This is a genomic window from Pseudomonas sp. Ma2-10 (assembly GCF_054330215.1).
On the sequence record NZ_JBTEYL010000009.1, the window covers coordinates 1 to 113,147 of the forward strand.

The window sequence follows — 113,147 nt, forward strand, 5'->3', positions numbered from 1 at the left end:
GATGGTAGTGTGGGGTTTCCCCATGTGAGAGTAGGTCATCGTCAAGATTAAATTCCGAAACCCCTATCTGCGTATGCAGGTAGGGGTTTTGTTTGGCCCGAAGGAAAGTTCGCACAGCATTAGCGGACGGCTCCCAGCCTACGGATCGGGCTCCTTTTAAAGTCCAAGAGCTGCTGCCGAAATGCCCCAACCGATACTTATGGCTTCCTGCGCCTAGGTATCGATCCACGGTCACGGGGATATCGTCCTGGGGTTTCAAGCTACGGCGCGTGGAACCGAGGGGTGCAGCAAACGCTCGATGGCACCGCTGACCAGGTTTTCCAGCAGCTTATCTCGCTCCGCTTCACTCAGCGTGTGCTGGGCCAACCAACTGGGCGCGCTGTTCAGCAAATTGGCGATGGCGTGCCCGGTGGCAAGTTGCGCCTGCTCGCTGAGGCGAGGCCTTGTGCCGAGCATCAGCAGCAGTCGACGCTCGTATTGTTCGCGCAGTTGCCGAACCCGGTCCTGTTGCTCCTCATTCAGGCAGCCGCTGTCACGCTCTGCCAGACGAAAATGCCAGGGCATCTCCTGATGCAGGTTCAAATGCGCTCGGATAAGGGCATGGAGTTTGTCACGTTTTGCCGGTGCCTTTTGCTCGATCCGCCCCAAGGTTGCCAACAGCTCTTCGTAGAACTCCTCGATCAGGTCGAGCAGCAAGTGCTGTTTGCTGGGGTAATGGTGATACAACGAGCCGGTAGCGAGCCCCAGGCAGGTCGCGAGCTCACGCATGCCGACCTGTCCGAAACCTTTGCAGGCGAACAGCTCCAGCACCTTGTCCCGGTACTCGGCAAAGCGCGAGCAACGCTCAGGCATAGGCATGGAAGCCACGCCCCGTTTTACGCCCCAGGTAACCGGCGGCGACCATTTCCTTGAGCAGTGGAGCAGGGCGGTACTTGCTGTCGTTGAAGCCTTCGTAGAAGGCTTCGAGGATCGCCAGCACGGTATCCAGACCGATCAGGTCCGCCAACGCCAAGGGCCCGATCGGCTGATTGCAGCCCAGGCGCATGCCGGCGTCGATATCTTCGGCGCTGGCCAGGCCTTCCTGAAACACCAGAATCGCTTCGTTGATCATCGGCACCAGAATCCGGTTGACCACGAAACCCGGGCGGTTGCCGGCGGTAATCGCGGTTTTGCCAAGCGTGGTCGCCATGTCCAGTGCCAGGGCGTGGGTGGCGTCGCTGGTTTGCAAACCGCGAATTACCTCGATCAGGCCCATCACCGGTACCGGATTGAAGAAGTGCAGGCCGATGAAGCGCTCAGGCTGGCTGACGCTGGCAGCGAGCTGGGTAATGGACAGCGACGAAGTGTTGGAAGCGATCACACACTCGGCACTGACCTGCGCGGCGATCTGTTGCAGCACACGCAGTTTCAGCTCGAGGTTTTCGGTCGCGGCTTCGATCACCAGTTGCACGTTTTGCAGGTTGCTGTAGTCGGTGCTGGTGCGGATTTTGTCGAGGGCGGCGAGCTTTTGCTCTTGCGTCAGCGTTTCCTTGGCGATCTGTCGATCGAGGTTTTTACTGACGGTTGCGACGGCCTTTTGCAAGGCGCTCTCGGAGATGTCGAGCAAGGTCACGTTAAATCCGGCCAAGGCGCAGACTTGCGCAATGCCATTGCCCATGGTGCCTGCGCCGATCACGCCAATGTTTTGCAGATTCATGTTCTGTCCTTCCGATCAAATCCCGCGATACCTTGGCCGCCGTAGTGGCCGAAGGCGTACTATTGGCCGCGAGTCTAGAGCCGGCAGGGCGGTTGTCCTATGCCGAAACTGTTCAACGGCACTGGTGTTTTTTGCCATTCGGATGATGGGGAGAGAAGCGTTCACATGCGGGAAAAGGACTCGGTTTGCGCCTACTTCGTGCAGGCAATGATCCATGGGCTGGGAAACAATCCGCAACGGCAGAGGGCTGCGCTTGAACAGGCCGGCATCGATCCGGCGTTGATGGAGCAGCCCACCGCGCGCGTACCGGCCAGTGCGTTTGCCGCGTTGTGGCTGATCCAGATCCGTGAGCTCAACGATGAGTTCTTCGGGCTCGACTCCCATGGCATGCCGCCGGGCGGTTTCGCCTTGATCTGCCGGGCATTGATTCAGGAACCTGACCTGCACAAAGCCATGCGCCAGTGCCTGGCCAATTTCGCGCTGTTCCTCCACGACTTTCGCGGCACGCTGACGGTGCGCGGCAAACGTGCGGTGATCAGCTTGCAAAACCACTCGCCAAACAGCGACGTCAGTCGTTTGGGCGAGGAGACGTTTCTGGTGTTGATGATCAGTCTGCTCTGCTGGTTGGGTGGGCGGCGCATCCCCATCGATCGCGCAGATTTTCGCCATCAGCGTGTGTCGCTCAGCGATGACCGTTTGCTCTGGGGACCGAACCTGACCTTTGGCGCCGAGCGTACCGAAATTGAATTCGCCAGCCACTATCTGCGTTTGCCGGTGGTTCAGGATCTGGCATCCCTGAAAGTGTTTTTGCGCACTGCACCGCAATGGCTCGTGATCCGTTTTCGCAATCAGCACGGCCTGGCATCGCAGGTCCACCAGCGCCTGCGTAACAGCCATTACAGCCAATGGCCGACCTTGCAGGCCTTCGCCCTGGAACAGCACCTGAGCCCCAGCACCTTTCGCCGTAAACTCGAACGGGAAGGGTGTTCGTATCAGGAGGTCAAGGACGAGGTGCGGCGTGGTGTTGCCTTTGAGCAGCTGCGCCAGAGCCGAGCGAGCATCAGCGATATCGCCGAGCAGCTTGGCTTTCAGGAGCCGAGTGCGTTCCATCGGGCGTTCAAGAAGTGGACAGGGGAAAGTCCGGGACGGTATCGGGCGAGGTATCAGGGGGAGCTCACGGAGTGAACCCTGTTCTTGATCGTGTCACCTCATTACTCGACCAGGCGAGACGCGCCTTGTTGCTGGTATGGGCAACGTCTCGCGGACTGTTTCTGGGATTGGTGCTGGCAACGCTGATCGCCGGTGTACTCCCGGCACTGGCCGCGTGGTTGGGCCAACGCATTGTTGATGCAGTCGTCTCCGCCATGCAGTTGCACGCACAACAGGGCAGTGCGCCGTTGTGGCCGGTGGTGCGTTATGTGCTGTTTGAAGCAGGCGTGCTCGCATTGCTGTCCGGGACTCAGCGGGCGCTGTCGGTCCAGCAATCGCTGTTGCGGGTGCAGTTAGGGCAGAAGGTCAACACGATGATTCTGGAGAAGGCCCAGACGTTATCGCTGGTGCAGTTCGAGAATTCCGAGTTCTACGACAAACTGGTTCGAGTGCGCCGCGAGGCTTCGACCCGGCCGTTGGCGCTGGTGATGAAGTCGTTGGGGCTGATTCAGAATCTGATCGTGTTGATCAGCTTCGGTGTGTTGCTGGTGCATTTTTCGCCCTGGGCGCTGGCACTGCTGGTGGTCGGTGCACTACCTGTATTCTTCGCCGAAGCACATTTTTCCGGCGATGCTTTCAGACTGTTCACTCGCCGTGCGCCGGAGAGTCGGCAACAGAGTTACATCGAGACGCTGCTCTCTCACGAGGGCTACATCAAAGAGGTCAAACTGTTCGGCTTCGCGCCGTTGCTATTGAAGCGTTATCGCGAGACGTTCACGCGTCTCTATGCCGAAGACCGGCGCCTGACACTACGTCGAGATGGCTGGGGATTTGTCCTCGGCCTACTGGGCACCGGCGCGTTTTATCTGGCGTATGCCTGGGTGGTGGTCGATACCGTCCATGGCCACATCAGCCTCGGCCAGATGACCATGTACCTGGTGTTGTTCAAACAAGGGCAGACGGCAGTGAGCAGCAGCCTGAGTGCCATCAGCGGTCTCTACGAAGATGGCCTTTACCTCTCCAGCCTCTATGAATACCTGGCCGAGCCCGTTGTGGCGGATACCGGCAATCTCACCATGGGCGCTGTCCCCGGCGATGGGCTGCGTTTCGAGAACGTCGGTTTCCGTTATCCGGGAGCCAGTCGCGCCGCGCTGGAAGGCATCGATTTTCACCTTGTGCCCGGCCACAGTGTGGCGCTGGTGGGGGAGAACGGCTCGGGCAAAACCACGCTGATCAAATTACTGACACGGCTGTACCGTCCTGACCAGGGCCGCATCCTCCTGGACGGCAGCGATCTGCAAGCATGGGAAGAAGACACGCTGCGGCGACGCATTGGCGTGATTTTTCAGGACTACATCCGCTACCAATTCTCTGTCGGCGAGAACATTGGCGTCGGTGACACTCTGGCGTTCAACGATGAACAGCGCTGGCAGGAGGCCGCTGTCGAGGGCATGGCCGCACCCTTTATCGAAGGGTTGGATCGAGGGTATGCCACGCAATTGGGGCGGTGGTTTGCCGGCGGCCAGGAGCTATCCGGCGGGCAATGGCAGAAGATCGCATTGTCGCGCGCCTACATGCGGCGCAACGCCGATATCCTGATTCTGGATGAGCCGACCTCAGCACTCGACCCGGCAGCCGAAGCAGCGGTATTCGAGCACTTCAGTGAGCACACCAAAGGCCGGATGACGTTGCTGATCTCCCACCGGTTTTCCAGCGTGCGCAATGCGGACCACATCATCGTGCTGGACCAGGGAGCGATCCTTGAGCGGGGCGATCACGACAGTCTGGTGGCAGCGGGCGGGCGCTATGCACAGTTGTTTGATTTGCAGGCCCGCGGTTACCGATAGCGCTCAAGACTTGCGAGAAACCTGCGTCACTGGCAGGTTACTGTCGGCCACTTGCGCCACGGCATCGCCCAGCGAGGTGAAAGTGAATTCGATCACCAGACCGCGCACCAGCACCACGCCATGGTCCTTTTTCGCCTGTGCGGCCAGGTCTGCCGCCAGGTCGATGGCCAGCACCGAATTGCCCATGGCGCGCAATTGCTCGATGCGGAACGCCGGCTTGTCAGGTTCCAGCGCACGCCATGCAGGTGGAGGATCGACGGCGCATCGCGACGCGCGGTCGGCCACCATCAGGGCTCATCAAATTCGACAGTCGTATGAATGGCCGACGGGCTGTCCCACTCTGTTGCGAGTCGCTGACGTTATCGTCGGTTAACACGATCCACTGTAGGCGCCGGAGCAAGCTTGGCTCCTACAGGGGTTTGTGTTGTTTGGGCATCAGCGGTTGTCAGGACCTTTTGTCATCGCCTGGCTCGCCACCCACATGCACACCATGGTCATCACCCGGTTCACCGCCGACATGTACGCCGTGGTCATCGCCGACTTCACCCGCGCGATGCACGCCGTGATCATCTCCCGGTTCGGCATGAGTGCCGCTACGCCCGGAAGAGGATGAGGCTGAGTTGCCGGAATGCCCCGAGCCATGGTCGCTACCACTGTGGCCGCTGCCGCTATTGCCGCCACTGCCACTGCCACCGTGACCGCCACCGCTATTGCCACCACTGCCGCTGCCACCGTGACCGCCGCCGCCGTTGCCGCCACTGCCACTGCCACCATGACCGCCACCGCCACCGCCGCTTCCACCACCGCCGCCATTGCCGCCACCCCCACCGCCAGAGCCGCCACCCCCACCGCCACCAGAACCGCCCCCGCCGCCGCCACTCCCGCCTTCCTTGGCTTGTGCGCTCGATACACCGGACAGGTTGTCCGGAATCAATACGGTAGTCGCCGACAGAACTGCGCCAATGGCTACTGCAAGTAGAAGCTTGTTGATGTGCATGTCGTTCTCCGTCTTCTTATTCGGGTTGAAACGTTGATGAACAATGCGACGTGTTGCTTGATTCAATTGATAAACACTTCAATGCACTGATTTATTCATTTGTAAGTCGATGAAAAATGCAACGTTCCGCTCGACCCTGTTCCAGAGGTCAGTGAATACTCGAGGCCAGTTCGAAAATGGGGATGTACATCAGGATTACGATGACCCCGATCAGCAGGCCGATGAAGGTCATGAGCAAGGGCTCGAACAGTCGTACGAACCATTCGATCCAGCGGCTGATTTCTTCGTCGTAGAAGTCGGCGCTGCGCTCCATCATTTGCCCCAGGTTGCCGGACTGCTCACCGGCACGCAGCAAGCGCAAGGACACTGGTGTCACCAGATGATTGAGTTCCAGCGCGGTCGACAGCGACTGGCCCTCGCGCACTCGTTCGCAGGCCTGGTCCAGGCGCACGCGGGAGGCGACGGTGAGCAGGCCGCGAACCATGCCCATGGCGGTGACGAGGGGAATGCCGCCTTGCAGCAGAATCCCCAGCGAGCGGTAGAAGCGTGCCAGTTCGTACATGAAGATGCGTTGATGGACTGCCGGGAGTTTTTCGATCACGCGGTCCACGCCCCGGCGAAAGGCCGGTTGGCGCTGGAGGAAGGTGAGGGCGACGATACTTGCCGCCAGTGTGCCGAAAAATTCACCCTGATGGGCGTGCAGGAACATCCCGCTGCTCATCAGGATCTGCGACAGCCACGGCAGGTTCGAGCCCAGTCCTTCGAACACAAGGCTGAAGCGCGGCACCACATAGCCCATCAAAAACAACACCACGCCACCGCCCACCACCAGCAACAGCAGGGGGTAGATCGAAGCGCTGACGATTTTTTGTCGAACCTCGTCCATGCGCTGGCGATAGCTGACATAGCGGCCCAGTGCGTCGCCCACGGCGCCGGTCTTCTCGCTGGACTGCACCAGCGCAACGTAGAGCGGAGGGAAAACCGCTGACAACTGGCCCAGCGCCTGGGAGAACGACTTGCCTTCATAAAGCAGGCGTACCAGTTCGCTCAACGTCTTGCGGGCCTGGGGCGCGTTCTCTTTTTCCGCCAGGCTTTCCAGCGCATCGATCAACGGCAGGCCCGCGTTGAGCAGCGTCGTCAGTTCCTGGCTGAACAGCACCAGGTTGAAGGTCTCGCGCTGTCGAAGGCGCAGCGCACGCCAGTGACGCTCGGCGTTCAGGCTGATCACCCGATAACCCTGGTCTTCGACGATGCTCCGGGCTTCGCTGTGGCCGAGCGCTTCGACGGTCATCGAGACGACGCCGGCCTTGCCAACGGCTTTGAGATGAAAACGCATGATTGCCTCCCGTCATTGCCAGCTGGTGACTTCAGCGTTTTCGCCTTCGCCGCCGGGTTGTCCGTCCTTGCCCATGGACAACAAGTCGTATTCGCCGTTTTCGCCGGGGTAGCGATAGGTGTAGTTACGGCCCCACGGATCCTGCGGGAGTTTTTTCTGCAAGTACGGGCCGGTCCAGCGGGTTTCATCGCTGGGCGCGGCGACCAGCGCCTGCAAACCCTGTTCGGTCGACGGGTAATGACCGACCTCCAGACGGTACAGATCCAATGCTTTGCCCAGGCCTTCTATTTGCGCCTTGGCCACCTTCACTTCGGAGCGGCCCAGTTGGGCGAAATACTTCGGCGCGACGATGCCAGCCAACAACCCCAGCACCACCAACACCACCAACAGTTCGAGCAGGGTGAACCCGCTTTGAGCACGCGGGGTGGAACGCAAACGCTGATTCATGATGACCTCACACAGTCGGCGGAAGGGTCGCCATGAAGGCTCATGCAATTGCCATGCACATGCCCGGACATTCTTCTGCAACCCCTGAATTACGGGCCTGCGCGCATCCGGCACAGTGCTTGCGTATGGCTGGTTTACTACCGGCCATTGGGGCATTAGCCCCGTTTTTCGGGGCCGGGCAGGGGAGGTAAAAAAATGAAAACACTCACCACAGGACTACTCGGTCTGCTCGTGTTGACCGGCGTTGTACAGGCCGATGTGTTCGTTTCCGTGGACTCCAAGGGCGGCTACGTTCTGTCCAATGTCCACCGTCCCGGCCGCATCTATGAACGGGTGGTTCACGAGCCCGAATCCGCCCGGGTCAGCATGGATCAACAACCCCAGATGATTGCCCGGCAGCCCTATGCCGAACTGGTTTCGGCGGCTGCCACAGCCAATGAATTACCGGCGGCGCTGTTGCATGCGGTGATTCAGGCCGAGTCCGCCTACGACTCCGGTGCCCGGTCACCCAAGGGCGCGGGCGGGTTGATGCAATTGATGCCCGACACCGCCCGGGAGTTGGGGGTCAAAAATGTCTATGACCCGAAAGCCAACATTCAGGGTGGCGCCAAATACCTCAAACGCCTGATGACCCTGTTTGATAACGACATCAGCCTCGCCGTGGCGGCCTACAACGCCGGGCCGCAAGCGGTGCTCAGCCGTGGCAGGGTGATCCCGCCCTTTGCCGAAACCCAGCGTTACGTCCCCAGTGTCTTGCGCCAATACCGACGCTTGCAGGGCCTGGCCGCGGATGCGCCGCTGTGATCGGCGACCGAGGGGCGCGTTCCCCAATAGTGGGGCATGGTGGCCCCGGCCGAAAAGTGGGGAATAAGTGGGGAATATCCCCCGAGAGATTAAGTCGCTGATTTAAGTGGTTGAAAAATAAATAAATTATTTATGGCATGCGGTTTGCTCAAGTGAATTAGTCGAGAAGCATTCCCTTTGAGCACCCACAGCGAGGCCCGTGATCATGAACGGCATACCCTACGCTCCGTCCTTGTTTAATCTGCTGCTGTTGGTGGCGTCGATGCTGAGTATCGAGCTGGCCGACGCGGCCGTGCGCTGCGAGCGCAATCTGGTGGCCAATGTTGTGGCCTTGGATCAGCCGCTGATGTTCAACCGTCTCGGCGCCCAGAACGTCAACGGCATGATGTTCGCCCTGCGCCGCGATGTGGTCGATGACCACGAGAGGTCCCTGGCCCAAGGCGGGGTGGCGGTGCCGGGAAAAGTCTCGCTGCGACCCGACAAGCGTCCGCGGCCACTGGTACTGCGCGTCGCTGCCGGTGATTGCCTGACCATCAACCTGCAGAACCTGCTCGCTTATCAGGCCAACCCTGGCAGTCACGAAAATGGGGGGGAGGGTGAGATTGAGGGCGAAGTCGCCATCGGCAACGTAGACCAATTCAAGGTCGATGAACAGGTCGCTGACCGCCACGTCGGCTTTCAGGTCAACGGCATGCAAGCGGTCAACAGCATCGACGACATTGCGTCTTATACCGGGCGCAACGCCAACTCCTTGATTGCCCCCGGCGGCGCCCGTTCCTACACCTTGTACGCCGAGCGCGAAGGGGCGTTTGCCGCCAGCAGCCGCGGCGCGACCTTCGGGGGGGAAGGGGATGCAGGCAACGTGGCCAACGGGCTATTCGGCCAAGTGGTGGTGGTGCCCAAGGGCGGCCGCACTTATCGCAACACCGTGACCGAAGAAGAAATGCGCCTGGCCAGTGTCGGCCGCACCCCGGCCGGTCAACCCATCGTTGATTACCAGGCGCGCTACCCGCAGCGCGAGCCGTGGATACGTGAAGGCAAGGCCGGCACGCCGATCATCAACATGGTCGACGGCAATGAAATTATTTCCAGCGAGAGCGACGCGATCGTGATGGGCGGCAACGCTGACGGCAGCTTCCCGCCGTCGACCTATCCGCTGGAAGCCATTGGCAAACGCAACCCGGCGATCCCGAATCGTCTGGAACCGTTCCGCGATTTCGCCTCGCAGTTCCAGGATGAAACCGCTGCGACCCAGGCATTCCCCGCGTTCTGGGCGGACCCGGTAATGGCCCACGTGCTGGAGCCGACCCGCGACTCGTTCATGATCAACTATGGCTCCGGCGGCATGGGCGCCGAAGTGGTTGCCAACCGGTTGGGTGTCGGGCCGATGCACGATTGCCTGTCCTGTGCCTATGAAGAATTTTTCCTCAGCGCGCACACCGTCGGCGATGTAGCGATGCTGGTGGACGTACCGGCCAACGTCGGGCTGGAAAATATTCGTCCCGGTGAAACACCGAGCGCCGATCAGATCGGGGTCAAGGCGACCACGGCGCTGTACCCATCCGAGCCGTCCAACGTCAACCACAGCTACATCGGCGACTTCATCAAGTTCCGCAATACTCACAACGGTCACGAGCAGCACATATTCCACCTGCACGGGCACCAGTGGTTGTTCAACCCCAACGACGACAACTCAGACTATATGGACGCCCAAGGCATCGGTCCGGGCGCCGGTTACACCTACGAAATCGCCAACGGTGGGTCGGGCAACCGCAACCGGGTGGCGGGCGACGCGATCTATCATTGCCACTTCTATCCGCACTTTGCCCAAGGCATGTGGAGCATGTGGCGGGTGCATGACGTGTTCGAAGAGGGCACTAAACTTGAGGTGTCCCAACAGGGGGCCGACGGTTATCACAGCGAACCTTATGCACTGCGCAGCGGTAAACCGGCGGCAGGCTCCCGGGCCTTGCCCGATGGCGAGATCGTCGCCGGTACGCCGATTCCAGCCGTCGTGCCGCTGCCAGGCAAAGCCATGGCGCCGATGCCGGGCAAAGTCGCCGTTGTGCCGAAAATCGGCGAAACCCTGGTCGCCGGTGATGACGATGACGATGACGATGATGATGACGGCGAACATCACGGCGGCCGCGGCGGCGCTCAGGCCATCGGTTCCCTGGCCTTGGTGGATCGTAGCGAAGCCAACCGCAATGCCGACGGCAGCCTGAAAAACCCTGGTTATCCGTTCTGGATCGGCGGCATGGAAACGTCGGTCGGCCAACGTCCACCGACCCCACCGCTGGACATGCTCGACGCTGCCAAGGCGCAGGCCTTGAAAACCAGCGGCAACGCCTTGTGGGCCAACCTCGACCCGGCTCAGTCCGGTGGTTGGGACGGCGGCCTGGGGCGCCATACTTTGGACGGCTTCTCTTCCGGTGGCCAGGCGAACACCATTACCACGTCCCTGGATTTTTCCAAGGAAGTGACGCGCGCCAAACCGATTTATATGCCGGAAGAGGGCACCGAAGTCGAACAGGCGGCCATGGCGTTCCACGCCAAAAAAGACCACCCAAGCTTCGCCGTGCTGCCCGGGAATCAAATCGTGGCGCGCAGCTTCCGCACCAACGGCGCTTTGCCGATCGCGGGTGCGCCGTATTACGAACCGTGCATGGATGATCGGCAAAAACGCCTGACCAGCAGCGCCGGCACCGGCGAATTTGCCAGTGGCGAACGAATCGACGGTATGTCCTACACCGGTTCTTCGACGTTCACCGCCGACCGTCCACGGGTCTATAAAGCCGCGAACATCCAATTCGATGCGGTCTACAACAAGGTCGGTTACCACTTCCCGCAAGCGCGCATTCTCGCGCTGTGGGAAGACGCCTGGCCGGTGATCAACAAGCAGCGTCCGCCAGAGCCTTTGGTGATGCGCATGAACACCTTCGACTGCGTGCAATACCAGCAAACCAACCTGGTGCCGGCCACCTATGAAATGGACGACTATCAGGTGCGCACGCCGACCGACGTGATCGGCCAGCACATTCACCTGCCTAAATGGGACCTGACGGCCGCCGACGGCTCGGCCAACGGCTGGAACTATGAAGACGGCGTGCTTTCCCCGGGTGCAGTGCAAGAACGCATCCGCGCCATTCGCGAGTTCAATCAGTGCCAAGGCACCGATCCTCGTGATGGCACGCCGGCCTGCCCGAAATCCAGGGTTCACCCGTTCTTTGGCCAATACGGCCGTGCCGACTGGGTCGGCGCGCGCACGGCGATGCAGCGCTGGTTTGTCGATCCAGTGGTGAACGTCAAAGGCGTCGACCGTGGCCTGGGAACCATTTTCACCCACGACCACCTTGGCCCATCGACTCACCAACAGATCGGTCTCTATGCCACCGTGCTGGCCGAACCGGCCGGTTCGACCTGGTTCCACGCTGAAACCGGCGAGCCGTTGTACAGCGGCGCGCGGCAGGATGGCGGACCCACTTCGTGGCAAGCGGTGGTGTCCACCGGCGACCTGGACGGTGACGGCAAGAACGACAGCTTCCGTGAGTTCTTCCTCGAATACAGCGACTTCCAGCACGCCTATGAAGCCGGTGTGTACGTGGGCGCTGGCCCGAATGGCGTGCCCAATCCGCAAGCTTTCCCGGCCACCGCTGACAGCTTCCGCTATGCAATCAACCCACCGGTGCGTAAAGACGCCGAGACCCTGCTTGAACAGGTGGTCGAAGCTCGCGGTGGGCTGATGCCCGGCTGTCCAAGCCGGCCTTGCCCACAAGCCATTTCGATTGATGACCCAGGCATGTTCGTGGTCAATTACCGCAACGAACCGCTGGCCCTGCGGGTGTACGACCCGAACAAGGTCGGCCCGGACGGCAAGCGCGGCATGCAGGCCGACGGCCTCGGCGGCGACCTCGCCTACGCCATGCAAAGCCGTACCGACCGCGCCATCCCAGCGATGAACCTGGCGCCGAACCTGGTGACAGCAGCCATTGGCCCAACCGGCGGCACCACGCTGTTTCCGCCACACATCAACCATGCCGGCGCAGAACCGGGTGACCCGTTCACCCCGATGCTGCGCACCTACACCGGTGACAACGTGCGGCTGCGGGTGCATGCCGGGGGTCATGAAGAAGAGCACAACGTGACCTTGCACGGCGTGAAGTGGCTGCAAAGCGGTTCCGGTTTCGGCAGCAGTTCCAACTCCGGCTGGCGCTCGTCGCAAATGATCGGGATCTCTGAGCAGATGGGCTTCAATGCGCCGGTGTCGATGATCTCCAGCGCGGTCGCGACCACCGGGGATTACCTGTACTCGATGGACGCCTCCCTGGAAGGTTACTGGAGCGGGATCTGGGGCGTGATGCGTAACTACACGGCGCAGCGCAGCGACTTGTTCGCGCTACCGAACAACGCGAAACCGGCCGGTATGCGCAACACCGTGGCGTTCGATGGCATCTGCCCACGGTACGGCGCCAACCCTAACGGCATCGGTACCCGGCCAACTCCGAAGCGCAACTATGACGTGGTTGCGGCGCTGGCCAACGACATCCTTCACAATCCGTTGAACCTGTCCATCGGTGATCCGGCGGGGGTGGGTCAGCATGTCGGTGGGTCATTGAATCCTGCGGGTGGCACCTTGGTGTACAACTCGCGGGCAGTGAGCATTCCTCAGGTCACGGTGAGCGACCCTGTGGAGGGGACGTTCACCATCGGCGGGCAAAGCGGGCCATTGCATGACCCGACGGCGATCCTTTATGTGCGCAAGAGCGACCTCGATCCGACCACCGGCAAGCTCAACCCCGGTGTGCCTGTCGAACCGCTGGTGCTGCGCGCAGCGGCGGGTGACTGCATCAACATCACCCTGGAAAACCGTCTGCCCAGCGTGATGCCGGACCTGACCCAGACGGCTTCGGTAATGGGCATGGTCAAGCGTGACCGCAACGATGGCGAGGGCTCGACCACCTTCAGCAATAACCTGATGCGGCCCTCCAGCACGGTGGGCCTGCACGCGCAACTGCTGGCTTACGACATCACCAAGTCCGACGGGACCAACGTCGGCACCAACCCGATCCAGACCGTGCCGCCGCGTGTTGGCAACGTTGGCGCGTACCCGACGCGGACCTATCAGTACTACGCCGGGCACCTGGAGCGTGAAGGCAAACCGATCACGAAACTGGGCCGCAGTGTCGACAATATCAACGCCACGGCAGTGGAGTTCGGCGGGTTGAATTTCACCCCGGCGGATGTCATCAAGCAGCCGCAAAAAGGCCTTGGCGGGGCGATGAGCATACTGCCGGTCGGCGCGACCTGGGTTGACGATGCACGCAAAGTCTCGGCGACGGTCACTGCACCGGGGCAAACCACCTACCGCGATTTTGCGATGGTCTGGCAGAAGGCGTTGAACATGCGCTGGGCCAATGGTCGTCCGGTGGAAGGTATTGCCTCGGAGGCCGGTGTGCCGACCGATCCGCAGGACAACTCGAGCATGGCCATCAACTACAAGACCGAGCCGATGTGGTACCGCTTTGGCCTGCCACCGGATGCGCCGTTCGGCCATGCCGACGGCCATGGTTATGGCGACGTACCGAACGCGCACATGGCCTTCAGCAATGCGTTGGTGGGGGGCGATCCGCAAACGCCGGTGCTGTATGTGAAACCGGGGCAACCGTTCCGCACCCACATCCTGATGCCGACCGGTGGCAGCCGCGGCTCGACCTTCCAGTTGGACGGTCACGTCTGGTCGGCCAATCCGTTCCAGTCGGAGAAGAGCGATTACGGTGGTTATCCGATGAGTTCACCTGGGGTGGGTTCGGTGCGGTTCGGCTACAACCCGATGTCGATGTACATCGGTGCCCACGAGAGCATCTTGCCGGCGGCGCACTTCAGCTTCATGCACCCGAGCGCCGGGGGCAGCAATGCGATACCGGGCGACTACCTGTTCCGTGACTACGGCGCTTACGGCAGCACCGCCGGGCTTTGGGGATTGCTGCGAGTGACCAACGAACCTGAACCGGCTCCGGCACCTTGAGCCATAGCAGACACAGATCTGAAGGGGAGAAGCATTATGAACAGGACCATCAAAGTGGTCGGATGTGCGGTGGTTGTGGGGTTGGCGCTGATCTGGCTGGGTGTGTCGCGCACGACGCCTCCAACCATGCTGAGCGAGGTCGCGTTGCCGGACACCTGGAGCGGCCAGACGCTTGAGCGTGACGGGGTGTCGGTGGCGCACGAGGTGCGGCCACTGGCGGAGGACGGCGTGCTGCGCGAGGGTGGATTCGCCGACGTGCGCTTTCGGGTCACCGACAGCGCTTCGGGCCAGCCACTGTCGGGTGTTGCCCCCGGTGCCTGGATCGATCCGGAAACCGTCGCCGCCGACCAGGCCATGGGCCGTGAACACAGCTGCAAATCCCGGGTCGGGGTGTTTCTGAAATCGAGCATCGGCGCGCGGCCGTTGCTGGATCTGAACAGCTACTACCTGCTGGTGATGAACCGCGATGCCAGCGTCACAGTGGTCGATCCGTCGGTGTCGGTGGGCGGGATCACCAGCACGATGGCGCGGATCGATATCAAGCAGCCGCCGATGGATTGGGTCACGCCCCGTGACAACAAGCGGGTGTTCGTCTCAATGCCAACCGCCGATGAGATTGCGGTGATCGACAGCGAGCAATTCAAGTTGATCGGCTCGGTGGCTGCCGGCAGCAACCCGGTACGGCTGGCATTACAACCGGATGAGCGTCTGCTGTGGGTCGGCAATAACGCGAAATCGGCCGAGGCGTCCGGGGTGACGGTGATCGACGCGCGCAGCCTCAAAACGCTCAAACACTTGGCCACCGGGGCCGGGCATCACGAAATTGCCTTCAGTAAGGACAGTCGTTTTGCCTTCGTCACCAACCGCGATGACGGGACGCTGAGCATTATCGACATCGCCAGCCTGACCATCAGCAAACAACTCAAGACCGGCTCGCACCCGTTGTCAGTGGCGTACTCGTCATTGTCCCAAGCGGTGTATGTCGCCGATGGCAAGGACGGCACGGTGACCGTGGTCGACACCGCCAGCCTCGCCGTCCGGCGGGTGATCAAGATGAAACAGGGCCTGGGCCCGATGGGTTTTAGCGCTGACGGTCGTTTCGGCATCGTGCTCAACACCCTGGAGAACCAGGCCTCGGTGATCGACGCGGCTACCGATTCGTTGATCCATGAATTGGGCGTGTCCGCCGAACCTTATCAAGTGGTGTTCACCAAGGCCTACGCCTACATTCGCGGACTGGCGTCGGCCAAAGTCACGATGATCAATCTGTCGTCCTTGGGTGAAGGCCGCACGCCGATCAGCCAGGGCTTCGAAGCGGGGCCTCAGGCGCCACGGCTGGCCGGTGACCTGCCGCTGGCGTCGAGCCTGGCGGTGTCGCGGGATGACAACGCGGTGTTTGTGGTCAACCCGGTGGACAACACCACCTACTTCTACGCCGAAGGCATGAACGCGCCGATGTCCGGCTACCCCAATCGCGGGCAAGTGGCGCGGGCGGCGATGGTCATCGACCGCAGCCTGCGCGAAGTCGAGCCGGGGGTGTACAGCGCGCGGATCAAACTGCCCGCCGCCGGACGTTTCGACGTGGCCTTCCTGCTGAACCAGCCGAACATCATCCATTGCTTCACGGCGTTGGTTGAGCCAGATAACAACCTCGCCCGGACCCCGGCGGTGCCGAAGGTGGAATTCATGCTCGACACGTCCACGGCCACCCTCGGCAGTCCTTACGTGGTGCGTTTTCGCATCGTTCAGGGCAAGCAGAAGGCCCAGCGTAGCGGGGTCAAGGACGTTCAGGTGCGCTACTTCCTGGCCCCGACGTCCCGGGTCCAACAAGTCGCCGCGCGGGAGGTGGGCAACGGCGTTTATGAAGCCCCGGTGACCCTCGACCAGAATGGCGCCTGGTACCTGCACGTGCGCGCGGCGTCGCTGGGCGCGAGTTTCGACGACAAGACTTTTGCCAGCGTTCGGGTCCTGCCCGGCGATGCCCACTAAAAGGAGTTTCGACATGAACCGATTCGCACACCGTGGACTGCTGACGTTCTGCCTGCTGGCTGCCGGTATCGGCCAGGCCCTGGCCCACTCGGCGGATGAACACGCCGGTCACGAAATACCGGCCAAAAGCGCCCGTTCGGAAAGCGCCCAGGTCAAGTTCGCTGACGTGACACTGGTGGATCAGACCGGCAAACCGGTGCGCCTGGAAAAAGACCTGGTGACCAACAAAATTGTGGTGATGAGTTTCATCTACACCAGCTGCACCACGGTTTGCCCGGTGGTGTCGTCGATCATGGGCAAGGTGCAAAAACAGCTGGGGGCCCGTGTTGGCGGCGAGGTGCAACTGGTGTCGATCAGCATCGACCCGCAGCGCGATGACGCCAAACGCCTCAACGACTACGCCCGCAACTTCCAGAACGGCCCGGGCTGGAGCTGGCTGACCGGCAGCTCGCAGTCGATCAACGAAACCCTCAAGGGGCTGGGCACCTTCAGCGGAGACTTCAAAAGCCATCAGCCATTGATTCTGGTGGGTGACGGCAACAGCCGCCACTGGACCCGCTATTACGGCTTCACCGACCCGGCGGTGCTGGCCCGTGAAGTGGAGAAACTCAGCGGTCAGCGCAACGCTCACGCCAAGCACACGGCCATCGCGATGGAGCAGAAGCCATGAGAACCCTTGACTGGATCACCCTGACGATGTGCTTTTGCCTGTTCAGTTCGCTGGCGTCCGCCCACGAAGGACACGAAGAGCCGGCACCCGCGGTGGCCGCCGTTGCCGCACCGCCAGTCAGCGGCACCCGCGATGCGAAAGCCTGGTTCACCGACACACCGTTGCAGGACCAGAACGGCGAGACGCTGCGTTTTTATAGCGACGCGCTGCAGAACCGCGTGGTGTTGTTGAACGTGATTTTCACCCGTTGCAACGATGCCTGCCCGCTGATCACCCGCAAGCTCAAGGAAGTGCGTGAGTTGCTGGGCGACAAGGCGGACGGCATCACCTTCATTTCCCTTACCAGTGACCCGCTGCGCGATACTCCGGCGGTGCTCAAGGCTTACACCTTGAAGCAGGGCGTCGATGATCCTCACTGGCTTTTTCTTACTGGGGACAAGGCACAAATGGACCTTGTACTGGGACGCATCGGCCAGATCGTACCGACTCCCGAGCAACATTCAACGCAACTGATCGTGGGTGACGTGGCCAACAAACGCTGGAGCAAAATTCGTCCCGATGCCCCGGCCGCCGCCATTGCCCAGCGCTTGCAGTTGCTGACAATGCCCGTGGCCGGCCGTTGAGCCCGCGCCATGAAAACTTCACTCGTTCTCGGCCTGCTACTGCTCGGCGGCCTCCATTTCGCTGTTGATGCGTTGCCGCTGAACCCCAGTGAAAGCGCCGGTAAACGGCTGTATCGCGAGGGCGTGTCCGACAGTGGTGAGCCGATCATGGCGCGGGTTGGAGCGGCGGACATGCTGTTGCCGGCCACCAGCCTGCCGTGCGCCAACTGCCACGGTGCCGATGGCCTCGGGCGGCCCGAAGGCGGGGTGCGACCGCCGGATCTGCGATGGTCGCGGCTCACCAGCACTTACGGCCAGCAGCACATCAATGGCCGTAGTTACCCGGCGTATACCGAAGGCACGTTGGCGCGTGCCATTCAGCAAGGGCGTGATCCGGGCAACAATCGGTTCGACCCGGCGATGCCGCGCTTCGTCCTGTCGATGAATGATCAGCGCAACCTCACGGCCTACCTCAAACGCGTGGCCGATGACCGCGACCCCGGCCTGACCCCCGACAGTCTGCACCTGGGCACCTTGTTGCCAAGCCACGGGCGGTTGAGCGGGGAGGGCGCCACGGTGGCGGCGGTGCTCCAGGGCAGCGTGGCGCGAATTAACGAAGCCGGCGGGATTCATGGTCGGCAGTTGCGCCTGACCATCGTCGATCCAGGCCCGGACCGCGCCAGTGCCGAGCAGGCGCTGGATCAATTGATCGATCAGGAACAGGTGTTCGCCCTCATCGCGCCGCTGGCACCGGCACTGGACCCGGACCTGGCCGCACGCCTGGAACGGGCCGGCATTCCGCTGATCGGGCCGCTGTCATTGCTGGGCACGGCGCAGGCCAGTCGGCAGATTTTCGAACCGCTGCCGGGTTTGCGCGAACAACTGATCGCCTTGGCCGATTACGCCACCGATAGTCTGCGGGTGCTCCAGGGACCGACGCTGATCACCTACCCGGACGAGCCCAGTCAACGGTTGGCGGCGCAGAACCTCGGGCAGTACTTACAGGATCACGACTGGCAAAAGGTCAGTCTGAAAGCCTATGACTCGGCGCAGGACGAGCTGCCACAGGGCTCGCGTTCGGTGTTTTACCTGGGCAGCGGCGGCGGGTTCAGTGGCCTCGCCGAGCGCTTGCGGGCGGCGGGGCAGGTGCCTTATTTGTTTGCAGCGTCGAACCAGGTGGCGGGTGATCTGTTGCAGGTGCCCAGTGATTTTTCCCGGCGGGTGTTTCTGGCTTATCCGTTCGTGCCCAGTGACTGGACGCTGGCCGGACGTCTGGCCCTGACCCAACTGCGCGAACGCCAGGGGCTCGGCGGTCAGCATGCGATGCTGCAAGTCGGCGCGTTCAGTTCGATGTTGCTGCTCAGCGAAGGCATGAAACAGGCCGGGCGCGACGCCAGCCGCGAGAAACTCGTCAATGCGCTGGAAGGCCTGCATGACTTCGATACCGGGCTGACCCCGCTGATCAGCTTCGGTCCAGGCCGCCGCCTGGGCTTGAGCGGCGCGCATATCGTCACCGTGGACTTGCCCGACCAGCGCTTTTATCTGGTCGCCCCCTACAAACCCATTGCCGCTACACCCTGACTGGAGGTCTCGATCATGATGCTCAAGACGCTGTTGCTCCTGCTCACGCTGTGGGTTCCCGTGGCGTTCTGCAGCAATGGCCCGGCTGCCGCGCGGGTCAATGGCGAGGAAATTTCCGAATTTCGTCTGGAGCGCTATTTCGCCGAGTACCTGGTGGACCAGGGCCGGGCGCTGGGTAGCATCCGCAACCCCAAGGCTTACAAGCAGTTGCGTCAGGCGGCGCTGACAGCCTTGATTGACAAAGAATTGCTGTGGCAGGAAGCCGTCAAGCGCGGGGTGGTGGTCAGTGACGCGGTGGTGCAACGTCAGGTCGATCAGACCCGGCAGGCCATGGGCGGTGCCGACGTGTTCGCCCGGCGCCTGGAAGAGGCCGGTTTCGACGAAGTCGGTTACACCGAGTACACCCGCCGTGAGCTCGCAGCCCAGCAAGTGTTTGCCGACCTCACCCAGATCGCCCGGCCTGACGAAAAACAGGTCCGTGCGTTCTATGAGGAACATCGCGTCGAGATGAGCCGGCCGGAACAAATCCAGGCACGGCACATCTTGATCAAAGTGCCTCAAGGCGCTGATGCCGCCGCAGTTGAAGCGGCCCGGCTACGCTTAGAGGAGATGCGTGTGAGAATCAGCCAGGGTGAAGATTTTGCCAGCGTGGCCCGGGCCGGTTCCGAAGATGCTTCCGCCAGCGCGGGCGGTGATCTGGGCTATTTTCCTCGTGGACGGATGATGCCTGAATTCGAAGCAGCGGCCTTTGCCCTGGCTCCGGAGACGGTCAGCCCACCGGTGCGTACGCCGGTGGGCTGGCATTTAATCTACCGACAGAACCACTTGGAGGCGAGCGATGTCTCAGAGGTGCAAGGGCTTGAAATGGTCCGGGCTTACCTTGCCCGACAGCAACAGGCTCAGGCTCGTCTACAGGTTCTGGCGCAGTTGCGATCGAGTAATCGAATTGAACGGATTGACGATGATTGAAGGTTCCCCCCCAATAGTGGGGAAAAGCTTCAACACGCCTCTGAGCGCTTCCCCGTCTTTGGGGGACAAGGTTCCTGGACGAAATGGTTTTTTCATGAAAATCAAAGACGTGCAATGGTTAATAAACCGGCGTACAGCCTGGCATGAAGTGTGCGTTAGCCTCAGTGAAGGCGCGTACTCCCAGGGCTGGAACATCGGACCTGCGGTTTCAAGGAGTCGACCTTGTTAAACAAAGTACTGGTTGTCGAAGACGAACAGCTCCTTGCCGAAAACCTCAAGGATTACCTTCAGGCGCAAGAGCTCGACGTCCGGATTGCAAATGACGGTGCGACGGGTATCGGGGAAGCCGAACAGTTTGCACCTGATGTGATGGTGTTCGATTACCGCTTGCCCGACATGGAAGGCTTTGAGGTGCTCGATGCTGTCCGCCAGAACAGGAATTGTCATTTTGTGCTGATTACCGGGCACCCAACCGCTGAAGTCTGTGAGCGGGCCCGGCAACTGGGCGTCAGCCATATCCTGTTCAAACCGTTTCCATTGGCGGAATTGGCCCGAGCAGTCTGCGACCTTCTGGGGATGAAGCGCGAACCCAAAGCAGGCATGAGTAATTCGCAAGGTTTTGTCGAACGACGCCAGAGCAGGACCGAGAGTTTCCCGCTGCAGTTGTACGACGGCAGTTGGGTGCTGGCAGATCGTCGACGAAATCCATCGACCTCCAAGGCACCAGACGACGAACAATTGCTCACCGGGGAGTAGTGGCGCGACAAGACGTTCCGGCATCCGCCGCAATGGCCTGCCGCGTCGACAGGGCTCAAAGCCCCCGGCGTTGGAGAGCATGCCATGGACCGTCTATCCCTTGCCGTCGAACCGGCGCTGTTGGACTGTGTACCGTCTCGATTTTCCAGTGAACAACTGGCTCAGGCCAGGGCCAGGGCCAGCAGTTCCGGCGAACGTATCCTGGAGGCCCTCGGGGTGTTGTGCGAACTGGCCCCCATGCCTTTCATCCAGTGCTTGGGCGCTACCCTGCATTATCCGGTACTCGATACCGACAGCCTGTTTAAAGCCACCCCGGTGTTCGACCGGGTCACCCTTGCCCAATGCCTCAAACGCGAATTCATCCTGCTGCGTCACGACGATGCGGTCATCGGTGTGTTTGCCGACCCCTTCGATACCTCCCGCCTGGCCTGGATCGACGACTGCCTGCACGGGGCGCCGCTGTGCCTGGTGCATGCCGACGACCTGAAGGCCTACCTGGCCCGTCACGAAGAGAGCTTCCACGCCGTGGAATCGCTCAACGCCCAGGCGGATGCCGATGTCGAAATCGATACCCTGCAAAGCCTGTCCCTGACCAGCATCAGCGAAGACGCCAGCGTGGTGGTCAAACTGGTCAACTCGACCCTGTACGACGCGCTGAAAATGCACGCCAGCGATATCCATCTGGGCACTACCGGCAGCGGTCTGGTGATCAAGTACCGGATCGATGGCGTGCTGAACAACATCAGCAAAATCCAGGGCAGCGAATTCGCCGAACAGGTGATTTCCCGGGTCAAAGTCATGGCCGAACTGGACATCGGCGAAAAACGCGTGCCCCAGGACGGTCGCTTCAAGGTCGGCATCAGCGGCCGGCAGATCGACTTTCGGGTGTCGATCATGCCGAGCATTTTCGGCGAAGACGCGGTGCTGCGGGTCCTCGACAAACAGGACCTGGCCGACAAGGTCTGCGGCGTGCAGTTGCAAGCCCTGGGTTTCGAAGAAGAAACCCTGCGCCACCTGCGTCGGCTGGCGGCTGAACCTTACGGCATGGTGCTGGTGACCGGCCCTACCGGTAGCGGCAAAACCACCACGCTGTACGCGATGATCACCGAGATCAACCACGGCGTGGAAAAGATCATCACCATTGAAGACCCGGTGGAATACCAACTGCCGGGCGTGCTGCAAATCCCGGTCAACGAAAAGAAAGGCCTGACCTTTGCCCGTGGTCTGCGCTCGATCCTGCGCCATGACCCGGACAAGATCATGGTCGGTGAAATCCGCGACCCCGACACCGCACAGATCGCCGTGCAATCGGCGCTCACCGGGCACCTGGTGTTCACCACCATTCACGCCAACAACGTGTTCGACGTGATCGGTCGGTTCACCCAGATGGAAATCGACCCTTACAGCCTTGTTTCAGCACTCAATGCGGTGCTGGCCCAGCGGTTGATCCGACTGGTCTGCGCCAGTTGCAGCACGCCGGCTTACCCGACCGATGAAGAATTGCGCCTCTGCGGTCTCGATCCGCAGAAGGTCGACCACTACCACTTCGTCCATGGCAAGGGCTGCGGTCATTGCCGGGGCACCGGTTACCGCGGCCGTACGGCGATTGCCGAACTGCTGCACCTCGACGACGAGCTGCGGCAAATGATCGTCGAGCGCCAACCCATTTCGAAAATCAAGGCCCTGGCGTGCAGCCGTGGCTTGCGCCTGTTGCGCGAGTCGGCACTGGCGCTGGTGGCAGAGGGGCGGACCACGCTCGAGGAGATCAATCGTGTCACTTTTATCTCGTGATCGTTTTGTCGCCGTGCTCGGCGCCAGTGGTGTCGGTCTGGGCCAGCGCCGTGGCAATGAAACCGTGTGGCTGGGCAGCGTCGGCTTTATCGACGAAGGCTTTCATGCCTGGGCCGTGGCGCTGGAAACCCTGGACCGTCTGTTGGGTGAACACCCCCGTCCCGGTGCCGAGTTGAGTGTGGTGATCTCCGGGCACTTCAGCCGCTTCTGTCTGGTGCCCTGGAGCGAACAGATCAGCAGCCCTGGCGAATTGCTCGGGTTTGCCCAACTGTGTTTCGAAGACCTTTACGGCGTCCCGACTCAACCCTGGAGCATGGTGCTGTCGGCTGAGCCGGCGGGCTACGAGCGGGTCGCCACCGCGTTGCCGCAAGACCTGCTGACGCAGCTGCGTACGCTGGTCACGGGGCGTGGCCTGCGCCTGCGCTCGGTGCAGCCCTACCTGATGGCGGCGTTCAATCATTTCGATAAAAGCCTGGATGCCGGCGACTTCCTGTTCGTCGTCGCCGAACCGGTGCGCAGCGTGTTGCTGATGGCGCGGGAAGGGCGTTGGGCATCGGTACGTTCGGTGGGCAGCAGCGACAGCGATGCCGCATTGACGGCATTGATCGGGCGAGAAAACCAATTGCAGGCCTGCGCCAGCGACCGGCCGCTGAACGTTTACCTGCACGCGCCGGCACGCATTGCCCCGCACCCTGACGTGCCCGGTGTGCACTTGCGCACCCTTGAAGAAGACCTGACATCCGTGCGCGATGGTTTGTACGTCATGTCCAGGGCGGTGGCCTGACATGCGCACCCTGATGCTCGACTTCCAGCCGCGCCGTCGCTCGGGCCCTTTGGGCTGGAGCCTGCTGGTCGGTGGTGTGGTGCTCACGCTGACCTGCGTGCTGATTCAGCAGCACCTCAGCGAACAGGCCGCGCAACAGCAAGGCCACTTGCAAACCACTCAGCGCGTACTCACCGGCGACACGGGCGGCAAGGTCAGCCTGACCCCGGCCGAAACCCGTGAACAGGCGCACAACCTGGCCGAGATGCGCAAGGTATCCCTGCAACTGCGCCGGCCATGGGAACGCCTGTTCGCCATGCTCGAAGCCATTCCCCGGGATGACATTGCCTTGCTGACCCTGACCCCGGATGCCCGCAAAGGCCAGGTGCGAATCAGCGCCGAAGCGCGGGATCTGGAAGCCATGCTCGACTTCCACCGCAGCCTCGAAGCCAGCGACGAGCTGTCCGATGTGTCGCTGCTCAGCCACGAAATCGTCGCGAACGTGCCGGAACACCCGGTGCAATTCAACCTGTCGGCTAGCTGGGAGATTGGCGATGCAAATCCCTAGATTGATCGTCCACGAATACCTGCAAGGCTTGGGCGTTCCCGGCCTGGCAGGGCTGGCAATGGTGTTGCTGGCGCTGGTGTATGGCCTGGTGGGCCTGATGCCGGACTGGCAGTCGCTGCAAACGCTCAGCCAGCAGACGCGCGAAGCCGGTGAGTACCTGTCCAGAGTCGAAGACGGCAGTGTTGCCGCGCCAGTGTTGCCGCAACGTCAGCTCGACGATTTCCGCAGCAAGTTGCCGTCCCAGCCGCAGGCCACGGTGGCCATCGACAAAATTTACGCGCTGGCGGCTCAGGAGCACATCACCCTGGCGCGCGGTGAATATTCCCTGGGCATCGACCCCAAGACGCACCTGGCCCGGTATCAGATTCTGCTGCCAGTGCGCGGCAGCTACCCGCAACTGCGGCGCTTCCTGCATGCGTTGCTCGGCCAGTTGCCGGCGGTGGTGGTGGAGGACGTGGAGTTTCAGCGTAAAAAAATCGCCGACACCGATCTGACCGGGCGGATCCGCATGACCCTTTACCTGTCGAGGTCATGATGAATACCAAACGCGTAGTGAGTTGGGTGGCGTTCTTCGGTGTAGCGGCGGTGCTGACCGGGTTGCCTGAATACTTCAAGCAGGCGGACGAAGGCGATGCTGGGGTCGCGACCGTGGCCACCCCGACCCGCAGCAAAACCCGCGGCGCGCTGCCTGTTGCCACTGCCACCGGCAAGCCCGCGGTGGTCAAGGACCTGAGCCCGGCTGGCGACCTGTTCGCCGCCCGTAGCTGGAAGGCCGCGCAGCAGCTCGCCACCGTCACCGAACAACCCGTCAACCTGACCCCGGTGGTGCAAGTCCCCACTGCACCACCGATGCCTTTCCAGTTCATTGGCAAGCTGAATGACCGTACCGACCTGCAAGTGTTTTTGCAGAACGGCGAAAAAATATACGTCGTGCGCAAAGGGGATGTGATCGACGACATCTGGCGGATCGAGGGGATTTCCGACGTGGAACTCAGCTTTGTCTACCTGCCGCTGCATTTGTCTCAGACTTTGTCTGTGGGGAGCACGCAATGAACAGATCCTGCCGTAATACCATAGGAGCGCTGATGAGCCTTTGCCTTTGTGCAGGGCTGGCCGCGTGCAGTTCCGCGCAGGTCGCCAAGCAAGAGGCGACCGACCTGATGGCGTCAGGGCAGTACGAAGCCGGCCTGGCCCGCATCGAGGAAGGGCTGAGGGAAAACCCTCGCGACACCGAGCTGCACCTGGCCCTGAACAGCGGCCGTGCGCGTGCCGTGACGGCGCTGTTGACCCAGGGCGACATGGATCGCTCCCTGCGTGATTTCGCCTCTGCCCGCCAGGCTTACCGCCGGGTGTTGACCATCGAATCGAACAACCGCCGTGCCCAGGACTCACTGCGCCAGCTCGATCACATGCGCAGCCTGGATGAAAAACTCGAACTGGCCCGTGGTGACCTGCGTCGCGGTGATATCTACGGCGCCGACCGCCAAGTGAGACAGATCCTCGAACTGGACCCGAAGAATGAAGGGGCGCTGGAGCTGCAAAGCAGCGTCCGCCTGGTGCAAAGCCGCAACGTGATCGCGTATCCACAACTGCGCACCCGTCTCGATCGGCCGGTGACCCTGGAGTTTCGCGAAGCCAACCTGAAAACCATCTTCGAGGTGCTGTCGCAGGTCGCCGGTTTGAACTTCATCTTCGACAAGGACCTGCGCCCGGACATGAAAGCCACCATCTTCGTGCGTGACGTACGCATCGAAGACGCCGTGGAACTGCTGCTGCAACAGAACCAGTTGCACCAGAAAGTGGTGAATGAAAACACCTTGCTGATCTACCCGGACTCGCCGCAGAAGCTCAAGGATTACCAGGAGCTGGTGATGCGCACCTTCTACCTGACCAGCATCGATGCCAACACCGCGCTGAACATGATCAAGACCATGCTCAAGACCCGCGACGTGTTCGTCGACGAACGCCTCAATACCCTGACCATGCGCGACTCTGAAGACGCTATCCGCATGGCTGAAAAACTCCTGCAATCGCAGGACCAGTCCAACCCTGAAGTGGTGCTGGAAGTGGAGGTAATGGAAGTCGCCACTCAGCGGATTCTCGACCTTGGCCTGCAATGGCCCAACACCTTCGGTGTGGTCAACAGTGACGGCTCGGCCGTAACCTTGCTCGATCAACTCAAAGGCATCAACTCCAGTCGAATCTCCATCTCGCCGTCACCGCAGGCCAAGATCAACGCCCAGGACAACGAGATCAACACCCTGGCCAGCCCGGTGATTCGCGTCAGCAACCGCGAACAGGCGCGCATCCACATTGGTCAGCGCGTGCCGATCATCAGCGCCACCTCGGTGCCCTCGACTCAAGGCCCGGTGATCACCGAAAGCGTCACCTACCTCGATGTCGGTCTTAAACTTGAAGTACAGCCGACCGTGCACCTGAACAACGAAGTGGCGATCAAGATCGCCCTGGAAGTGAGTAACGCCACGCCACTGGAACCGACCCGCCAAGGCACGATTCCGGTTCAGGTCGACACCCGCAACGCCCAGACCACCCTGCGCCTGCATGACGGCGAAACCCAGATTCTCGCCGGCCTGATGCGCAATGACCATGGCGCCACCGGGAACAAAATCCCCGGCCTTGGCGACATTCCGGGTCTTGGCCGCTTGTTCGGCAGCAACAAGGACACGGTCGGTAAATCGGAGCTGGTGCTGTCGATCACGCCGCGGATCGTGCGCAACCTGCCGTACCAGAGTCCGTCGGACATGGAGTTCACCACTGGTACCGAAACCAGCATGCACATTCGGGCACCGGACCGTGGGATGGGCTCGGCGATTCGCACAGAGGCCCTGAGCGCTCCGGTTGCTTCCACCCACGTTGTCGTCGAGAAGCCTTGATCATGAACGCCTCGCAACGCGGTTTTACCCTGATCGAAGTCGTTGTGACGCTGGCCCTGATCGGCCTGCTGGCCGGCATGGCCGCGCCGCTGACCGAGACTGTGGTGCGCCGGGGCAAGGAGCAGGAACTGCGCACGGCGCTGTATCAGATTCGCGATGCCATCGACGCCTACAAACGTGCATTCGACGCCGGCTACATCGAGAAATCCCTGAACAGCAGCGGCTACCCGTCGAACCTGCAAGTGCTGGTGGACGGTGTGCGCGATGTGCGCAGCGCCAAGGGCGCCAAGTTGTTCTTTTTGCGGCGCGTGCCCCATGACCCGCTGGCGCCGGTCAAGCGTGACGACGAAGGTGGCTGGGGCGTGCGCTCCTACGACAGTACGGCTCAAAACCCGCGCGAAGGCGAAGATGTTTTTGACGTCTACTCCAAGGCGCGCGGCAAGGGTCTCAACGGCATCGCCTACCGGGAGTGGTGAGATTATGCGTCGGGAAAAGGGTTTTACTCTGCTGGAACTGATGGTGGTCATGGCAATCATCGCCACCCTGATGACCATCGCCTTGCCACGTTATTTCACCAGCCTCGAGGCCTCGAAAGAGACCACGCTGCGCCAGAGCCTGTCGGCCATGCGCGAAGCACTGGACCACTACTACGGCGACACCGGGCGTTATCCCGACTCTATCGAACAACTGGTCGAGCAGCGTTACCTGCGCAACCCGCCGATGGACCCGATTGCCGAACGCAAAGACATCTGGGTGCTGGTGTCGCCGCCTGACGGCGTCCCGGGCGGGGTCGCCGATATCAAAAGCGGCGCTACAGGGAGGGCGCGTGATGGCAGCCTGTATTCCGAGTGGTAAACCCTCCAACGAGGCCGGCTTCACTTACCTGGGCGTGTTGTTCCTGATCATGTTGATGGGCATGGGCCTGGCCAGCGCTGGCGAGTTGTGGTCCACCGCGTCGCGCCGTGATCGTGAACGGCAGTTGCTCTGGGTCGGTACTCAATATGCCCAGGCATTGCGCAGCTATTACCGCAGTTCACCTGGCCTGGCCCAGTACCCGAAAGAGCTGGCGGACCTGTTGCAGGACGAGCGTTTTCCATCGCCCAAACACCACTTGCGCAACCTCTACCCCGACCCGATGGGTACCGGCGAATGGACGTTGATGCGCGGGTTTGACGGACGCATCACCGGACTCAGCAGCCCCTCCACGGACACGCCGCTCAAGCAGGCGGATTTTCCCACCCAATGGTCGGACTTCACCGGCATGGCGAGCTACAAGGACTGGCAGTTCGTGGCCGAGAAGGCCTTCCTCAATGGCGCGTCCGCGCCCAAAGGCCAATCCAAAAACGCCTCAGGCGTTGGGGCGGTGATGCCATGAACAGACACTGGCTACCGGCCCTGGTCCTGATGCTGATGACGTCCTTCGTGGCGGCTGCCGACGAAGACGAAATGCTGGGTTTTATCGTCGACGACACGATCTCGCACATCGGCCACGACTTTTACTACTCGTTCAGTGAACGCCTGCGTGCCACCAGTCCGATGGACTTCAACCTGGTAGTACGTGAACGACCTTCGGCACGCTGGGGCAGCCTGGTGACCGTGGAATATCAGCAACGATTGGTTTATCGGCGCTTCCTGGCGCCGAACACCGTGGAGTTGAAGGACGAGGCCTATGAGGCAGCCGACCTGGTCCGCGTGCAGATCGTCCAGCGCAAGCTGGAAATCTTGTTGCAGGACACCACCGACCTTGAGAGGGACGAACTATGAACACTGGAACTTTCTCGACACGCACGGGCATGTGGTTATTAGGACTGGGCTGCTGTGGGCTGGTCCAGGCCACGGAGCTGGTCTATACGCCCGTCAATCCGTCGTTCGGCGGCAACCCGTTGAACGGCACCTGGCTGCTCAACAATGCCCAGGCGCAGAACGATTACGACGACCCTGACTTCAAGAACCGTACCAGCGTGGCCGGCACGTCGGCCCTGGAACGCTTCACCAGTCAGCTGCAATCACGGTTGCTAGGGCAGTTGATGGACAACATCTCCGCGGGCAATGCCGGGAGCCTGACCACCGACGCTTTTGTTGTGAACGTCATCGACGACTCCGGTGCACTGACTATTGAAGTGACCGACCGAGCGACCGGTGAAATTTCCGAAATCCGGGTGAATGGCCTGGCCCCTTGACGGGGACTTGGATCGATGGGGAGTTAAGGACATGAAAAAAATAATAGCGCTAGGGCTGATGTTCGCGGCATTACAAGGGTGCAGTTTGCGCGAGCCGATGGGGGCCGAGCAGGACACCGAATCACCGACCCTGACACCTCGGGCGTCGACCTATTACGACTTGCTGAACATGCCACGACCCAAGGGGCGGTTGATGGCAGTGGTGTATGGCTTCCGGGATCAGACCGGGCAGTACAAACCGTCCCCGGCCAGCTCCTTTTCCACCAGCGTGACCCAGGGCGCAGCGAGCATGTTGATGGATGCGCTGCAGGCCAGTGGCTGGTTTGTGGTGCTGGAACGTGAGGGGCTGCAGAACCTGCTGACCGAGCGCAAGATCATTCGCGCCTCGCAGAAAAAGGCCAATACGCCGGTGAATATCCAGGGTGAGTTGCCACCGTTGCAGGCGGCCAATTTGATGCTTGAGGGCGGAATTGTTGCCTATGACACCAACGTGCGCAGTGGTGGGGAGGGGGCGCGGTATCTGGGGATCGATATTTCCCGGGAATATCGGGTGGATCAGGTGTCGGTGAACCTGCGTGCTGTCGATGTACGCAGTGGGCAGGTGTTGGCCAATGTGATGACCAGCAAGACGATTTACTCTGTTGGGCGCAGTGCGGGGGTGTTCAAGTTTATCGAGTTCAAGAAGTTGCTGGAGGCTGAGGTCGGGTACACCACGAATGAGCCGGCGCAATTGTGTGTGTTGTCGGCGATCGAGTCGGCCGTTGGGCATTTGCTGGCGCAGGGGATTGAGCGGCGGTTGTGGCAGGTGGCGGGGGATAACTCTTCGCCTGATAACAATGCGACGCTTGACCGCTATTTGACTCAGAACAAGGTTGTGCCTGAGGGTGAGTGAACCGAGGCGGCCTTCGGGCCGACCTGTTTCTTCAGGCGTACATATCCTTTTTCAAACGCCAAAAAGGAACCCAAAGGCTTTGCCCCAGCGTCCGCCCCCTCGCTTACCACGTAGCTGATAGGCACAGACAAAAAAACCGCGACCCTCCAAGGGCCGCGGTTTTTTTATGCCGCGAGATTATTGCTGTAGCACGGTTGCCCGGTTGTCGCTGCCCGACTGCTGCACGGTTGCAGTCTGGGTTATGCCACTCTGAGTGACACTGGCAATGTTGCCGGTGCCGCCCTGAGTGACGTAGGCCACGTTCATGGTGCCGGACTGGGTGAACTCGGCGGTGTTGCCGATACCGTTGGTGCTGCCCTGGGCCAGGTTGGAGGTGCCGCGCTGGTCGGCGATGAGGATGTTGTCGCTGCCGTTCTGGTCGAAGTACAGCTCGTTGTAGTTTTCAGCCTGTTTGACGGTGGTTTTGTTGCCGGTACCGGTCTGACTGGTGGTCATGATGTGGCCGATGCCGTTCTGGGTGAAACTGGCGGTGTTGTTGGTGCCGTTCTGGTTGACGGTTGCACGTTGGTTGCTGCCGAACTGGCCACCCTTTTGCGGGCCTTTCCAGTCGCTGGCGTAGACCTTGTTTTCAGTGCCCACGGAGGTAGCGTTCAGCACATGGCTGTCGCCGCTCTGGTAGGTGAAGTGCACGTTGCCGGTGCCTTGCTGGTACAGCGCGAGGACCGAGCCGACGGAGTCGAACTGGTCGGCATAGATTGCGTTGACGTCGCCGACTTGCAGCACTTGGGCGACGTTGTTTTCGCCGAAGCTCTGGTCAACCACGGTTTCGTTGGTTTGCCCGTACTGGTTGACGGTGGCCTCGCTGGCGGTTTGCCCGCCTTGCCAGACTTCGGTGCCGTTGAAGTCGCCGAACTGGTTGATGGTCACGGTGCCGCCGTTGCCATCGCGCTGGTCGCCATAGGCGTAGTTGCCTTCGCCCGATTGGTTGAGATTGATCTGGCCACCCATCTGGGCGATTTGTTCGGCGGTGGCGTAGTTGGCGGTGCCGTACTGGATGATCACTGCGTTGTTGGCAGTGCCCAGTTGGATCTGTTCGATATTGGCCTCGTTGCTGTCACCAAACTGGAAGGTGTGCCCGGTAGTGCCATCCTGGCTGTCCTGATAGATGAACGAGAAGTTGCCGGTGCCTTGCTGTTGTTGCAGTGCCTGGCTGCCGCCCACGCCAATCGACTGGCTGGCATGGCTGGTGTTGAAGCTACCGACCTGTTGCTGGTTGATGGTGCTGCCGTCCTCGAACAGTTGCTCGGCGTAGCCGGCGTTGTAATCACCGTGCTGATTCTGGTCAATGGTGCTGGTGGCCGTGTCTTGTACGGCGGCCGCGTCGTTGCCCTGGCCTACTTGCTGTTGGGTGGCGGTACTGAACGGAGCCGCGGTCTGTTTCACATCAGCGACGTTGGCGGTACCGAACTGGTTTTGAGTCGAAACGCTGTCGTCGGCCATCGCCTGGGCACTGACAATGACCAGAATGGCGGCGGTGAGGGGCGTCAGTTTAAACATGATGAAACCTCCAAGTGCTGCAGTGCTTTAGCGGTATTGTTTGACCGAAACGCTCATGCCGTTTCCGGACTGGGTCACGGCGCTTGAAAGCCCCGTGCCGGCCTGGTCGATGTTGGCGTCGTTGTTGTTGCCGTTTTGGGAAATCTGCGCGCGGTTGTGGCTGCCGGTCTGGGTGATCGAGGCGGCGTTGCCGGAACCTTGCTGAGTGATCATTGCCATCAGGTCGCTGCCTTGCTGCAGGATGTAGGCTTCCTGATTACTGCCCGACTGGACGATGCGACCGAGCAGCGACTGGCCGTTCTGTTGCAGCAGCGCAACGTTGGCCTGGCCGTTCTGATCGATCAGTGCTTGCAGGCCAATCGGTGGTGGTAACTCGCCGAGGTCGGTGCCGGGGGCCAGGTCGTCGTTCTCCATCAAATCGTCGGCGCGCGCGCCTGCACTGTTGCAGAGCAGAAGCAGGCAGAGCAGGGCGACGGTCGAGGTTTTCATGGCTGCGTCCTTTGGGAAGAGGCCGGCCCCGCTCACCGAATCGGTGAGCGGGGCGAGGGCTCAGTTCGAGATCACCGAGACCGTGCGCACGGTGCCTTGGGACGAGGTGATGGTGGCTGTCGGGTTCGCCGATGGAATCACCGTAGTGGTGTTGTTCAACGACAGCCTCCAGCGACCGGTCACCGGTACCGTGGTGGTGCCCAGGGTTGCCAACCCGGTCGGAGTGGAAACCTGGACGGTGATGGTGTTGCCGGTGATCACCGATGAGGTGCCTGCAAAGTCCCAGGTGAAGCGGTTATTGGAGCGAGCCGACACCGTGGCCGTGGTCATCGTGAAGGTTTCCGCAGCGGGTTTTGGCGAGACTTGCACGGTGACCGTAGCCGGTGTCGACAGGGCGCCGAAGCTGTCCTGGGCGATGTAGGTAAAGGTCGTGGTGAAGGCCGTCGTGACCGTGGCTGGTGGTGTGTAGGTGATCACCGTGCCGTTGCTGCTGACGGTGCCGCGACCTGCCGGCGGCTGAGTGAAGCTGGCGACTGCCAACGGCACGTTGCCTTCCGGATCGGTATCGTTTGCCAGCACGTTGATCGGTATCGCCACACCCAGGGTGGCGATGCTGTCGGCGACAGCCACCGGTGGTTGGTTAGGCGCCACGGTGATGGTCACGGTCGCCGGGGTAGCCGAAGCCAGACCTTTGATGTCTTGGGCCTTGTAGGTGAAGGTCGTGGTCAGCGGTGCATTAACCACGGCAGGCGGGGTGTAGATCACCGCTGTCGTTCCGCTCAATGCCACGGTGCCCTCGCCGGCGGCCGGTTGGGTCAACGCGGTGATGCTCAGTGGCGTGTTGCCGTCCGGGTCGCTGTCGTTGGCCAGCAGGTTGAGGGTGATCGGCACGCCGAAGCTGGTGCTGCCGGCGTCGTCCACCGACAGTGGCGCCTGGTTCTCGCCGGTATCCGGTGCGATACCGACAACCACGACGGGCTCGGTATCGCTGCCGCCCGCAGCGGATTTTACCGTGACGGTGGCGGGTGGCTGGTTGAGGTCAGCGATGGTGATTTTTTGCAGAGTGCCGGATTTTGACAGGCGTCCGTAACCCTGCGCGACCATGTCAGGCACTGCCACTTCGTCAGTGGACGTGGCCTCGATAAGCAGGCTGTGATTGCTCCAGTTGTAGCGAGCCGTCTGGATTTTCACCAGGTCAACGAGCTTGCTCGAGACCGCCGTAGGGCGCGTGGTGCCGGCCGGGTTGGTGGCGGTGAGTACCACCACGGGAGGCACGGGGCCGTTGAACACACGCTGACCGAAGTACAAACCGGTGCCGTCTCCTACCATGTCGGTCAGGCAGGGTGTAGGCGGTGGGCCTGGCACAAGGGCGATGGTTTCGCGCAAGCACAATGTAGAGCTGTTATCCGCTTTGCCAAAGACTTCGACCCGGGTGCTGGTACCGGTGCCCGAGCTGGTGCGGCGGTAGGTTGCACGGCTAAGGTCGACATGGGTTTGTGCACGATTGTCGAGGACTTTGCCGGACAGTGTGAACAGGTTGCTTTCGATCGTGCCGGCCGGGCCCTCGATGCGTACAAAGTTGGTGTCATTGGGGCTGCCGGTGACTTGTTCGGTGAGGTTCGGGTCGCCGACGAAGGTTTCGATTGTGCCGGTGTCCGGGTTCACCTCCGTGTAGGGGCCGTTGACGCTGCGCAGGAAGGGGCCGATAGCCCCATTCAATGCCCCGTCGAAAACGCCCGGCGCACCGACGCCGATGTCTCTGGTGATGTTGATTGCGCGACGACCGGGAGTGGTGACATTGACCGTTTCCACGCCATAAGGGTGAGTGACGGTATAGGTCCCGGCGATGGGCACGTTGATCCGCATACGAATCCGCGCAAAGCTGATTTGATCGCCATCGAGCGGATCTCCACCGGCAAAAGCGGCTTCTATCCCGGCGACATAAGCGTCCATACCATAGCCAGCGGCGTTGTCGGGAATGGTGGTCTCGGCGAGGAACCAGAAGGCTTCGTCTGGCCAGTTATCCGGAAACACCATTGGCAGGGTGTCGTCGAAAATGCCCGGTGCCGGCAGCAGGGTACACATGTAGGCCGGTGGTGTGGCAGCCGGCACCCGCGAGCTGGCGGCCCGGGACTGGCACAGTTCCATCGACAGCAGATTGTTGTCCTGATACCAGATCGGGAATTTTCCCGAGGCGAAGGTATAAGGGCCGGGGTCGACGGCAGCGAGTTGCGCAAAAGCACCGCCGGACAGCGATAGAGTCAGTCCCAGGGCGTTGAGCGCCAGGCGTGGCAATTTGTTCATGATGCCTCCTGATGAGGATCTGGGCATGTGTGCGTTCATTGCACGATGACCACTTCTTCGGTGTCGCTGCCGCCATTGGATGACGTCACTCGAACCTTGGCCGGCGGAATCGGCGAAATACCGGTCGCCAGGGATTTCACTGCGCCATCGCCACTGAGGGCGCCGATGGCGACGCCGGTGTCGGTGGTGGCGGTGAGTGCCGGCGGCGAGGTTTCATCGCTGGTCGAAGCCACTATCGTGATTTGCGCGGTGCTCAAGCTGTACTGGGCGGTCTGGATCACCACCAGGTCCGTCAGTGGCATCGACAGCGTGGTCGGCGTACTGCTGGGAATGGCCAGCTGGTTGTCGGCGGTCACTACCAGGTTGCTTGGCAACGTCGGGTTGGTTGAGGACTGGGCGTACCAGCGGCCGGAGGTATCAGCCTCGGTCAGGTTCAGCACCGGGCTGTTGCTGTCCAGGGTCACGGTGGCGGGTGGCGGAGGGGCCATGACGAACACATCCTGCTGCGCCACTGGTGCGCTTTCACCGGCCTTGCGCGAGTAAGTGCTGCGCTCGGTGACCATCGGGGTTGGCCGGACCACGGTCGACAACTTGCCGGAGATGGCCATCACCGTCGTGCGCAAATCCAGCCCGTTGGGTCCTTCAATGCGGATGTAGTTGGTATTGAAAGGGCTGCCGGTGAAGGCTTCCACCAGGTTCGGGTCGCCAACGAATTGCTCGGCTGAACCGGTGACCGGATTGGTCTCGGTGTAGGGACCATTGAGGCTGCGCAGGAACGGGCCGATGTCACTCTTGAGTGCGCCGTCGTAGGTTTTCGGCGAACCGATGCCGATGTCGCGAGTCATGTTGATTGCGCGGCGTCCACCTGCGGGAACGTCAAATATGTCGACGCCGTAGGGGTGGGTGATGGTGTAGACGCCGGCGGTGGGCACGTCCACCCGAATGCGGATGCGGCCAAAACTGATTTGGTCGCCTTCGACCGGGTCACCTCCGCTGAAGGCGGCTTCAACGGCGCTGACATAAATCAGGTCGATGCCTTGAGCGGCATCGACGATTGTGCCGTCGCCGGTGAACCAGAACGCTTCGTCGGGAAAGTTGGACGGGAAGACGACGGGTTGTGTGTCGTCGAAGATCCCGGGGGCCGGCAGCAAGTTGCACATGTACGTCGGTGCGCCCGGTGCGCCGGGCACTCGCGAGCTGGCAGCCTTGGACAGGCAAAGGTCGAGGGTTCGACCGTGAGTATCCTGATACCAGGCGGCGAACGAGCCGTTGTCTGGCAGATAGGGGCCGGGGTCGACGGCAAAAAGCGCCGCGTGGGCAACGCCTTGGGCCAGTGCGCTAACGACCAGTGCGGCCGCGGTTTTGGACAGTAAAGGGTGCATGAGTTAAGCCCTCTATCAAAATGCCTGCCCCATGGAAACGGGGCAGTTGAGTGGGCTTCGGCAACTTCCATACCAACCGGCGAAAACGGCCGGTAGAGGCCCGAGGCACGGGCGTATTACTTACAAACGGCATCGGCGCGCGGTTTTTGGGAACGGGCCATTGTCCCCAGCATTGGGGGTAGATCGGCATAAGGAGGAAGTGGGGGGACGAGACCCAATGTCGGGCAAACGGCCGTTAGTGGGCTATAACCCTATAGGGGAATCGTCGGGAACACGTCCATGGGCATGTCAACTCAAACACTCCTGGCCGAGGAGGGTGATAGTCGCCTGAGCTCGCGCAAGCAACCGTTCAATTTACTGCGCTGGTTTTCGCTTATCAGCCTGGCGGTGATTGGCACGGTGGCGGTGGCGTTGGGGGCAGTGTCCACCCGATTCGTGATTACCGAGAGCGTGCACCGTGATGCGTTGTTGACGTCCCAGTTCATTCAGGCGATTGCCTCGGCCGAGGTGCGTCATGTGTCGATTCCCAACGTGCGGACAATGGGCGAGTTGCTCGACCCACGCCAAGACAAGGACTTTCCCAACGTCGATCCGATGGCCCGCGCCAATGTCCGTGGTGAATTCCTCGACCATATCGAGCACTTGCCGGACGTGATTCTGGCCAACATCTATGCCCCGGACCGCATGGTGATCTGGTCGACCAACCCGGCGTTAGTGGGCACCACGATCCACGCCGACAAAGACCTGGATCAAGCCTTTGCTTCCAAAGTGCCCGTGTCGGCCAGCTATCACAACGTGGACAAGAGCCGCATGGAACAGAAGTTCGTGACGCCCCCGGAATACATTTTCATCGAGAACTACATTCCGCTGTTCGATGCCGACGGCAAGAACGTCACGGCGATGGTCGAGATCTACAAGGAACCCATGGACCTGATCAGTCGCATGGAGCGCGGCCTGGTGCTGATCTGGCTGGCCACTGCGCTGGGCGGCGGGCTGATTTACCTGGGGCTTTACTGGATCATGCGTCGGGCGGCGATTTTGCTGGTGGCGCAACAAAAGCAACTGATCACCAACGAAACCTTTGTCGCCTTGGGCGAGATGTCCTCGGCGGTGGCCCATAGTTTGCGTAATCCGCTGGCGACCATCCGCACCAGTGCCGAACTGGCCCTGGAGTTCGACAGCGGCCCGGCCCACAAGAACATCAACGACATCATCGGTCAGGTGGATCGCATGTCGAAGTGGGTGAGGGAGTTGCTGCAATCCTTGCGTCCGCTCAACGACGAGCCCGAGCCGGTGAATCTGGTGGCGGCGCTGCATGACAGTCTGGTGGCCTTCGAGCATCAAATCGCCAAAGCCTCGGTAAACGTGGGTTTCGACACGAAGCTGACACCGATGGTCCTGAGCCAGCAGGTCCAGTTGACGCAGATCCTCAACAGCTTGCTGGCCAATGCACTTGAAGCCATGGACAAGGGCGGCACGTTAACCATAACGCTGGAGCCGACTGACGCTCATGGCATCAGCGTGGTGGTGAGCGACACCGGCAAAGGCATGAACAAAGAACAGCGCAGCATGGCCTTCCGGCCGTTTTTCACCACCAAGCAAGGCGGGCTTGGTGTCGGGCTGGTACTGGTCAAGCGGATCATGGAGCGGTTTGGCGGTGCGGTGACCCTGGATAGCCGTGAAGGCGAGGGCACGAGAGTCCGTCTGTCGTTTAAATTGGTCCCCGGAAAATGGGTGTGAGCGTTCCCCATTAGCGGGTGTCATTCCCCAGTCGTTTTTCCCTGGCATGGCGAACTTATTTTGATAAGCCATTGTTTTTTAGAGTTTTAATGGTTATGTAAAAACTAGTTACAAATTTGGCGAGCTCCTTGCAGATCCACCACTACCCCCTTCATGACTTCGAGGCGGCTGGTGATGGACAGTAAAGCGCGGTCCCCCTTCAAGTGGTTTGGCCTCCTGACGCCCCTGAGCGTCCTTCTGACACTGACGCTGGGCACCGCGACGCTGCGTGCCAGCCCGATCGACGATGAGCGACAGCCCGAACCGTCCGACCCCTCGGCGTATTACGACGAACCGGATGACAAACCGGCGGCCCTGAACGCTATCTTGACGATGCCGGAGGCCAACGAAGACTCCTTCGAATTACCCGGTGGCGTCAAAGGCAGCCGAGACGACACGCGCAAGGAAAACATCCTGCCACCAGCGGTGCAAACCAGTTTCAACTACCCCTCCAACGGCAAGCCCAGTCCGCTGTTCGGCGCCCAGCCGTTCACTCAGCAACTGATGTTGTTCGAAGAGTTCGGACCGGAAAAACTCGACCCCACTACGCCTGCGGCACCCTTGCCGTTTCCACCGGCGGCGATGGGCCCACTGCCGCAACAAGATCCCACCAGTGTCGCTCGCAGTGCACCTCCCAGTGCCGCACTCGATGCTTTCTTGCGCCAACCGGGGCTGACGCCGTTCCCAAGTCAGTTCTCCAACGTGGTCGATCGCAACCCGTGGCAGGCGCAGATCGAATATTTCCTCAACCGCCGCATTGGCTCGTCGGCTGAAGGTCGTCCGCCAGGAAAAGGCTGGTCGCATCAGCGCTGGAACGAGTTCTACCCGCAAGTGGCCTACAAAACCGTGCAAACCGGGGCAAGGCTCAACAGCGGTTGGCGCGACAGTCGGCAGATGCACGGTTATACGCTGGGTGAGTTTGGTCCCGGTGGTCTCTATCACCACACCGCTGGCGTACCGCTGACTGATGGCACCGCCCAGGGCGTCGATGTGCGCTTTCACCCAAACATGCCGGTGCAGAACCACAACTCAGTGTGGACGTTTGATGGGACCTTGCCACCCAAACTGCTGATGGTGCGTTACGGCCAGCCGGTGCTGATGCGCCATTACAACGGCCTGCCGATCGACCCCTCGGCCAACATGGGTTTTGGATTGCACACCATCAGCACCCACGAACATAACGGTCACGCACCGGCGGAAAGCGACGGCTATGCCAACGCGTTTTTCTTCCCGGGGCAGTATTACGATTATCGCTGGCCGATTCAGTTGGCCGGTTACGACAGCATCAACACAGACGCCCATGATCCGCGCGCGGCGTTCCCCTGCTCGCCGGGTGAAACACTGTGGACCAATGACGATAACCCCAGCCGCAAGACCTGCGAAAACGGCACCATCAAGATCCGTGGCGACTGGCGCGAAACCATGAGCACCCACTGGTTCCACGACCACATGCTCGATTTCACCGCGCAGAACGTCTACAAGGGCAACGCGGCGATGATGAACTACTACAGCGCCCTCGACCGTGGCAACGAGTCGGTGAACGATGGCGTCAATCTGCGTTTCCCCAGCGGCAGCGCCTTGCCATGGGGTAACCGCGACTATGACGTCAACCTGGTGCTCGCCGACAAGGCGTGGGATCAGGCCGGTCAACTGTGGTTCAACCCGTTCAACACCGACGGCTTTCTCGGTGACCAGGTGCTGGTCAACTGGCAATGGAAACCGGCCCTGGACGTGCGCGCCCGCAGCTATCGGTTCCGCATCCTCAATGGCTCGGTGTCGCGTTACTTCAAACTGGCAATCGTGCGTGAGGTCAAGGGCAGCAGCGGCGAGTTCCCCGGTCCTAAAAACGCCGGTGTCTCCTATGCCCGCGTGCCGTTCCACATGATTGCCAACGACGGCAATATCATGGAACACAGCGTGCCGTTCGACGGCACCATGGACCTCGACGCCGATGGCGATAAAAAGAATCACAACGCAATTTTGCCCACCCAGGGCATTGCCGAGCGTTTCGACATCATCGTCAACTTCGCGAAAAACGGCATCAAGCCCGGGGACAAATTATTCGTGGTCAATCTCCTGGTTCATGACGACGGCAAGGGCCCGAAAGAACCCGTGCCGCTGGCGGACGTGCTCTCGGAGAAATACCTGGCAGTGATCAAGCAAACCAGCAAAGGAGCGCAGTGGGACAAGGGTGACCCAGGCGTGGGCAAGGTCTTGCAACTTAACGTCAAGGCCTACACCGGTCAGGACCTGGCCATGGACCCGGCAGCATACGAACCGGCCAAACCGGGCAAAGCCGAAGGCTTGGTGATGATCCCGTTGAAAATTCATCGCGACAATGCTGCTGACAAGGTGCTGCTGGCCAATGCTCGTCACCGGAGCTTCATCTTCGGCCGTTCCGACGGCACCGATGAAGCCCCGTGGACGGTCAAGACTGATGGCGGTTTTGGGTTCCACATGGACCCACGCCGCTTGAACACGGCGACCCAACTGGCCAGTGGCCCCACCGATGCCGGTGCCAGCGGTTTCGGCACTCTGGAGGTGTGGAACATCAAGGCCGGCGGCACGGGCTGGAGCCACCCGGTGCATGTGCACTTCGAGGAGGGGATCATCCTCAGTCGCGGCGGCAAGGCGCCACCGGAATGGGAAAAATGGGCGCGCAAGGACGTGTACCGCATCGGCTCGGAAAACGATGGCCTGGACAGCGTCGAGATGGCGATCAACTTCCGCGAGTTTGCCGGGACGTACATGGAGCACTGTCACAACACTCAGCATGAGGACAACTCCATGCTGCTGCGCTGGGACATTGAAAAGCCCGGGCAATTCCAGCTGATGCCGACACCGCTGCCGAGTTGGGATGGTGTGCGCTACGTGAACTCCGCCGCACTGCCAACCTTTCGCACTGGCGACGGGTTCGGCACCAAAGTGCTGGTCAAACCATGAACCGCGAGGGCGCCGACATGAAACGGCATACGCCGCGCTCCCGCGCCTTGGGCATGCACCTGATATTGATGCTGGTCACCTGCCTGCTGGCCAGTCAGGTACTGATCGCCCATGAAGGAGCACTGTCGCCGACGCAATCGGCGACGCCCTGGGGCGGTGATTACTTCCCCAACACCGTGCTGACCGATCAGGACGGTCGGCAGGTGCGGTTCTTCGATGATTTGATCAAGGACAAGGTGGTGGTGATCAATTTCATCTTCACTTCGTGCAGCGACTCCTGTCCGCTGGAAACGGCGCGTCTGCGTCAGGTGCAGACGTTGCTGGGGGACCGGGTCGGCCAGGACATTTTTTTCTACTCCATCAGCATCGACCCCTTAAGCGATACACCCGACGTGCTCAAGGCCTATGCACAACGCTTCAAGGTCGGGCCGGGCTGGAAGTTTCTCACCGGGGAGTTTGCCGACGTCACCGATCTGCGAAAAAAACTCGGGCTGTTCATCGAAGGCGTCGACAACGGGCGCAGCAAAGACCACAACCTGAGCCTGATTGTCGGCAACCAGGCCACGGGCCGCTGGATGAAAGCGTCACCTTTCGAAAATCCGTGGATTCTGGCCGATCAGTTGGCCAACACGCTGCAGAACTGGAAGCAGCCCAGCGTTGAAGAAAGCTACGCGAATGCGCCCGAAATTCGTCCGCTGAGCAGCGGCGAGGAATTGTTTCGCACCCGTTGCGCGTCGTGTCACAGCCTGGGACCGATGGACGGGCAGGGCATCGGCATGCGCAGCATTGGCCCGGACCTGATCGGCGTCACCCGTCTGCGTGATCCGGCCTGGCTGAGTCGCTGGATTCGCGAGCCGGACCGCCTGTTGGCGGAAAAAGACCCGGTCGCGCTGGCGCTGTTTGAACGTTTCGACCAAATTCCCATGCCCAACCTGCGCCTGGATGAGAACGCTGCGCAGTCAATCATGGGTTTTTTGCAAGAAGAGACCGATCGTCAGCAACCGCTGCAGGCAGCGCAATCGCAATAGCGGCTAAATACTATTATTGGTGCCGTCAGTCTCGATCAATGCCACCTACACTGATCCGAAACACGGCTGAAAAGGCTTGATGCAAGGCATCCGGGAAGGTCCTATGCAGATACCAGAACAACAAAAAATACCTGCGTCGGCTAAGTCGGCAGCAGACAGCAAGGGGTGGCGAGGACCGTTCAATTTGCTGCGCTGGTTTTCCCTGGGCAGCTTTTTCATCATTGCCGCCGTGGCGCTGGGGTTGGGCCATGTGTCCACGCGCTTCGTCGTCGATGAGAGCATCGAGCGCGATTCCATGCTGACGGCGCAGTTCATTCAGGCCATTGGTGATGCGGAAATTCGCCATGCCGGCATCACCGTGAAAAGAACCATGGGCGAAATGCTCGATCCGCGCGATGACAATGCCTATCCCGATGTCGATCCGGCGTCCCGTGCCGCTGCCCGCATAGAGTTTCTCGATCATGTCGAACACCTGCCGGACACACTGTTGGCGGTGGTGTATGCCCTGGATCGCACCGTGGTCTGGTCGACCAATCCGAAAATGATAGGCATGCGCGTCGACGGTGATGAGGAGCTGGACGAATCCTTCGAAATGAAGGAACTCGTGTCCACCAGCTACCACGAAATCGATGAGGAACGTCCCGAGCAGCAACTTCTGCGTGAGCCTCAATATCTGTTCATCGAGAACTACATCCCGATGTTCAATGCCGACAAAAGCAAAGTGATCGCCATGGTGGAGATCTACAAGGAACCCGCCGACCTGGTGGAACGCATCCAGCGCGGCTTCAAGTCGATCTGGCTGGCAACCCTGCTCGGTGGCCTGGCCATCTACCTTGGGCTGTTCTGGATTGTGCGGCATGCGGCCATGCTGCTGCAGAGCCAGCAGAAACAACTGGTCAGCAACGAGACCTTCGTCGCGCTGGGGGAAATGTCCTCGGCGGTGGCTCACAGCTTGCGCAATCCGTTGGCCAACATTCGTTCCAGTGCCGAACTGGCTCAGGAAATCGCCAGCCAGAATGCGCAGAAGAACATCGGCGACATCATCAGCCAGGTCGATCGCATGTCGCGCTGGGTACGGGAGTTGCTGGTGTCATTGCGCCCCATGAACGACGACTACGAAACGGTAGACCTGATGCTGGTCATCGATGACACGTTGAGTGCGTTTGACGCGTTGATTAAACGCTCCTGCGTCGAAGTGCGCTTCACCCCTCTGAACTGTCCGCCGATCGTCAGCCAGCAGGTGCTACTCACGCAGATTCTTAATAGCCTGTTTGCCAATGCCCTGGAAGCCATGCCCAAGGGCGGGGTGCTGAGTATCGATATCGAAAGGCCGCAGCCCGGGCATGTGCGCATGACGCTGAGCGATACCGGCAAGGGCATGACCACACAGCAACAACAAATGGCCTTCAAGCCGTTTTTCACCACCAAACAAGGCGGGTTGGGCGTGGGCCTGGCCCTGGTCAAAAGAATAATGGAGCGTTTCGAAGGCTCGGTCGAACTGACCAGCCGAGAGCAGGAAGGAACCCGAGTTTGTCTCAATTTTAAAGTGGCAACGGGAGGGGACTATGGAGCACAGCATTCTGCTGGTCGAGGATGATGAACTCCTCGCCGAGAATATTCAGACCTACCTTGAGCGCAAAGACTTCGAGGTGACGGTCTGCCACTCGGCAGAGGACGCGTTGGAGCAATTGAACACGGTCGTCCCGGACGTGGTGCTGACGGATAACTCGCTGCCGGGCATGAGCGGTCACGACCTGATCCAGAAGCTGCGCATCAGCGCGCCGGATCTGAAAGTGATCATGATGACCGGCTACGGTAACGTCGAAGACGCCGTGGTGGCGATGAAAGAGGGCGCGTTCCATTACGTCACCAAACCGGTGGCGCTGCCGGAGCTCAAGCTGTTGCTGGACAAGGCCCTGGCCACCGACCGAATGGAACGCACACTGTCGTTTTATCAGGAGCGCGAAGCGCAGAAGTCAGGGGTGCAGGCGTTGATCGGCGAATCGGCACCGATGCAGTACCTGAAAAACACCATTGGCCAGTTACTCGACGCCGAGCGGCGCATGGCCAATACCGATTTGCCTCCGGTGTTGGTCGAAGGCGAGACCGGCACCGGCAAGGAACTGGTGGCCCGTGCGTTGCATTTCGACGGCCCGCGCAGCAAAGGTCCGTTCATTGAATTCAACTGCGCCTCGATTCCTTCCAACCTGGTGGAGTCGGAACTGTTTGGCCACGAGAAAGGCGCCTTCACCGACGCCAAGGACCGCCGTGTCGGGCTAGTGGAAGCGGCCGATGGCGGGACGCTGTTTCTCGATGAAGTTGGCGAGATGGACCTGTTGCTGCAAGCCAAACTGCTGAAGCTGCTGGAGGACCGGACGATCCGCCGGGTCGGCTCGGTGAAGGAGCGCAAGGTCGATTTGCGGGTGATCAGCGCCACCAACTGCAACCTTGAACAAATGGTCCAGCAAGGCAAGTTCCGCCGCGATTTGTTCTTCCGTTTGCGGATCATCTCGATCAAGGTGCCGCGCCTGTATGCCCGTGGCGCAGACATCCTGCTGCTGGCTCGACACTTCCTGACCATCCACGGCAAACGCTATGGCAAACCGAACCTGTATTTCAGCGATCAGGCTGAAGAACTGCTGCTCAGCTACAGCTGGCCGGGCAACGTGCGCGAGTTGCGCAACATGCTTGAGCAAACGGTGCTGCTGGCCCAGAGCGACACCATCGCGGCCCATCAATTGAACGTGTGCCTGAGCCTGGTGGATGAACCGCTGGTGTTCCAGCAAGAGCCGCAACACAGCGAACCGCGTCCGGTCTACAACGGCACCGAGTCGATGAACCTGCCGGAAGTGGAGCGCGACATGGTGCGCAAGATGCTCGACAAGACCGACTGGAACGTCACCAAGTCCGCACGACTGCTTGGCCTGAGCCGCGACATGCTGCGTTACCGGATAGAAAAACTCGGCCTCGCGCGCCCGGAAAAACGCCAGTGGTAGCGCTTATTGCACCAATGGCCCATGACGGCTGAGACACGCGAGCAGGCACGTGGGGTCGAGGACTTCTTTGTTCACGTAGACGCCGCGTTGCTGATCGTAGGAGCGGATGAACACTCGAACCGTGGCATCCGCTACCGTCGGCAATCTTGAGTCGTAGAACGTATGCTGGCTCGAAGTGGGGGTGAAGTCCTGAGGCGCTGTCGGGATGTACGAACCGGGCGGCACCGCGTTCAGTGACGGTGGCACGGGGTGAGCGAAGGGTTGGTCGGCCCCGTAATAGTTGAACTCACTGCTGTAATCGGTAGTGGGTGTCAGGCTGTCGTCCGCGTGAGCACCGGTTGTGGTGATCAGGCAAAGGGCGAGCAGTCGCCTCAGATCGGTTGTTTTCATGGCAGCACCTGCGAAATCGGTTTTTCCCGCATTACCCCAAGGTCATTAACTATAGCTGCCGTACGAGCGCGCGTTCGCGATGCCCGGGTTACAAGATTTGAACAAAGACTCAGTGGGGGTTTTCGAAACGCTGATCTAGACTCGTGCCGGTCAATCAAGACCCCAGTCTGGAGCGCGCAATGGAAATGCCGACAAAAGAACAAGCCATCGCCAGCAACCGCGATGCCTGGAATGACTCCGCCCGACACCATAAAGACACCCCCCAATGGCAGGCCCGTTTGACGGCTGTGAGTGATAGGGATTTTTGCTGCATGGACGACACCCTCCGAGGTTTGTTGGGACACGTGGGTGTCGACGGCAAAGACGTGGTGCAACTGGGGTGCAACAACGGCCGCGAAAGTTTGTCGTTGTTTGCGTTGGGTGCCCGCCACGTCGTGGGCGTCGATCAGTCCGAGGCGTTCCTCGATCAGGCGCGGGAACTGGCGTCACGCTCGCCCCATGCGCCTGAGTTCATCGAGGCAGATATCCATCACCTGCCGACTGAACTTCAGGGTCGCTTCGACGTGGCCCTGATCACTATCGGCGTGTTGAACTGGATGCCGGACATCGGCGAATTTTTCCGCCATGTCGCACAAACCCTCAAGCCCGGTGGCAGCCTGGTGGTGTACGAAACGCATCCTTTCCTCGAAATGTTCGACCCCGAATCCAACGATCCGTATCGGCCGGACAGCTCGTACTTTCGCAGTGAACCTTTCGTGCAGGACCAGCCGATCGTCTACGAAGGCAAAGTCGACCTGCAGGCTGCTTCGTCCTACTGGTTCGTCCACACCCTGGGCGCGATCTTCACCGGCGCCATTGACGCCGGATTGCAGATCAGCCACTTCAAGGAGTACCCGCATTCCAACCGCGAGGAGCTCTATGATCGGTATGAGCAGCAAACGGCGCAGCTGCCGTTGTGTTTTACGTGGGTGGCGCGCAAGCGAGCAGTCTAATCAGAAGAGTCTCTTAGGGCGTCGAGTGATTGACTGAATGACCCGGCTGCGCGCAGAGATCGATGCCAAGGGCGTGAATGACCTTTAAAACCGTATCGAAACGTGGTTTTGCACCGGGTGCGAAGGCCTTGTAAAGGCTTTAGCGGCCCATACCCGAATCCCATAGGTATCCATATGGATACGAATCAGCAGTCAGGCAATTCCTTGGTTGTGTCTGTTTTTTCCCTGAAGTGTGTGGGCTATGGGGTGTCTGAGCGGACCTATTCGCGGTGCCGCTACCGTCCGCTATCCTTGCTCCACGCACATCGAACGGTTTGCCCCATGCTTACGGTCCAAGGTGTCTTCAAAAGCTACGCCACTCCCCAGGGCCCACTGCCGGTTCTGCAAGGTGTCGACCTCACTTTGAAACCTGGCAGCAGCCTCGCGTTGATGGGGGAGTCTGGCAGTGGCAAGAGCACCTTGCTGCACCTGATTGCCGGGCTCGACAAGGTCGATCGCGGCAGCATCCGCAGCGGCGAACATCGGCTGGAACAGATGAACGAAGGCCAACTGGCGAACTGGCGGCGGACCGAAATCGGCCTGGTGTTTCAGCAGTTCAACCTGATCGGTAGCTTGCGCGTGGAAGATAATCTGGCATTCCAGGCACGGTTGGCGGGGCGCCATGATCCGCGCTGGCAGGCGCATCTGGTGCAACGTCTGGGCCTGGGTGATTTGCTGCAGCGTTATCCGGAACAACTGTCCGGCGGCCAGCAGCAACGAGTCGCGCTGGGCCGTGCCCTGGCGTCGCAGCCAAAACTGCTGCTGGCCGACGAACCCACCGGCAGCCTCGATGAATCCACCAGCGATGAGGTTTTGAAGTTGTTGCTGGAGTTGCTCGACGACAGCCCCACCACCTTGTTGATGGTCACTCACAGCCCATGGGTTGCCGCGCGGCTGGCCGAAAAAGTGGTGCTTCACGGTGGCCGTCTGGCTGGCGCGGGCGAGCGCTGAAGTGCGGGTCTGTCGCGAGACCCTGCGGGCGCTGCTCAGTCATTGGCGACAGCATCCGGTGCAGTTTTTCAGTGTGCTGACCGGGCTCTGGCTCGCCACCAGCCTGCTGACCGGCGTGCAGGCGCTGAACAGCCAGGCGCGTGAAAGCTATGCCCGGGCCAGTCAGTTGATTGGCGGCGAACCCCAGGCCAGCCTCAGTTCACCCAGTGGCGCAACCTTCTCCCAACAGGTGTTTGTCGACCTGCGCCGTGCAGGTTGGCCGGTGTCGCCGGTCCTGCAAGGTCGGGTGACGCTCAAGGGGCATGACGACCAGCGCTTGCAGTTGATGGGGATCGAGCCAGTGTCGCTGCCCGCGGGTTCCTCATTGGCCGGGCAGGTGTTGGCGATTGAGCAGGTTGTCGAGTTTTTCAGCCCTCCAGGCAGTACCTGGATTTCGCCGCAGACGTTGCAGGCTCTGGGTCTGCGCGAGGGCGAACGCCCGGTGAGTGTGAGTGGTCAGGCATTACCGCCACTGCGTGCTCAACCCGATATGGCCCCCGGTGTGCTGTTGGTGGACATCGGCTTCGCTCAGCCGATTCTCGGCCTGCCGGATCAGCTGTCACGCCTGCTGTTGCCAAAGGATTTCACCGCGACCCTGCCTGATCAATTCAAGGGTCAGTTGCAGCTCAAGACCCGCGGCGAAGAGAACACTTTGTCGCGCTTGACCGAAAGCTTTCACCTGAACCTCGATGCGCTGGGTTTTCTGTCATTCGTGGTCGGTCTGTTTATCGTCCACGCCGCGATCGGTCTGGCGCTGGAACAACGCCGTGGCTTGCTCAGAACCCTGCGCGCCTGCGGTGTCAGTGCACGAGTGTTGATCGCCTGTCTGGCGATTGAACTGGGCGGTCTGGCGTTGATCGGCGGACTGGTCGGCGTCGCCAGCGGCTACCTGCTGGCCAGCGTGCTGTTGCCGGACGTCGCCGCGAGTCTGCGCGGGTTGTACGGCGCCGAAGTGGCGGGGCAGTTGAGCCTCAGTCCGTGGTGGTGGCTCAGCGGCGTCGGCCTTAGCCTGCTGGGCGCGTTGTTGGCGGGGGCCAACAGTTTGTTGCGGGCCGCGCGCCTGCCTTTGCTGGCCCTGGCCGATCCGCAAGCCTGGCATCAGGCTCATGCGCGCTGGTTGCGGCGCCAGGGTTGGGTTGCCGTGATTGGCGCGGTGATCGCACTGCTGGCGTTGATCTTTGGCGACAGCCTGAGCAGTGGCTTCGTGCTGATGGCGGCACTGTTGATCGGCGCCGCACTGGCGTTGCCGGTGGTGCTCAACTGGGTGTTGAATCGGGTGCTGCATCGCAGTCGTTCGGTACTTGGCCAATGGTTTCTCGCCGACTGCCGTCAGCAACTGCCGGCCCTGAGCCTGGCGCTGATGGCGCTGTTGTTGGCACTGGCGGCGAACATTGGGGCGGGCAGCATGACCGCCGGTTTTCGTCAGACTTTCAGCGATTGGCTCGAACAACGCCTGACCGCCGAACTGTACGTTAATCCGCGCAATCCGGCCCAGGCCAGAGCGCTGCAAACCTGGCTCAAGCAGCAACCCGGACTCACGGCAGTGCTGCCCCACTGGCAAGTATCGATCCAGTTGCAAGGCTGGCCGGCGGACGTCTTCGGCGTGATCGATCACCCGACATATCGCCAGCATTGGCCGCTGCTGGAAGCCTTGGGCGACAACCCTTGGGAACGACTGGCCAAGGACGACACACTGATGCTCAGCGAACAACTGGCGCGTCGGTTGAAGGTGCGCCTTGGCGATCACTTGACGATTCCCACACCGAACGGCACCTGGTGGCCACGGATCATCGGCATCTACGCCGATTACGGCAATCCCAAGGGCCACATTCTGGTCAACGTCAACCATCTGCTGCGCGGCTGGCCGCAGCTGACACCCAGCCGTTTCAACTTGCGCATCGACCCGACGTTGATCCCTGCTTTCCAGACCGCGTTGCAAACCCGCTTCACGCTGGAGGACAGCCGCATCGTCGACCAGGCCCGGCTCAAGGGCTGGTCCACGCAAGTGTTCGAACGCACCTTTTCCGCGACCGCCGCGCTCAATAGCCTGACCCTCTGTGTGGCGGGCGTGGCGCTGTTCATCAGCCTGTTGACCCAAAGTCAGAGCCGCCTCGGGCAACTCGCCCCCTTGTGGGCGCTGGGCGTGACTCGTCGGCAATTGATGCTGCTCAATCTCGGGCAGACCTGGTTGTTAGCGGTGCTGACCCTGGTGCTGGCGTTGCCGTTGGGGATCGCGCTGGCGTGGTGCCTGGACACGGTGATCAACGTCCAGGCCTTCGGCTGGCGCTTGCCGCTGCGGGTGTTTCCGATGCAGTTGTTGCAGCTGATGGGGTTGGCGCTGTTGGCGACTTTATTGGCGTCGGCGTGGCCGCTGTACTCGCTGTATCGCACGCAACCGGCGGATCTGCTGAGGACGTTTGCTCATGAAGATTAAGGTCGGCGTGTTGCTATTGGCGTTATTGAGCGGGTGCGATAACTCGGCGCCCGTTGAGAAAGGCTTCGCGGGGCTGGGTCATCAGGCCGCCGCGTTTACGCCGGTGGTGCCCGGTCGGGTGTTCAGCTTTCCGGCGGATCACGGTCCTCATGACGGTTTTCGCATCGAATGGTGGTACGTCACCGCCAACCTCAAGGACGATCAGGGGCGCGAGTTCGGCGCGCAGTGGACGCTGTTTCGCAGCGCTTTGAAGGCGACGCCCGAAGTCGCTGGCTGGGGTAATCAACTTATCTGGCTTGGCCACGCGGCCGTGACGTCGGCGACGCAACATCACGCCGCCGAGCGTTACGCCCGGGGTGGCGTTGGCCAGGCGGGTGTGAGGCTCGTGCCGTTCGACGCGTGGATCGATGACTGGCGTTTCAGCAGTCAGGGTTCCGACCCTATGGCGGATCTTCAACTCAGCGCCCAGGACAAGAATTTTGGCTATCAACTACGGCTGACCTCCACGCGTCCTTTGGTGCTTCAGGGCGACAAAGGTTTCAGTCAGAAGTCCGAACAAGGGCAGGCGTCGTACTACTACAGTCAGCCGTTTTTCCAGGCCAATGGCACACTGCAAATCGATGGCAAAACGTATCAGGTCAGCGGTCCGGCCTGGCTCGATCGCGAATGGAGCAGCCAGCCCCTGACCGCCAACCAGACCGGCTGGGACTGGTTTTCCCTGCACCTGGACAGCGGCGAACAGGTGATGCTCTACCGCATGCGGCAAAAGGACGGCGCGCCCTACCTCACCGGCACCTGGATCGACGCTCAGGGTCAGACGCAGCTATTGCATCCCGCCGACATCAGCCTCACACCGCAAGACACCGCCAACGTCGCCGGACGTTCGATGCCGGTGCGCTGGTCGATCAAAATCCCCGACAAACACCTCGATATCACGATCCGCGCGCTCAACCCCAAAGCGTGGATGGCGTTGCGCATTCCCTATTGGGAAGGGCCGGTGCAATTGAGCGGTAGCCATGGTGGGCAGGGTTATCTGGAAATGACCGGGTATTGAGTCGGAACTCTCGGCAGGGCGCCATTGACTTGGAACAGCAGCAAGCCTTGAAGACCAACGCCGCCGGCCAGTCCAAAACGGTTGACGTCGTAAGACCCGAAATCCAAGCGAAATTGAAAGAGCTGAAAGTTGGACAGAGTGTTGTGGTGACCTATACCGACATATTGACAGTGACCAGTATGCACTGAAGTTGAGTATTGGCTCTCTATGTTGCGTGTACAGTTTTTGTATAAGAACAATCAGTTTTAATGGTCTAACTGGTGAGTTCGCGGGTCTGTAAAATAATATTTGGGCCGACATTTAATCAATGTTATTTCGATAAATTTCATGTTCATATACTCGGACATATTCGAAAACTTCAATTAAAATACTTCCCGTTCGCCCAGTGTCAGGGCTCTTTACCGGTGCATGGATTGCCAGGCCATTACACTGGGCGAACACCTCCACACTGATCCGCAAACAGGGCAACTCTTGCCTTGCAGCACAACAACGTTATCAACCTGAAACTGACCGTCGCTTCGATGGAGGGCGTCGTCATTGGCCCTGGCGAGTATTTTTGCAAACGTGGTTATGTCGAAGGCATGGCACTGTCATTTGGTGAAGCCCGCAGCGACATCGGTGGCGGGTACTGCCATTCAGTCTTGGGACTGTGCTCTTCTACAACTACACAGGTTTTCAGGCACGTTGTAGTCATTTAAATAATTAAGTTGATGTCCGTTCCCGCATTGAAGCACTGACCCCGGAAGCGCAACGGGTTGTCGATTTCGGCCATGTCGAGCTTGGCCAATGAGCGGAAGGTGCAACGAATGCTGCAGTCTGGAGGTCCAACTCAGCGCTAAGATGAATGAACATCTGCGAGCTCAAGGAGAACGACATGAAAATCCTGATGGTTCTTACGTCACACGATCAATTGGGTGACACGGGTAAGAAAACCGGCTTTTGGCTGGAGGAATTCGCCGCACCGTATTTCGCCTTCAAGGACGCCGGCGCTCAGTTGACCCTGGTCTCGCCCAAGGGTGGTCAACCACCGCTGGACCCAAAAAGCGACGAGCCGGACGCGCAAACCGCCGCCACCGAGCGCTTTCGCAAAGATTCCGCCGCCCAGTCCGCATTGGCGGCTACCGCTGTGCTAAGCAGCGTGAGAGCTAAAGATTACGACGCAATTTTCTATCCGGGCGGCCATGGCCCGCTGTGGGATTTGGCCGAAGACAAGATTTCGATTGCTCTGATCGAAGCGTTTTACCAGGCGGGCAAACCGGTCGCGGCCGTCTGCCACGCACCGGGTGTGTTGCGTCACGTCAAGGGCGCGGACGGCCAGTCGCTGGTTAAAGGCAAGCGCGTGACGGGCTTTACCAACACTGAGGAAGAGGCTGTGCAACTGACGAAGGTTGTGCCGTTTTTGGTGGAGGACATGCTTAAGGAGAAGGGTGGGGTCTATTCCAAAGGTGCTGACTGGGCGAGTTATGTGCTCACGGATGGTTTGCTGATTACCGGTCAGAATCCTGCATCGTCCGAGGCTGCCGCTGAGGCGTTGCTGACGAAGCTGAAATAGGATCAAAAGATCGTCCGAACGCCGCTCAGGCCTTCGGACGATCTTTTTGAGGCGTTAACGGTTAATCGTCCAATGCGGCGAAACATGCCTCGATCGAGCGCCGCTGCATCTCGGCATACAGCGCCAACTCATCAATCGTCGATCGCCCCAGCGCCTTCTCGAACACCTGCCGGTTCGACTGCACGCCATAGTGGGTTTGCGTCGCATCGCCCAGGTTCGACTGAAAAATCCCTGCGGCACTAACCGGCAGGAAATCTTCGTACACCAACGGTTCAACCTGCAAATACCCGCCGCTGAGCAGATCCTCCAGCGACCACGATTTCAGCTCATCGGCCCCCAAACCTTTTTCCGTGACGAAGTAGCGAAAGTACGCCAGTTCCTGTTGGCGCATGCCTTCGTAAGTGTCAGGGAACTCTGCAAAGTGCTGCGCCATCAGCGCGTTGTAGCGGCCGGCGTTGGCTTCATTGGGGACGTCTTTCAATTCATCACGGGCAGCGTTGAGCAAACGGTCATAAAGCGCACGGCCCTTGGGGGTGAGCGCCGCACCGCGTTGCTCGATTTCGCCGAAACGGGCGCTGTGGCTGCCACGATTCTCGGTTTGATCGGTGAAGGCGACAGGCTCGTCCAGGGCCTTGAAACTGGTTTGGCGCAGCAGGATCGGGCACTGACGGCGGGGCGGGCCTTCGATCACTGCTTTGGGGGTGATGCCGTGGGCAGGCATTTGCGCCTGGACGATGTCGATGTCCAGGGTGCGCGGCGTCAGGTGGTTGATATGCGGGCCGGTGAACGCCACCACGTCGGCAATCAGGCGATGCTGGGTGCTGAGTTTGCGGTACTGCTCGGCGGTCACGGTGGCGGTGTGGTGCCAGCGGAAGGTTTCCAGCGCCTGCTCGACGAAGTCCTGGGCCTCCTGTTCGGTGAGGCCGCCGTTTGTTTCGGCGCGCGCGATAAGAATCAGCGCAGTGGGCGTGAAGATCGAACGCTTATCCAGCACCGATTGGGCGAACGCTCGCAGTTCCAGGTCGTCGATCAGTTCCAGGCGCAGCAGGGAGGTGAATACCCGGAACGGGCTGACCTGCAACGCCGCCTCATGCACCGCGCGAAAAGCCGTGGAGTGCACCGGTACGCCGGCCGGGGTCAAGTCGTAATAACCCACCGGCTGCATGCCCATCACCGCAAACAACCGGGCAAGGGTGGCCAGTTCATCGGCGGTGCCGACACGGATCGCGCCATGCCGCTCCAGGTCCAGGCGCTGGATTTCACCGGTGCTGTTCAACTGTCGGGCGATTTGTGGATCGCTGTCCAGCACGTGACGGTTGGTCTGTTCCACCAGTGCCATCAGCGCGCCGTATAGCGGCACTTCTACGCGGTACATGTCGGACATCGCTTTGGAAAAGCGTTGGCGGATCAGGTCAGGGCTGACGAAGCTCGGGTGACTCATGAAAGAATTCCTGGTGCGGTGACGTAAAGGATGCGGGAAAAGATCGCAGCCTTGCGCGGCGCCGACAAACGAAGAATCTTACCGACTTCATTCTGCAAAGGACTGCATGTTCAGTGCAGCCGCTGATCCTGAGGGCTTTGCGAGCGCAGCGATGCCAAAAATTCCAGATACAGTCGCGCCGTGTTCGTCGGTTGTTCCACCATCGGCATATGGCCGGTGTGGTCCCAGACTTCCACTCGCAGATCGGCGATGCCTTTGCTCCAGATCGCCACGCTGCTGACATCGATCAAGCGGTCCTTGTGTCCCCACAGCAACAGCGCCTGACACTTGATGTCGGGTAGTTTCGGCTCCATCGGCGGGCTGGCGCGCAAGTCCCTGAAGATTTCTTCCAGCTCCTCACATTGCTGTTCGTAGCGTTGCGCGATGGCGTCCAGCACCACCTTGGGTACCCACGGCGGTTCGGCCATGGTCATGGCGTAGAAGCGCTGGAATTCTTCCCGTGAATGAATCAGGAACGGGTTGTGGCCCTTGGCCAAATGCCGCTCCAGGTCGCTGGCTTCGGGGGCGGTAACACCTGCCGGGTCGATCAGGGCCACCGAAACAATGCGATCCGGGTACGTGGCCGCCAGCCACGCTGCCATGTAACCGCCCATTGAGTTGCCGACTACGTGGACTTTGTCGACGCCGCAGACATCGAGCAACTGGATCATCCGCTTGGCCTGCAAGGGAATGTCGTAGCCGCCGCCCGCCTTGAAGCCGGTTTCGCCATGGCCGGCGATGTCGGGAATGATCACCCGATAGTTACCGACAAAGTGCCGGGCAAAACGCAGCCAGATATTCTTGTCGGCGCTGTAGCCGTGAAGCATCAGCACGCTGCTGGACGCTTCGTACGGCCCGCCTTGCCAGGTCGAGACGGTCATTTCGGCGATCGGCACGACAATTTTGTGCAGTCGATACAGTTTGGCTTCTATCGACATGCTCAATTCATAGAGCCAATGACCGATGGCCGGGTAACTCAACCAGCTCCAGGCCACGAAAACTGCGATTGCGACAACCAACAAAAGCATTAGGCATCTTCCTTTTACGTGATCAGGACAGCATGTGATCGTCGGTTTTCAGCGCCCTGGTCAATCGGTGATAGCTGAAACTGAAACCCGCAAACATCGCAATCACATGACCGCTCTTGCTTTGATACCCACTGTGGCAGCCCCCGGACGTCCATACGGAGTGTTTCATTTTCCGGTGGGTCATTTCAGTGTAGGTACGTTCCGCTTCGAGGCGTACTTCGATGCTGCGTAAACCGTGTTCTTTTAACGTGCGGATGCAATCGAGAATGTAATTCATCTGGGGTTCGATGATGAGCAGCGCGCAGGTGTGGCCGATGCCCGTGTGGGGCCGGTGACGATAAACAGGTTGGGGAAGTCTGGCAGGCTGGTGCCGGATACTGGGCCCAGAACGCGTTGAGTTGTGTGCCGTTTTGCCGGTGATCGGGTAGGAAATCACTCAGTCGGTAGCGTTGTAGCCGGCGGACCAGACGATCCGGTCCTGGTCGCCGGTCGCACCGCGTCATCTGTTGCCTAGCGCACAACTGCTTGACCGTGGTTCGCGATCTGACGCGCGTTACCCGGGCGGTTCATCTGCTAAACCGCTACTCCTTGACGCTCATAAACTCTTCTGCCCAACGGATGTATTCCTCAGGCTGCGTATAGGTGTGGGTCAACTCGGTCGCATTCAGGTCCGACGCCTGAGTAAAGATCTGCCGTTGTTCCCGCAGGCTGTCATACGTGGCCTTGATCGCGGCGAAGTAGGCGCCGTGACCATCGATGGTGACCCGCACGCCCAGTTCGGCCAGGCGTTTATCGTCGCGCAGCAACGGGTTGCCGTAGGTGACCAGCATCAGCGGCACGCTCAGGTGCTCGGCGATCTGTTCCAGTTGCTCGAAATCCTGCACGCCCACCATGCAAATCCCGTCCGCGCCGGCGCTCTGATACTGCTGTGTGCGACTGATGATTTCCTGGATCGGCAGGATCCCCGCGTTGGTGCGGGCAATGATTGCCATCTCCGAGTCGACCCGTGCTTCCAGTGCCGCGCGGATCTTGCCGACGCCTTCGGCCACCGAGATCAGGTCAGTGGACTTGCGGCCGAATTGTGCTGGCAGCAGCGTGTCTTCGATGGTCAGGGCGGCAATTCCTGCGCGCTCAAGTTCGACGATGGTGCGCATGACGTTGAGCGCGTTGCCGTAGCCGTGGTCGGCGTCGGCGATGACCGGCAGTTGGGCAACGCGGCCAATGCGAGTGGCCTGCTCGGCAAACTCGCTGAGGGTGATCAAGGCAAAGTCGGGGGCGCCCAGCACCTGCAACGATGCGACCGAACCGCCGAGGATCCCCACTTCAAAACCCAGGTCAGCGGCAATACGGGCCGACATCGGGTCGAAGACCGACGCCGTGTGATAACAGGCGTTGGAGGCGAACAGCTCGCGAAAGTTACGGCGTAAATCTTGATGAGAAAGCCTGGACATATGAGTTCCACCACTGAAACGGGAATGGAAGGGCTTGAGCAAAAGTGTCAACGCCGAAGGAACAAAAGGCTATCACGTGAGCGGGGGAAGGATGATGACGAATTTGCAGAGGCGGGTGGACCACCGTCGGTCATGCCGCCACCGACTGCTGTTGTTGATTGAGCAGCGGCACGGCGCGAACCGAGTTGCCAGGTTGCAGTTGCAGGCGTTTGGCGGTGAGACGGTCGACGATCAGGCTGTTGCCCACCTGCCTGGCCTGGGCGGCGGTAATGCGACAGTTTTCCAGGCGACGGTTATGGATCAGCCACACCGGGGCCTGCTCGTCGGGTGTGCCGATGGCCAGCAGCAGCGGTTGGCTGTCGCGCACGGTGCGGATATTCGAGACCGGGGCTTCGATCACCGGGCCAGCGTCGAAGATGTCGATGTAACCCTTATGGGCAAACCCTTCGGCGGTGAGGATTTTCAGCGCCGGTTCCGTGTTCGGGTGCGCCTTGCCGATCACGGCCTGGGCCTGTTCGGTGAGCAGGCAGGTGTAGAGCGGTTGGCGTGGCATCAGTTCAGCGATGAACGACTTGCTGCCAAGGCCCGACAAGTGATCGGCGTGGCTGAAATCCATCTTGAAGAAGTGCCGGCCCAGGCTGTCCCAGAACGGTGAACACCCTTGTTCGTCGGCGCTGCCGCGCAGTTCGGCGATGAGTTTGTTGCCGAACAGGTGTGCAAACTCGGCAACAAACAACAAACGCCCCAACGACAGCAATCGACCGTTACTGCCGTGGCGTTGATCAGGTCGCAGAAACAGCGAGCAAATCTCCGATTGGCCGGTCATTTCATTGTTCAGGAACAACGTCGGAATCTGCCGTTGAATACCCAGGTCCGGTGACGAACTGACTGTGAGCCCGACCCGGTAGTTGTACCAGGGCTCGCGCAGGCCCACGGCGCCCACCAGGGCACTGACGCCCACCAATTGCTGATCGTCGTCTTCAAGCACGAAGAGGTAATCGGCATCGGCGCGCTCGACTTGTTCGGCGAACGTTCGTTGGGCCCAGCGCACCCGGTGGGTCAGGCGTTCCTCGTTGGCCGGCAGGGTGGTAAAGCCGGGGCCTGCCTGCTGCACCAGTTTGAGCAAGGCGGGCAGGTCGGTGACGTGAACCGGGCGGACAATCATGATGCAACTCCTTCTGCACGCCCGCTCGGGCGCTGTCGTTGGGCGCGGGGCCGGGTGATGCTCACAGGGCGATCAGCCGGATCGGGCTGCCTTCGGTCAGGTTGAGGGCAGCGCACATCTCGGTGCTCAAGGTCACAGGTTGCCCGGCCTGGTAATCCAGATCGGCGACGATGGCGCGATAGTCCATCAGCGAATCGTTGCTCACCAGATAGCTGCCACGGGCATTGATCGGCGCACCCGGTTTGGCCGTGCCAGTCTGGCTCTGAGCGATGGAGCGGATACCGGGAGTGCGCGCATACAACGTCGGACCGCCATCGAACAGGTCGATGTAGCTGTTGGTTTCGAAGCCTTCGCGCTCGAGGATATCGAAGGCCTCCTGGCCATCGGGGTGAATACGGCCGATGCAGTCCTGCGCCGCCTTGGGCAGCATCGGCACGTAGATCGGGTATTGCGGCATCAGTTCCGCGAGGAAGGTTCGGCTTTCCAGGCCGCAAAGTCGCTCGGCCTCTGCGTAGGGCAAGTCGAAGAAATGCTTGCCCACGGCATCCCAGAATGGCGATTGCCCTTCATCGCTGCTGAAACCGACGATCTCGGTGATGACGACTTCGGAAAATCGTGGCGAGTGGGCGGCGATGAACAATAGCCGCGCCCGGGACAGCAGTTCAGAGAACCGGGTTCGCACCAGCGCTGCGTCAATATGAAAACCTCGCAGCAAGGTATGGCCACTGAGGTCGTGGCACAACGACAACGCGGGGACGCCGTGCTCGATGTTCAGCTCCCGCGAGGCGCTGGTGAAATGCCGGTTGCGCAGGCTGTAGAACGGCTCGCTGAAACCAGCGGTGGCAAGGATCTCCGAGCAACCCACCAAACGCTCACGGGTCAGATCCTCCAGCACGAAGAAGTAATTCTCCGGACCATGACGCTCGACGTTTTTTTCGAATGAGGCGCAGGAGTCGAGAATCTTTTCGCGCAGGCATTCGGTGTCGTCCGGCAAAGACGTGACGCCTACCAGACTGTCGCGCGCCAGTTGTTGCAACTGGGGCAGGTCGGTTAACTCGACTGGGCGTAAGACCAGCATGGATGTACTCCTGTATCAAAGGGTTCGGCGGTTAGCACCGAACCTGACTATCACTGTCGGTTTCCACGCGTTAAATCGGCGCTCGCCTGAATGGTTGTCAGACGCCGCTCTTTTTCTTGTCAGACGTTGCTTGGGGCGGGCAGTACCGTGCGGGTGCCCAGTTTGTTCAGTACAAACAGGTAGACCAGGCCCAGGGCAATCCAGATCAGGCCGAGCTTCTGTGCATCGACGCCCATGTTGTACATGATGGCCGCGACAATGATGAAGCCGATCACCGGGCAGATCAGGTGACGGATCACCTGGCCGGATTTCTGCCGACGCCAGTAGTAGTTGATGACCGTCAGGTGCAGCAACATGAAGCCACTCAGTGCGCCGAAGTTCACCAGTGAGGTGAGGGTGTCCACCGAGTTGATGAACAGATAGCAGATCACCAGCGACAGCACGGCCACCAGGTAGATGCTCACGTACGGCGTGTTGTGTTTGGGATGAATCTTGGCCAGTACCTTTGGCAACTTGCCGTCTCGGGCCATGCCGAACAGCAGACGAGACACTGCCGCTTGGGAGGTGATTGCCACCGCTACACCCCAGGCCAGCGCCGTAGACACGGCGGTCAGGGTTGCCAGCCAACTGCCGGCGGCGATTTCAGCAATTTCATAAAAAGCCGTGTCAGCCGATTTGAAACCCATACCGGCCGCCAGATCCGTCGCAATCCAGGTCTGCACAACGAAGATCACGCCCATGACCACCAGCGTGATCAGCGCGGCCTTACCGACGCTGCGGCCCGGGTCACCCTTGGTCTCTTCGGCGAGGGTGGAAATCGCATCGAAACCGAGGAACGACAGCACCGCAATCGACACCGCTTGCATCAGCAGGGCGAAGTTGAACGTCTCGGGGTTGTACAACGGCGCCAGTGTCAGCTGACCGTTGCCGCCGCCACTGTGCAGTGCGTTCCAGGCGTAAAACAGGAAGATCCCCAACACCACCAGTTGCGCCAGCAGAAAGACGATGTTCATCCGCGCGGTGAAGGTGATGCCCCGCAAATTGACGAAGGTCGCGCTGACCAGGAAAGCCAGGATGAAACCGACCTTCGGAATGTCCGGGTACAAATGATTCAGGGCCATGGCCGCATACACATACAGCAATGGTGGAATCAGCAGGTAATCGAGGAGCATCAGCCAACCGGCGATAAACCCTATGTGCTGGTTCAGGCCCCGTTGCGCGTAGGAATAAACCGAGCCGGCAATCGGAAAGGCCCGAGCCATGCTGCCGTAACTCAGGGCCGTGAAGAGCATCGCCACCATGCCGATGATGTAGGCCAGCGGTACCAGCCCCGGTGCCTCGGCGTTGACGTAGCCATAAACACCAAACGGTGCGATAGGGATCATGAAGATCATCCCGTACACCACCAGGTCGGTCAGCGACAGGCTGCGTTTCAACTCTTGCTTGTAGCCGAATTCTTCTATTTCCATGAAGCGGTTCTCCTTGATATGAAAGCAGCTACAAGCTGCGAGTGTTAAGCGATTGCTTTACAACAGTGGTGCCAGGTATTCGGTAAAGCGACTGACGTCTTCAGGCGTGCGCAGCAGGTCGTTGCGCACCTCGATCAACACCGATTCCAGCCCTCGTGCATCGCCGTGGACCGGCACAGTCATGTCGCCCAAGGGGTTGATTTTGTACGGCTCATTCCCGGCAACCTTCAATGGGTGCTGACTCAAGCCATCGATCAATCGCTGGGCATACTCCTCGGCCTCTCTATACAACACGCCAACTTCAAGCACACGGGGCTGGCCGTGATAGACCGGCGTGAAGCTGTGAATCCCCACCACCCTCACCGGGCGTCCTTGAGCGACACGTTCGTCGATCAAGTCTGTCAGGCGCGAGTGAAACGGCTCGAACAGGGATTGCCGACGGTACTCACGGGTTGCTTCCTCCAGGTCCCGGTTGCCCGGCACCTGATAAATTTCGCACTGCGCCGGAATGCTGTCAGGGGCTTGGCGCGGTCGGTTGAGGTCGACCAACAGTCGCGAATAATTAGCCGCCAACAGGGTTGCACCCAATGCTCGGGACAAGCTCTCGGCCAGCGCCAGGGCGCCGATGTCCCAGGCGATGTGCTCGCGGGCCGCCTCGAGACTCAACCCCAGGTCATTTAACCCGGCCGGAATAAAACGGCTGGCGTGCTCGCACACCAGAATCAACGGGTGGCCGGAGTCTTTCCGGCTCAGGGTGTACGCGGGCTCGGTGTACAGACCGAGCTCAGCAGATTCAGTACAGGCGCGCATAGTGCTCACAGCGTTCGGCGGGCGACAGCTGTTCCGTCAGCGCCAGTTCCTTGGTTTTAAGGGCAAAGTAGGTGTCCAGCAACGCGCTCGGCAGGGCTTCAATCAGTGCCTCGCTGTTGCGCAGGCAGTCCAGGGCCTGGGCAAGGGACGCGGGCAGGGCGACGATGCCGCACGCCTGGCGTTGTTCTTCGTTCAAGGCATCGGGGACTTCATCGGTGATCGCATTCAAGGCCAGGCATTGCTCGATGCCCAGTCGGCCGGCAATCAGCAGCGCGGCCATGGCCAGATGCGGTGAGGACGTGGCGTCCATGGCGCGAAATTCCAGGTTGTATTGCGATGCCACCGATTTACCGCCCAGGCTTGTCGTCGGACAGATTCGCAGCGCCGCTTCGCGGTTGCGTTGCCCGAGGCAAGCGTAGGACGCGCTCCAATGATGGGGCTGCAAACGTTCGTAGGACACTGGCGTCGGCGCGGTAAACGCACAGAGCGCCGGCAGGTGATGCAGGATGCCGGCGGCCCAGTGCTGGCCGAGAGTCGACAAGCCATGGGTGGTGCCGGCGTCGTACATCACCGGTTGGCCGGCCAGGTCCAGCAGGCTGACGTGCAGGTGCACGCCGTTGCACACCGCATGCTCCGAGGTCTTGGGCGCGAAGCTCAATTCCAGGCCCATTTGCCGGGCGATCTCTCGGGTGATTTCACGCACGTTCACCGCGCGATCGGCAGCGGCCACCCCAAGGGTCGGGCGACAGGTGATTTCGTATTGATGCTTGCCGTACTCAGGCAGGAACATTTCCGGCTCGACGCCACCGGCACGCAGGGCGCTGAGCAGCCAACCGCCAAACTCGGCGCCCTGACGCTGGGCTTGCAGAGAAAACGCCAGGTGTTCAACGTCGCCGGTGTTCAAGTTGAATTCATGCTCGAACGCCGCATTGACCTGCAAGCCCAACTCGGCGCGATAACGCTCTACCTCGTTGCGCAACACCGTACGCGGGCAGGCCCCCCATGGACGGCCATCGGTTTCGCAAATGTCACTGTGTATAAAATCCAGCGCCGGAGCATTGGCGTCCGGCCCGTTACTGACCGTCACGCGGCTAAGCAAGTCGGGCATCAGCCGCAAATCTCCAAAAGCTCCCCACGGGTTTGCGTAAGCGATGATGTCTTGTGGGGTCAGCGCGCTGTTGGCCGGCACCCAACCACAACCGGTCCTTTGATAGTGCTCGAGTTCGTCCGTGGGAAAGGAGCGTCCGCGTGTCACGCCGATCAGGTCGGTGGTGACGAGGGTGGTCATGGGCAGTGGCAGCAGGCGTTCGCTCATGGCTGCATCTCCTGCAACCGGCCGAGTACAGTCTGGGTGTCGGTGATCCAGCAGTAACCCTTGATGGCGTTCAGGCAGGCCTGATGCCGCGCGGGCGTGTAAGTCGCGCAGGCATCTTCCACCAGCGTCACCAGATAACCGCGGTCCGCGGCGTCACGCACGGCCATGTCCACGCACTGGTCGGTGACGATGCCGGCGATGATCAGGTGCCGCGCTCCGAGGTTGCGCAGCACGTAGTCGATGTTGGTTGAATTGAAGACTCCGGACGAGGTCTTGGGCAGCACGATTTCGTTTTCTGCCGGGGTCAGGTCGTCGATGATCCGCGCTTGCGGGCTGCCCTTGGGCAAGTGCATGTCCGAGAGCTTGTGGTCCAGCGAGCGGTCGCGGCCATCGGCAGTGAGGCTTTCGATGATCGTGTGCAGCACGTTTTGCCTGGCGCTGCGAAAGGCGCTGAGCAACCGGCGCTGATTGGGCACCACCTGCAGGTGGGCGCGGTTCAGGAAGTACTCGGCGTCCGGCCCGTTGAGGTGCGGGTCGAACTGCGGCTCAAGCCAGGCGCGTTGCATGTCCACCAGCAACAGCACGGTGTGATCGGTGACAAACGGCAAGTCCCGGGGCGAGTGGTGGGGGAGCGTGAACATCCTTATTTATCCTCCAGCAGGTGGGTGTCGAAGTCGGACCGCAGGGCGTCGATGCCTTCCAGGCGATCGGCCAGATCCGGACTGCGCAGGGTCAGGCAGGCAATCAACGCCTCGACCTGGGCCAGCGCCGGAACCAGGGTGTCGAAGGCCGATACCGATTCCACCGGCGCACTGATAATCAGGTCGGCCATTTCCCGCAACGGTGACGCATAGATGTCGGTGAACAACACCACGCGTGCATAGCGATTTTTCGCCGCATTGGCCACGCGCAGGGCCTGTGACTGGTAACGGCGATAGTCGAACACCAGCACCACGTCCTGACGCTGCACGTCGAACAATCGGTCGGGCAGTTGCGCGTTGTCTTCCAGGGCGAAACAGCCCGGACGCAGCAAGCGCAGGTGATTGAGTAAATAACTGGCGAGGAAACTGCTGAAGCGCCCGCCGAAGCAATGCACGTGGTGGTGGGTGTCGAGCAGCCATTCCACAAGAATCCGCACATCTTCGGGTTGGGTCAGCGCATGAGTGTCCACCAGCGCTTGATGGCTGTGCGCCAGATATCGGCTCCAGGCGTCGCCTTTCTGAAGATGAGCACGAGGTTGCAACAGGGCGCTGGGGGAGCGGAGGCGGTGGTCCATGTCGCTGAGCAGGGCTTCCTGGAAATCGGCATAACCGCTGAAACCCAGTTTTTTGACCAGTCGCACGATGGTGGGATCGCTGACACCGGCATGTTCGGCCAAACGTGACATCGGGCCCAGTCCGTTACGCGGGTACTGGTCCAGCAAGGCCCGGATGACTTTGCGTTCCGACGGGGTTAGTTCCAGGCCGGGATCGGTGATCAGGTCTCTGAGAGAAGGCATCCGGGCTCCTGCTGGATGGGTATGTCGGTTTCATTTCATAAATTGCTAAAACAGTATTTATGTAGCGGACTCAACATGTCTAGTGAATTTTTCATTGGTTTTTTAAAGCCCCAAAATAGGGCGAAAACCCCGTGGGCCGTGGGCTACATGGGAGTCGACTGAGCTTGTAGGTCATCGCCCATAGCGGTGTCGGATATCGCTGTTTTTTCAGGTGTACGTGAGTTAGAACCTGTGTTTGCGGGATCAAACGAAACGCCCTGGATCGCGCTTCTTGCGGCACAATTAGGCAGTAATTCGCGGCGTGACGCCATTTTCAGTTTCCATCGACAGAGTGATCCTTCGTGCAGGCGACCCGTTTGACCCTGATGTGCCACGCTCGAACCGTCGCACAAAAATTGGCGTATTTTCCTACGAATGAGCCCATAGAGATGGATTGGCAGTCGGCCAAGGGATCACGTCGTACTCAGTTCAAAGGGACGCCGCGACTGGTGTGTGCACCTGAACTGCGAACCCGGCAAACCGCCGAGCTGTTCGGCCGCGACGTGGAGATTGTCGCGGCACTGAGGGATTGCGATTTCGGGCTCTGGAAAGGCGCACGGATCGACGATCTGCAGAAAACCACCGCCGAAACGCTGCAAATCTGGCTCGATGACCCGAATTCGGCGCCCCACGGTGGCGAGTCGGTGGTGCAACTCGGTGAGCGGGTGGCCGCTTGGCTGAAAACGCTGGAGGCCACACCGGGGCACATCGTTGCCATCACCCATCCGTTTGTCATTCGTGCCGCGCTGACGCAGGTGCTGCCAGGCGCGGCGTTCAACCTGATCGACGTTGAACCGCTGTCGGCCCTCGAATTGCGGTTCAACGGCCGCTGGCGCCTACGCTTGCTGGGCACGGAACCTGAGGGAACACGTTGATGAAAAAACTCCTGCTGATCGGCATCGGTGCCGGCAACCCCGACTACATCACGATGCAAGCCGTGAAAGCGCTGAACCTCGTCGACGTGTTTTTCCTCATGGACAAGGGCCAGAGCAAAGACAAACTGATCGACCTGCGCCGCGAGATTTGTGAGCGCTACATCACCGATCGCGACTACCGCTTCGTTGAGGCCCACAGCCCAGAGCGCGAACGTGGCGATGTGGACTACAAGGCCAGCGTGGAAGACCTGAACCTGGCCAAGCAGCAGACCTTCGAACGGTTGATCAGCGAGGAAATGACTGACGATCAGTGCGCCGGTTTTCTGGTGTGGGGCGATCCGGCGTTGTACGACAGCACGATCCGGATCTTGCAGGCGATTCTGGCCTCGGGTCGGTGCGTCTTCGAGTTCGACGTGATCCCCGGCATTACCAGTGTCCAGGCGCTGGCGGCGCAGCATAAGGTGCCGCTGAACCGCATTGGCCGCTCGATTGAAATCACCACTGGCCGACGGCTGGCGGCGGGGCAGGTGAGCGATGCTGACAGCCTGGTGGTGATGCTCGATGCGGAGGATTCCTACCATCAAGTGGCGGACCAGGAGACAGAGATTTACTGGGGGGCCTACCTGGGGACGCCAGATGAAATCCTGATCAGCGGCAAACTCAAGGAGGTGGCGGATGAGATCGAACGGGTGCGTAAGGCGGCCCGGTTGGCCAACGGGTGGATCATGGATACGTATCTGCTGCGCAAACCTTGATCTCCCGTCCAAACCGCTCCCGATACACCGACGGCGGCACCCCGACCACGCTGCGAAACGCCACCCGAAAACTCTCCACCGAGCGATAACCGCAGTGTTGGGCAATCTGGTCGGTGTTTTGGCTTGTGCTCTCAAGCAGCTCGCGGGCCCGGCCCAGGCGCTCATGCTGCAACCAGGCTTTGGGCGGCATGCCGGTGGCTTCAGTGAAACGGCGCAGAAACGTCCGTTCGCTCATGGCTGCCTCACTCGCCAGCTCGCGAACCTCCAGCGGTTCGTGCAAACGCTCGCGCGCCCATTGCATGACGCGCGACAAATCGCCACGAGGCGTAGGACTGACCGGTGTCGCAATGAACTGCGCCTGACCGCCGGTACGTTGCGGCCACATCACCAGCCTGCGCGCCACCGAGTTGGTCACTTGCGTACCGAAGTCCCGCGCCACCAAGTGCAGGCAGGCATCGATACCGGCAGCGCTGCCGGCCGAGGTGATCAGTTGACCTGAATCGACATAGAGCACGTCGGGGTCCACCAGAATGTTCGGATAACGCTCGGCCAACTCAGCGGTGTAACGCCAATGCGTCGTGGCACCGCGACCGTCGAGCAAACCGGTGGCGGCCAGCACGAACACCCCCGAGCAGATCGACAGCAGCCGCGCACCCCGCGCATGGGCCTGGCGCAGGGCCGCGATCAATGCCTCCGGAACCGGGGCGCTGCGATCACGCCAGCCGGGAATGATGATGGTCCGGGCGTCCTCAAGCAGCTCCATGCCACCATCGGCCAGCACCTGAATACCGCCCATGGCGCGCATCGGGCCTTGATCGACGGCGGTGATCCGATGCTCGTACCAAGGGAAGTCGAACTCTGGACGTGCCAGGCCGAAAATCTCCACAGCGATGCCGAACTCGAATGTACAGAGGCCGTCGTAGGCCAGAATCGCGACCAATCCAGGAGTGGGCTGCATTTGGCGGAAAGTTCCCGGTGAGTGTCTTGTGCGCCACTGTAGCCGCAAGCATCGGGCGGATACAGTCTTCTCACACCCACCGAGACTTTGGAGTACAACCCATGACCAGCCTGGTCCGCGAGATCCCCGCCGCCCCATCGGCCATCGCCCTGATGCATTTCAGCAACCGTCTGACCTTCGAAACCGACTGTTCCGACGTTCGCGGCAGCCAACAAGCCGGTGAAGTGGATTTTGTCCTGGTGGACGTGCGCGGCCCGCTCGCGTTCGAGCGTGGCCATGTGCCGGGAGCGATCAATATTCCGGGGCGACTGCTGAGCGCTGAAGGTCTGGCGGCCTACCCGAAAACCAGCGTGTTCGTGGTGTATTGCGCCGGGCCCCACTGCAACGGTGCCAACAAGGCTGCCGTGAAACTGGCGGCGCTAGGTTACCCGGTCAAGGAAATGATCGGCGGGGTGACCGGGTGGCGGGATGAAGGGTTTGAGTTGAGTGTTGCGTTGCAACGGCCTGCCAGCACCGTGATCGGTTGCGAATGTTGATCGTGCTCCGTTGGATTCATAAGGCAACGTGGGCATACGGGCTCTTTTGTAGGCTCTGTCTGAAAAAGGGCTTGTCCTACAGCCTTTGCACCGGCCTGGGGCACGCTTCAAGGGACTCGAATCCGTCGGCCACTTTTCTATAAGTATTTGTCGCTTAAACACAATTTGCCCTCCTGGCGCCGCTCTAGACTGCCGGCCACTTCGGTTTTCACCTACCGAAAGCTGCCAATAAAAGCCTCCGCACACAGGAGTTATAAATGAAGAAGCGAGTGATGTTCGGTGCCCTGGCACTGTCGATGTTGTCCCTGACGGCTGTGGCCGAAGACGCCAAGCCGATCCGCCTCGGTATCGAAGCCGGTTACCCCCCATTCTCGATGAAAACCCCTGATGGCAAACTCACCGGTTTCGACGTGGACATCGGCGACGCGCTGTGTGAGCAGATGAACGTGAAGTGCACCTGGGTCGAGCAAGAGTTCGACGGTCTGATCCCGGCGTTGAAGGTCAAGAAAATCGACGCAATCCTGTCGTCCATGACCATCACCGACGATCGCAAAAAGAACGTCGACTTCACCATCAAGTACTACCACACCCCGGCGCGCTTCGTGATGAAGGCAGGCACCGACATCAAGGACCCGCTGACCGAACTCAAAGGCAAGAAAGTCGGTGTGCTGCGCGCCAGTACCCACGACCGCTTCGCCACTGAAGTGCTGGTGCCGGCCGATATCAGTCTGGTTCGCTACGGCTCCCAGCAGGAAGCCAACCTGGACATGGTCGCCGGTCGTCTCGACGCGATGCTGGCCGACTCGGTCAACCTGGATGACGGTTTCCTGAAAACCGACGCCGGTAAAGGCTTCGCTTTCGTCGGCCCGACCTACGAAGACGCCAAGTACTTCGGCGGCGGCGCCGGTATTGCTGTGCGCAAGGGCGATACCGCGCTGGCAGAAAAATTCAACACCGCCATCACCGAAATCCGCGCCAACGGCAAGTACAAGCAAGTGCAAGACAAGTACTTCGACTTTGACGTTTACGGCCAGTAATCACGCCGTTCAAAAAAGTGGCCATCGCTGACGCGGTTGCCACTTTTTTAGGTTCTTCACGGATTACCGGGAAAGACGCTCTTGATCTTCATAAAAACGAACTCGAAACCCAAGGTCAGTTGCAGGGCGTGATCGAACTGGTTCCGGTGGCCAACCCCATCGGCCTCGATCAGCACCTGCAAGGTGTCTGGAATTAGTTGACCACTACCGTTTGCCATCGATCGCGGGCGCTACACCCAACCGGGCATCGGGCAGGTGAAGGTCGCGGGGCAAGGTCAAAAGAGATGGTAGGCTCTGCCCTGAATCCTGCATGTGTGAAGGAAGGTTTATGTTTAAGTTTCTCGCTCTGCTGACACTCCTGGCGTCCGCCGCCGTCCACGCTCAGACCCCGCTGCAAACCGATCTGCCGCTCAAGTACCTGGAGCAGGCCAACCCCGAGTCGCGCAATCAGCCCCTAGTGATTTTCCTCCACGGTTACGGCAGTAACGAACAGGACCTGTTCGACATCAAGGATGAGTTGCCCGCGTCCTACAACTTCCTGTCGGTGCGGGCACCGAGGGTGATGGAGGAGGGCCGTTACAAGTGGTTTCGCCAGAAGGGCAATGGTGCCTACAACGGTGAGACCGATGATCTGAAGACCAGCGGTCAGGTGCTGCAGGATTTCGTCGCACAAGCGGCGAAGAAATATCACACCGAACCGAACAAGGTGTTCCTGGTGGGTTTCAGCCAGGGCGCGATCATGTCCTACGAAGTGGCCCTGCGTCATCCCGAGGCGGTGGGCGGAATCGCGGCGTTGAGCGGACGGATTTTGCCGGTGCTCCAGTCCGAGCTGAAACCCGATGAAAAGCGCCAGAAGCTGGCGATTTTCATCGGTCATGGCACTGCGGATAAACGCCTTCCGTACAGTGACGGCACGGACGCCGACAGCCTGTTGCAGAGCCTGTCACTCAAGCCTGAATTTCATGCCTACCCCGGCGTGGGTCACACCATCAGTGCCCCCGAGATGCAGGACTTGAGCGCCTGGTTGCAGCGCCTCAATCCCTGATGCTTACTTGCCGGAGACGATCTGTTTGACCAGCGCCTCGTGGCCAGCATTGTCGCTGAGGCGGGAAATCACCTGAACGATCGCCATGCGCGTGTTGGACGCGGCCATCAGCGTGGTGTCGAGGGTTTTGCCGCCGCCCTGGGTGGCGGTGCTGTCGATCTGCCGCAGCCCCAGGCCAGTACCTTTCCGGGTCAGGCTTTTTTCACTGAGTTTGGTGAAATCCGGCAGCGCCGTGGCTTGTTCGGTGGCGAAGTCAGACGCCGCGGAGTCGAGGAACTGACCGTCGTTGTCTTTGACATTGAGGCCGCCGGGGAGGGTGTTTTCAGCGGCGATCACTACGGTTTTAGTGGCTTGATTGGTGTACATGGTGCCCGTTGCCCCGGCGGTGCCGGTGGCCGCGTCGCCGGCAGGCAACGGGTTGGCAACGAAGCCTTTAGGCAGGGTGAACTTGAATTTTCCGCCGAGCATCGAGACGTTCTGTGCGGGGACGGTATCGCTGACAGAGGCCTTGGCAGCCTGCGCATTCAGCGCTCCCAGACTGGCAGCCGCTGCCAACAACAGAACGACGGCTTTTTTACTCAACAATGACATTCAGAAGCTCCAAGGGATGGTCGGTCTCGCGGTGGGGGGCGATCATCCCATGGAGGTTGTGGCGCATTCCAGCGCAGTCTAACGGACGGTCACGTTCCTTTGGCCCGCAATTACCTATGGCTACTTTTGGACCCGCTCCAACCAACCACTCCAGGTGCCCTAAAAGCAAGGACGTCCACAAAAGGTGAGTGCCTCGATCTCATTGAGCACCCCTATCAGAAATAACAGGTAGGGCGATTTTTCGATCAGCGGTCGCTGAGACATTTCAGTAGTCCGGCAGGATTTAAAGCGGCCAACGGGTAAGGTCCCGCCCCCTGGGGAAAATGTCGGACGCTTCCTCGATCTTTGGAAAGCTTTCATGTGTTTAACGTACGCGTTTAAAGACACCCGCTGTTACGTCCTATCGGCTACAACACCTTGCGTCGTTGCCTACGCGTACGCCAGAATCCGCCGGCTTGTGCGGCTGTGGGGCGGGCTATATCGTTTCCCTGTCACTGAAAAACAGTGATCGGGTTTGGTAGCCCGCTACGAAGTCGCATGGCAACACCTTATGCAGTCTCTTTTCGGGACTCTGCTTTTATGGTGGTCATGCGTGGGGCTCCATTGTGAGCGCCGGGTTTTCCCAACTTCGACCGGTCTACCAACCCACGTATGGCCGCCACCCTTCGTTTGGTAGCGAAGGTGATGGCTCCTCAATATTGCAAGTTGGAGTTTCATCTATGTTCAAAGTAACGCCCAATCCCCCAAATACCAGTCCGCTACCCTACGACGTCTTTCGTGATCTTGACCCCAAGAAAATGACAGAGGCGGCCGACCGCGCACTCAGCTTCTACCTCGACCCCGGGGCGTCGAAAACGCAGATACCGCCCCGCAAGCCCAGCGCCATTTTCACCATCGACGCAGCGGTGGATGACGAAACGTTGCTCGTCGAGGCCTGCGAATCGTTGGCGTCCGCCAGCGCCATGGTCAGCGACCTCACCGACTTGACGGACGGCCCACGACGCCAAACGATGCTGGTGCTGCAACGGGTCATCATGTTGGGTGAGTTAGCGGTCAATCGCGTACTGGATAACCACAAGCCGGGGTAGTCGCCAGGCGGGTAGCGAGGGCGCATGCGTCCTCGCTGTTTAGCAGCATTCAAAGGTCGCGACCGCGACAAGCTTCCTTATTGTTTTTTGGTAATGCCACCGACGTAGAACCGCAGATGATGGCGCGCGGCGCTCTCTGCGCTCAGGCCACGCGGCTCTGTTGACCGCTGCTCTCCATTCGGTAAAAACACCGTCAACGTATCGTACGCCGGGCCCTAGGGCCGCCGGTTTGCGAAGTTCCCCAGTCTACTCACCCACATGCAGTCGCCATCTTTTTTAGCCGCTCGGTTACGTTATGGTGGCTGTGAGAACGGTCTACCGTTTACATCAAATCGGCCTCTTTGTCGGTGACCTCGCACAGATGCGTCCCTTTTTTTGCAAAAGGGGGCGGCGTCATTTAAAGCCCAATGAATGACGCCCAACGCAACAGCCCATCCTCCGGGTGAAAGTCCGACCTCCCGCCCCAAATCCTCGATTCGAAAAACGCTACGCTGTTGCGAGCACGGCCTCATATCAACGTCCTGCTAAAACACCATGTCTGCGCTAACCCACCAATGCGAAATTGCACTCCACTTGCCCACCCGTTTGCATTCGTTCTGACCAGAGTGCATCGGATTTTGCCAGTACGCTTTGTAACCATGATCGGCAGAAATCGGCCAAAAGCAGTCACTTATGAGTACCTGCTCTCTCGCACTACTAGACTGAACCTACATAAAGCCATGATTCCAAAATCGGGAGAATCGCTTTTTCGAAGGCAGAGAAAAGCCCGGCATTTCAGCCGGGCTTTGCATAGCGCTTTAAGCGCGCCGTTTGATTGCGACCTTCGACCACAGGGTGAAGGCGACTGGTGGTGTCCAGCCTGAGTTTGATATGTGCTCTTGCAGGCACAAGTAATTACTACCTTCGTAAGTCACGCCATCCTCCTTGCGATACCGATGGTTCAACTGCCACTCGGGGAACTCTGGATCAGTGATGTCTCCAGCAGTTCGAACGCTCAAGCTCTTACTCGGAAGCGACTCATTTCCCAAAGAATCTGTTGCCGTGACAAAGTAGCTGTACAGAGTGTTCGGCGTTAGACCTGAGTCTTCCAGCGTTAAAGTCGCCGCATGGCCTATCGCAGCCCCATTTTGGTACAACGTGTATGTCTCGATCAGACGAGGGCCGCTTGAAGCTCCCCAACTCAAGGTCATACTGATCTCGGTTACGTCCCTGGCGGACAGATTTTCAGGAGCCGTTGGCCGATCACCAGGCTCCGACTCGCCGTGAATCAACGGGGCGTAACGATTGTAGAACTCCCAGTTATAGGAAACATTGTCCCTGGTAATGCCATCGTCCCAGTTGATCGACCAAGTCATCAGCCCTTTGATGGAATGGCCGGCAGCGTCGAGACGCTTGAATGCATTTACCACAGCAGCAGGATCAATCACATAGCCAGTGGCCGCAGCATCATTGTTGGCCGGTAAGCCAATGACAAATTTATCTGCAGGGATGGCGATGTAGTCCCGGGTGCCAGTCACCAGGCTTTCGGTCAGGTAGTAGAGGAAATCCTCTTTCATCTCATCATTGTTCTGCGCAATCCAGGCACCTTGACCACCGTTGGCCTCCTGAACCCAGATTCCATCGCCACCTTGGTTGTAGTACTGAGGCGCGATGAAGTCGTAGTACCCCTCAAGGGCCTGAATGTAGCCAACATACTTGCCGCCAGCTCTGAGATAGGGAAACTCAGGTGCCATGCTGATGATGAAATGTTTCCCTTCGCCCCTGTAGTGATCCTTCACCAGTTTCAAGGCTGCAGGCAGCACCGTCCTGTTGCCAGCGAAATCAATGGCGTTTTGCTCAAGGTCGATATCCAACCCATCGAAGCCGTAGATTTCAACCAACCGGATGATCTCATTTGCCAGAGGTTGTTCATCCCCTTTGTGCAACTCGATATGAGCGTCGGCGCCACCCAATGAGATCAACACAGCCCTTCCCTGACTGTTCAACATGCCCACCTGACGGCGAAACTCGTCGTCGGAGAGGTTATAGGGTTTGAAAGTAGGAATGCCCTGGCCTTTCATAAAAGCCACAGCAACAACGTTGTAGTCCTTAGGTACATCCACCAGATCCAGGTTGGCAAACTGCCCACCTTGATAACCGTCACTATGGCCGGCTGCCCAGTTATGCCAGAAACCCATCAGAATTTTTTTATTGGCAATGCTAGGCATCAAAGATGCGGAATCACTTACTTTGGACTTCAGCCAAGAAAAATCAATTTTGGTCATTGTTCTATTCCTTCAGAACTGTACTAAGAGCCGTACATGGCCCGACTTTATTTAAAGTTCACATCAAACGCCTGATAGAACGCATTGCCGGTATCAGCAACAACCCACAGCAGGACAATAACATGATGACCTTGCTTACCCATTGGCAGTTTCACTTTATGTTCAACCTTCGCCTTCAATTCGGCGGCATGCTCGTAGAATGGAACCTGAGTATAAAAATCATCATAGAAGGACTTTGGCTCAAGCTGAGCGCGGCTGATACGCTTTTCAGGATCCCAGCCATCCTTAGTAATAAACCAGCTAAAACCCCGAGTCACGTGAGGCATGGTGTATACCCATTTGACATGAAATGCCTGGCCCGGATCGACATTCAATAGAGGCCAGGTAAATGGGCGATTTAGTTTTTGGCTCATTTCCTCGTTGGTGAAGTTAACGCAGTCGCGTTCATCAGTCTGGCCACCGCTGAGGATATAACCATCCGCCGGTGGTACCAGGCTCGCGGTGTCAGTCTCATAAGGTCTTGGGAATGGGCCAGCAGTCAATGACGGGAAGTTCTTACCTCCTTCCATTGCATTAGCATGCCAGTCAAGAATAAGGCCCTCGTCTGTAGCAATAGCAGAGCGACTAGGAGGGGAAATTACACGACCGTGTTTCAACTGCGGGTTGGATTCTGGCTTATTCATTGGTTCATTACTTTGATTAATTGATCTCCTCTCTAGAGGAGAACTCTCAGGCTAGCGCAAGGTGTTGGATTGTCCACCATAAAAAATAAATAAAACACAAGCTGTGTTGACTTTCCCAGCACCCGCCACCCCACCTTCTCCACACAAAACAAACGGATAAGAGGTATTACCAAATCAATAGAAATCTATAACCTTTCGAAATATGCAGTGGTCAACTAATCCCAGCACGAGTCAGATTGGGCTGACGCTCTTGAGCATAGTGATCTGTGTGTCCCAGCAATTTCCCCGGCGACTCACGCTCTGGCGCATTCGATAACGCCACAGCCGCTGGCGAAATACACGACTCGCATACTGGGCGACCCTTGAGCCCAAATGTAGGTGTTGTCGCCGCACCAGACCTGGTTAGGGGCTGGAACACTAGCGCCATATAGTAAAACGCTATATATCGCTCACCAAAATAATATAAGCCCTAGTAGATCACTGCCTATATTAATGAGCGGCTGTATGTCATTTATATTCTGAGGGAACCAGAATGAGTAACTTTTCGAACGATCTAAGCGCTAGCCCTATCGGCACACATCTTCGAATTTGGGGACAATTCCCTGGTGCTACTAGTCAGCAGTGCTTGCAGGGAAAGTTAATAAGTGTAGATGTTGCGGGTGGATACGCTGTTCTTGAGTCCACTACCTACAGCGACAAAACGTATAACGTCCCAATTGGTCAAATCAGTTCAATTCAAGGAGGCCATACAGGATCTGGTGCATCGGGACCTGTACAGGCACCAGACAAAGTGTTTAATCCCACCACTGGTGAGTGGCAGGATATAAACTATTATTAAGGATTACAGTTGCTAGCAATGCTGTCCGGTGACGCTCAAAATTCGGTAGTTGCTTGCCAGTAGGTCGTCATCGGAATCAGCATTAAACAATCTCAGCTCGCAGAATAAGAGCTGAGATGGCTGTGAAGATTTTTAAATTAAAATGATAGCCGTGTCCACTAACCCGTAATCGGTTTGACTTTGTTTGCAAGGCCCAGAGCCGTGGCCGAATTGATTGTAAATCCCCCCGCATTGTCAGGTATCGGTGTCGCCCCATGCTTATGGGTGGCGATCGCCGTGTTCATTTGCTCTACCAGATCCAGCAGTTCGCACAGCACCTGCAACACATTCACCTCGCTCGATCCGATCCAGGTCTTGGGTGCCTCCAGCCACTGGCTGATGCCTGCCACGCTCTCGCGTAGACCTTCAATCCGCTCCTGCATGTCGATTGATCCGCCCATCCCCTAATTGCCCGCCCTACTGAAGTTTCGGGCAAGTCACTTAGCCCAAAGCAGTCCTCCGCGACCGTCTGCTTTGGGTTGAAAGCAGCCAGTCGTGACCGTCCGGTTTCGACCCTAAACGGACGCTCGCCTTAGCCTGCGTTCAGATTGAACAAACAGGCCGCTCACCCAGCCGCTCTACCAACCTTACGAGATAACCATCGGGGTCCTGGACGATGAATTCGCGCTGGCCTACTTCTACATTGTCAGCCCGATACCAGGTGTCTTTGCATTCTCGATAGAGTGGAAATCCAGCTTGACCAAGTTTTTGGATGATGGGTGCGACAGCCACAACGTCAATCTGTAGGTTGATTCCTCTTCCAAACGGCTTAGTCAGGGGCGCAGTCAGCCATTGGCCTGCGTCCGGGTCAACTTGCTCAAGCATTACTTGAGCACCGTTCGAATCGAGGTAAGCGAATCCGTCTTCTGGGCGTTGATAAGCTACTTCGAGTCCCAGGCAAAATACCCAAAAGGCCAGGCTGCTATCTAGGTCGGTGACCATTAACTCTGGAACCAGTTTGCTACGTTCGAACATGAGATGACTTCCATTTCAATAGGCTCATTCTCCGGGGGTGGGCAGTGTAAATAGCTGATTCGCGAAATCAGGCTCTGCAGTTCTGGCACAGGAGAAGGTGGCGATCATGATGCACGGTCGGCTGAGTATTATCGAGTCGAGCTGCATGGCTGCTTCTGGCCGCTTTCTGCCTGTCCTGAAGGGCTACAGACAACCCGAAATGGACATTCGGCTAAGAGAAAACTCGTGAATCAGCTTCCGATCCAGAGCATCGTCTGCACCGAAATATGCGGATGACTTTCTAACGGCTCCCATTCATCCAGGAAAGCAAAACCCTGCTTGAGATAAAAGCTCGAGGCTCTTGCATTGTCGGGTGATACATCGAGAAAAACGCGATCAAATCCTTCCGCCGCAGCGCGAGCTTTCACGACCTCTACCAGCTGAGTTGCCACGCCAGAGCCCCGTGCAGCAGGTTCAACCCACATCCCGATCAGGTTAAAGCGATGCGCGCTACTGACTGCGGCACCAATCATTCCGACAGGCCTGTCTTTCTCGAATGCCAGCCAAAATGCTGTTCCGGTTGATGAGGCTCTTACTTTCCACTGTTCGTCAGTGTATGCGGCCGCAGTTTGATAACTGACACCAAATGCCGTTGGCGTGTCCAAAAGCGCGGCGAGTCGGACTTTCCTCAATAGCATCCAGTCTTCTGTTTCCGTTGATCGAATGTCCATGTTCTTCCTTGATGGATTAGCTTCACCTCAACTTCTCACGAGGAAGAGTAGGGGGCAACTTCGTTCGCGTCGCGTTCGCCCGCTTTTGGCCGATTTCTGCCTGTCGCGAAGGACTGCAATCGACCCATTGCAGACATTCAGAAATGTCTGCAAAAGCGGTAAATCCCCTGAGTGGGTAGGCAATGCCTCCTTCATTCACTGACGTTTCATTTAAAAAACCCGTCCACTCCCGGTCCTGATAACTGCCGGTGGTCGATTCCATTTGCCGTGCCAGTGCCTGCAAATGAGGCAGCACGTTGTTGGTGAGGTCCACGGGGGTACGCCGTGAACGGTTGGAGGCGAAGCTGATCGCAGCCACCACTTTTCCGCTCGGCACGGCGACAGAAATGGTCCCGGGTTCCATCTCATTTATGGCCAATGAGTAATCAGGTTAATCGAATCGACCGACAGGTTGCGTTCGGAAAACCAGATGGTGTTCAGGGCCGCTAACGCCAGACCGGCAACAAGCCCAAGGAAAACAGTACATGTGAAGCCGCACTGATCACGCCGAAAAACAGCACCAGCGCAATCATGGGGTGGCCGCCCCACACGCGATATCGCGGGCTGCCAAAGCGTTTGCGTGATGCGCTGGCCAGCAATGCCGGGGTAATCACGGCCCAGAGGGTCGCCGCCAGACCGGCGAAACCGATTGCATGGATAAACCCTTCGGGCCACAACAGCCCGCAGAGCATGGGCGGCAGGAAGGTGGTACCTGCGGTTTTCAGGCGACCTCGCGGGCTATCGTCAAACCCCAGCACGTCGGCCAGATAATCGAACAGCCCCAGAGTCACGCCAAGAAAGGAGCAGGCGACGGCGAAGTTGGAAAAAAGGCTGAGGAATACGTCGATTTTCGCGCTGTTGAGCATGGCCCCCAACGCGCTGATCAGTACGTCGATATTACCGCCACGCTGAGCGATGTCCTTGAACCCGTCCCGGGGAATGTTCCCCATGCTGCACACCATCCAGACGACATAGAGACCCAGCGCGATGAGGGTGCCGCTGACCAGGCAGGCCCGGATACGCTGCGGATCTTTGCCGAAGTGTTTCATCAGGCTGGGCACGTTGCCGTGAAAGCCGAAGGACGTCAGGCAGAAGGGCAGGGTCATCAGCAGGTAAGGGAGGTAGTGGCTGTCCGTGGCGCTGCGATTGAGCAGCGTCGCCGGTTGCACATGATCGAGTAACCCGCCGAAGGTCAGGAAAAACGCGATGATCTTCGCACCGAAAATCACCGTGGTCACCCGGCTCACCGCTGCCGTGCTCAGCCACACAATGACCGATACCGTCAGGGTGAAGTACAGGCCCCCGGCCCGCGTTGACAGACTCACGCCCAATGACTGGGCGCTGTGATGAATCACTGAACCACTGGCCGAGATGTAGGCGTAGGTCAGCGTGTACAGGACAAAGACGATGCTCAAGCCGTTCAACACATTCCAGCGATGACCCAACAGGTCTTTGGTGATCGTTGAAAAACTGGCACCCGGACGATAGTTGAGGTTGGCCTCAAGAATCATCAACCCGGAATGCAAGGTGCAGAACCAGGCAAACAATAGGACCGCGACGGAGCCATAAAACCACAGGCCGGACATGACGACCGGCAGCGAAAACATGCCGGCGCCGACAATAGTGCCACCGATCATCATGGCGCCGCCGAGCACCGAGGGCGACCGTTCGAGAGCAACGGGGGGAGCGGAAGAGGACGTAGAAGTGTTGCGCATGGCAAGGCCTGCATTTGAATTATTAGAGAACTGTTCTTTCAGTGGGCGAAGAGGTCTGCGTCAGAAAGGATCGGCGCCATGCAGCGTTGCCGATGATGGCGCCGACAGCGCGTCAGCGCATGGCCAGCAAGCGTGACAACTGACGGGCTCTCTCCAGCAGCAGGCTGTCCTGCCCGGGCAACGCGTCGAACGAAAGGCCGACCGGTAGCGAGAGTTTTTCCGCTACCGGAACGGTGACGCTGGGCGCCGCCAGGTTGCTTGCCGGGTCGGTGTTGCGCACGAACGTTTCGAAGTTGCTTTCTGCCTCGCACTCCTTGAGTAACGGTGCTGTGCAACTGACGGTGGGGTACGCAATGACATCCAGTTGATGAGAATTGAACAGACGACTGTATTCACGACCCAGCTGCAGTTTGCTCATCAAGGCCTGTACATAGTCCATGTAGGAAATCGCCGGGCTTTCGAGTTGTGCCGTCAGTATTTTCTTGATATCCGGGTCCTGGATCTGCGCCAGGATGCTAAGGAATTGGTCGCCCCAGCCTTCTTTCATCAGGAAGCGCGGGAAGTCGATGAAGAACTCATAAATCGGCAATGGGAACTGAATGCTCTCATTGATTTCCCCGATCAACAGGTCATCGACCGGAACCAGCTCCACGCCTCGATCTGCCAGTACTTCGATCGCCGCGAAGCAATCGTGTCGGACTTTTTCGTCTAGGTTGGCCCAGAAGAATTTCTCCGGTATGCCCACCCGTAGCGGTCTGTTGTCGTCCAGCGCAGCGGGGAGGGCCCCGGTCAAGTGACCGTGGATGAACTGACAGTCTTGCAGTGTGCGGGTCAGTAGCCCCGGCGTGTCCTTGGTCTGGGAAACGGGCACGATGCCGTCGACCGGGTAGCAACCCGTGGTGGGGCGAAACCCGACGATCCCGCAGAACGCAGCGGGGATGCGCACCGAACCGCCGGTGTCGGTGCCCACGGCGCAGGGCACCAGGCCGGCGGCGACGGCTGCCGCGCAACCGCCGCTGCTGCCGCCGGCGCTGTAGCGCTCGTCGACCGGGTTGACCACGGCACCGTGGGTTCGGTTGGCTGACGTCACCCCGAACGAAAGTTCATGCATATTGTTTTTACCAACGGCCCTCGCCCCCAGCGCCTTGAAGCGCTCGACAATTCCGGCATTGGACAACGGGTAATAAGCGGCCAGCCCCGGCGTTCCTGCGGTGGTCGGCATGCCGCTGACATTGATGTTGTCCTTGAAGGACACGGGAATGCCATACAGGCCCGCCTCCCGATCCGCGCCGGGGGCGCCTTCGAACGCCGCCGGATCGAACGTGATGAAGCTGTTCAGGTGTTGATGATCTAACTGTTTGTCGCGCAGGGATTGGTGCCAGGTGTCGAGGCAGTGACTGCCACTGCGAAATCCGCTGACGAGTTCTTCAATTGAATGCTGGCTGTACATAAAACGGGTCTCGGCTATGGGGATGGAGGCTTGCGATGAAGGCGTCAGCAATAGCGGTATTGAGCGTGCAGCCCGTCCAGCGGATTGTCGGCAATCAAGTCGCCACCTAGACTACTGATCACCGCACAGGCACCGTTGAGCGCTGTTTGAATGGCGCCTTCCGCCCAGCCACCGGTGAAAGAGCAGCCGCACCCGGCGAGGTACAACCCCGTGTCCTGTTGTGGGTCGAGGGCCGTTTTGAATTGGTAGAACAAACGCTCCGAGTAAATATCGTCACCCGGAAAGTTGAGTTTGAAGGCCCCCAGCGAATGCTTGTCGGTCAGCCAGTCATACTCCAGGACGTAGCGCTGGTAGTTACCATCGAGCGGTAGCAGGTGGCTGGCAAACTCTGGAGCGCTCATGGCCAGTTCATCGACAAGACGCAGGCAGCGCTGAGCTTTGTCGGTCATTGAAACCATCTTGTGGGAGTCGTCTTCCCAGGTGTAGCTGATCAAAACCACGCCCCAGGACTCAGGATCCTGAGGCGCGTAATCGAGGCAGTACACGCCCTTCACCAGGGTGTCTGTCTGGATGTTCTGTGGCAGGCCGTGTTTCAACCAGAACTTGTCTTTGGTCAGGACGAACAGCTTGGACGAACCGACCATATGGGTCTCGTTGATCGCTCGCGCCACATCACGATTCACGAAGGCCTGGTTCTGCGTGAGCTTCATGTTCACCTGCAGCGCCCGGGTGGTGGTCGTGGTAATTACCCGGTCGCAGGCATAGGTTTCGCCATTGCTGCCGGCCAGCAGGATTTCACCGTTATCGCCCTTGTTGATGGACTCGATGCGGGTGCGACAGATTCGGTCGCGCAGGGGCATGCCGTTGAATGACGTATCGGCAATCAACTCCGACAGCGACGAGATGCCCATCGGCACCAGCCGTTGATTGACTTCGAGGCCATTGACCACCAGCCGCAGAATTTCGGTAAAGGAGGCGCGGTAGACCGATTGGAAACCGCCCGAGCCAATCCCCAGCGACCCGAATAGATGGAAGTCTTCGGGTTTGCGCCACTGTTGTCCGCCGGGCGGGTTACTGCCGGTGAAAATCCGCACCATGGCCGAATAGAACGAACTGTCGCCGAAGCAATCCAGATAGCACTGCCATTCCGGCTGCACTTCCGCGTAGTTGTGTTGTTTGAGTAACTCGGTCAGTAACAACGGTGGCGCCAGGCAGGTGCCGTCATCGAAGGTCACGCCGTCTTTCAAAAACGCATTCCAGCCCTGATGGACGGTGCTGAAAATCGCTGGTGGCGGCTGCATGGCCGCCCAGTGATGAGTCTCGCCGCGGTAGTGAATTTCAGTGTCCACGACACCGGGGTCGGGAAATGCTTCAGTGGTTTCGATACCGAAGCGGTTCAGGTAGTGAAACAACCCGACCTCGCTGGGAGGAAAGCGCATTGCGCCCATTTCGGCGATGAATTGCGGGTGGTCGTCGTCAAAGCGCTGGGTCAGCAAGCGCCCGCCCAAGTGTTCCTCGGCGGCCTCGAACAGCGTGACCCGACGGGCGCCTGCACGTAGCAGTTCGTAGGCGGCGACCAGCCCGGTCAGCCCGGCACCGACAATGCCGATGTGTCTGTTCGCCGTTTCGGGTGGCAAGTAACCGATCGCATCGACAGCATTGCGCAAAAACTGGCCGTAGTCGTACAACAGGTCAACATACGCAAAGGAACAGGGAAATGTGGCTTCGTCGAAGCCGGTACTCATAACGTTCACGTGTGATTCTCGATAAATCAGATGATTAACTGCAGGCTTTCAAACGCTCGGGAGGGGTTGAGCAGAAGTACTTTTTTGCCTTTGATTTTCCAGGTCCCTTCGACGTTAATCAGTTGATGTTCGACGGTGACCGGGAAATGCCATTCGCTGTCACCGCGGGCTTCGCAATAGAGCATGTTGGTGCTACTCGATGCGCTGAGATCATCGTCTTCCAGGTGGATCAACGAACGCTGGGCGATATGCAAACCGCGACTCTTGGGCTGTTGCGAGTAGTTGCGCGCGTTGGTCAAGCGGTTGATGCGCAACGTGGTCAGAAACCGGTCTTCATACAGCAGCGAGGACTCATGGAGGGGGCTGGTCTGTTCTCGCCTCAACGGTATCCAGTAGGTGTATTCGGGAGTCAGCAGTTGTTGCCAGGCACTGAAGTCTTGCTGGTCCAGCAGCTGGATTTCGCTGGCAATCAACTGTTCGATCACGTGTTTATTGTTCTGGTGGAGTTGCATGGTTTTCCCGCATCAAGTGCTGCCAGCTGTTGTAAAAGTTGCGCATCGCCATTTCGCTGGTGCCCGAAACCACCTGGGTCCGCTCATAGGATTCGTTCGATTCAAAGAGTCGTGCCACGTTGACCCACTCGTTGGCGTGACTGCGCAATCCCTCCGTCGCCCGCTCGTACATTTCCACATCGTCGTGGGCCACCATCGAGCAGGGGGAATTGATCAGGTTGTTGTACTGGACGGTTCTTTCCAGCAACTGGATGGGGGCACCCAGCAACTCGAAGATCCATGACTCGACCACCGTCTCCTGGGCGCTGATCGGCTTGATCACCCGCAACGTCTGGATCGGTCCCTTGACCATCAGGTTCGGGAAGTAGACGGTGTTGTGTCGGGTGTCTTCGAGAATCTCGGTGGCCTGGCGTTCGCCATAGCTCTGGACCATCAAGTCCCAATACCCCGGAATGTCGGCATAGGCTTTATGGATCGAGTTGCTGACACCGGTATGCCCATGGCCGTTGGGCCACGTGCGAATGCCCATGTTGGCGAAAAACTCGTAGGACGCCATGAACGGTGAGAACAGCTCGACCACCATGGGCGAAGGGCTGGACTGGTCGCTGGTTTCCTTCCACAAGCGAATCGCTTCGCCCGCCGAGGACTCGTGGGCAATCATCGGATGACAGGTGTCGGTCTGGTTATCAACGACCATTTTCCAGTTGCAGCGATGTCGGTGCAGGAGCGGCTGGCCAACGATGCGAAGCTGACCCAGGGGTGAGCGCAGCACCATGTTGTCCAGTGTCGATAATGACTCGCCGAAAAACGTGTTGAAGTCGATGCCTTCCGCCTGGAGGCGGACAAACACAAAACCGCGATAGTTCTCCACCGCCGCGACGGCTTGCATGCCTCTGTGGGCAGAGCACGTGCTGAGGTCGCAATCGTCGTATTCCTTCTTCACCGGAATACTCAACAGTTCGCCATCGGTCTTGAATGTCCACGCATGGTAAGGGCAGCGGATGAACCGGCCGACGTTACCGCGAGGCTCTGCCAACACTTTTACGCCTTTGTGCGGGCAGCGGTTATGCAGGACAACAATCTCGCCATTTTTTTGCCGGACCATTGCCAAGGGTTGTTGGGCAATGTCGGTGGTGAAAAAGTCACCAGGCTGCGGGATCAGACTGTCGTGCCCCACATAGCACCAACTGGCGGCGAAGACGCTGTGTTGTTCTTGTTCAAAGAGCTGTTGATGAAGGAAGAGCGATTTGTGCACTTCTCTGCCGTTGAAGTAATTGTCCAAACGGTTGTCCTCGTTAGATCGCCAGCTTCAGGCGTTGGCTTTTGGCCCGCGAGACGCAGGGATAAATCGTTGTGCTACAAGCGGCTTCTTGTTCGCTCATGATGAAATCGCGATGATCGACTTCGCCCTCAACGACCTCTATTGCGCAGACGCCGCACTCACCGCGCCGGCAGTCATAGAGCGGGTCCAGGCCGGCCGCCTCGAGCGCCTCGAGCAAGGATTGATCGGGATTAACGTTGACGCAGATCCCCGACTCGACGGCGTCAATCACAAAGGCCGACGCATCGTCTTCACGGACCACATTGAAGATTTCAAAATGGATGCGCTCGCGCGCCAGGCCATTGGCCTCTGCATGGCAAAATACCTCGTTGAGCATCGATTGCGGGCCGCAGACGTAGAGCCGATCGTGTGGTGCCAGATCGGCCAGCACCTGGCTGACAGAGCGACGGCCCTCGGGCTGATTGGAGAAGTGCAAGTGCAAGCGTTCCTGCAGCAGTGCCTGCATTGGCAAGGCATAGGCCGCGTCATCGTCGCTCCTGGCGAAATAGTGCAGGTGGGCGCTTCGATTCAATGACGTCAGGTGTTGAAGGATCCCGGTCAGCGGCGTAATGCCGATGCCGCCGGCAATCGCAATGTCCCTACCGACGTCTTCAGTGAGCGGGTAGGTGAACGTATTGAACGGGCCATTGAGCTGCACCGTGTCGTTGACGGCCAGCGAACGAATGTAGCGACTGCTGACCGAGTCGGCAGTGAGCCGGATGGCAAAGACGACGCTGCCTTGCTGCGTAGTGCGGTCTGCCATCTGTACCGCCGAGTAGTGCCGCCATTCATTCAGTTCGGGGATGAACCATTTGAAATGTGCGCCCGCTGCCGGCACCGCACACCCCGTTGCTAGTGGGCTGACGGTGATTTCTTTTATCGAGGCCGAAAGCATTCGGCAATCAGTGATTGTGTAGTTCATACGAGAATCAGCTTTCATGGCTTAGCGGCGTTTCATGCAGGTAGATCCATTGGGCGTTGTGGTGATGCATGCCAATGATCGCCACCGAAACCCGTGAGCTTTCGCGCTGGCCGAGGCGATGGGTTTCCTTGTAGCGAATCGCCACGCTGTTGCCTTCCTGCCAGACCGTCTGCAGATCGCTGATGACGATCTCCAGGCCTGGCTTGGCGCCGACTGCACCTTTAAACATCTGTTCGACTGTCGCCCGGCTGACAATGGCGGCCGATGTGGTGACCATGGTGAACTGCTCGGCAAAGGCCGATATCAGAGGTCCAAGCGTGGCCTGCCCCTTACCGTTTGCGTCGGTGAACAGGGTGTGGATCAGCTCGTGCACGTGATGAATGCTGTGGTGCGCCTGTTCAACTATTTTGTTGTGCATGACAGTCCTTTTGAGTGTTCAACTGACTCAGTTGAAAGAGTGGGAACAGGCCCACCAGCGCGGCGATGGCAAAGGTCACGTGGTAGGCCTGGGTGGTATCGAAATGCTTCAAGAGCAGGTTGAAAACCATCAGGAAGAGGGCAGCGCCGATGCTGAATGACATCTGTCGGTTGATGTTCCAGATGACACTGGCCTTGTGGGTGTCATTGCCCTCGAAGTCCATCAGCGACGTGGTTTGTGCTGTGTTGGCACCGATGCCGCCGCCGATCCCCATCAAGCTGTAGGCGATGACGATCACCAGAAAGTCTGAGGGATCGTTCACCAGTAACAGGGTGGCGATGCCGGCGCTGTGCAAGAGCATGCCGAGGGCAAACAGCCGCTTGGCGCCCATCCGGTTATAGACCCGGCCACAGATCAGCATCGCGATGAATGCGCCGATGGCGTAGAGGATCATGAACATCCCTGTCAGTCGGGCGCTGAAGTGCAGGGTGTTTTGCAGGAAGAAGATGCTCATCAAGTTGACCCCCGTGAACACACCGGGAATCGCGTAATAGATAAAGATGGAGGTGCTGAGTTTTTTGCTTTTGAGCAGGCTCAGTTCAATGATCGGATTTTTGCAGGTGCGGTAGTGCAGCCCGTACAGTACGACGAACGTAACGCCGGCCATGACGAAGAGGGCGGCCACCCATGCCGGAGCGTCGCCGCCATACAACGACATGCCCATCAGCAGGCTGCCGAGTGCAGCGCTGACCAGCAGCAAGCCCTTGATGTCGGGTCTGGGCAAAGTCGTCGGTCGCGCTTCGTTGATCCAGAACCATGACAGCAATGCCGCGATCAGTGAGAACGGGATGTTGCTGTAGAACACCCAGCGCCAGGAGCTGCTGTCGACGATGCTGCCGCCGATGGTCGGTGAAATGGCGGGCGCAATCAGGGCAACGGCCATGACCAACGTGGATATTTTCGCCCGCTGCTCGCCCTTGAACAGGTTGAACGTCAGTGCCTGTCCGACAGGAATCAACAGGCCGCCGCCAATCCCCTGGACGAAGCGCCAGATCACCAGCTCGTTGAAACTGTTGGCCAGCCCACACATCCACACGGAGGCTGTAAACACGATCATCGAGGTGGTGAGGATTTCCCGACTGCCAAAACGACCGGCCAACCAGGTGCTGACCGGAATGATCAGTGTCAGCCCCAGAATATAAGCGTTAGCCACCCAGGCAACGTCTGAAGTACTAACGTGCAGCGCTGCCGATATACTCGGTAATGCGACCGCTGACATAAAGATATTAATGCAGTCTATAAAAAAGCCGATCAGGAATATCAGTGCAACTTTGTAGCGATAGGTCATGTTGTTTCCCCTTTGTCGCAAAGCATAGAGGCGGTGGACTTGAACTGTCGATACGACTATCCTTGAAACAATGTTTGACGGGATTTAACAGTGAGCCATATTTCTATGCACACTCATCTTAATCGGGTCCAGACATTCCTGGCCGTGGTCGATTTTGGTTCTTACACCAAGGCTGCCAATTACCTGAGCATCAGCAAGGCCATGGCCAGCCTGCATGTCAAGGCGCTGGAGGACGTGCTGTCAGCGACGTTGTTGATTAGAAATACCCGAAATATATCCCTCACCGAAATCGGCCAGGACTTTTATGAAGAATTCAAAGGTATTGTCGCGGATATCGATAATGCCTTCGATAATGTATTAAAAGGGCATAATCGGGTGTCCGGAAAGTTGCGCTTCAGTTCCACCAGTGAATACGGCGAGGCCTATATTCTTCCGTTGATACCGCCATTTATAGAGCGCTATCCGGAAATAAAAATCTGTTATGATTTCAACTCGTCACTTAATGATCTGGTGGCGGAAAAGTTAGACTTGGTAATCCGTTTAGGCAATTTGGCGGACTCGGCTTTCAAGAGCCGTAAACTGGCGGATTATGAAATTGTCCTGGTGGCTACCGAGACGTTTCTTGCACGTCACCCGGTGCAGAATCCTCAGGACCTGAATTCGGTGCCGTGGATCGCCAACAGCAACCTGCAGGCACCGACCCAGTGGACGTTGAGCCATCCGCACTTGGGGACTGTCGAGATCAACGGGATCAATCAGTTTGAATCCAATTCTTCCACGGCCATCCGCTCCATGACGTTGTCGTCGCTAGGCGTCTCGGTGCTGCCCGCCTGGGTGATCAAGGACGATATCGCCAGCGAGCGGCTGATCCGGTTGTTGCCCGACTATTCGCTGCCCTCGCAGTCCGTCAACGTGGTGTTTCCCAACAGCCCGCATTTGCCCCACAAATCGAGGGCATTCATCGATTTCCTGTTGCTACATCTGGCGCAGTAAGCACCAAATAAAAGCCCCTGAATCGGGAGATTCAGGGGCTTTCGTTTAACCGGATACTCGTCTTGACTGAGCAAGCCCAATGTCTGCTATTGGCCCAGAGTGTGTAAAAACGCTTCGCCAAAATTGAAGTGCGCGCGTCTACGTTAACTCTGAAATTTATCGGCACGTCAGCAGATGTGGAGTTCGTGTAGAAGCGCGATTTACAGTCCGGTTTTGAGTACCTGTCGTGCTAAAAAACGTTTTTACACAGCCTCGGCTGTTAGCTGCCCTCCGCGAAGGGCCGCTATGAGTCGAAAGCGCCCTGTGTGTACGGCTGCAGTTAGCCGTAAGTCTTCTTTCGCGTTCATTTAAGTGACAGTGCAAAATGCCATCATTCAAACCCCCATGCTAGTGCGGTTACCATCCGCTCTCTGCAATGACATGGAACAGGGAAATCAGCACTGCAATTAGGCATTGTCCTACAGCCAGCGCTTGAAGCGCCCGGTAACGCTGCCCAGCTACAGGCTGGAATTCCCCAAAGACGAAAGGAAGCTGCATGTCCGGCTATGTGCCAAAACCAGCTTTACCCAACGCCAGTAACGCCAACAGCGGCGTAGAACCTGTTGATATCCATGCCCAGCGTTGGGCGGAATACAACGACCTCCCACCGAAGGAAGATGCCAAGCCCAACACCGTTGGCTGTGTGTTCGCAAAGAGCTGCGACCTTCCTGACGGTGTGATCGACCACAAGAAACCAGCCGGATTTATCCCTGTCGAGAAGGTGGCCAACTACGGCGAATTTGCCATTCTCGGTGGTCGTGAAACGGATGCAGACGGAAACATTCCCCTCAAGAAAATCAGCGGTAGCACCCTACCCGCTGCAATTGGGACACTTATATTAGGTGGGGCAGCCGTTGCTGCCAGTTCGTCCTGTGGCGCTTTATGTACTGCTAGCGGTGTTGCAGTGGGAACTGCTACTACAACAGGAGCCGGCGCCGGGGCAGGCACTGGCGTTGTGACTGCTGGCGTAGTTGCCGGGTTCTTGGGAGGAATGGTTGCGATGTTGTGGCCATCGAGCTTGGGCGCTAGCTCCTTATATACAGAGGATCAACTTCGCTCACTCAAGCAGGCTCGAACACGTGTCCGTCTGCACATCGAACAGCAGGCCGATGGCACGTTGAAAGGCTACGGGTACAACACCTAGACGCGCGGCGAATGGGAAATGATTCCCGTAGTGGAGTTCGTTGTTCAAGACGCCAAACAAGTGGCGGACTTTGGCGATGGTGTGACACTGATATGGACGCCAGCCGTTGACCCATCCAGCACTTCAGGGATTCCACCGTTGGAGGGTGCGCCCCAAGCGCCACAGATTTGGATTTATCCGCCCACCGAGCAAGCGGATAACATCATTGTCAGCCCGATCTACCCGGACGAATACCGGGACTTCATCCTTGTGTTCCCGGCTGGGTCTGGCATTCAGCCGCTGTACATCGTGATGAATGTTCGCAAGCCCCCCGGTACTGTTACAGGTCAGGGTGAAGATGTTACGGGTATCTGGCTTATCGGGGCTAGTTCGGGAGTAGGTGTTCCAATTCCAAAAGAAGTGGCGGATGCACTGAGAGGGCGAGATTTCAAAAGCTTCGATAAATTCAGATCCGCACTTTGGGAAGCGGTTTCAGCATCGGCTGCGGCTGATCAGTTCATCAAGCAGAACGTTAGCCGTATGCGCACAGGCAGAGCCCCAAGGGTAAGAGAAACCGACAGCGTGGGAGGAAGACTGTCCTATGAGCGACACCATCTCGAAAAAGTATCAGAGGGTGGTGGCGTCTACGACGTTGATAACCTGCGGGTAAACACGCCAAGAAACCACATTGATCTTCATCGGAACGAATAGACCAACACATGACAGACACATTGCTGAAAAACAGCTTCTCTGAGTACACCGAAGCGGAGTTCATCGGGCTGCTAGAAGAACTCGCCAAGGAAGACGAAGAAGCCGAGAACGATGATCGTGCAGACCTACTTCTTCTGCATTTCAAGAAGATCAGCCAGCACCCAGCGGGGTCAGACTTGATCTACTATCCGGAGCCCGGAGCAGATAACTCCCCCGAGGGCGTGACGCAGATTTTGAAGGCGTGGCGTGCTGCCCAGGGCTTACCGGGCTTCAACGGCGAGTAACAACTCTATGCACCGAGGGTTGACCGACCGGGAGTGGAGGGGCGCTCCAGGAAAAACAAGACTGTCCTCTTTGGCGGTCGGATGAGGGGTTTTGGCCGGTTCTATTGCGGTAGTTTGGCGATCACCTTGATCTCGAAGTCGAAGCCGGACAACCAGGTCACGCCGATAGCGGTCACCGTCGGGTAGGGCGCTTCGCCCCAGTACTCGGCCGCTACTTCCCAGATAGTGTCGAATGTCGAGTCGGGGTCGACCATGAAGATGGTCGTGTCGACCACATCCTCGAAACTACCGCCGGCTTCGGCCAGGATCGCGTTGAGGTTGGCGAAGGCCTGGCGCACCTGTGCCGCGAGGTCCGGCTCGGCCGAACCATCCTTGCGGCTGCCGACTTGACCGGATACGAACAGAAAACCGTTGGAGCGAATCGCCGGCGAGTAACGGTGGAGCTCGTACAGTGCATGGCGGTCAGGCGGGAAAACGACATCACGTTTGCTGGTCATTGCATACTCCTTCGGGGCCATCGCGGCCCGCTGTTTACGATGGAGCCACTGTAAAAAGACGACCACCCTGAATAAACAAGCAACTCTGGTCATGACTGTTTGTAGAATCCAAACTATCCAGACCCGAGTGAGGCATGAAATGGACCGTTTCGATGCAATGCAGGCCTTTGCCCGAGTGGTGGAAACCGGCAGCTTCACCAAGGCGGCAGCCACCCTGCACATGAGCAAGACCACCGTGACGCAGCTCGTTCAGCAACTGGAAGCGAGGCTGCGCGTGCGCCTGCTGAACCGCACCACACGCAAGGTCAACGTCACCGCCGATGGCGCGGCCTACTACGAGCGCGTCATCCGGCTACTGGTCGATATGGACGACGCCGAGACCAGCTTGTCCAGCGCGTCGATGACACCGCGCGGGCGGCTGCGGGTGGATGTACCCAGTCCGCTGGCGCGCATGCTGCTGATACCCGCCTTGCCGGGGTTCTTTGCACGCTACCCGGAAATCCAGCTGAACTTGGGCGTGAGCGATCGCATCGTCGACATCATTGGCGAAAACGTTGACTGCGTGGTGCGCGGCGGCGAAATCACCGATCAGTCCCTGGTGGCAAGGCATGTGGGCGATCTGAAACTCGGCATCTATGCCGCACCCGGCTATCTGCAGCGCTTCGGTACGCCGGCGCACCCCAGTGAGCTGGAGGAGGGCAGGCACAGTACCGTTGGCTTCCTCTGGTTTCGTACAGGCAAATCCTTGCCCTACGTCATGCAGCGAGGTGAGGAACGCATCGAAGCCCAGGGCCGACCGCAACTGACGGTCGATGACGGCAATGCATACCTCGCCGCCGGCTTGGCTGGCTTGGGCATGCTCTGGCTACCGCAGTACATGGCCAAACCGCACCTGGTCAGCGGTGAGCTGCTGCCGCTGTTTGAGGACTGGCACATGGCGCCAATGCCGATGTACCTGGCATTCCCGCCGAATCGCCATGTCAGCGCCAAGGTGCGGGTATTTATCGACTGGGTAATGGAATTGATGGCCGAGCATGCGCCGGTGGTTGAGTGAAACAGGTGCAAAACCATTCTAGATGTCCGCTCGTGGCCGTTCTCTGCCGGTTATATCCACGAAGCGTGCTGGTCCAATCCGATGCAAATGACTGGTCGAGTCAGGGGTATTCCTGCCTGGCATGCAAAACGGCCACGATCTCGATTCGATCCGTCACCCGGTAGACCGCCCAGTGATCATCGAGCGACGCCTGCACTTTGGCTCGGAACCAATGGTCGTAGCTGGCGGCCTGCTCTTCGGTTTCAAACTCTGAAACGATGGGGGAAAGTTCGGCGCTCATCGTGACCTCCGGGATCACTGCCTAGCAGTCCAATCGGTATGTGGCTCACGAAGTGCACCCAGCCAAGCACCACGTGGCCCCATCGCTCTACCTGATGGGCGCAACCACACTAAACCTCTCGCTTGCGACAGCCAACCCCTAAAAGATGTCGGACGCTTCCTCGATCTTTGGAAAGCTTTCATGTGTTTAACGTACGCGTTTAAAGACACCCGCTGTTACGTCCTATCGGCTACAACACCTTGCGTCGTTGCCTACGCGTACGCCAGAATCCGCCGGCTTGTGCGCCTTGGTGCCGGGCTTTATCGTTTCCCCATCGCTGAAAAACAGCGATCGGGTTTGGTAGCCCGGATGTAAGGAATGCACAGCATCACCATTCGCGGCTTTTTTTTCGTTTCGCATTATGGTGGTCACGCGCAGGGCACCTTCGGGTGCGCCGGTTTCCTTATGTCCCGGTCTACCAACCTGCGTATGGCCACCACCCTTCGTTTGGTAGCGAGGCTGGTTGGCTCTTTGTTCACGGCATAAGGAGTTCTAACTATGTTCAAAGTAACGCCCAATCCCCCAAATACCAGTCCGCTACCCTACGACGTCTTTCGTGATCTTGACCCCACGAAAATGACAGAGGCGGCCGACCGCGCACTCAGCTTCTACCTCGACCCCGGGGCGTCGAAAACGCAGATACCGCCCCGCAAGCCCAGCGCCATTTTCACCATCGACGCAGCGGTGGATGACGAAACGTTGCTCGTCGAGGCCTGCGAATCGTTGGCATCCGCCAGCGCCATGGTCAACGACCTCACCGACTTGACGGACGGCCCACGACGCCAAACGATGCTGGTGCTGCAACGGGTCATCATGTTGGGTGAGTTAGCGGTCAATCGCGTACTGGATAACCACAAGCCTGAGTAGTCGCCTCGCTGTTTAGCAGCATTCAGGCGGCCTGTGGTCACTCAGGAGGGGCCGATCAGACCCCACGTCGCACCGGATAGCTCTTGATCACATCCAGAAACTCAATGCGACGCTCGCTGGCCAGTCACTGCGGGAGCAGCTGTTCATACGCCTGGCGAAACGTTCCGGTTTGGCCCGCAGGTAAACGATAAACGCGACTTGATCACTCATTTCATCGCCTTCGCACGCTGGGATTGGGTTGTTACGCCGGGTTCTGCGGGAACAGGTAGCGACGGGTTTCCTCGTCAAATTCGGCCCTAAGCACCCGTTGCTCTTCAAGACCATGAGCCCGCTGGGCGGCGGGACGGGCGCTGATTTCATCGAACAGGCGCTTGACGTTCGGGTACGCCGCCAGACCGTTCTCACCGAGGATGTACGGCGCGTAGTTGCCCCAACCCCAGAGCGCCATGTCGGCGATGCTGTAGGTGTCGCCGGCCAGGTACTGATGGTCGGCCAGACGCTGATCGAGCACGCGGTAGTGACGTTCGACTTCCTTGAGGTAGCGGTTTTTCGCATACGCCAGGTCTTCCGGTACGTGGTGCAGGAAATGCACCGCCTGGCCGGAAAATGGCGACAGACCGGTGGCGATGAACATCAGCCACGACAGTCGTTCGGCTTGCCCGGCCACGGAGCTCGGCAGGAAGCGCTGATGTTACTCGCCTTTAAAGGTAACGACGCCGATCAATTCGTAGGGCGTTTGCAGTGCTTCAAGCAGACCGCTCCAGCGTTCACCGACGGTGCTGGCCAACAACGTGACGGCGAGGGTGAGCAGGGCGCCGGCAAGCATGCGCAACAGCAGTCTGTCGGACTTCGGCGCCGGGCCCGAAACGATCGGCTGTACCGAGGGAAACAGATACGGTGCCGCCAACAGAGCCGTCGCGGCGGCGATCACCGAGAACACCAGGGACGGGGGAATCAACGACAGCACAACAGCCGCCGTGGCCCAGACCAACAGCGAAATGACTAGCGCCCACGGCCACTTCGCGCGTTGTGCGACCTGAGTGAGACGGCAACGTTAGCATTGCGGACGGTGGATTGCTCTATCGATCAGCTGATTTTGTATACAAAGCTGTTGCCCCTTGGGGGGGCAGGGTGAAACGTCTAAGCTGCCTCCCTCCCATTTGTGTCTGGATGTTTGCGTGAAATTCAGTTTGCCCAAAATCGCCACGGCGCCGTTCTGTCCGCCGGAAGTGGCCGGCAGCGTTGCCGTCGATCCCCGCGCCTCGTTCTTCAATCGGATGCTGCGCTTTGCCGGTCCTGGTTTGCTGGTTTCCATCGGCTACATGGACCCGGGCAACTGGGCGACCGCCATCGAGGCCGGCTCGCGATTTGGTTACAGCTTGTTGTTCGTGGTGCTGCTGGCGAGTCTGGCGGGGATGGTGGTGCAGTGTTTGTGTTCGCGACTGGGCATTGCCACCGGGCGTGATCTGGCGCAGTTGTCCCGGGAGCGCTACAGCACGCGCACCGCACGGACCCAGTGGGTGTTGGCGGAAATCTCGATCATCGCCACTGACCTGGCCGAAGTGCTCGGCTGCGCCCTGGCGTTCCATTTGCTGCTGGGCTGTTCGCTGACCTTCGGTATTGCGCTCACGGCGTTCGACACGTTGCTGGTGCTGGCCCTGCAAAACCGTGGCTTGCGCCGACTCGAAGCGATCATGCTGGTGTTGGTGGGCACCATCGGCGTGTGTTTCTTCGTTGAATTGCTGCTGATCAAACCCTACTGGCCGGACGTCGCCCGGGGTTTCACCCCGTCACTGTCCGCCATCGGCGATGCCGCGCCGCTGTACCTGGCCATTGGTATTCTCGGGGCCACGGTGATGCCGCATAACTTGTACCTGCACACCTCCATCGTGCAGACCCGGATGATCGGCAAGGACCTGGCCAGCAAGCAGGACGCGGTGAAACTGGCGCGCATCGACACCATTGGCTCCCTGGCGCTGGCGTTACTGGTCAACGCCGCCATCCTGATCCTCGCCGCGGCGGCGTTCCACAAGACCGGACACTCCGACGTGGTCGACATCCAGGACGCTTATCACCTGCTTGACCCTTTGGTGGGCGGGGCGCTGGCCAGCGTGTTGTTCGGCGTCGCGTTGCTGGCTTCGGGTCAGAGCTCGACGTTCACCGGGACCATCGCCGGGCAGGTGATCATGGAGGGTTTCCTGAACCTGCGCATTCCTTGCTGGCAACGGCGATTAATCACGCGCGGGCTGGCGCTGATCCCGGCGTTCATTGGCGTCTGGCTGATGGGCGACAATGCGATCGGCCAGTTACTGGTGTTGAGCCAGGTGGTGTTGAGCCTGCAATTGCCGTTTGCGTTGTATCCGCTGATTCGCATGACCAACGATCACACACTCATGGGGCCATTGGTGAATCGGTGGCCGACGCGGGTGCTGGTATGGGGGTTGTTTGTGGTGATTAGCGGGGCGAATAGCTGGTTGATTCTACAGTTTGTGCAGTGATGGTTCCGGCACCCGCGAGGAGGCCGTCGCACAAAAAGAACCCGGAGCGACGTGAGTCGCTCCGGGTGTATTGCCAGACGGTGAACGGATATTCGTGGGTCCCCGCACCGTCTGTTAAACGCGTTATGCCCGCTCGATCGCCAGTGCCACGCCCTGACCACCACCGATGCACAGGGTGGCAAGGCCTTTCTTGGCGTCACGCTTGATCATTTCATGCAGCAACGTCACCAGTACTCGGCAACCCGACGCACCGATCGGGTGGCCCAGCGCGATAGCGCCACCGTTGACGTTGACCTTGTTCAGGTCCCATTCCAGGTCCTTGGCCACCGCCAGGGATTGTGCGGCGAAGGCTTCGTTGGCTTCGATCAGGTCCAGTTGGCTGATGGACCAGCCGGCCTTGTCCAGGCAACGACGAGTCGCGCTGACCGGGCCGATGCCCATGATCGCGGGGTCTACGCCCGCATTGGCGTAAGCCGCGATTTTTGCCAGCACGGGCAGGCCGAGTGCCTTGGCCTTTTCCGCGCTCATCAGGATCACGGCGGCAGCACCGTCGTTCAGGGACGAGGCGTTACCGGCGGTCACCGAACCGTCCTTCTTGAAGGCCGGTTTCAGTTTGCCCAGCGCTTCAGCCGTAGTGCCGGCCCGTGGCTGTTCGTCAACCTGGAAGGCAACCGGATCGCCCTTGCGCTGAGGAATCAGGACAGGGGTGATCTCATCGGCAAAACGCCCGGTTTCGAGGGCGGCCGTGGCTTTCTGCTGGGAGGCCGCGGCGAAGGCGTCTTGCTGTTCGCGGGTCAGGTTGTACTTGTCCGCCAGGTTCTCGGCGGTGATGCCCATGTGGTAATCGTTGAACGCATCCCACAGGCCGTCGCTGATCATGGTGTCGACGATTTGCGCGTGACCCATGCGCAGGCCGGTGCGCGCACCGGGCATGACGTAATTGGACAGGCTCATGTTTTCCTGGCCGCCGGCAATGATCACGTCGGCATCGCCGCAGCGAATCGCCTGAGTGGCTAGATGCAGTGCTTTGAGGCCCGAGCCGCAGACCTTGTTCAAGGTCATCGCAGGCACGGTGAAGGGCAGGCCGGCCTTGATCGCGGACTGGCGCGCAGGGTTTTGCCCGGCACCGGCGGTCAACACCTGGCCCATGATCACTTCATCGACTTCAGCAACGTCCAGGCCGGTTTGCGCCAGTAATTGGCGGATCACCGCAGCACCGAGGTCAACCGCGGACACGTTGGCCAGGGCTCCCTGGAAACTGCCGATGGCGGTGCGTGTGGCGGCGACAATGACGACTTCTTGCATGGAATGATTCCTCACTGGTCAGCGAACTGCATTTGCGGAACGTGATCCGGCACGATCAGCTTGCCGGCGGTCTTGGCGATAATCTCCTCGACACTGACGCCCGGTGCGCGTTCCTTGAGAATGAACGCGCCGTTTTCAATTTCCAGGTACGCCAGGTCGGTCAGCACGCGCTTGATGCACCCGGCACCGGTCAGCGGCAGGCTGCATTTGGACAACAGCTTGGACTCACCGTCCTTGGACGCGTGGGTCATGATGACGATGATGTTGTCTGCGCCGGCCACCAGGTCCATTGCGCCGCCCATGCCCTTGACCAGTTTGCCGGGAATCATCCACGAGGCGATGTTGCCTTGCACGTCTACTTCAAAGGCGCCCAGCACGGTCAGGTCGACATGACCACCGCGGATCATTGCGAAGGATTCGGCCGAGGAAAAGATCGACGCGCCGATACGTGCGGTCACCGTTTGTTTGCCGGCGTTGATCATGTCGGCATCGATGGTTTCTTCAGTCGGGAAAGGACCCATGCCAAGCAGGCCGTTTTCCGACTGCAGCATGACTTCCATGCCTTCAGGGATGTAGTTGGCGACCAGGGTCGGAATGCCGATGCCCAGGTTCACGTAGAAGCCGTCCTGCATTTCGCGGGCGACGCGTTGAGCCATTTGTTCGCGGGAAAGTGCCATTGTTGTTATTCCTTCATTCGGTCCGGGGGCAGGGGATCACTTACGCACGGTGCGCTGTTCGATGCGCTTCTCGAACGTGCCGCAAATGACCCGGTCGACGTAGATGCCAGGGGTGTGGATCTGCGACGGGTCCAGCTCGCCGGGTTCGACGATTTCTTCGACTTCGACCACGGTGATCTTGCCGGCGGTGGCGGCCAGCGGGTTAAAATTCTGGGCGGTGTGGCGATAGATCACGTTACCGAAATGGTCGGCTTTCCAGCCTTTGACAATGGCGAAGTCACCGGTGATGGACTCTTCCATCAGGTACTTGCGGCCATGGAATTCGCGGACTTCCTTGCCGTCGGCGACGGGAGTGCCGACGCCAGTAGCCGTGAAGAACGCCGGGATGCCGGCGCCGCCTGCGCGCATTTTTTCGGCGAGGGTGCCTTGAGGGGTCAGGACCACTTCGATAGCGCCGCTGAGCAGTTGCTCCTCGAACATTTTGTTCTCACCGACGTAGGACGCCACCACTTTGCTAATCTGCCGGTCTTCCAGCAGCACGCCGAGGCCGAAACCGTCGACGCCGCAGTTGTTGGAAACCACGGTGAGGTCACGTGTGCCTTTGCGCTTGATCTCGGCGATGAGGTTTTCTGGGATCCCGCACAGGCCGAAACCGCCGGCGATCACGGTCATGCCGTCTTCAAGACCCGCAAGGGCTTCCTCGTAGGAACTCACGCGCTTGTCGAAACCTGCCATATGCACCTCTTTTATTCTTTATGGGCGGCTGGCTAGCCGTATGGGATGAAGTGTCTCGCCGCAGTATTCATTTGTTAAGTTGATTTTTAAGGTTGATTAATAGATATAACTCACCAATCAATCATCTTTACTACGTTGGAGCCAGTGGTCATGACAGTCAAGCAGATCAGGGCATTTTTGGCCGTGGCCCAGAGTTTGAGTTTTGCCGTGGCCTGCGAGCGGTTGCACCTGTCGCAATCGGCCTTGAGCCTGACCATCAAGGCGCTGGAGGAGGGGTTGGGCGGACGTCTGTTCACGCGCAATACGCGCAATGTCGCGCTGACGGCGGAGGGAGAATCGCTGGTGCCACTGGCACGTCGCCTGATCGCTGACTGGGACAATGCCGAGGATGAGCTGCGCCAACGTTTTACCCTCCAGCGCGGTCGCGTGACGCTGGCGGCGATGCCCTCATTTGCCGGCAACCTGCTGCCGCCGATCCTGAAAACCTTCCGCGCGCGCTATCCCAAAGTCAACGTCACGGTGAATGACGTGATCAACGAGCAGGTGCTGGAGATGGTGCGTGATCGGCAGGTCGAGCTGGGGGTGGCGTTTGAACCGACTCAGAGCTCATCGCTGGCATTCACGCCGTTGTACAGGGACCGGTTTGTGGCCGTTGTCCCGAAGGATTCTCCTTTTGCCGAACGGGAAGACATCGATTGGCAGACCTTACTCAAGGAACCGTTCATCACCTTGCAGCGTCCGTCGACGGTTCGGGTGATGCTTGAAGAGCACTTGCAGGCGCGAGGGATGAACTTGCCGGTGGAGTTTGAAAGCCATCAGTTGGCGACAGTGGGAAGGATGGTTGCCAGTGGATTGGGGGTGAGCGCGGTGCCGGCGTTGTGTGTCGGGCAGATGCTGGAACTCGGCGCACGGTGCATTACTTTGCGCGATCCGGTGGTGGAGCGGGCGATTGGGGTGTTGACCAAGCCTGGGATTGAGCTGTCGGCAGCGGCGCAGGCGTTGTTCGATATTCTCAAGGAAGAAAACCTGGGCCAGCGCCTTTCTGCACGATGAACCCAATACCCGGTGGGAGCGGGTTTTGGGGGTGCAGTCGGTGGCATGCCGGTGATCTCGCCGTTGCCCCGTTTCCGGCAGCGCCGACATCTCGGATGCGTTACCGGCCAGTTGATTGGCGACGCCCTGAGTGAGCGGGCACTTTAGCGCGAGGGGGCTGGATACATTGAGATACCTGCGCCCCAAGACCACCGGGGCTTTCGTCGCGCCAGACAGCGGTGCACGGACCTGGTACTAAACTTAGTGCATGCAGGGCGTGCTGATCGTCCTGTTCATTCCCACGACCACCGGCCAGAAGTGAACGCCTCGAAAAACAAGACTTCTGGGCTGTGATCCTGCTGAAGGAGCACACGTAATGGACGAGGCCAAACTCAATGATTTCATGGGCAAACTGGTGAACGACATGGGCGGCGCGGCGATGCTCGCCAACGTCATCCTCGGTGAAGAGCTCGGGCTGTACCGGGCCATGGCCGACAGTCAGCCAGTCACCCCTGAAGCCCTCGCTGACAAAACCGGCTGCAACCCCCGCCTGCTGCGCGAATGGCTCAGCGCCCACGCCGCTTCCGGGTACATGGAACACCGCGACGGCCAGTTCCGACTGCCCGAAGAGCAGGCCCTTGCATTGGCGATCGAGGACTCACCGGTCTATATCGCGGGTGGCGTCGGGGTGCTTGCATCGTTTTTTCATGACAAGGACAAACTGGTCAACGCCATGCGCGGCGACGGTGCCCTTGCCTGGGGCGATCACCATCCGTGTATGTTCAGTGGCACGGAGCGTTTCTTCCGGCCAGGTTATAAAGCGCACTTGGTCGCCGAATGGATACCGGCGCTCGAAGGCGTGGTCGCCAAACTGGAGGCTGGCGCCAAAGTGGCAGATATCGGCTGCGGCCACGGCGCATCCACCGTGATCATGGCCCAGTCGTTTCCGGATTCACGGTTCGTCGGTTTCGACTACCACGCGCCCTCCGTCACCGTCGCCACCCAGCGTGCGGAAGAAGGTGGCGTGGCCGGGCGTGCGCGGTTCTTCCAGGGCACGGCAAAAAGCTTCCCCGGCGACGACTATGACCTGGTCTGCTACTTCGATTGCCTGCACGACATGGGCGATCCGGTGGGCGCGGCGCGGCACGCTTATGACGCGCTAAAACCGGACGGCACGGTGCTGCTGGTAGAGCCGTTCGCCAACGACTCGCTCGACGACAACGTCACCCCGGTTGGCCGCTTGTTCTACGCCGCTTCGACCTTCATCTGCACCCCGAACTCGCTGTCCCAGGAGGTCGGCCTCGGGCTCGGCGCCCAGGCTGGCGAGGCGCGTTTGCGCAAGGTCTTTACCGAGGCCGGGTTCAAGACGTTCCGGCGGGCCACGGAAACACCGTTCAACCTGATTCTGGAGGCGCGTAAATAACTACCGTCAGTTGTTGTGGGCTGCCGAAGACTCTCCGGGGTGTTGAACATGCTCGACCGCCTTCAGCAGTTAATGGCCGAGCGGGCGTTTGTGGTCCTGACGGGGCCGGCAACCATGACGTCATCGAGCTTCACGGCAGCCTGCACCGGGTGTTGTGCCTGGACTGCGGAAAACGCAGCGAACGGGATTCGATCCAGCAATTGATGGCAGCGTAGAATCCGTATCTGGCCGGGGTGGGCGTGGTGCAGGCACCTGATGGCGACACGCTGCTGGATGCGGCGTTTGAGGCGCGGTTTCAGGTGCTTGATCTGAAAATAGAGGCCTCGTGTGAGCATCGGCTGCCATTACTGGCTCAGGGCTTCGCATGATCGTTCCACGCGGGGCGTGGGAACGATCATGCGGGGGCAATCAAACGTTGCTGGCAATCCAGAACCAACCGCGCCCCTCCAAGTTCACTGGTGTCCACCTCAAGCGCAAACCCATGCAAGCTCACAATCGCCCCAACGATCGACAGCCCCAACCCAAACCCGCTTTTCTGGTTGCCGCCGTCGACACGATAGAAACGCTGGAACACTGCCTCCCGCTCTGCCTCCGGAATCCCGGCCCCCGAGTCGAGCACTTCGATCCGCGTACGCCCACCCTCATTGATCCCCCGCAAAATCACCTCGCCACCCGGCGGCGTAAATTTGATCGAGTTGCTTAGCAAATTCGCCACCGCCTCAAACAACAACGCTCGATCACCGTTCAGCGAAGGCAACGACTCCGGCAGTTGCAGTTTGAAAACCAGTTCGCCTTCTTCCGCCAACGGCAGATAAAAGTCGTGCAGCTCTTGCAACAACAGCACCGGGTCCAGTTGCACAAAACCCAAGCGGCGCTGACGATCTTCCAGCTCGGAGATCCGCAACAGCCCTCGAAAACGCGCCATCAAGGTGTCTGCTTCACCGAGCACTGAATCCAGTTGCACCGCGAGCGTCGAACCCTCATCAGCCTGTTGCTGAATCCGGTACAGCTGCGCCCGCAGGCGCGTCAGTGGCGTGCGCAGGTCGTGGGCAATGTTGTCGCAGACGCCCTTGACCTCGTTCATCAGGCGCTCAATACGTTCGAGCATGGCGTTGACGATGGCGGCGAGCATGTCCAGCTCATCGCGGCGATTGGACAATGGCAGGCGGTGGGTCAGGTTGCCGGCGACGATGGCCTCGGCACTGGCCTGAATCGCACGAATCCGCCGTAACGGACGCCGCCGCAACAGGTGCCAACCAGCGATACCGGGCAGGATGGTCAGCGTCACCCCCCAGAACAATGCGTGCAGAATGATCCGGGTCACGGCAAACAACGAACCGTTATCCCGCACCAGCACGAGCCAGCGACCGTCCTTCGTCTGGGTCGCTACCGCGTCGCAGCTGTCGGAGGGCAGGCTTGGGTCGTCAGAATCTGCGCAGTTACCGAGCATGTGAATTTTGCCATCCAGCGGAAGGCCTTCGGGCATGTGACGCAGCGCGCCGCTGAGGTAGCGGTGCTGAGTATCGAACAGGCCATAAGCGTCCATGCCGCGAATGTCGAAGGTCACGCTGACGGCGAGGGCGTCTACCAATTGTTGGCCTTGAAAGTGCGAAAACAAATGCTGACGTTGCATCAGCGAATGTTTGGCCAGGTTGTCCAGGTAGGCGGAAACCTCGTAGTACATGACCCCCATGAGAATCCCGCTCCAGAGCACGAACAGCGAACTGTAGAGCGCCAGCAAACGGCTGCTGGATGAACGCCAGCCGTTAGAGGGGTTCAGCAATGACATAACCCGAGCCTCGCACGGTCCGTATCAGTGGGACATTGCCTGGCGGGTCGATTTTCTTGCGCAGTCGGCCGATGTGCACGTCGATCAGGTTGGTGCCGGGGTCGAAGTGGTAACCCCAGACCTCTTCGAAGATCATCATCCGCGACAGAATCTGCCCGGTGTTGCGCATCAGGAATTCCAGCAGCTTGTACTCGGTGGGCAACAGCGTCAGCAACTGACCGTCGCGGCTGGCTTCATGGCTGATCAGGTTCAGCTCCAGATCCGCCACCCGCAATGTGGTGGCCTGGGCGGTCACGGTGTTCTGGCGGCGCAGCAGGACTTCGACCCGGGCGGCCATTTCATCGGTGGCAAACGGTTTGGTCAGGTAATCGTCACCGCCAGCACGCAAGCCGCGCACACGCTCATCGACGTCGGAGAGGGCACTGATCATCAGGATTGGCGTGGCCACGCCCATGGTCCGCAGCGTGGTGACAATCGCCAGACCATCGAGCTCGGGCAGCATGCGATCGAGGGTGATCAGGTCGTAATTGCCGCTGACCGCACGCGCAAGACCTTCGCGGCCGTTGTCGACCCAATCCACGTCGAGGCCATGGCTGCTCAATTCGGCGACGATTTCCCGGGCGGTCACGGCGTCGTCTTCGATGGTCAAGATACGGGTCATAGGGTGGGCCTGATTAGGAGTACTCAACGTTGAGCGGCATTTTGCCAAGAAATGGGTATGGGCTTTCTAAATAAAACTTCATGCAGGTACCTTTTTAGTCAATGCATAAAACCCGCTCCTAATACTGTTTCCTTGCAATTTGCATGACCCTTAGAAGTTCAAACTTTGTAAACCATTGAAATACAGTGACTTATCTAAAGTTGGCGACTGGCACGGTGACTGCAATTTCTCCGCTGAAGAGTTGTAACACCATCTTTCATGCCTGGAGCGATATAACAATGAATAGATCCTCTGATGGTTTCTATCCTGCCTTCGAAGAAACGAGCACGCTTTCTGGTGTGTCCTGGGGAGCAATTTTTGCAGGAGCCGCTGCGGCGGCAGCGTTGTCACTGATCCTCGTGCTGCTGGGCTTTGGCTTGGGTTTTTCGGCGGTGTCGCCGTGGGCCAATGAAGGGGTGAGCGCCAAGGGCCTGGGCATTTCAACGATTGTCTGGCTGGCGGTTACGCAAATCGTTGCTTCCGGGCTTGGCGGTTATATCGCCGGGCGTCTGCGGGTGAAGTGGGCGAACATGCACGGCGATGAGGTGTATTTCCGTGACACCGCCCATGGCTTTCTGGCCTGGTGCGTGGCGACGCTGGTCACGGCGACGCTGGTGGTCGGCTCGGTCAGCAGCATGGTCAACGGTGGCGTGCAGGCCGGGGCGAGCATGGTTGGCGGCGCTGCGAGTGCCGCGACTCTGGCGGCGGGTACCGCTGCCAGCAACACCGACAGTGATCAGTACGGTTACTTCGTCGACAGCCTGTTCCGCGATGATCGCCCGGCGGCGGTCAGTGATGACGCCGTTCATGGCACCGTGACGCGCATCTTTGTGCGCAGCCTGAGCAATGGCGGTCAACTGGCTGCGCAAGACCGCACCTACCTGGCGCAACTGGTCGCCCAACGGACCAACCTCACTCAGGCGGACGCGGAACGTCGCGTTGATGAAGTGTATGCGCGCACGCAAAAAGCCGTGGCCGACGCCAAGCTCGCCGCCCAACAAGCCGCCGACACCGCCGCCAAAGCCGCTGCCTGGACGTCGCTGTGGATGTTCATTGCGCTGCTGATCGGTGCGTTTTTCGCCAGCCTCGCTGCAACCTTTGGCGGCCGTCGTCGGGATGCCGTGGTGTATGTGGAATCCGACGCTTACGTGACCACCACTTCACTGCCTGTTCGCTAACCCTGGAGAACTACCATGCGCTCACTACTGCTGTTCTTTCTCGGCGTACCGATCCCGATCATCATCCTGATCGCCCTGTTCATGCACTGACTGACGCTGGGGCACATGCCTGCGCCGCTTCTACCTCGGGTAGACGCGGCGTTTTGCGTTTGGGGGAACGGAGCAACGTCAAAAGCTCATTCGATCGGTGTACTGACAAACACTTCAAGCCCCTCGGCATACGCGGTAAACGCATTGATCTGTGGAAACCGATTCACATCCACCTGATCCGGCACCACCAGATGGGTGAAACTCCACGCCACCGCCAGCGTAATCCCGTCTTGAGCAATCGCCCCGTCAGTCTTCAACGGCTGCATTTCCAGCTCCCGCTCCAGCGCCGAATAGGCGGCCGCCAATTGCCCTTCAACCCGCTCCACCCACGGTTCAAACTGAATCTCCGCTGGCCGCAGGTTGCGTTCGTAGTAGAGCTGCACGGACTTTTCGCACGCCGCGAGCCCCAGGCCGATCAGGCGCAATGAGCGCAGGCGTTGATCGAGATCATCGGGCATCAGGCTGTTGCCAGGACCGGCCAAGGCTTGCAGGTAGTCGATGATCAGCGTCGAGTCGATCAACACCTCGCCGTCGTCGAGCACCAGGGTGGGCGCCTTGACCACCGGGTTAATCTGCTGGAACTGCTCGAAATGCCGAAACACCGACATCGACTGGTGCTCCAGTGGGATGCCAAGGCGTTTGGCGCAGATGGCGACGCGCCGCACATAGGGTGAATCCAGCATGCCGATCAGCTTCATTGAACCGCTCCTTCAGGTGTCCGTTTCGGGATGGACTACCTTAGCTGAGGTTCAGCGAGCTGCAAACGGCGTGCTGTTAATCCTCGAAGCCGACCTGTTCGTGAATCTCATCGACCTTCAATTCCAGCCGATACGCCACGGCGATGAACAGCGCCTGGCACAGGCACAGCGTCGCACTCAATGACCGGAAGGCAAACGAACTGCCTTCATTGACCAGCAGCACGGTGTTGGCGCGCTTGGCCAGGGGCGAGAGGTTGCTGTCGGTGATAATCAGGGTTTTCGCCTGATTGTGCTGGGCGATGCGCAGGCAATGCTGGGTTTCCTTGCCGTAGGGCGTGAAGCTGACGGCAATCACCAGGTCATTGGCGCGCACGCTGCGCATCTGCTCGCGGTAGCTGCCGCCGAGGCCGGAAACCAAATGAATGCGCTTGTTGGTGTGCTGCAGGTTGTAGACCAGGTAGTCGGCCACCGCGAACGAACGACGCACCCCGACCACGTAGATATTGTCGGCATTCACCACCAGGTCGACGGCCTTGTCGAAGGCCTGGTCATCGAGTTCCAGCCCCAGGCGTTCGATGCCCGAGAGGGTCGCATTGATGCACTCGCGCGCCAGGTCGCCGCCGCTGGCCTTCTGCGACTTGTTGGCGATCATGCTGCGAATGCGCTGCTGGTAGTTCTGCACCGGCGTGGTTTTGTGGGTATAGGCCTCGCGGAACAGTGTCTGCATTTCGCTGAAGCCGCTGAAACCGAAACGCTGGGAAAACCGCACGATCGCCGACGGGTGCACTTCGCACTCGCGGGCAATGTCACTGATGCGGTCGACCATGATCCGGTCGCTCTGCTGGCTCATGTAACTGGCGATGCGCTTGAGCTGGCGCGGCAGGCTTTCGTATTCGGTGGTGATCAGCTGTAGCAGGCGCTCGGCATTGATCGGGGGGCTGGCGAGAGCGCTGTCGGGCGTGCTCTCGGTCGTCGCCGGCTGATCGGTGCGGGTCATAAGGAATCCTTCTGGCTTGTTCTTATGGGGACGACAGAAAGCGTCATCCCCTGACAATAGGTTGGCTGTGCGCAGTCTACAGGGTAGGCCGGAATAAAATCTTGAGCGTGCAGCCGCGTAAAGCTTGCTGAAACGATGCACTGCCCATGGAACGCTTGTACTGAAGCTTATTGGAAAATAAATTCCACGCAAAAATTATTTGGAATAATTATTGATTATTCGGTCCCGGACGTTTTAGTCTGCATCTACCAAGAGTGTTCGGCGCGGCCATCGCCCCGAACGCAGGCTGATAAAAATAACAGGAGCCAGCATGGGCCAGACTCGTTTTGCCAGTGGGCGTCAATTGGATCTGATTTGCCTGGGGCGCCTAGGCGTCGACCTCTATGCGCAGCAAGTCGGGGCGCGGTTGGAAGATGTTTCAAGCTTCGCCAAATACCTCGGTGGATCGTCTGCCAACATCGCTTTCGGCACGGCTCGGCTGGGCCTGAAATCGGCGATGCTGAGCCGTGTAGGAGACGACCACATGGGCCGCTTCCTCGTTGAATCCCTGACCCGCGAAGGTTGCGATGTCAGCGGCATCAAGGTCGATCCGGAACGCCTGACCGCCATGGTCCTGCTGGGCCTCAAGGATCGCGAAACCTTTCCTTTGGTCTTCTACCGCGAAAACTGCGCTGACATGGCGCTGCGGGCCGAAGACATCAGCGAAGCCTTCATCGCGTCCAGTAAAGCCTTGCTGATCACCGGCACCCATTTCTCCACCGACGGCGTCTACAAGGCGAGTATCCAGGCGCTGGATTACGCCGAAAAACACGGCGTCAAACGGGTGCTGGACATCGACTATCGCCCGGTGCTCTGGGGCCTGGCCGGCAAGGCCGATGGCGAAACCCGTTTCGTCGCCGACCAGAACGTCAGTCTGCATGTGCAGAAAATCCTCCCGCGTTTCGACCTGATCGTCGGCACGGAAGAAGAATTCCTGATTGCCGGTGGCACCGAGGATTTGCTCACCGCGCTGCGCAATGTGCGGCGCCTGAGCGCTGCGACCCTGGTGGTCAAGCTCGGCCCGCAGGGCTGCACGGTGATTCACGGGGGGATCCCGGCACGTCTTGAAGACGGTGCCATTTATCCCGGCGTTCGGGTGGAAGTGTTGAATGTGCTGGGGGCCGGTGATGCCTTCATGTCGGGCTTCCTCGCCGGTTGGCTGGAGGATGCGAGCGACGAGCGCTGCTGCCAGTTGGCCAATGCCTGTGGTGGGCTGGTGGTGTCGCGCCATGCCTGCGCCCCGGCTATGCCGACCCGCGCCGAACTCGACTATCTGTTCAACAGTCCGGTGCCGATTACCCGGCCGGACCAGGACGCGGTGTTGCAGCGTCTGCATCAGGTCAGCGTGGCGCGCAAACAGTGGAAGCAGCTGTTCATTTTTGCCTTCGACCATCGCGGGCAACTGGTGGAACTGGCGCATAAGGGCGGTCGCGACCTGAGCGCTATCGGCGAGCTCAAACAACTCTTTATCAAGGCTGTGGAACGGGTCGAAGCCGATTTGCGCGCGCAGGGCATCGAGGCCGATGTCGGGCTGCTGGCCGATCAACGCTTCGCCCAGGACTCGCTGAACGCCGCCACCGGTCGCGGCTGGTGGGTGGCGCGTCCGGTGGAAGTGCAGGGTTCGCGGCCACTGGCCTTCGAACACGGACGCTCCATTGGCAGCAACCTGATTGCCTGGCCGCAAGAGCAAATCATCAAGTGCCTGGTGCAGTTCCACCCCGACGATGAGCCGCTGTTGCGACTGGAGCAGGAAGCGCAGATCAAGGGTTTGTACCAGGCATCCCAGGTCAGCGGTCATGAGCTGCTGCTGGAAATCATCCCGCCCAAGGATCACCCCTCGACGCATCCAGACGTGCTGTATCGCGCCCTCAAACGCCTCTACAACCTGGGCATTTACCCAGCGTGGTGGAAAATCGAAGCGCAGAGCGCCGAGGAGTGGAAACAACTCGACGAGCTGATTCAGGCGCGTGATCCGTACTGCCGAGGTGTGGTGTTGCTGGGGCTGAATGCACCGGCGGCGGCACTGGCCGAAGGGTTTCAACAGGCCAGCCAGAGCCAGACGTGCCGTGGGTTTGCAGTCGGTCGGACGATTTTCCAGGCGCCGAGCCGCGCGTGGATGGCCGGTGAAATCGACGATGAGGCGCTGATCCGTCAGGTGCAGGGCACGTTTGTCGAACTGATCGATGCCTGGCGCACGGCCCGAAGCTGAACATTTTTAATGTGTCGCTCTTACTGGTTAGGTAAAACAATAAAAGGTGCAGCCATGCCCGCTATTCGAATTGGCATCAACCCGATCTCCTGGAGCAACGACGACCTGCCGTCCCTCGGTGGCGAGACGCCGCTGAGCACCGCACTGAGCGAAGGCAAGGACATCGGCTACGAAGGTTTTGAACTCAACGGCAAGTTCCCCACGGATGCCAAAGGCGTCGGTGACGTGTTACGGCCTTACGACCTGGCGCTGGTGTCTGGCTGGTATTCCAGTCGTCTGGCCCGCCGCTCGGTGGCCGAAGAAATCGACGCCATCGGCAGCCATGTCGAGCTGTTGGCGAAGAACGGCGCCAAGGTGCTGGTGTACGGTGAAGTCGCCGACTCCATTCAAGGCCAGCGCATTCCACTGGTTGAGCGCCCGCGCTTCCACACCGAACACGCCTGGCAGGAATACGCCGACAAGCTCACTGAGCTGGCGCGCTTCACCTTGTCCCAAGGCGTTCGTCTGGCCTACCACCACCACATGGGCGCCTATGTCGAATCCCCGGCAGACATCGACAAGCTGATGGCGCTGACCGGCAGTGAAGTCGGCCTGCTGTTCGATTCGGGCCATTGCTACATGGGCGGTGGTGAACCGTTGCAGGTGTTGCGCAAACACCTCGAACGCATCTGCCATGTGCATTTCAAGGACGTGCGCAAACCGGTGGTACAACTGGCGCGCAACAATCTGTGGAGCTTCCCGGACTGCATCATCAACGGCACGTTCACCGTGCCCGGCGATGGCGACATCGACTTCGGCGCCTTGCTCGACGTGCTGCTGGCGGCCGATTACCACGGCTGGTTGGTGGTCGAAGCCGAACAGGACCCCGCGGTGGCGCCGAGTTATGTCTACGCCAAAAAAGGCTACGACACCTTGCGTGCGCTGCTCGACGAGAGGATGGCGATATGAGCCTGCTGGTCAAAAGCAACCCCCGTGGCCAGACCATGGTCGAGCTGGGCAACGGTGAGCTGGAATACGTCGGCTTCGCTGCTTACCGCTTGAGCCTGGGCGAAACCTTGCCGGTGTCGGCCGGTGATAAAGAACTGTGTCTGGTGCTGCTCAGCGGTCGAGTCAGCCTCACGGGCGAAGCGCCGGGGCAGGGCGCGTTCGACTGGGACAACATTGGCGATCGTCAGTCGGTGTTCGAAGACAAATCACCCTTCGCCGCGTACTTGCCCCCCGGCAGTCAGGCGCAAGTGGTGGCGCTCAGCGATGTGCAAATCGCCGTGTGCGCCGCCCCTGGCTCGACCGCCAACGGCCTCGGCCCACGGTTGATCAAACCCGACACCATGAAACGCAGTGTGCGCGGCAAAGGTGCCAACACCCGTTACGTCTGCGACATTCTGCCGGACACTGAACCGGCCCATTCGCTGCTGGTGGTGGAGGTGCGCACGCCGTCGGGTCACTCCTCGAGCTACCCGCCGCACAAGCACGACACCGACGATTTGCCGCACCAGAGTTTTCTCGAAGAAACCTATTACCACCAAATCAACCCGCCCCAGGGCTTCGTGTTCCAGCGGGTCTATACCGATGATCGCAGCATCGATCAGGCCATGGCCGTGGAAAACAGCGACCTCGTGGTCGTGCCCAAGGGCTATCACCCGGTCAGCGTGCCGTACGGCTACGAGTCGTACTACCTGAACGTGATGGCCGGCCCGAAACGGGTCTGGCAGTTCCATAACGATCCGCAGCACAGTTGGCTGCTCGATCTCTGAATTCCAACCTCTGCACGGAGAACACGATCAATGAGCGACGCCCCGGTAATCGGCCATTACATCCACGGCCAAGTGCACGACAGCAGCAGCGAACGGTTCAGTAACGTCTTCAACCCGGCCACCGGCAGCGTTCAGGCGCGCGTCGGGCTGGCCAGCCAGAAGACCGTCGACGAAGCCGTCGCCTCGGCCCTGAAAGCCTTTCCGGCCTGGTCCGAACAGTCGTCCCTGCGCCGTTCGCGGGTGATGTTCAAGTTCAAGGAATTGCTCGACCAACATCACGATGAACTGGCAGAAATCATCAGCCGCGAACACGGCAAGGTGTTTGCGGACGCCAAGGGCGAAGTCACCCGGGGCATCGAAATCGTCGAGTACGCCTGCGGTGCGCCGAACCTGCTGAAAACCGAGTTCAGCGACAACATCGGTGGCGGCATCGATAACTGGAACCTGCGTCAGCCGCTGGGCGTGTGTGCCGGCGTAACGCCATTCAACTTCCCGGTGATGGTGCCGCTGTGGATGATCCCGATCGCGCTGATCACCGGTAACTGCTTCATCCTCAAACCGTCCGAGCGCGATCCGTCCGCCAGTGTGCTGATGGCCCGCCTGTTGAGCGAAGCCGGTTTGCCCGACGGTGTGTTCAACGTGGTTCAGGGTGACAAGAGCGCCGTCGACGCGTTGCTGCAACACCCGGGCATCGAGGCGATTTCCTTTGTCGGCTCGACGCCGATTGCTGAATACATCCACCAGCAAGCCACCTCGCGTGGCAAGCGCGTGCAGGCGCTGGGCGGGGCGAAAAATCACATGATCGTCATGCCTGACGCAGACCTGGATCAAGCGGCGGATGCCTTGATCGGCGCGGCTTACGGCTCGGCCGGCGAGCGCTGCATGGCAATTTCGATTGCCGTGGCGGTGGGCGATGTCGGCGACCCACTGATTGCCAAACTGCTACCGCGTATCGATCAACTGAAAGTCGGCAATGGCCTCAACGGCGACAGCGACATGGGGCCGCTGGTGACCGCCGAGCACAAGGCCAAAGTCGAAGGTTTCATCGACGAAGGCGTGGCCCAGGGCGCGCAGCTGATTGTCGATGGCCGCCACTTCAAGGTGCCGGGCGCCGAGAACGGCTTCTTTGTCGGCGCGACGCTGTTCGACAACGTCACGACTGAGATGAGCATCTACCAACAGGAGATTTTTGGTCCGGTGCTGGGCATCGTGCGGGTGCCGGACTTCGCCAGCGCCGTCGCGTTGATCAACGCCCACGAGTTCGGCAACGGCGTGTCCTGTTTCACCCGCGACGGCGGCATCGCCCGAGCCTTTGCCCGCACGATCAAGGTCGGCATGGTCGGCATCAACGTGCCGATTCCGGTGCCGATGGCCTGGCACTCCTTCGGTGGCTGGAAGCGCTCGCTGTTCGGCGATCACCACGCTTACGGCGAAGAAGGCATCCGCTTCTACAGCCGTTACAAAAGCGTGATGCAGCGCTGGCCTGACAGCATCGCCAAGGGCCCTGAATTCAGCATGCCGACGGCCAACTAATTCACCTGCGCGGAGAACAATACTAATGAGCAAACCCCCGCGTTTCGCCCTGAACCGTATGGTTGCCCCACGTTTGCCCCTGCCGGCGTTGAGTGAACTGGCGCCGATCCCGCGCAAACACGGGATTCTCGGCTCCCAAGGGGTTCTTCGTTTATGGAAGGATCGGTTATGACCACAACAAGACTGACCATGGCCCAGGCCTTGGTGAAATTCCTCGATAACCAGTACATCGAGGTCGATGGGGTTCAAAGCAAGTTCGTCGCCGGGGTCTTTACCATTTTCGGCCACGGCAACGTGTTGGGCCTGGGGCAAGCGCTGGAGCAGGACAGTGGCGACCTGATCGTTCATCAGGGTCGCAACGAGCAAGGTATGGCGCACGCCGCCATCGGTTTTGCCAAGCAACACCTGCGGCGCAAGATCTACGCCTGCTCTTCATCGGTAGGGCCGGGCGCGGCGAACATGCTGACCGCCGCCGCGACGGCGACCGCCAACCGCATTCCCTTGCTGCTGTTGCCCGGCGACGTTTACGCCTGCCGCCAGCCGGACCCGGTGCTGCAACAGATCGAGCAGTTCCACGACCTGAGCATCAGCACCAACGATGCATTCAAAGCCGTGAGCAAATACTGGGACCGCATCAACCGTCCCGAGCAACTCATGACGGCGGCGATCCAGGCCATGCGCGTGCTGACTGACCCGGCCGAAACCGGCGCGGTGACCCTGGCCTTGCCACAAGATGTGCAGGCCGAGGCCTACGACTACCCCGATTATTTTCTACAAAAACGCGTGCACCGCATCGAGCGTCGTCCGGCGACTGAAGCGATGCTCGGCGATGCGTTGGCGCTGTTTAAAGGCAAGCGCAAACCGCTGATCATTTGCGGTGGCGGGGTCAGATACTCTGGCGCCAACGCCGCCTTGCAGGCGTTTGCCGAGCGCTTCGACATTCCTTTCGCGGAAACCCAGGCCGGCAAGAGTGCGGTGGTGTCCAGTCACCCGCTGAACGTGGGCGGGATCGGTGAAACCGGTTGTCTGGCGGCAAACTTGCTGGCCAGGGACGCGGACCTGATCATCGGTGTCGGCACCCGCTACAGCGATTTCACCACCGCGTCGAAATCCCTGTTCCAGCACCCGGATGTGCAATTTCTCAACCTCAACATCAGTCCCTGCGATGCCTTGAAGCTCGACGGCGTGCAATTGCTGGCGGACGCCAAAGCTGGGTTGCAAGCGTTAGCTGAAGCCTTGGGTGATTACCGTTCTGCATGGGGTGATCAACCGCGTCAGGCCAAGGCGCAACTGGATGAGGAAGTCGACCGTATCTATCAGGTCGAATACCAGGCGAAAGATTTCGTCCCGGAAATCAACGACCACATGGACCCGGCGGTGCTGCGCGAATTCATCGAGTTGACCGGCTCGTGCCTGACCCAGAGCCGCGTGCTCGGCGTGCTCAATGAAACCCTGGCCGATGACGCCGTGATCGTCGCCGCCGCCGGGAGCTTGCCCGGTGACTTGCAGCGCAGTTGGCGCAGCAAGGGCGTGAACACTTATCACGTCGAGTACGGCTATTCCTGCATGGGTTACGAGGTCAACGCCGCGCTGGGCGTGAAACTCGCCGAGCCGGAGCGCGAGGTCTACGCGCTGGTCGGTGACGGCTCTTACATGATGCTGCATTCCGAACTGGCGACCTCGATCCAGGAGCGCTGCAAGATCAACGTGGTGCTGCTCGACAACATGACCTTCGGTTGCATCAACAACCTGCAGATGGGCAACGGCATGGACAGCTTCGGCACCGAGTTCCGGTTCCGCAACCCCGACACCGGCAAGCTCGATGGCGGTTTCGTGCCAGTGGATTTCGCCATGAGCGCGGCGGCCTACGGCTGCAAAACCTACAAGGTGAACACGGTGGACGAGCTGCGGGCAGCACTGGCGGATGCACGGTTGCAGACGGTGTCGACGCTGATCGACATCAAGGTCCTGCCCAAAACCATGATTCACGGCTACCTGTCTTGGTGGCGGGTCGGCGTGGCGCAAGTCTCCACCAGCGCCCGTACCGATGCAGTGGCCAAGAACTTGAACGAACGACTGGCCAAGGCCCGTCAGTACTGATTGCTCTACAAAAATTCCAACAGGAGAACAGACATGTCTTTGAAGCTTGGCGTCATCGGCACCGGGGCCATCGGCCAGGACCATATCCGTCGTTGCAGCCAGACCCTGCTCAATAGCCAGGTAGTTGCTATAACCGACATCAACTTGCAGCAAGCCGCGAACGTGGTTTCCGACCTGAAGCTGACCGCCGAGGTCTATCCCGACGGCCACGCGCTGATCAAGGCGCCCGAAGTCGAAGCGATCCTCGTCACCTCCTGGGGCCCAAGCCACGAAGAGTTCGTGCTGGCCGCGATTGCCGCGGGTAAGCCGGTGTTCTGCGAGAAGCCGCTGGCGGTCACCGCGCAAGGCTGCCGCAAAATCGTCGAGGCCGAAGTGGCCCACGGCAAGCGCTTGGTGCAGGTCGGCTTCATGCGCCCTTATGACGAAGGTTATCGCGCCCTCAAAGCCGTGATCGACAGCGGTCAGATTGGTGAGCCGTTGATGTTGCACTGCGCGCACCGCAACCCGACCGTGGGTGAAAACTACAAGACCGACATGGCGATCACCGACACGCTGATCCATGAGCTGGACGTGTTGCGCTGGTTGCTCGATGACGATTACGTGTCGGTGCAAGTGGTGTTCCCGCGCAAGAGCAGCAAGGCCCTCGCACATTTGAGAGACCCGCAGATCGTGCTGCTGGAAACCGCCAAGGGCACGCGTATCGACGTGGAAGTGTTCGTTAACTGCCAATACGGCTACGACATCCAGTGCGAAGTGGTGGGGGAGACCGGCATCGCCAAACTGCCGGAACCGTCGCAGGTTCAGTTGCGTAGCGGGGCGAAGTTGTCCAACGCGATTCTGATGGACTGGAAGGATCGCTTCATCGCGGCGTACGACGTCGAGTTGCAGGCGTTCATCGATGGTGTGCGGGCTGGGCAGGTCGGTGGGCCTTCGGCGTGGGACGGGTTTGCGGCAGCGGTGGCGGCGGATGCGTGCATCGAAGCCCAGAGCAGCGGCCAGATCGTCAAAGTCGGCTTGCCAGAGCGCCCACATTTCTACGGTTAACCCCCTATCCAATGGGCGCGCGTGTATCCGGTGAGCGGTTTACATAACAATAAGAAGGAGTTGATTCATGCGTATCGGACTTGTCGGTTACGGCCATGGCGGCCGGTTTTTCCATGCTCCGCTGATCAGCAGTTTGCCGGCGGCGAAGTTCGTGGGTGTGGTCACCCGTTCACCGGAACGCCGACAGTTACTGGCAGCCGAGCACCCCGGGGTGCCGGCGTTCGACAGCATCGGCCAATTGGTGGAGGCCGGGATCGACGTGCTGGTGGTGTCCACGCCGCTCAAGGGCCGTCCGGCATTGGTGCTCGATGGCATCGAACACGGTGTGGCGGTGGTCAGCGACAAACCGTTTGCCGCTGACGCCCAGCAAGCTCAAA

General features: G+C 59.5%; 101 protein-coding genes and 9 pseudogenes (1 of these 110 running past the window's edge). 57 read left to right on the top strand and 53 right to left on the bottom strand.

Annotation, left to right across the window (positions count from 1 at the left end; genetic code table 11):
- Nucleotides 1-255 precede the first annotated feature (255 nt).
- Both ACXPVS_RS13085 and ACXPVS_RS13090 read right to left on the bottom strand, forming a co-directional pair.
- Nucleotides 256-858, bottom strand: coding sequence for a TetR/AcrR family transcriptional regulator (locus tag ACXPVS_RS13085; RefSeq protein WP_458510305.1), 603 nt, complete (start codon nt 856-858; stop codon nt 256-258).
- Nucleotides 845-1,696: a 3-hydroxybutyryl-CoA dehydrogenase gene (locus tag ACXPVS_RS13090; protein WP_458510306.1), complete on the bottom strand. Its 852-nt coding sequence runs from the start codon at nt 1,694-1,696 to the stop codon at nt 845-847. The genes ACXPVS_RS13085 and ACXPVS_RS13090 overlap by 14 nt, the downstream gene beginning before the upstream one ends.
- Nucleotides 1,697-1,861: 165 nt before the next feature.
- Here ACXPVS_RS13090 and ACXPVS_RS13095 point away from each other — a divergent pair, with 165 nt between their 5' ends.
- Together ACXPVS_RS13095 and ACXPVS_RS13100 are read left to right on the top strand one after the other, a co-directional pair.
- Nucleotides 1,862-2,881 (top strand): AraC family transcriptional regulator, encoded by a 1,020-nt coding sequence (locus ACXPVS_RS13095; protein ID WP_458510307.1) that lies wholly within the window; start codon nt 1,862-1,864, stop codon nt 2,879-2,881.
- Nucleotides 2,878-4,692: an ABC transporter ATP-binding protein gene (locus tag ACXPVS_RS13100; RefSeq protein WP_458510308.1), complete on the top strand. Its 1,815-nt coding sequence runs from the start codon at nt 2,878-2,880 to the stop codon at nt 4,690-4,692. Before ACXPVS_RS13095 ends, ACXPVS_RS13100 begins: the two co-directional genes overlap by 4 nt.
- A gap of 27 nt (nt 4,693-4,719) precedes the next feature.
- Here the strand turns inward: ACXPVS_RS13100 and ACXPVS_RS13105 are convergent.
- The 4 genes and pseudogenes from ACXPVS_RS13105 to gspG form a co-directional block, all read right to left on the bottom strand.
- A pseudogene (locus tag ACXPVS_RS13105) lies at nt 4,720-4,979 on the bottom strand (alpha/beta hydrolase); the annotation flags it as partial.
- Nucleotides 4,980-5,137: 158 nt separating this feature from the next.
- Entirely contained in the window at nt 5,138-5,689 is a 552-nt protein-coding gene (locus ACXPVS_RS13110) for a hypothetical protein (protein WP_458510309.1), read from the bottom strand.
- 148 nt (nt 5,690-5,837) lie between these two features.
- The gene (locus ACXPVS_RS13115) at nt 5,838-7,025 is read right to left on the bottom strand and encodes a type II secretion system F family protein (protein WP_458510310.1); all 1,188 of its coding nucleotides are present in this window, start codon (nt 7,023-7,025) and stop codon (nt 5,838-5,840) included.
- A 12-nt stretch (nt 7,026-7,037) separates the two neighbouring features.
- Nucleotides 7,038-7,472: a type II secretion system major pseudopilin GspG gene (gspG, locus tag ACXPVS_RS13120; RefSeq protein WP_458510311.1), complete on the bottom strand. Its 435-nt coding sequence runs from the start codon at nt 7,470-7,472 to the stop codon at nt 7,038-7,040.
- A 195-nt stretch (nt 7,473-7,667) separates the two neighbouring features.
- Between gspG and ACXPVS_RS13125 the strand changes: the two genes are divergently transcribed.
- The 20 genes from ACXPVS_RS13125 (at nt 7,668) to ACXPVS_RS13220 (ending at nt 29,956) form a co-directional block, all read left to right on the top strand.
- Nucleotides 7,668-8,276 carry a lytic transglycosylase domain-containing protein gene (locus ACXPVS_RS13125; RefSeq protein ID WP_458510312.1) on the top strand — a complete coding sequence of 203 codons (609 nt, stop codon included), beginning with the start codon at nt 7,668-7,670 and terminating at the stop codon, nt 8,274-8,276.
- A 205-nt stretch (nt 8,277-8,481) separates the two neighbouring features.
- Entirely contained in the window at nt 8,482-14,301 is a 5,820-nt protein-coding gene (mnxG, locus tag ACXPVS_RS13130) for a manganese-oxidizing multicopper oxidase MnxG (RefSeq protein WP_458510313.1), read from the top strand.
- 36 nt (nt 14,302-14,337) lie between these two features.
- Nucleotides 14,338-16,290 carry a cytochrome D1 domain-containing protein gene (locus ACXPVS_RS13135; RefSeq protein WP_458510314.1) on the top strand — a complete coding sequence of 651 codons (1,953 nt, stop codon included), beginning with the start codon at nt 14,338-14,340 and terminating at the stop codon, nt 16,288-16,290.
- A gap of 13 nt (nt 16,291-16,303) precedes the next feature.
- Nucleotides 16,304-16,960: an SCO family protein gene (locus ACXPVS_RS13140; protein WP_458510315.1), complete on the top strand. Its 657-nt coding sequence runs from the start codon at nt 16,304-16,306 to the stop codon at nt 16,958-16,960.
- Nucleotides 16,957-17,583, top strand: a complete 627-nt coding sequence (locus tag ACXPVS_RS13145; protein ID WP_458510316.1) for an SCO family protein — start codon at nt 16,957-16,959, stop codon at nt 17,581-17,583. The genes ACXPVS_RS13140 and ACXPVS_RS13145 overlap by 4 nt, the downstream gene beginning before the upstream one ends.
- Before the next feature lie 9 nt (nt 17,584-17,592).
- A complete protein-coding gene (locus tag ACXPVS_RS13150) occupies nt 17,593-19,143 on the top strand; it encodes a cytochrome c/ABC transporter substrate-binding protein (protein ID WP_458510317.1) in 1,551 nt (516 codons plus the stop codon).
- A gap of 15 nt (nt 19,144-19,158) precedes the next feature.
- Nucleotides 19,159-20,112 (top strand): peptidylprolyl isomerase, encoded by a 954-nt coding sequence (locus ACXPVS_RS13155; RefSeq protein ID WP_458510318.1) that lies wholly within the window; start codon nt 19,159-19,161, stop codon nt 20,110-20,112.
- Between the two features lie 222 nt (nt 20,113-20,334).
- On the top strand, nt 20,335-20,868 hold the full coding sequence (locus ACXPVS_RS13160) for a response regulator (RefSeq protein WP_458510319.1): 534 nt from the start codon (nt 20,335-20,337) through the stop codon (nt 20,866-20,868).
- A gap of 84 nt (nt 20,869-20,952) precedes the next feature.
- Nucleotides 20,953-22,659, top strand: a complete 1,707-nt coding sequence (locus tag ACXPVS_RS13165; RefSeq protein WP_458510320.1) for a GspE/PulE family protein — start codon at nt 20,953-20,955, stop codon at nt 22,657-22,659.
- On the top strand, nt 22,640-23,443 hold the full coding sequence (locus tag ACXPVS_RS13170) for a hypothetical protein (RefSeq protein WP_458510321.1): 804 nt from the start codon (nt 22,640-22,642) through the stop codon (nt 23,441-23,443). Before ACXPVS_RS13165 ends, ACXPVS_RS13170 begins: the two co-directional genes overlap by 20 nt.
- 1 nt (nt 23,444) lies before the next feature.
- Nucleotides 23,445-23,990 (top strand): PilN domain-containing protein, encoded by a 546-nt coding sequence (locus tag ACXPVS_RS13175; protein WP_458510322.1) that lies wholly within the window; start codon nt 23,445-23,447, stop codon nt 23,988-23,990.
- The gene (locus ACXPVS_RS13180) at nt 23,977-24,525 is read left to right on the top strand and encodes a GspMb/PilO family protein (RefSeq protein ID WP_458510323.1); all 549 of its coding nucleotides are present in this window, start codon (nt 23,977-23,979) and stop codon (nt 24,523-24,525) included. Before ACXPVS_RS13175 ends, ACXPVS_RS13180 begins: the two co-directional genes overlap by 14 nt.
- A complete protein-coding gene (locus ACXPVS_RS13185) occupies nt 24,525-25,043 on the top strand; it encodes a hypothetical protein (protein ID WP_458510324.1) in 519 nt (172 codons plus the stop codon). The genes ACXPVS_RS13180 and ACXPVS_RS13185 overlap by 1 nt, the downstream gene beginning before the upstream one ends.
- Complete coding sequence (locus tag ACXPVS_RS13190; protein ID WP_458510325.1) at nt 25,040-26,884, top strand: secretin N-terminal domain-containing protein; 1,845 nt, start codon at nt 25,040-25,042, stop codon at nt 26,882-26,884. Before ACXPVS_RS13185 ends, ACXPVS_RS13190 begins: the two co-directional genes overlap by 4 nt.
- Before the next feature lie 2 nt (nt 26,885-26,886).
- Nucleotides 26,887-27,360 carry a type II secretion system protein gene (locus ACXPVS_RS13195; RefSeq protein ID WP_458510326.1) on the top strand — a complete coding sequence of 158 codons (474 nt, stop codon included), beginning with the start codon at nt 26,887-26,889 and terminating at the stop codon, nt 27,358-27,360.
- Nucleotides 27,361-27,364: 4 nt separating this feature from the next.
- Nucleotides 27,365-27,739 carry a type II secretion system protein gene (locus tag ACXPVS_RS13200; protein ID WP_458510327.1) on the top strand — a complete coding sequence of 125 codons (375 nt, stop codon included), beginning with the start codon at nt 27,365-27,367 and terminating at the stop codon, nt 27,737-27,739.
- Nucleotides 27,714-28,259 carry a type II secretion system protein gene (locus ACXPVS_RS13205; protein ID WP_458510328.1) on the top strand — a complete coding sequence of 182 codons (546 nt, stop codon included), beginning with the start codon at nt 27,714-27,716 and terminating at the stop codon, nt 28,257-28,259. The genes ACXPVS_RS13200 and ACXPVS_RS13205 overlap by 26 nt, the downstream gene beginning before the upstream one ends.
- A complete protein-coding gene (gene csgE, locus ACXPVS_RS13210) occupies nt 28,256-28,648 on the top strand; it encodes a curli production assembly/transport protein CsgE (protein ID WP_458510329.1) in 393 nt (130 codons plus the stop codon). The genes ACXPVS_RS13205 and csgE overlap by 4 nt, the downstream gene beginning before the upstream one ends.
- Nucleotides 28,645-29,064: a curli assembly protein CsgF gene (locus ACXPVS_RS13215; protein WP_458510330.1), complete on the top strand. Its 420-nt coding sequence runs from the start codon at nt 28,645-28,647 to the stop codon at nt 29,062-29,064. Before csgE ends, ACXPVS_RS13215 begins: the two co-directional genes overlap by 4 nt.
- Nucleotides 29,065-29,095: 31 nt before the next feature.
- Nucleotides 29,096-29,956: a CsgG/HfaB family protein gene (locus ACXPVS_RS13220; protein ID WP_458510331.1), complete on the top strand. Its 861-nt coding sequence runs from the start codon at nt 29,096-29,098 to the stop codon at nt 29,954-29,956.
- A gap of 177 nt (nt 29,957-30,133) precedes the next feature.
- Here ACXPVS_RS13220 and ACXPVS_RS13225 read toward each other — a convergent pair whose 3' ends face one another.
- Genes ACXPVS_RS13225 through ACXPVS_RS13240 form a run of 4 tightly spaced genes read right to left on the bottom strand, consistent with a single transcriptional unit; the run spans nt 30,134 to nt 35,688 of the window.
- Nucleotides 30,134-31,513 carry a curlin gene (locus ACXPVS_RS13225; RefSeq protein WP_458510332.1) on the bottom strand — a complete coding sequence of 460 codons (1,380 nt, stop codon included), beginning with the start codon at nt 31,511-31,513 and terminating at the stop codon, nt 30,134-30,136.
- Nucleotides 31,514-31,540: 27 nt separating this feature from the next.
- Nucleotides 31,541-32,002, bottom strand: coding sequence for a curlin (locus ACXPVS_RS13230; protein ID WP_458510333.1), 462 nt, complete (start codon nt 32,000-32,002; stop codon nt 31,541-31,543).
- Between the two features lie 60 nt (nt 32,003-32,062).
- Nucleotides 32,063-34,306 (bottom strand): Ig-like domain-containing protein, encoded by a 2,244-nt coding sequence (locus ACXPVS_RS13235; protein WP_458510334.1) that lies wholly within the window; start codon nt 34,304-34,306, stop codon nt 32,063-32,065.
- Between the two features lie 35 nt (nt 34,307-34,341).
- Nucleotides 34,342-35,688 (bottom strand): hypothetical protein, encoded by a 1,347-nt coding sequence (locus ACXPVS_RS13240; RefSeq protein ID WP_458510335.1) that lies wholly within the window; start codon nt 35,686-35,688, stop codon nt 34,342-34,344.
- Between the two features lie 279 nt (nt 35,689-35,967).
- On the opposite strand from ACXPVS_RS13240, the gene ACXPVS_RS13245 reads away from it, so the two are divergent.
- The 5 genes from ACXPVS_RS13245 (at nt 35,968) to ACXPVS_RS13265 (ending at nt 44,434) form a co-directional block, all read left to right on the top strand.
- On the top strand, nt 35,968-37,428 hold the full coding sequence (locus ACXPVS_RS13245; RefSeq protein WP_458510336.1) for a sensor histidine kinase: 1,461 nt from the start codon (nt 35,968-35,970) through the stop codon (nt 37,426-37,428).
- A 174-nt stretch (nt 37,429-37,602) separates the two neighbouring features.
- On the top strand, nt 37,603-40,410 hold the full coding sequence (locus tag ACXPVS_RS13250) for a multicopper oxidase domain-containing protein (RefSeq protein WP_458510337.1): 2,808 nt from the start codon (nt 37,603-37,605) through the stop codon (nt 40,408-40,410).
- Nucleotides 40,407-41,438, top strand: coding sequence for an SCO family protein (locus tag ACXPVS_RS13255; protein ID WP_458510338.1), 1,032 nt, complete (start codon nt 40,407-40,409; stop codon nt 41,436-41,438). Before ACXPVS_RS13250 ends, ACXPVS_RS13255 begins: the two co-directional genes overlap by 4 nt.
- 103 nt (nt 41,439-41,541) lie before the next feature.
- A complete protein-coding gene (locus tag ACXPVS_RS13260) occupies nt 41,542-43,035 on the top strand; it encodes a sensor histidine kinase (protein ID WP_458510339.1) in 1,494 nt (497 codons plus the stop codon).
- Complete coding sequence (locus ACXPVS_RS13265) at nt 43,004-44,434, top strand: sigma-54-dependent transcriptional regulator (RefSeq protein ID WP_458510340.1); 1,431 nt, start codon at nt 43,004-43,006, stop codon at nt 44,432-44,434. Before ACXPVS_RS13260 ends, ACXPVS_RS13265 begins: the two co-directional genes overlap by 32 nt.
- 3 nt (nt 44,435-44,437) lie before the next feature.
- Here the strand turns inward: ACXPVS_RS13265 and ACXPVS_RS13270 are convergent, their stop codons facing one another.
- Nucleotides 44,438-44,824, bottom strand: a complete 387-nt coding sequence (locus tag ACXPVS_RS13270) for a hypothetical protein (protein ID WP_458510341.1) — start codon at nt 44,822-44,824, stop codon at nt 44,438-44,440.
- Nucleotides 44,825-45,003: 179 nt separating this feature from the next.
- Between ACXPVS_RS13270 and ACXPVS_RS13275 the strand changes: the two genes are divergently transcribed.
- The gene (locus tag ACXPVS_RS13275; protein WP_458510342.1) at nt 45,004-45,816 is read left to right on the top strand and encodes a class I SAM-dependent methyltransferase; all 813 of its coding nucleotides are present in this window, start codon (nt 45,004-45,006) and stop codon (nt 45,814-45,816) included.
- A 13-nt stretch (nt 45,817-45,829) separates the two neighbouring features.
- Here ACXPVS_RS13275 and ACXPVS_RS13280 read toward each other — a convergent pair.
- Nucleotides 45,830-45,976 (bottom strand): annotated as a pseudogene (locus tag ACXPVS_RS13280) (addiction module antidote protein); the annotation flags it as partial.
- Nucleotides 45,977-46,137: 161 nt separating this feature from the next.
- Here ACXPVS_RS13280 and ACXPVS_RS13285 point away from each other — a divergent pair.
- The 5 genes and pseudogenes from ACXPVS_RS13285 to ACXPVS_RS13305 all read left to right on the top strand — a co-directional run bounded on the left by ACXPVS_RS13285 (nt 46,138) and on the right by ACXPVS_RS13305 (nt 51,885).
- Nucleotides 46,138-46,806: an ABC transporter ATP-binding protein gene (locus ACXPVS_RS13285; RefSeq protein ID WP_458510343.1), complete on the top strand. Its 669-nt coding sequence runs from the start codon at nt 46,138-46,140 to the stop codon at nt 46,804-46,806.
- A gap of 1 nt (nt 46,807) precedes the next feature.
- Nucleotides 46,808-49,279, top strand: a complete 2,472-nt coding sequence (locus tag ACXPVS_RS13290) for an FtsX-like permease family protein (protein WP_458510471.1) — start codon at nt 46,808-46,810, stop codon at nt 49,277-49,279.
- Nucleotides 49,269-50,333: a lipocalin-like domain-containing protein gene (locus ACXPVS_RS13295; RefSeq protein WP_458510344.1), complete on the top strand. Its 1,065-nt coding sequence runs from the start codon at nt 49,269-49,271 to the stop codon at nt 50,331-50,333. Before ACXPVS_RS13290 ends, ACXPVS_RS13295 begins: the two co-directional genes overlap by 11 nt.
- Nucleotides 50,334-50,803: 470 nt before the next feature.
- A pseudogene (locus tag ACXPVS_RS13300) lies at nt 50,804-50,965 on the top strand (VanW family protein); the annotation flags it as partial.
- Nucleotides 50,966-51,207: 242 nt separating this feature from the next.
- Nucleotides 51,208-51,885, top strand: a complete 678-nt coding sequence (locus ACXPVS_RS13305) for a type 1 glutamine amidotransferase domain-containing protein (protein WP_458510345.1) — start codon at nt 51,208-51,210, stop codon at nt 51,883-51,885.
- 61 nt (nt 51,886-51,946) lie between these two features.
- On the opposite strand, the gene hglS is transcribed toward ACXPVS_RS13305, so the two are convergent.
- The 11 genes and pseudogenes from hglS to ACXPVS_RS13360 form a co-directional block, all read right to left on the bottom strand.
- Complete coding sequence (hglS, locus tag ACXPVS_RS13310) at nt 51,947-53,326, bottom strand: 2-oxoadipate dioxygenase/decarboxylase HglS (RefSeq protein WP_458510346.1); 1,380 nt, start codon at nt 53,324-53,326, stop codon at nt 51,947-51,949.
- Nucleotides 53,327-53,436: 110 nt separating this feature from the next.
- On the bottom strand, nt 53,437-54,393 hold the full coding sequence (locus ACXPVS_RS13315) for an alpha/beta fold hydrolase (protein ID WP_458510347.1): 957 nt from the start codon (nt 54,391-54,393) through the stop codon (nt 53,437-53,439).
- Nucleotides 54,394-54,415: 22 nt separating this feature from the next.
- Nucleotides 54,416-54,877: pseudogene (locus ACXPVS_RS13320) on the bottom strand (flavin-containing monooxygenase); the annotation flags it as partial.
- A gap of 97 nt (nt 54,878-54,974) precedes the next feature.
- Nucleotides 54,975-55,844, bottom strand: a complete 870-nt coding sequence (locus ACXPVS_RS13325; RefSeq protein WP_458510348.1) for an isocitrate lyase/PEP mutase family protein — start codon at nt 55,842-55,844, stop codon at nt 54,975-54,977.
- A gap of 130 nt (nt 55,845-55,974) precedes the next feature.
- Complete coding sequence (gene astA, locus ACXPVS_RS13330; protein ID WP_458510349.1) at nt 55,975-57,009, bottom strand: arginine N-succinyltransferase; 1,035 nt, start codon at nt 57,007-57,009, stop codon at nt 55,975-55,977.
- 61 nt (nt 57,010-57,070) lie between these two features.
- Nucleotides 57,071-58,087, bottom strand: a complete 1,017-nt coding sequence (locus ACXPVS_RS13335; protein WP_458510350.1) for an arginine N-succinyltransferase — start codon at nt 58,085-58,087, stop codon at nt 57,071-57,073.
- Between the two features lie 119 nt (nt 58,088-58,206).
- On the bottom strand, nt 58,207-59,556 hold the full coding sequence (locus ACXPVS_RS13340) for an APC family permease (protein ID WP_458510351.1): 1,350 nt from the start codon (nt 59,554-59,556) through the stop codon (nt 58,207-58,209).
- A 57-nt stretch (nt 59,557-59,613) separates the two neighbouring features.
- The gene (locus ACXPVS_RS13345; protein WP_458510352.1) at nt 59,614-60,366 is read right to left on the bottom strand and encodes an N-formylglutamate amidohydrolase; all 753 of its coding nucleotides are present in this window, start codon (nt 60,364-60,366) and stop codon (nt 59,614-59,616) included.
- Nucleotides 60,350-61,681: a glutamine synthetase family protein gene (locus tag ACXPVS_RS13350; RefSeq protein ID WP_458510353.1), complete on the bottom strand. Its 1,332-nt coding sequence runs from the start codon at nt 61,679-61,681 to the stop codon at nt 60,350-60,352. Before ACXPVS_RS13350 ends, ACXPVS_RS13345 begins: the two co-directional genes overlap by 17 nt.
- Nucleotides 61,678-62,322: an isochorismatase family cysteine hydrolase gene (locus tag ACXPVS_RS13355; protein WP_458510354.1), complete on the bottom strand. Its 645-nt coding sequence runs from the start codon at nt 62,320-62,322 to the stop codon at nt 61,678-61,680. The genes ACXPVS_RS13350 and ACXPVS_RS13355 overlap by 4 nt, the downstream gene beginning before the upstream one ends.
- 2 nt (nt 62,323-62,324) lie before the next feature.
- Entirely contained in the window at nt 62,325-63,179 is an 855-nt protein-coding gene (locus tag ACXPVS_RS13360; protein ID WP_458510355.1) for a MurR/RpiR family transcriptional regulator, read from the bottom strand.
- 341 nt (nt 63,180-63,520) lie between these two features.
- On the opposite strand from ACXPVS_RS13360, the gene ACXPVS_RS13365 reads away from it, so the two are divergent.
- The gene (locus ACXPVS_RS13365) at nt 63,521-64,093 is read left to right on the top strand and encodes a histidine phosphatase family protein (RefSeq protein ID WP_458510356.1); all 573 of its coding nucleotides are present in this window, start codon (nt 63,521-63,523) and stop codon (nt 64,091-64,093) included.
- Nucleotides 64,093-64,848 (top strand): precorrin-6A synthase (deacetylating), encoded by a 756-nt coding sequence (gene cobF, locus ACXPVS_RS13370; RefSeq protein ID WP_458510357.1) that lies wholly within the window; start codon nt 64,093-64,095, stop codon nt 64,846-64,848. Before ACXPVS_RS13365 ends, cobF begins: the two co-directional genes overlap by 1 nt.
- On the opposite strand, the gene ftrA is transcribed toward cobF, so the two are convergent.
- The gene (gene ftrA / locus ACXPVS_RS13375; protein ID WP_458510358.1) at nt 64,817-65,806 is read right to left on the bottom strand and encodes a transcriptional regulator FtrA; all 990 of its coding nucleotides are present in this window, start codon (nt 65,804-65,806) and stop codon (nt 64,817-64,819) included. The genes cobF and ftrA overlap by 32 nt on opposite strands.
- A 101-nt stretch (nt 65,807-65,907) precedes the next feature.
- On the opposite strand from ftrA, the gene ACXPVS_RS13380 reads away from it, so the two are divergent.
- Nucleotides 65,908-66,342, top strand: coding sequence for a rhodanese-like domain-containing protein (locus ACXPVS_RS13380; RefSeq protein ID WP_458510359.1), 435 nt, complete (start codon nt 65,908-65,910; stop codon nt 66,340-66,342).
- Nucleotides 66,343-66,599: 257 nt separating this feature from the next.
- Entirely contained in the window at nt 66,600-67,379 is a 780-nt protein-coding gene (locus tag ACXPVS_RS13385) for an ABC transporter substrate-binding protein (protein WP_458510360.1), read from the top strand.
- Nucleotides 67,380-67,435: 56 nt separating this feature from the next.
- On the opposite strand, the gene ACXPVS_RS13390 is transcribed toward ACXPVS_RS13385, so the two are convergent.
- The gene (locus ACXPVS_RS13390) at nt 67,436-67,597 is read right to left on the bottom strand and encodes a hypothetical protein (protein ID WP_458510480.1); all 162 of its coding nucleotides are present in this window, start codon (nt 67,595-67,597) and stop codon (nt 67,436-67,438) included.
- Nucleotides 67,598-67,707: 110 nt separating this feature from the next.
- Here ACXPVS_RS13390 and ACXPVS_RS13395 point away from each other — a divergent pair, with 110 nt between their 5' ends.
- Nucleotides 67,708-68,424, top strand: coding sequence for an alpha/beta hydrolase (locus ACXPVS_RS13395; RefSeq protein ID WP_458510361.1), 717 nt, complete (start codon nt 67,708-67,710; stop codon nt 68,422-68,424).
- 3 nt (nt 68,425-68,427) lie between these two features.
- On the opposite strand, the gene ACXPVS_RS13400 is transcribed toward ACXPVS_RS13395, so the two are convergent.
- A complete protein-coding gene (locus ACXPVS_RS13400; protein WP_458510362.1) occupies nt 68,428-69,015 on the bottom strand; it encodes a hypothetical protein in 588 nt (195 codons plus the stop codon).
- A gap of 719 nt (nt 69,016-69,734) precedes the next feature.
- Here ACXPVS_RS13400 and ACXPVS_RS13405 point away from each other — a divergent pair.
- The gene (locus ACXPVS_RS13405; RefSeq protein WP_458510363.1) at nt 69,735-70,103 is read left to right on the top strand and encodes a DUF6124 family protein; all 369 of its coding nucleotides are present in this window, start codon (nt 69,735-69,737) and stop codon (nt 70,101-70,103) included.
- Nucleotides 70,104-70,900: 797 nt separating this feature from the next.
- On the opposite strand, the gene ACXPVS_RS13410 is transcribed toward ACXPVS_RS13405, so the two are convergent.
- The 15 genes and pseudogenes from ACXPVS_RS13410 to ACXPVS_RS13480 form a co-directional block, all read right to left on the bottom strand.
- Nucleotides 70,901-72,367: a glycosyl hydrolase family 18 protein gene (locus ACXPVS_RS13410; RefSeq protein ID WP_458510364.1), complete on the bottom strand. Its 1,467-nt coding sequence runs from the start codon at nt 72,365-72,367 to the stop codon at nt 70,901-70,903.
- A 47-nt stretch (nt 72,368-72,414) separates the two neighbouring features.
- A complete protein-coding gene (locus ACXPVS_RS13415; RefSeq protein WP_458510365.1) occupies nt 72,415-73,050 on the bottom strand; it encodes a lytic polysaccharide monooxygenase auxiliary activity family 9 protein in 636 nt (211 codons plus the stop codon).
- Between the two features lie 270 nt (nt 73,051-73,320).
- A pseudogene (locus tag ACXPVS_RS13420) lies at nt 73,321-73,466 on the bottom strand (IS3 family transposase); the annotation flags it as partial.
- A 580-nt stretch (nt 73,467-74,046) separates the two neighbouring features.
- On the bottom strand, nt 74,047-74,328 hold the full coding sequence (locus ACXPVS_RS13425; RefSeq protein ID WP_458510366.1) for a hypothetical protein: 282 nt from the start codon (nt 74,326-74,328) through the stop codon (nt 74,047-74,049).
- A gap of 142 nt (nt 74,329-74,470) precedes the next feature.
- Complete coding sequence (locus ACXPVS_RS13430) at nt 74,471-74,902, bottom strand: bleomycin resistance protein (RefSeq protein ID WP_458510367.1); 432 nt, start codon at nt 74,900-74,902, stop codon at nt 74,471-74,473.
- Nucleotides 74,903-75,132: 230 nt separating this feature from the next.
- A complete protein-coding gene (locus ACXPVS_RS13435; RefSeq protein ID WP_458510368.1) occupies nt 75,133-75,612 on the bottom strand; it encodes a GNAT family N-acetyltransferase in 480 nt (159 codons plus the stop codon).
- 22 nt (nt 75,613-75,634) lie between these two features.
- Complete coding sequence (locus tag ACXPVS_RS13440; protein ID WP_458510369.1) at nt 75,635-75,925, bottom strand: hypothetical protein; 291 nt, start codon at nt 75,923-75,925, stop codon at nt 75,635-75,637.
- Nucleotides 75,926-76,097: 172 nt separating this feature from the next.
- Nucleotides 76,098-77,366, bottom strand: coding sequence for a tryptophan permease (gene mtr, locus ACXPVS_RS13445; RefSeq protein WP_458510370.1), 1,269 nt, complete (start codon nt 77,364-77,366; stop codon nt 76,098-76,100).
- A 112-nt stretch (nt 77,367-77,478) separates the two neighbouring features.
- The gene (locus tag ACXPVS_RS13450; protein ID WP_458510371.1) at nt 77,479-78,816 is read right to left on the bottom strand and encodes an amidase family protein; all 1,338 of its coding nucleotides are present in this window, start codon (nt 78,814-78,816) and stop codon (nt 77,479-77,481) included.
- 44 nt (nt 78,817-78,860) lie between these two features.
- On the bottom strand, nt 78,861-80,561 hold the full coding sequence (locus ACXPVS_RS13455; protein ID WP_458510372.1) for an NAD(P)/FAD-dependent oxidoreductase: 1,701 nt from the start codon (nt 80,559-80,561) through the stop codon (nt 78,861-78,863).
- Between the two features lie 26 nt (nt 80,562-80,587).
- Nucleotides 80,588-81,073 (bottom strand): aromatic-ring-hydroxylating dioxygenase subunit beta, encoded by a 486-nt coding sequence (locus tag ACXPVS_RS13460; RefSeq protein ID WP_458510373.1) that lies wholly within the window; start codon nt 81,071-81,073, stop codon nt 80,588-80,590.
- Nucleotides 81,051-82,355, bottom strand: coding sequence for a Rieske 2Fe-2S domain-containing protein (locus tag ACXPVS_RS13465; RefSeq protein ID WP_458510374.1), 1,305 nt, complete (start codon nt 82,353-82,355; stop codon nt 81,051-81,053). Before ACXPVS_RS13465 ends, ACXPVS_RS13460 begins: the two co-directional genes overlap by 23 nt.
- A 13-nt stretch (nt 82,356-82,368) precedes the next feature.
- On the bottom strand, nt 82,369-83,289 hold the full coding sequence (locus tag ACXPVS_RS13470; protein ID WP_458510375.1) for a flavin reductase family protein: 921 nt from the start codon (nt 83,287-83,289) through the stop codon (nt 82,369-82,371).
- 34 nt (nt 83,290-83,323) lie between these two features.
- Complete coding sequence (locus tag ACXPVS_RS13475; protein ID WP_458510376.1) at nt 83,324-83,734, bottom strand: DUF4440 domain-containing protein; 411 nt, start codon at nt 83,732-83,734, stop codon at nt 83,324-83,326.
- Nucleotides 83,715-85,082, bottom strand: a complete 1,368-nt coding sequence (locus tag ACXPVS_RS13480; RefSeq protein ID WP_458510377.1) for an MFS transporter — start codon at nt 85,080-85,082, stop codon at nt 83,715-83,717. Before ACXPVS_RS13480 ends, ACXPVS_RS13475 begins: the two co-directional genes overlap by 20 nt.
- Nucleotides 85,083-85,187: 105 nt before the next feature.
- Between ACXPVS_RS13480 and ACXPVS_RS13485 the strand changes: the two genes are divergently transcribed.
- From ACXPVS_RS13485 to ACXPVS_RS13495, 3 genes and pseudogenes are all read left to right on the top strand, one after another.
- Nucleotides 85,188-86,075 (top strand): LysR family transcriptional regulator, encoded by an 888-nt coding sequence (locus ACXPVS_RS13485; RefSeq protein ID WP_458510472.1) that lies wholly within the window; start codon nt 85,188-85,190, stop codon nt 86,073-86,075.
- Between the two features lie 535 nt (nt 86,076-86,610).
- Nucleotides 86,611-87,948, top strand: a pseudogene (locus ACXPVS_RS13490) (S-type pyocin domain-containing protein).
- An 8-nt stretch (nt 87,949-87,956) separates the two neighbouring features.
- Nucleotides 87,957-88,232, top strand: coding sequence for a bacteriocin immunity protein (locus tag ACXPVS_RS13495; RefSeq protein ID WP_458510378.1), 276 nt, complete (start codon nt 87,957-87,959; stop codon nt 88,230-88,232).
- A gap of 101 nt (nt 88,233-88,333) precedes the next feature.
- Here the strand turns inward: ACXPVS_RS13495 and ACXPVS_RS13500 are convergent, their stop codons facing one another.
- On the bottom strand, nt 88,334-88,729 hold the full coding sequence (locus ACXPVS_RS13500) for a RidA family protein (protein ID WP_458510379.1): 396 nt from the start codon (nt 88,727-88,729) through the stop codon (nt 88,334-88,336).
- 139 nt (nt 88,730-88,868) lie between these two features.
- Here ACXPVS_RS13500 and ACXPVS_RS13505 point away from each other — a divergent pair, with 139 nt between their 5' ends.
- Complete coding sequence (locus tag ACXPVS_RS13505) at nt 88,869-89,783, top strand: LysR substrate-binding domain-containing protein (RefSeq protein WP_458510380.1); 915 nt, start codon at nt 88,869-88,871, stop codon at nt 89,781-89,783.
- A 100-nt stretch (nt 89,784-89,883) separates the two neighbouring features.
- Here the strand turns inward: ACXPVS_RS13505 and relB are convergent, their stop codons facing one another.
- Entirely contained in the window at nt 89,884-90,063 is a 180-nt protein-coding gene (gene relB / locus ACXPVS_RS13510; RefSeq protein WP_458510381.1) for a type II toxin-antitoxin system RelB family antitoxin, read from the bottom strand.
- A gap of 537 nt (nt 90,064-90,600) precedes the next feature.
- On the opposite strand from relB, the gene ACXPVS_RS13515 reads away from it, so the two are divergent.
- On the top strand, nt 90,601-90,969 hold the full coding sequence (locus ACXPVS_RS13515) for a DUF6124 family protein (protein WP_458510382.1): 369 nt from the start codon (nt 90,601-90,603) through the stop codon (nt 90,967-90,969).
- An 87-nt stretch (nt 90,970-91,056) separates the two neighbouring features.
- On the opposite strand, the gene ACXPVS_RS13520 is transcribed toward ACXPVS_RS13515, so the two are convergent.
- The 3 genes and pseudogenes from ACXPVS_RS13520 to ACXPVS_RS13530 all read right to left on the bottom strand — a co-directional run.
- Nucleotides 91,057-91,179 carry a hypothetical protein gene (locus ACXPVS_RS13520; RefSeq protein WP_458510383.1) on the bottom strand — a complete coding sequence of 41 codons (123 nt, stop codon included), beginning with the start codon at nt 91,177-91,179 and terminating at the stop codon, nt 91,057-91,059.
- Between the two features lie 31 nt (nt 91,180-91,210).
- Nucleotides 91,211-91,723 (bottom strand): annotated as a pseudogene (locus tag ACXPVS_RS13525) (glutathione binding-like protein).
- Nucleotides 91,718-92,008 (bottom strand): annotated as a pseudogene (locus tag ACXPVS_RS13530) (hypothetical protein); the annotation flags it as partial. The pseudogenes ACXPVS_RS13525 and ACXPVS_RS13530, both read right to left, overlap by 6 nt.
- A 139-nt stretch (nt 92,009-92,147) precedes the next feature.
- Here ACXPVS_RS13530 and ACXPVS_RS13535 point away from each other — a divergent pair.
- Nucleotides 92,148-93,467, top strand: coding sequence for an Nramp family divalent metal transporter (locus tag ACXPVS_RS13535; RefSeq protein WP_458510384.1), 1,320 nt, complete (start codon nt 92,148-92,150; stop codon nt 93,465-93,467).
- 123 nt (nt 93,468-93,590) lie between these two features.
- Here the strand turns inward: ACXPVS_RS13535 and ACXPVS_RS13540 are convergent, their stop codons facing one another.
- The 3 genes from ACXPVS_RS13540 to ACXPVS_RS13550 are packed head-to-tail and all read right to left on the bottom strand — an operon-like array spanning nt 93,591 to nt 96,184.
- The gene (locus ACXPVS_RS13540) at nt 93,591-94,772 is read right to left on the bottom strand and encodes an acetyl-CoA C-acetyltransferase (protein ID WP_458510385.1); all 1,182 of its coding nucleotides are present in this window, start codon (nt 94,770-94,772) and stop codon (nt 93,591-93,593) included.
- 11 nt (nt 94,773-94,783) lie between these two features.
- A complete protein-coding gene (locus tag ACXPVS_RS13545; protein WP_458510386.1) occupies nt 94,784-95,449 on the bottom strand; it encodes a CoA transferase subunit B in 666 nt (221 codons plus the stop codon).
- A 36-nt stretch (nt 95,450-95,485) separates the two neighbouring features.
- Complete coding sequence (locus tag ACXPVS_RS13550; protein WP_458510387.1) at nt 95,486-96,184, bottom strand: CoA transferase subunit A; 699 nt, start codon at nt 96,182-96,184, stop codon at nt 95,486-95,488.
- 150 nt (nt 96,185-96,334) lie between these two features.
- Here ACXPVS_RS13550 and ACXPVS_RS13555 point away from each other — a divergent pair, with 150 nt between their 5' ends.
- The 3 genes and pseudogenes from ACXPVS_RS13555 to ACXPVS_RS13565 all read left to right on the top strand — a co-directional run.
- A complete protein-coding gene (locus ACXPVS_RS13555; RefSeq protein WP_458510388.1) occupies nt 96,335-97,237 on the top strand; it encodes a LysR substrate-binding domain-containing protein in 903 nt (300 codons plus the stop codon).
- Between the two features lie 355 nt (nt 97,238-97,592).
- Complete coding sequence (locus ACXPVS_RS13560) at nt 97,593-98,639, top strand: class I SAM-dependent methyltransferase (protein ID WP_458510389.1); 1,047 nt, start codon at nt 97,593-97,595, stop codon at nt 98,637-98,639.
- A 98-nt stretch (nt 98,640-98,737) separates the two neighbouring features.
- Nucleotides 98,738-98,941 (top strand): annotated as a pseudogene (locus ACXPVS_RS13565) (Sir2 family NAD-dependent protein deacetylase); the annotation flags it as partial.
- 92 nt (nt 98,942-99,033) lie between these two features.
- Here ACXPVS_RS13565 and ACXPVS_RS13570 read toward each other — a convergent pair.
- Both ACXPVS_RS13570 and ACXPVS_RS13575 read right to left on the bottom strand, forming a co-directional pair.
- Nucleotides 99,034-100,428: a sensor histidine kinase gene (locus ACXPVS_RS13570; protein ID WP_458510390.1), complete on the bottom strand. Its 1,395-nt coding sequence runs from the start codon at nt 100,426-100,428 to the stop codon at nt 99,034-99,036.
- Complete coding sequence (locus tag ACXPVS_RS13575; protein WP_033058247.1) at nt 100,406-101,089, bottom strand: response regulator transcription factor; 684 nt, start codon at nt 101,087-101,089, stop codon at nt 100,406-100,408. Before ACXPVS_RS13575 ends, ACXPVS_RS13570 begins: the two co-directional genes overlap by 23 nt.
- Nucleotides 101,090-101,367: 278 nt before the next feature.
- On the opposite strand from ACXPVS_RS13575, the gene ACXPVS_RS13580 reads away from it, so the two are divergent.
- Entirely contained in the window at nt 101,368-102,306 is a 939-nt protein-coding gene (locus ACXPVS_RS13580; RefSeq protein WP_458510391.1) for a hypothetical protein, read from the top strand.
- 176 nt (nt 102,307-102,482) lie between these two features.
- On the opposite strand, the gene ACXPVS_RS13585 is transcribed toward ACXPVS_RS13580, so the two are convergent.
- Nucleotides 102,483-103,094 carry a glutathione S-transferase gene (locus tag ACXPVS_RS13585; RefSeq protein WP_458510392.1) on the bottom strand — a complete coding sequence of 204 codons (612 nt, stop codon included), beginning with the start codon at nt 103,092-103,094 and terminating at the stop codon, nt 102,483-102,485.
- A 76-nt stretch (nt 103,095-103,170) separates the two neighbouring features.
- The gene (locus ACXPVS_RS13590) at nt 103,171-104,091 is read right to left on the bottom strand and encodes a MurR/RpiR family transcriptional regulator (protein WP_458510393.1); all 921 of its coding nucleotides are present in this window, start codon (nt 104,089-104,091) and stop codon (nt 103,171-103,173) included.
- A gap of 310 nt (nt 104,092-104,401) precedes the next feature.
- On the opposite strand from ACXPVS_RS13590, the gene ACXPVS_RS13595 reads away from it, so the two are divergent.
- From ACXPVS_RS13595 to ACXPVS_RS13630, 8 genes are all read left to right on the top strand, one after another.
- The gene (locus tag ACXPVS_RS13595; RefSeq protein WP_458510394.1) at nt 104,402-106,339 is read left to right on the top strand and encodes a bifunctional 5-dehydro-2-deoxygluconokinase/5-dehydro-2-deoxyphosphogluconate aldolase; all 1,938 of its coding nucleotides are present in this window, start codon (nt 104,402-104,404) and stop codon (nt 106,337-106,339) included.
- 54 nt (nt 106,340-106,393) lie between these two features.
- Nucleotides 106,394-107,287 carry a myo-inosose-2 dehydratase gene (gene iolE, locus ACXPVS_RS13600; RefSeq protein WP_458510395.1) on the top strand — a complete coding sequence of 298 codons (894 nt, stop codon included), beginning with the start codon at nt 106,394-106,396 and terminating at the stop codon, nt 107,285-107,287.
- Nucleotides 107,284-108,093 (top strand): 5-deoxy-glucuronate isomerase, encoded by an 810-nt coding sequence (gene iolB / locus ACXPVS_RS13605; RefSeq protein WP_458510396.1) that lies wholly within the window; start codon nt 107,284-107,286, stop codon nt 108,091-108,093. The genes iolE and iolB overlap by 4 nt, the downstream gene beginning before the upstream one ends.
- Nucleotides 108,094-108,123: 30 nt before the next feature.
- A complete protein-coding gene (locus tag ACXPVS_RS13610; protein ID WP_458510397.1) occupies nt 108,124-109,626 on the top strand; it encodes a CoA-acylating methylmalonate-semialdehyde dehydrogenase in 1,503 nt (500 codons plus the stop codon).
- Between the two features lie 25 nt (nt 109,627-109,651).
- A complete protein-coding gene (locus tag ACXPVS_RS13615; protein ID WP_458510481.1) occupies nt 109,652-109,798 on the top strand; it encodes a hypothetical protein in 147 nt (48 codons plus the stop codon).
- Complete coding sequence (iolD, locus tag ACXPVS_RS13620; protein WP_458510398.1) at nt 109,795-111,726, top strand: 3D-(3,5/4)-trihydroxycyclohexane-1,2-dione acylhydrolase (decyclizing); 1,932 nt, start codon at nt 109,795-109,797, stop codon at nt 111,724-111,726. Before ACXPVS_RS13615 ends, iolD begins: the two co-directional genes overlap by 4 nt.
- A gap of 33 nt (nt 111,727-111,759) precedes the next feature.
- The gene (locus ACXPVS_RS13625) at nt 111,760-112,770 is read left to right on the top strand and encodes a Gfo/Idh/MocA family protein (RefSeq protein WP_458510399.1); all 1,011 of its coding nucleotides are present in this window, start codon (nt 111,760-111,762) and stop codon (nt 112,768-112,770) included.
- A 67-nt stretch (nt 112,771-112,837) separates the two neighbouring features.
- Nucleotides 112,838-113,147, top strand: partial view of a Gfo/Idh/MocA family protein gene (locus tag ACXPVS_RS13630; RefSeq protein ID WP_458510400.1) — the start only. The gene runs 743 nt beyond the window's last position; 310 of the gene's 1,053 nt are visible here — the first part of the coding sequence; the start codon lies at nt 112,838-112,840; its stop codon lies beyond the right edge, outside the window.

What these genes read in the sequence shown, in the direction of transcription:
- ACXPVS_RS13085 (WP_458510305.1), bottom strand. Translation starts at nt 858, where the DNA reads ATGCCTATGCCTGAGCGTTGCTCGCGCTTTGCCGAGTACCGGGACAAG.
- ACXPVS_RS13090 (WP_458510306.1), bottom strand. Translation starts at nt 1,696, where the DNA reads ATGAATCTGCAAAACATTGGCGTGATCGGCGCAGGCACCATGGGCAAT.
- ACXPVS_RS13095 (WP_458510307.1), top strand. Translation starts at nt 1,862, where the DNA reads ATGCGGGAAAAGGACTCGGTTTGCGCCTACTTCGTGCAGGCAATGATC.
- ACXPVS_RS13110 (WP_458510309.1), bottom strand. Translation starts at nt 5,689, where the DNA reads ATGCACATCAACAAGCTTCTACTTGCAGTAGCCATTGGCGCAGTTCTG.
- ACXPVS_RS13115 (WP_458510310.1), bottom strand. Translation starts at nt 7,025, where the DNA reads ATGCGTTTTCATCTCAAAGCCGTTGGCAAGGCCGGCGTCGTCTCGATG.
- gspG (WP_458510311.1), bottom strand. Translation starts at nt 7,472, where the DNA reads ATGAATCAGCGTTTGCGTTCCACCCCGCGTGCTCAAAGCGGGTTCACC.
- ACXPVS_RS13125 (WP_458510312.1), top strand. Translation starts at nt 7,668, where the DNA reads ATGAAAACACTCACCACAGGACTACTCGGTCTGCTCGTGTTGACCGGC.
- mnxG (WP_458510313.1), top strand. Translation starts at nt 8,482, where the DNA reads ATGAACGGCATACCCTACGCTCCGTCCTTGTTTAATCTGCTGCTGTTG.
- ACXPVS_RS13135 (WP_458510314.1), top strand. Translation starts at nt 14,338, where the DNA reads ATGAACAGGACCATCAAAGTGGTCGGATGTGCGGTGGTTGTGGGGTTG.
- ACXPVS_RS13140 (WP_458510315.1), top strand. Translation starts at nt 16,304, where the DNA reads ATGAACCGATTCGCACACCGTGGACTGCTGACGTTCTGCCTGCTGGCT.
- ACXPVS_RS13145 (WP_458510316.1), top strand. Translation starts at nt 16,957, where the DNA reads ATGAGAACCCTTGACTGGATCACCCTGACGATGTGCTTTTGCCTGTTC.
- ACXPVS_RS13150 (WP_458510317.1), top strand. Translation starts at nt 17,593, where the DNA reads ATGAAAACTTCACTCGTTCTCGGCCTGCTACTGCTCGGCGGCCTCCAT.
- ACXPVS_RS13155 (WP_458510318.1), top strand. Translation starts at nt 19,159, where the DNA reads ATGATGCTCAAGACGCTGTTGCTCCTGCTCACGCTGTGGGTTCCCGTG.
- ACXPVS_RS13165 (WP_458510320.1), top strand. Translation starts at nt 20,953, where the DNA reads ATGGACCGTCTATCCCTTGCCGTCGAACCGGCGCTGTTGGACTGTGTA.
- ACXPVS_RS13175 (WP_458510322.1), top strand. Translation starts at nt 23,445, where the DNA reads ATGCGCACCCTGATGCTCGACTTCCAGCCGCGCCGTCGCTCGGGCCCT.
- ACXPVS_RS13180 (WP_458510323.1), top strand. Translation starts at nt 23,977, where the DNA reads ATGCAAATCCCTAGATTGATCGTCCACGAATACCTGCAAGGCTTGGGC.
- ACXPVS_RS13185 (WP_458510324.1), top strand. Translation starts at nt 24,525, where the DNA reads ATGAATACCAAACGCGTAGTGAGTTGGGTGGCGTTCTTCGGTGTAGCG.
- ACXPVS_RS13190 (WP_458510325.1), top strand. Translation starts at nt 25,040, where the DNA reads ATGAACAGATCCTGCCGTAATACCATAGGAGCGCTGATGAGCCTTTGC.
- ACXPVS_RS13195 (WP_458510326.1), top strand. Translation starts at nt 26,887, where the DNA reads ATGAACGCCTCGCAACGCGGTTTTACCCTGATCGAAGTCGTTGTGACG.
- ACXPVS_RS13200 (WP_458510327.1), top strand. Translation starts at nt 27,365, where the DNA reads ATGCGTCGGGAAAAGGGTTTTACTCTGCTGGAACTGATGGTGGTCATG.
- ACXPVS_RS13205 (WP_458510328.1), top strand. Translation starts at nt 27,714, where the DNA reads ATGGCAGCCTGTATTCCGAGTGGTAAACCCTCCAACGAGGCCGGCTTC.
- csgE (WP_458510329.1), top strand. Translation starts at nt 28,256, where the DNA reads ATGAACAGACACTGGCTACCGGCCCTGGTCCTGATGCTGATGACGTCC.
- ACXPVS_RS13215 (WP_458510330.1), top strand. Translation starts at nt 28,645, where the DNA reads ATGAACACTGGAACTTTCTCGACACGCACGGGCATGTGGTTATTAGGA.
- ACXPVS_RS13220 (WP_458510331.1), top strand. Translation starts at nt 29,096, where the DNA reads ATGAAAAAAATAATAGCGCTAGGGCTGATGTTCGCGGCATTACAAGGG.
- ACXPVS_RS13225 (WP_458510332.1), bottom strand. Translation starts at nt 31,513, where the DNA reads ATGTTTAAACTGACGCCCCTCACCGCCGCCATTCTGGTCATTGTCAGT.
- ACXPVS_RS13230 (WP_458510333.1), bottom strand. Translation starts at nt 32,002, where the DNA reads ATGAAAACCTCGACCGTCGCCCTGCTCTGCCTGCTTCTGCTCTGCAAC.
- ACXPVS_RS13235 (WP_458510334.1), bottom strand. Translation starts at nt 34,306, where the DNA reads ATGAACAAATTGCCACGCCTGGCGCTCAACGCCCTGGGACTGACTCTA.
- ACXPVS_RS13240 (WP_458510335.1), bottom strand. Translation starts at nt 35,688, where the DNA reads ATGCACCCTTTACTGTCCAAAACCGCGGCCGCACTGGTCGTTAGCGCA.
- ACXPVS_RS13245 (WP_458510336.1), top strand. Translation starts at nt 35,968, where the DNA reads ATGGGCATGTCAACTCAAACACTCCTGGCCGAGGAGGGTGATAGTCGC.
- ACXPVS_RS13250 (WP_458510337.1), top strand. Translation starts at nt 37,603, where the DNA reads ATGGACAGTAAAGCGCGGTCCCCCTTCAAGTGGTTTGGCCTCCTGACG.
- ACXPVS_RS13255 (WP_458510338.1), top strand. Translation starts at nt 40,407, where the DNA reads ATGAACCGCGAGGGCGCCGACATGAAACGGCATACGCCGCGCTCCCGC.
- ACXPVS_RS13260 (WP_458510339.1), top strand. Translation starts at nt 41,542, where the DNA reads ATGCAGATACCAGAACAACAAAAAATACCTGCGTCGGCTAAGTCGGCA.
- ACXPVS_RS13265 (WP_458510340.1), top strand. Translation starts at nt 43,004, where the DNA reads ATGGAGCACAGCATTCTGCTGGTCGAGGATGATGAACTCCTCGCCGAG.
- ACXPVS_RS13270 (WP_458510341.1), bottom strand. Translation starts at nt 44,824, where the DNA reads ATGAAAACAACCGATCTGAGGCGACTGCTCGCCCTTTGCCTGATCACC.
- ACXPVS_RS13275 (WP_458510342.1), top strand. Translation starts at nt 45,004, where the DNA reads ATGGAAATGCCGACAAAAGAACAAGCCATCGCCAGCAACCGCGATGCC.
- ACXPVS_RS13285 (WP_458510343.1), top strand. Translation starts at nt 46,138, where the DNA reads ATGCTTACGGTCCAAGGTGTCTTCAAAAGCTACGCCACTCCCCAGGGC.
- ACXPVS_RS13295 (WP_458510344.1), top strand. Translation starts at nt 49,269, where the DNA reads ATGAAGATTAAGGTCGGCGTGTTGCTATTGGCGTTATTGAGCGGGTGC.
- ACXPVS_RS13305 (WP_458510345.1), top strand. Translation starts at nt 51,208, where the DNA reads ATGAAAATCCTGATGGTTCTTACGTCACACGATCAATTGGGTGACACG.
- hglS (WP_458510346.1), bottom strand. Translation starts at nt 53,326, where the DNA reads ATGAGTCACCCGAGCTTCGTCAGCCCTGACCTGATCCGCCAACGCTTT.
- ACXPVS_RS13315 (WP_458510347.1), bottom strand. Translation starts at nt 54,393, where the DNA reads ATGCTTTTGTTGGTTGTCGCAATCGCAGTTTTCGTGGCCTGGAGCTGG.
- ACXPVS_RS13325 (WP_458510348.1), bottom strand. Translation starts at nt 55,844, where the DNA reads ATGTCCAGGCTTTCTCATCAAGATTTACGCCGTAACTTTCGCGAGCTG.
- astA (WP_458510349.1), bottom strand. Translation starts at nt 57,009, where the DNA reads ATGATTGTCCGCCCGGTTCACGTCACCGACCTGCCCGCCTTGCTCAAA.
- ACXPVS_RS13335 (WP_458510350.1), bottom strand. Translation starts at nt 58,087, where the DNA reads ATGCTGGTCTTACGCCCAGTCGAGTTAACCGACCTGCCCCAGTTGCAA.
- ACXPVS_RS13340 (WP_458510351.1), bottom strand. Translation starts at nt 59,556, where the DNA reads ATGGAAATAGAAGAATTCGGCTACAAGCAAGAGTTGAAACGCAGCCTG.
- ACXPVS_RS13345 (WP_458510352.1), bottom strand. Translation starts at nt 60,366, where the DNA reads ATGCGCGCCTGTACTGAATCTGCTGAGCTCGGTCTGTACACCGAGCCC.
- ACXPVS_RS13350 (WP_458510353.1), bottom strand. Translation starts at nt 61,681, where the DNA reads ATGAGCGAACGCCTGCTGCCACTGCCCATGACCACCCTCGTCACCACC.
- ACXPVS_RS13355 (WP_458510354.1), bottom strand. Translation starts at nt 62,322, where the DNA reads ATGTTCACGCTCCCCCACCACTCGCCCCGGGACTTGCCGTTTGTCACC.
- ACXPVS_RS13360 (WP_458510355.1), bottom strand. Translation starts at nt 63,179, where the DNA reads ATGCCTTCTCTCAGAGACCTGATCACCGATCCCGGCCTGGAACTAACC.
- cobF (WP_458510357.1), top strand. Translation starts at nt 64,093, where the DNA reads ATGAAAAAACTCCTGCTGATCGGCATCGGTGCCGGCAACCCCGACTAC.
- ftrA (WP_458510358.1), bottom strand. Translation starts at nt 65,806, where the DNA reads ATGCAGCCCACTCCTGGATTGGTCGCGATTCTGGCCTACGACGGCCTC.
- ACXPVS_RS13380 (WP_458510359.1), top strand. Translation starts at nt 65,908, where the DNA reads ATGACCAGCCTGGTCCGCGAGATCCCCGCCGCCCCATCGGCCATCGCC.
- ACXPVS_RS13385 (WP_458510360.1), top strand. Translation starts at nt 66,600, where the DNA reads ATGAAGAAGCGAGTGATGTTCGGTGCCCTGGCACTGTCGATGTTGTCC.
- ACXPVS_RS13390 (WP_458510480.1), bottom strand. Translation starts at nt 67,597, where the DNA reads ATGGCAAACGGTAGTGGTCAACTAATTCCAGACACCTTGCAGGTGCTG.
- ACXPVS_RS13395 (WP_458510361.1), top strand. Translation starts at nt 67,708, where the DNA reads ATGTTTAAGTTTCTCGCTCTGCTGACACTCCTGGCGTCCGCCGCCGTC.
- ACXPVS_RS13400 (WP_458510362.1), bottom strand. Translation starts at nt 69,015, where the DNA reads ATGTCATTGTTGAGTAAAAAAGCCGTCGTTCTGTTGTTGGCAGCGGCT.
- ACXPVS_RS13405 (WP_458510363.1), top strand. Translation starts at nt 69,735, where the DNA reads ATGTTCAAAGTAACGCCCAATCCCCCAAATACCAGTCCGCTACCCTAC.
- ACXPVS_RS13410 (WP_458510364.1), bottom strand. Translation starts at nt 72,367, where the DNA reads ATGACCAAAATTGATTTTTCTTGGCTGAAGTCCAAAGTAAGTGATTCC.
- ACXPVS_RS13415 (WP_458510365.1), bottom strand. Translation starts at nt 73,050, where the DNA reads ATGAATAAGCCAGAATCCAACCCGCAGTTGAAACACGGTCGTGTAATT.
- ACXPVS_RS13425 (WP_458510366.1), bottom strand. Translation starts at nt 74,328, where the DNA reads ATGGGCGGATCAATCGACATGCAGGAGCGGATTGAAGGTCTACGCGAG.
- ACXPVS_RS13430 (WP_458510367.1), bottom strand. Translation starts at nt 74,902, where the DNA reads ATGTTCGAACGTAGCAAACTGGTTCCAGAGTTAATGGTCACCGACCTA.
- ACXPVS_RS13435 (WP_458510368.1), bottom strand. Translation starts at nt 75,612, where the DNA reads ATGGACATTCGATCAACGGAAACAGAAGACTGGATGCTATTGAGGAAA.
- mtr (WP_458510370.1), bottom strand. Translation starts at nt 77,366, where the DNA reads ATGCGCAACACTTCTACGTCCTCTTCCGCTCCCCCCGTTGCTCTCGAA.
- ACXPVS_RS13450 (WP_458510371.1), bottom strand. Translation starts at nt 78,816, where the DNA reads ATGTACAGCCAGCATTCAATTGAAGAACTCGTCAGCGGATTTCGCAGT.
- ACXPVS_RS13455 (WP_458510372.1), bottom strand. Translation starts at nt 80,561, where the DNA reads ATGAGTACCGGCTTCGACGAAGCCACATTTCCCTGTTCCTTTGCGTAT.
- ACXPVS_RS13460 (WP_458510373.1), bottom strand. Translation starts at nt 81,073, where the DNA reads ATGCAACTCCACCAGAACAATAAACACGTGATCGAACAGTTGATTGCC.
- ACXPVS_RS13470 (WP_458510375.1), bottom strand. Translation starts at nt 83,289, where the DNA reads ATGCTTTCGGCCTCGATAAAAGAAATCACCGTCAGCCCACTAGCAACG.
- ACXPVS_RS13475 (WP_458510376.1), bottom strand. Translation starts at nt 83,734, where the DNA reads ATGCACAACAAAATAGTTGAACAGGCGCACCACAGCATTCATCACGTG.
- ACXPVS_RS13480 (WP_458510377.1), bottom strand. Translation starts at nt 85,082, where the DNA reads ATGACCTATCGCTACAAAGTTGCACTGATATTCCTGATCGGCTTTTTT.
- ACXPVS_RS13485 (WP_458510472.1), top strand. Translation starts at nt 85,188, where the DNA reads ATGCACACTCATCTTAATCGGGTCCAGACATTCCTGGCCGTGGTCGAT.
- ACXPVS_RS13495 (WP_458510378.1), top strand. Translation starts at nt 87,957, where the DNA reads ATGACAGACACATTGCTGAAAAACAGCTTCTCTGAGTACACCGAAGCG.
- ACXPVS_RS13500 (WP_458510379.1), bottom strand. Translation starts at nt 88,729, where the DNA reads ATGACCAGCAAACGTGATGTCGTTTTCCCGCCTGACCGCCATGCACTG.
- ACXPVS_RS13505 (WP_458510380.1), top strand. Translation starts at nt 88,869, where the DNA reads ATGGACCGTTTCGATGCAATGCAGGCCTTTGCCCGAGTGGTGGAAACC.
- relB (WP_458510381.1), bottom strand. Translation starts at nt 90,063, where the DNA reads ATGAGCGCCGAACTTTCCCCCATCGTTTCAGAGTTTGAAACCGAAGAG.
- ACXPVS_RS13515 (WP_458510382.1), top strand. Translation starts at nt 90,601, where the DNA reads ATGTTCAAAGTAACGCCCAATCCCCCAAATACCAGTCCGCTACCCTAC.
- ACXPVS_RS13520 (WP_458510383.1), bottom strand. Translation starts at nt 91,179, where the DNA reads ATGAGTGATCAAGTCGCGTTTATCGTTTACCTGCGGGCCAAACCGGAA.
- ACXPVS_RS13540 (WP_458510385.1), bottom strand. Translation starts at nt 94,772, where the DNA reads ATGCAAGAAGTCGTCATTGTCGCCGCCACACGCACCGCCATCGGCAGT.
- ACXPVS_RS13545 (WP_458510386.1), bottom strand. Translation starts at nt 95,449, where the DNA reads ATGGCACTTTCCCGCGAACAAATGGCTCAACGCGTCGCCCGCGAAATG.
- ACXPVS_RS13550 (WP_458510387.1), bottom strand. Translation starts at nt 96,184, where the DNA reads ATGGCAGGTTTCGACAAGCGCGTGAGTTCCTACGAGGAAGCCCTTGCG.
- ACXPVS_RS13555 (WP_458510388.1), top strand. Translation starts at nt 96,335, where the DNA reads ATGACAGTCAAGCAGATCAGGGCATTTTTGGCCGTGGCCCAGAGTTTG.
- ACXPVS_RS13560 (WP_458510389.1), top strand. Translation starts at nt 97,593, where the DNA reads ATGGACGAGGCCAAACTCAATGATTTCATGGGCAAACTGGTGAACGAC.
- ACXPVS_RS13570 (WP_458510390.1), bottom strand. Translation starts at nt 100,428, where the DNA reads ATGTCATTGCTGAACCCCTCTAACGGCTGGCGTTCATCCAGCAGCCGT.
- ACXPVS_RS13575 (WP_033058247.1), bottom strand. Translation starts at nt 101,089, where the DNA reads ATGACCCGTATCTTGACCATCGAAGACGACGCCGTGACCGCCCGGGAA.
- ACXPVS_RS13580 (WP_458510391.1), top strand. Translation starts at nt 101,368, where the DNA reads ATGAATAGATCCTCTGATGGTTTCTATCCTGCCTTCGAAGAAACGAGC.
- ACXPVS_RS13585 (WP_458510392.1), bottom strand. Translation starts at nt 103,094, where the DNA reads ATGAAGCTGATCGGCATGCTGGATTCACCCTATGTGCGGCGCGTCGCC.
- ACXPVS_RS13590 (WP_458510393.1), bottom strand. Translation starts at nt 104,091, where the DNA reads ATGACCCGCACCGATCAGCCGGCGACGACCGAGAGCACGCCCGACAGC.
- ACXPVS_RS13595 (WP_458510394.1), top strand. Translation starts at nt 104,402, where the DNA reads ATGGGCCAGACTCGTTTTGCCAGTGGGCGTCAATTGGATCTGATTTGC.
- iolE (WP_458510395.1), top strand. Translation starts at nt 106,394, where the DNA reads ATGCCCGCTATTCGAATTGGCATCAACCCGATCTCCTGGAGCAACGAC.
- iolB (WP_458510396.1), top strand. Translation starts at nt 107,284, where the DNA reads ATGAGCCTGCTGGTCAAAAGCAACCCCCGTGGCCAGACCATGGTCGAG.
- ACXPVS_RS13610 (WP_458510397.1), top strand. Translation starts at nt 108,124, where the DNA reads ATGAGCGACGCCCCGGTAATCGGCCATTACATCCACGGCCAAGTGCAC.
- ACXPVS_RS13615 (WP_458510481.1), top strand. Translation starts at nt 109,652, where the DNA reads ATGAGCAAACCCCCGCGTTTCGCCCTGAACCGTATGGTTGCCCCACGT.
- iolD (WP_458510398.1), top strand. Translation starts at nt 109,795, where the DNA reads ATGACCACAACAAGACTGACCATGGCCCAGGCCTTGGTGAAATTCCTC.
- ACXPVS_RS13625 (WP_458510399.1), top strand. Translation starts at nt 111,760, where the DNA reads ATGTCTTTGAAGCTTGGCGTCATCGGCACCGGGGCCATCGGCCAGGAC.